Origin of the sequence: Litoreibacter sp., from assembly GCF_039974535.1 — a bacterium.
Taxonomy (GTDB): Bacteria; Pseudomonadota; Alphaproteobacteria; order Rhodobacterales; family Rhodobacteraceae; genus Litoreibacter.
On record NZ_JBDWIU010000011.1, the window covers coordinates 227,429 to 339,261 of the forward strand.

Sequence of the window (111,833 nt, forward strand, 5' to 3'; positions counted from 1 at the left end):
GTCGAACCCTTGCACCATCTCGCAATGGGCCGCCGTGGAGGCGCTGAATGGGCCCCAAGACTTCCTTACGCCGAACAACGAGACGTTTGTGCGCCGCCGGAACTTGGTCGTCGAGATGTTGAACGCCGCCGAGGGCATCGCCTGCCCAACACCCGAAGGCGCGTTCTACGTCTACCCCTCCATTGCGGGGTGCATCGGCAAGACCACGCCAGCGGGCACCAAGATCGACAGTGACGAAACCTTCGCCACCGCTTTGTTGGAAGAGCACGGCGTCGCCGTGGTGTTTGGCGCGGCCTTCGGTCTGTCTCCGAACTTCCGCGTCAGCTACGCGACGTCGGATGAGAACCTCAAAGAGGCCTGCACGCGCATCCAAACATTCTGTGCAGCACTCAGCTAATACACTGATCGGTGGGCGATTTTTCGCCTACCGATCACTCACAAAAACTTGATATCCTCGCGAAATCTCTTGTTTTAAACGGGATCAGTCACCCTAGCGCTATCTAAGCAAGATTTCTGCAGAAATAGCGCGTGACAATGCCCTCCCCTTAGGTCAAATATGAACTGAACTGCTCAGTGTAGTTTCACGTCAACATTTCTGCGGTCATTTTCGGCCACGGACCAACTTCCACAATTAAATAGATCGTAACTTCAATTGGTTACGCAACAATCCTGTGCGGTCATTCGCAGGGTTACCTCAGGCATTTGGATACGACCCAATGGGACAATTCGATAGAAACGTTCAAGAAGCCCGCAAGCAAGCTGCCGCCGGAAACCTGACCGGAGCGCTGCAATCGACCTCATTCGCTCTGCTTGAAAAGCCTCGCGACGGAAATCTCAAGCTGTTCCGCGCCCGACTTCTTCACGCGCTTGGCCGTCACCGCGAGGCTTTGGCCGATTTGTCTGGGCTGTCGGCAACAGGACCAAGCCCCCAACTGGCGTCCTTTCGCGCCGAAGTTGCTGAAAACGCGGGGGACCTAAAGACTGCGATCACCGCGCTGACCCATGCCCTTCCAGCGACCAAGACCCCCTCTCCCCTTCTTGCGAAGCGCGCGGTGCTCTACCAATCCTTGGGTCAATTCGCCAAAGCCAAAGACGATCTAATCGAAGCAATCAGGCTGACACCTGCCGACGGAGAACTCTTCCGCCTTCTCAGCGCCATGCACCGGTTCCAAGCATCCGATCCTTTGTTGGCAAGAATGGAAAAAACCCGACCTAAGTTGAAGAAGAACTCCCTGTCTGGCGCACATATGGATTTCGCGCTGTCAAAGGCGTTTGATGATCTGGGTGACACTGACAAGTCGTTCAAGCTGCTTTTGCAGGCCAACGCGGCGATGCGTTTGGCCTTCCCTTACGACGCCAATGCCCGCCAAACCCAACTGGATCACTATAAGGTCGCCTTGGCCAACCTCCCCGATGCACCTAGCGCGAGCGATGCTGCCCCGATTTTTGTAACCGGCTTGCCCCGTTCCGGCACCACATTGGTGGAGCAAATCCTGTCCGCCCACCCAGATGTCGCAGGCGGCGGCGAGATGGCGCTTTTCGGCGGCTTGATGCGCAAATCATTAGGCGACCCAGCGTCATCCGCGCCCCTCAAGGCGACGCCCGAGGCCTTATCAAAGCTCGGCCATGCCTACGCCAAGGCCGCCTCTGCGCGGCACCCCAAGGCTAAACGCATAACGGATAAATCCATCCAAACTGCCTCCTACATTGGCGCAGTCACAGCCGCCCTCCCCAACGCGCGGATCATCGTGGTGCGCCGCAACCCCAACGGCAACGCGCTGTCCTTGTTGCGTCAGGTCTTCCTGCCCGGAAAACAAAGCTTCAGCTACAACCTCGATGACATTCGCAGCTACCAACAAGGCTTTGATGACATGGTGTCCTTCTGGCAAGAGAGCCTCCCCGACAAGGTTCATGTGGTTCAATTCGAGGATCTTGTCAGCACGCCCGAGCAGACCACGCGCAGCCTGCTCGACATGGCAGCTTTGGAATGGAACGACGCCTGTTTGCGTCCCCAAGACAATGACCGCGCGGTGCAAACGCTCAGCGCGGTGGCCGTCAGGCAGCCCATCACCCCCCATTCCTCGCAAAAATGGCAGGCCTACGCGGAACATCTGGGCGCTTGAGCGCGGACAACCCTTACTATCCGCACCGCGCGCTAGGGTGAAAAACAATATTCCGAACCTCGTAATATTGTGGTAGCGTCGACGGATATACGAATAATAACGGGTCAATCCGAGTAAATGTCAGCAGAGCTTCCAGAGTTTTACTTCCGCGTGCGTGAAAACGGGGCCACCGTGTTTCGGGTCGACACCGAGAACAGGCAACGTCGCATAGAGATGTCCGAAATTGCGATGGCAAACATCCGCAACGGTCAAATTAAGCCACATGGCGATCATGAGCTTAGTCAGGAAGAACTTGAAATTATCCAAGATTGGATGGAAGAGCGCATGTCCGTCATCGCGACCCGCGATATTGATGACATCTACCGCGCGATTGACTACCTCAACCTCACCACCCATTGGGCACAAACCCGCGCGGAGGAAGACCAGCTAGACGAGGTCACCGACGCGCTATTGCTGGCCATGCACGATCTGCGTTCGGTGCTGGTGCGCAAGAAGGCGGATCGCTTGATGAAAGGCCAAGGGTGATCTGGCCACTCCGGCGCAAATCCCCAAGTCCTGAAGCCCCGCTTTGGTCATTTCTCGATGCATGCGGCATCCCCTTTCGTGCGCCCATCAAAGATTGGGTGGACCAGATGCATCTGACCCATTCGGGTTGGAGCGACGGGTTGGACTACTGCATCCCCCCCACGCAAACACCCCTGATCGACGGGCTGGATTTCCCGATACGTGCGCAAGTCAGCGAATACACGGATTATGACGCGCCGCCCGACTATCTGTGGGGCGCACTCCAAGGGGTCAATGATCTCCGCCTCAATTACGCAAAAGGCATCGCGCAATTGTCCGCGCTGTTTGGCAAAGGCATCGAGACCAGCAGCACCAACACAATATCGCGCGAATGGCGCTTTGGCTTGGCGCGGGTCACTTGCTCCGTCTCGCCACCAGATAAGCAACGACTAGGCTCGAATACACGCCACCAAATGTTCCCTGAAACTGAACAAGAGGCCTTAGTCGCCATCCATCCGGCTTGGCGCACTCCTTTGGGCAAATCTGAGCACTCAGCATGTGCCACAGCCATTCAGGTTTGGAGCACGCCAAATCCCACCGACACCCCCCTGCTCACAGCAAGAAGCAGGGATTGGCCAATTGCGGTAACGACATTGCAACAAGGGCTGGCACTCTCTTCGAATGATGCCTTGCTCCAAGTTAAACCGGCTGGGGTGGTGGACATCTATCCATGCGACGCGATCACTGGCTTAAAGCTGGAACGCATCACAGCGGGGCGCGGAGGCGCTGGCAGTTATCTGACGGTTGAGACAACAAGCAAAACCCGTGAAGGACCGCGCAAACGTAGCCAGGAAATTGCATCAAGCCTGTCCACGGCAGGTTTGGACGAGATTTCCGAGAACCTAGCGCAACGCCTTGATGCCCCCCTCACAACATGGGCTGGAATCAACGCCTAAGCTGGCCTCTCGCGCAAAGCCCCCAGCACCTGAACATACCGCCACCACAAGGCCGCAGCCGCAAACAATAACCCCACCACAAGGCCGATCCAGACGCCCACGCCGCCAAGGCCAAATGTAATGCCCAGCACATAGCTGGCCGGAATGCCCAAGCCCCAGTAACTAATCGCCGCCGCATACATCGGCCAACGGGTGTCTTGCATCCCGCGCAGCAGGCCGAGGGCCATCACCTGCCCCGCGTCCACCAGTTGGAACAGTGCTGCCACCGCCAATAGGCTGGCTCCAATGGCTAGGATCGCTCCGCGATCAGGGTCATCGGCCCCCAAGAAGCCCGTCATCAACAGCTCTGGCACGCTTAAAAACGCAATCGTCGTCATGACCACTGCCCCCAAGGACAAAGCAACCGCAGCACGCGCCCCCATCGCCAAGCCATCCCAATCACGTCGCCCTAGCGCACGACCGGCGCGCACGGTGGCCGCTTGGCTAAGCCCCACATGAACCATAAAGGTCGCGGCAGTGATCTGTAGCGCAATCCCATGCGCCGCTAAGGGCAATTTCCCGATCAGCCCGATGATCAACGCCGAGGCAGAAAACATCCCGCTCTCGGCAAGGTTGGTCAGCCCGATAGGCCATCCCAGCTTAAACACCTCCCGAAAGGCTTCAGGATCGGGGCGCCAGATGTTCTGGAAAAGCACATGGTCACGGGTGGCGTCGGAACGCACCACATATGCCCCCAAGGCCAAAAGCGTCATGATCTGAGCAAGAACGGACGCAAGTGCTGCCCCTTTCACTCCCAACTCCGGCGCTCCAAACTCGCCGAAAATCAGAACGTAATTCAGGCCGGAGTTCACCACCAAGGCCAAGACCGTGACCCATAGAACGATGGCCGTGCGCTCCAACGCAGCCAAATAGCTTTTGACCACCATCACCAGCAAGGCGGGGAACATCCCGAAGCCCGCAATTCTTAGGTAATCTTGTGCCAAACTTGCCAGTTCCGGATCTTGTCCAAAGGCCAGAAGCACAGGCTCGGACCAAATCATAAGCGGCAAGAACACCAAGGCATATAACGCAGACAACCACAGCCCCATACGGGTCACACGGCGGATGCGGGTGCTATCATCGGACGCGGCCGCTTCGGCCACCATCGGCATCACCGCGAATGAGAACCCCGCCCCCATGATAAAGATGACAAAAAAGAACGATGTCGCCAAGACGCTCGCCGCCAAGGCCGTCACGTCATAGCGTCCCAGCATAATGGTATCGACCACATGCACCGAAAACTGCGCAAGATGCGATCCAACCAACGGCAGGCCAAGAACCAAAACCGCGCGAAGATGCTGAGTGAAAGTCATGCCCCAGCCATAGGAGCATGGCCGCGTGGAAGCAAACCAAATCCCCACCAACAAGCACGCCTCAACATCGTCAAGATTGGGTCATTTTGCAGCTTCATTCCAGCAATAGCTTACCCTGGGTAAAGTAAAATTCTCGAAAAATTTTCGGGGTTTCAAAGGATAATTCAATCTGCCGGTGATATTATGAGTGGTTCGAAACCTAAGTTGGCTCAGGGTCCATTCACCCTTTTCCTTCAAGACACTTCAGGTGCAATCGTCGTCGACTGGGTCATCCTAACGGCCGCTATTGTTGGCATCAGCATCTCTGTCGCTGCTGCGGTGTCGTCAGGCCTTGATGCCAATGCCGCGAAGTCTGCTAGATGTCTAAAAATCGTTGGGAACCAAACGACCCGCGTTAGCGAGCAAAGAAGCCACAACTGGCGTTTGAAACGTGCGCAGCGCAATTGCGGTCGGCTCTAAACGCTCTCCGACCCCTGCCCTGTTAACAAAACGGCCCTTCCACCTGTGCCAACGCTCTGCCATAGTCGCGCTCAAATAACAAAAAAATGAGCAGCGGTATGAGCGACTTTCTTAGTCAAGGCGAAGACGACTACAACGCCTCCTCCATCGAGGTTCTCGAGGGGCTGGAGCCCGTGCGCAAACGCCCCGGCATGTATATCGGCGGCACCGACGAGCGCGCCCTGCACCATCTGGTGGCCGAGGTCCTCGACAACTCCATGGATGAGGCCGTCGCCGGTCACGCCAACCGCATCGAGGTTGCGCTGAACGCTGACTACTCCATCACCATCTCCGACAACGGGCGCGGCATCCCGATCGACCCGCATCCAAAGTTCCCCGACAAATCCGCCCTCGAGGTCATCTTGTGTACCCTGCACGCAGGCGGCAAGTTCTCCGGCAAGGCCTACCAAACCTCCGGCGGTCTGCACGGGGTTGGGGCCTCGGTGGTCAACGCGCTCTCCGATAGCATGGTCGTGCAGGTCGCCCGCAACAAAGAACTGTTCGAGCAACGCTTCTCACGCGGCATCCCCTTGGGTCCGGTGGAGAAAGTCGGCCAAACCCAGAACCGCCGCGGCACCACGGTCACCTTCCACGCGGACGAGCAAATCTTCGGCAAGCACCGCTTCAAGCCCGCCCGCCTGTTCAAATCCATCCGCTCCAAGGCCTACCTGTTCTCAGGCGTGGAAATCCGCTGGAAAACCGAGATCGACGACGGCGAAACCCCCGCCACGGCCACCTTCCACTTCCCCGGTGGCTTGGCCGATTACCTGTCTGAAACCTTGGGTAAATCAACCACCTACGCCGACGCCGCCTTCGCAGGCACCGTGGACTTCAACGAGAAATTCAACGCACCCGGCAAGGTCGAATGGGCCATCAACTGGACCCCTGCGCGCGACGGCTTCATCCAAAGCTACTGTAACACCGTGCCTACGCCCGAGGGCGGAACCCATGTCACCGGCTTCTGGGCCGCGATCCTCAAGGGCATCAAGGCCTATGGCGAGCTGACCAACAACAAAAAGGCCGGCCAAATCACCCGTGACGACCTTATGTCCGGTGGCTGTGCGCTGGTGTCGTGCTTCATCGCCGAGCCGGCCTTTGTGGGCCAAACCAAGGACCGCCTGTCGACCGAGGCGGCGGCCAAAATGACCGAAGGCGCCGTGCGCGACCACTTCGACAACTGGCTGGCGGCGGATACGAAATCTGCGGGCGCCATCCTCGACTTCCTAGTGTTGCGGGCCGAGGAACGCCTGCGCCGCAAGCAGGAAAAAGAAACCTCGCGCAAGTCCGCCACCAAACGTTTGCGCCTGCCCGGTAAGCTCACCGATTGCACCTCCAAATCCCGCGAGGGCACAGAGCTGTTCATCGTGGAGGGCGACTCGGCCGGTGGCTCCGCCAAGGGCGCGCGCAGCCGTGTTAATCAAGCACTTTTGCCCCTCAAAGGTAAGATCCTCAACGTGCTGGGGGCCGCCTCCAGTAAGCTGCACTCCAACTCCGAGATCAACGATCTCTGCGAGGCGCTTGGCGTCGGTATGGGCACCAAATTCAACGTCGAGGACCTGCGCTACGACAAGATCATCATCATGACCGATGCGGATGTCGACGGCGCGCATATCGCGTCCCTGTTGATGACATTCTTCTTCGTGCAAATGCGCCCGCTGATTGACCAAGGCCACCTCTATCTAGCCTGCCCGCCGCTCTACCGCCTCACCCAAGGCCCTAAACGCCTCTACGTGCCAGACGATGCCGCGAAGGACGCAGCACTGGCTAAGGGCCTAGGCGGTAAAGGTAAAATCGACGTGCAGCGCTTTAAGGGTCTGGGCGAGATGGACGCGAAAGACCTGAAAGAAACGACGATGGACCCCAAATCCCGCGTCCTGATCCGCGTCACCGTGCAAGAAGACGAGCCGGGCGAGACCGGCGATCTGGTCGAGCGCCTGATGGGGAAAAAACCCGAGATGCGGTATGAGTATATTCAACAGAACGCTAAGTTTGTTGAAGATGTGGATGTTTGATTGAATTAGACACAATTATCGGCATCAAGACTGCGACTGCTGTCGATGTAAATAACTTACTTGTTCCATCCAACTCCTTAGCAGCCCACTTAAGACAGTACTCTGAACCTGCGCTCTTCCACAGTGACGGTGCTGGCAAATACCATATGTCATTGTCCGGTTCTCTCTTCCGCGCGCGATTTAATGACAGATACTTTGTATTTGTATCACGACACCAGATGACGCTAGGAAATTACGAACATGACCAAATTGCCCTGCTCAATTATGATAAAAAGACACTTGTAACTTCACACAGGGCTGTATTTCCGGATAACGCTTCCGATGAATATGATTGCGCAGTTTATGAGTTTACCGATCTCATAAAATCCGGAAAATTGCCTGCTACCAGTTGGTATGACCTAAAAACGGATTGGGTTCGCGACCACCTCCCAAAGCCCAATTTGGTTGTAGCAATAGGCTACCCTGGGCACCGCAACTCAATCGACTACGAAGCAGCACACTATGGCGCTTCACCTAATGCAGTTTGGGGAGTCGAAGCTTCACCAGTGATTGATGGGCGACTATCTTTCGTTCCTAAGCCTGAAATTCTATTTGAACCGGCTGGAATGAGTGGATGTCCAGTATTTGGATGCTCCTTAGACAATTTGGCTCCGACGTGTTTCTTTGCGGGAATACTCACAAATGCAACACAGAACCGGTTCAACTTCTTTTCATTTTCGAGAATGCGTCCACTATTGGAGAGGCTTCTAGCTTCTGGCTAGATCATTTTCACCAAGCCACGCATCGCCGTCACGCGGGGTGGCGATCTAACGTCCATGACATCCACTTTATGGCAGCCAAACTCTTCCCCCAAAACTGACCATCCCCAACACCAGCAAAATCGCCGCCCCGTCGGGGCGTGACGGCGATGCGTGGCGGCCTGCGGCCTTGATTCCACGCTAAATGTGGTGCCCGACAAAAGTCCGACAGCTCGCAGACACTTTGCAGACCGCCAAAATAGCATAACCAGCGCCCCGCAAAGCCAATCAAAGCCCTCGTGATCCGGCGCGACCATGTCGGCGCTTATACCTCCTTGCCCTACGCAAATTCTCTTGTCACTGTAGCGCCATGAGACTGTTATTTCTTCTGGTATTCCTTGGCCTTACCGCATGCGGCAGACCGCTGACCGAGGGCGAGTTGCGCCTTGCAGCCGATTTCCACGGCCCAGACTTGGACGCCAGTAAAATAAGGGTCCGCGCGGCCCCCGTCCTCAAGCTCTACAGCGCCACCTACCCCGCCCCACCCCGCACCACTTGCGCCCAAAAACTGCTGCCCGCACCGGAAGGCGAAACCGTCTCAGGCTCCCCCGCCGCCACGGTTTTATTCAATACTATCAACATCAACCCCGACTACATCGCGAAGGACTACCTGCCCCAATACCCAGATGCCTCTTTGTTGTTGGTGAACATGTTTTTGGCCCATGAATTCGTCCACGTCTGGCAATGGCAAAACCGCGAATTGACCGGCTACCACCCGCTCAAAGCCGCGCGCGAACACCAGACCCTGCCCGACCCTTACCTGTTCGAATTGTCCGAAAACCCGGAATTCCTAGACTTCGGCTACGAGCAACAAGGCGCCATCGCCTCCGAATACGTCTGCTGCGCCGTCCTCGCCCCCAAGGCCCCGCGCACTGCAAGGTTAGAACAGCTGCTCAGCCCCTACTTCGACCTCAAAGGCATGACATCGCGCCTAGACCGCGCCAACATGGTGCTGCCTTGGGACGGGGTAGAACTGGAAGCCATCTGCGACTAAGCTGTTATTCTGAGAGGGGTTTTCAATGAATGTATATGACTTAACGGGCCGTGTGGCCGTGGTAACTGGCGGTGCACAAGGCATCGGCTTGGCTGTGACCGAGCGCTTGCAAGCCTCCGGAGCAAAGGTCGCCGTGTGGGACATGCAGCAGGCTGAGGCAGGCGACTTCAACACCACTTGCGACATCTCCGACATGGGGCCGGTTAAGGCGGCACTGGCAGCGTCTGAGGCTGCTCTTGGCCCCGTAGATATCCTCGTGAATTCTGCGGGCGTTGCCGGTCCGAACGCTCCGATCACCGACTATGATGACGATGCATGGGCCCAGATCGTGGCGATCAACTTGACGGGCACCTACAACACAAACAAGGCGGTCTTGCCGAGCATGCAGGCACGCGACTATGGCCGCATCCTAAACATCGCGTCGATTGCCGGCAAAGAGGGCAACCCCAACGCCTGCGCCTACTCCGCATCCAAGGCCGGTGTGATCGGCTTCACCAAGTCTGCGGGCAAGGAAAACGCGGGCCAGAACATCGCCGTTAACTGCGTCACGCCCGCCGCCGCCCGCACGCCAATCTTTGACCAGATGAGTGAAGAACACATCGGTTACATGTTGTCCAAAATCCCGCGAGACCGCTTCTTGGAGGTCGAAGAAGCCGCCAATATGATCGCGTGGATTGTATCGGCCGAGAACTCTTTCACCACTGGCGCGGTGTTCGATCTATCCGGTGGTCGGGCCACCTACTAACCCTTCGCGGCCAATTGTGCCTCAAGGTCAGCAATCCTTGCCCCCATTTGGGCAAGGGCTTGTTGCACCTCGCTACGGGTGTAGCGTTCGGTCAGATATTGCGGGCAATTCCATTCAAAACTGGCGACGCGCACAACCAGACCACGCTCCACCACTCGGCCGTCACTGCCCTCGGCTAGCTGCACCATCAAGGGATCATCCGGCGCAATCACCCGCGCATGGCCGTAAAGCTTCAGTCGAGTTTTGCTGGCGTAGTCAATGAAGAACAGCGCCACACGATCATTACCCCCGATATTACCCGTGGTGATATATTGGTGATTGCCTCGGTATTCTGCCCAGCCAATTTCTTGCGAATTCAACAGCTTAATAAACCCAGCGGGGCCACCGCGGTGCTGCATGTAGGGCCAACCGGTTTCCCCTACCGAGGACATGTAAAAACTATCACGTGAGGCAATGTAGCCCATCTCAGGCTCAGTCAAAGTCTCGCCCAAACGCGTAGGATCCACCTCGTATTGGGCATAAATTTTGCGGCTGCCCTGAGCGTCTTGTATCGCTTTGACGGCTGAGGTGAAGGCAATTTCGTGGTATGCGTTTGGCATCGGTGGGCTCCATTGAGATTGCCCTATACTAGCCCCGCACTTGCCCTTTGCCATCACTCTATGCATCACTTCTATGCAACCACGCCATAACCCCACGAGGCACCACCCATGAGCAATTCATCCTACGCCCTGATCATGCTTGCGGCGGGCATCGGCATTCCGATCTTAGCCGCATTGAACGCCAGCTTGGGACGCCACATAGGCGCACCTGCTGCGGCCTCGGTGGTGTTGTTTGCGGTGGCTTTCACCAGCGCATTGGTCGTGGCTTTGGTCACCGGTCCGGCAGCGATCGCTAAAGTTGCAGACGCGCCCAAGCATTTGTTGTTCGCAGGCGTGCTCATCGCCTTTTACGTCTTAACCATCACCTATATCGCGCCGCATTTTGGTGTTGGGAATGCCGTGTTTTTCGTACTGCTAGGGCAACTCATTTCAGCGGCCATGATCGATCACTTCGGCCTGTTCGGAGCAAACCAAACACCACTGACGTTGATCCGCGCCACAGGTATCGCCGTTATGGCAGGGGGTGTGTTTCTAACCCAAATAACGGGGCGATCCTAGGTCAGCGTGGAGAGCTTTTCCCATAGATCATCAGAGACTTGCACGTCGCTCTTCAACGACCTCGACGCACCAGGAATACGGGCATCGGGTTGCTCCGATACTGCATCAACGACCCGCGCAATCCGCGCGTCAAATTCATCCGTATAAGTCCCCGGATCCATCAGCATGTAGAATTGACCCAGCCCATGCGGCGCGCCATCCGGCAGCTTCAAGCCGCCCACGTCAAGCGAGTTGACCGAGCCAGTTAAAGCCGCGGCCATCACCTCGCCCATCAAGCCAAACCCCCAGCCTTTGTAACCACCTGCAGAGACCAAAGCGCCTTTCAGCGCCGCCTCTGGATCCGTCGTCGGTTGCCCTTTATCGTCCACGGCCCAGCCCAAGGGGATCGCCTCGCCAGCGGCCTTGGCCATGGTGATTTTTCCCAAAGCGACGGCGGAGGTCGAGAAGTCAAAATGCATCGCGGGCGCACCTTGCCCAGGAACGGTCATGGCAATGGGATTTGTCCCAATGATTGCCTTGTTCCCGCCCGGAGGCGCCACGACAGGCGACGCATTGGTAAAACCGATCGCTACAAGACCCGCCGCCGCAATTTGTTCGGTAAAGAAGCCCAGCGATGTGCATGTATGCGCGTGGGCCACCGCCAATGAGGCTGTGCCAATTTCCTTGGCCGCCGCGATGGCATCGGGCAATGCACGGGCAAAAGCGGCCTGAGCGAAGCCAAACTTAGCATCCGCCTTGACCGATCCGGGCTTGGGGCGGGTCACAACGGGTTCCACATCCCCCTTCACGCGGCCTGAGGCCAGTTGCAGGCAATAGCTTTCAAGATAGTACAAACCACAAATGACGTTGCCGGTTTCCTCGGCGCGTCGCACGGCGCGAGCAACTTCTAGGGCTACCCAAGGGGCGGCACCGTGGCGGGTCAGGGCCGCAACACTTAGGGTTTCGATCTCATCAAGTGTCACTGTGGCCATGATTTATTCTGCCTTTTCTTCGAGTTTCATCCATTCTTCTTCGGCTGCGTCCAAAACCGCCTGCCGTTCCACTAAAGCATCCGTGGCCTTTTGGAATTTGGCCGGATGGTCGGTGAACAAGTTTGGATCAGATAGGAACTCTACCAGTTTGGCAATCTCTGCTTCTAAGCGCTCCATCTCGGTTGGCAACGCTTCCAGCCGGTGTTTCTCGGTAAAGGACAAACCCGTCTCCGTTTTCTTGTCCTCCGCCGCCTCTCGCCCTTTTTCGCGACGGGACTTGGCTGGCTTCTCGGACAGAACCGCCGCATCACCTGCTTCCGCAGCCTGCGCTTTGTAGTCTGACCAGCCGCCCGCGTAGATCGTCGCCTTGCCGTCCTTCAACGCCACCGTGGTCGAGGCCACGCGGTCCAAGAAGTCACGGTCGTGGCTAACAAGGATCACCGTGCCGTCGTAGTCAGAGATCAGCTCCTGCATCAAATCCAGCGTCTCGATATCAAGGTCATTAGTCGGCTCATCGAGGATCAACAAGTTGCTTTCCCGCGCCATAATCCGCGCCAGAAGAAGTCGTGCTTTTTCGCCACCTGACAAGGACTTAACCGGCGCGCGGGCTTGCGCCTCGTCGAACAAGAACTCCTTGAGGTAGCCCACAACATGCTTCGGCATGCCGCGCACCATGACATGGTCGCCCTGCCCGCGCACGCGGGTGGCGGGGTCTTCGGTCATCGTAGACCAAAGCGTGTCTTCAGGGTTCAACGCGGCGCGGTTCTGGTCGAAGATCGCCATTTCCAGATTGGTGCCGATTTTCACCGTCCCGCTGTCAGGTGCCACCTCGCCCGTCATCAACTTCAAAAGCGAGGTCTTCCCCGCCCCGTTCGGCCCCACGAGCGCGATGCGGTCGCCGCGGTTCACCTTCAATGAGAAATTCTTAACGATAGCCTTATCACCGAACGCCAGCGAGACATCTTCCATCACGAAGACCTGCTTGCCGGACTTTGGCCCCGCCTCTAGCGCCATCGCGGCGGAGCCTTGGCGTTTGATTTGGCTGGCTTTTTCCGCGCGTAGATCTTGCAACGCACGCACGCGGCCTTGGTTGCGTTTGCGGCGTGCAGAGATGCCTTCGACGGCCCAGCGGGCCTCGGCCTTGATCTTGCGGTTCAGCTTGTGGCGTTGCTGGTCTTCTTCTTCCCACAGCTTGTCGCGCCATTCCTCAAAGCGGTCGAATCCCTGCTCTTGGCGGCGCACTTGGCCGCGATCGACCCAAAGCGTGGCACGGGTGAGCGCGCGCAAGAACGCCCTATCGTGCGAAATCAAAATGTAGGCCGCGCGGGTCGAGGCCAAATGCCCCTCCAGCCACGCGATGGCCTCGATATCAAGGTGGTTGGTCGGCTCGTCGAGCAACATCAGCTCAGGCGCTTCGGCCAAAAGCTTTGCCAAGGCCGCGCGGCGGCGCTCCCCGCCGGAAGCCGCGTCGACCTTTGCCTCTAGGTTCAACTTCAGACCCTCAGCGGCACTTAGCAGCTTGTATTCTTCGCTTGGGTCCATCTCGCTCAACGCGAACTCGCCAAGCGTGTCAAAGCCCGTCAAATCAGGGTCTTGCTGCATGTAACCGGTGGTCACACCCGGGGCTAGGAACCGCTGGCCAGTGTCTGGTTCGATCAACCCGCCCATGACTTTCATCAGGGTCGATTTGCCCGAGCCATTGCGCCCTACAAGGGCCACACGGTCGCCGGGTTGGACCACAAGTCCAAGGTCAGAAAACAAGGGATCGCCGCCAAAAGTCAGCGAGATGTCGGTCAGTTGTAAATGCGGTGTACGTGCCATGGGACCACCCGCTACGGCCTCAGCGCTACGGCGTCAACTCATCAGCCGGCCACGGCGCGCAAAAGCTTCTTTCGCGCCGGTGGAATTGCCCCGATCTCCAGCCCCGTGAAGACATGCAAAGTATTCAGGTCGCGGTCCACAACTGCATGGTCGCTGACCCATCCCCCCATCATCAGATAGGTGCGCAACAATGGGGGCATCTCCTTCATCGCGGCCTTTAGGTCAGGGGCGCGCAATTGTAACTTTCGCGCGAAGGGAAAAATCGATGGTGCCTTAACTCGTGGCAGCCAGCGTTTTGGGGCCAAATGGCGGTCCTTTAGCAAGGAGAAACTATCAAGGTAGTCCTCTTCCGACGTGCCTTTGAAGGAGGAACAACCGAACAGCATCTCCACCCCTGCCTCATCAATGTAGCTGGTCAAAGCGCCCCAAGCGACGCGCAAAATATCGGGGTCAGAATGATCTGGGTGAACGCAAAAACGGCCCATCTCGACCATTGCGCCTTCATAGTTCGCCAGCGAGGACAACTCATAGTGCTGCGCAGAATAGCTTTGCTCAATCGCGCGGCCGCTATCGAGGGGCAGCAGCCGGAAACAACAAACGAGGGCCCTGCTATCCACCTCTTCCACCAGCATATGAAGGCAGCGCGCGTCATAGGCGTCCACATCCAGATCAGATGGCGCATCCCGAAAGGCCAAAGCACGAAGGCATTGAGCAGCCTGCACATCCGCCTCGCAATTTGCGAAACGAACCTCATACCTGCCTTTTGATAGCAGTGACATATCTGCGCCCTCCAACGTGCTTGGCCCATAATGGCAAAGGCAATACCGTCACAATTACCTAAGTATCATCTTAGGCATTGCGCAAGTGTACTGATGGATAAAGCGGTGTTTAGCCGCCCACAGCCTCACCAAGGTCAATCCGGCCGAAGTTGCGTATGATCTGGCGAATGAAGGTCACATCGCGGATCGTGGTCTCGGTCACACGACGCGACAACGCAACTACGCGGCCATCTTGCAAGCCGAAGCGCTCCACATTTTGCAGCACCTCATCCTCATCGAAGCGCAATGCAACAACTTGGCGATCAATCTCAGTTGGTTTTTTGTAAGCGTAATGGCGCACCTTGCTGCCGACATAGAACCAGTCGCCGCCGCGCAGAACACCAGAAGACGAGGGCTTGCCCACCAAATCTTCAACCGATCCGCGAGTATCAACACCAACAGTCAAAGACTGTAGGTCGTCTTCAATTGGAATATACCCGTGATTCCGGATGACTTCCGAGCAACCAGCCACGATTAGCAACGTTGTTACTGCAACCAGCTTAACCAGACGCGACGCCTGCTTCTTCGTACCGTGCCGCATGCGCGACCCCCGTTTTTTGTTCGTGTCTTGCTCTACTCGGGCCCTAGGGCTTAGAGAAGGACTTACAGAAGGACGCGCAAGTGATCAAGAAAGATAGCTCCACAATGGCTCACACAACCGTGCTGCGACTGGCTGACCTGCCAAATCGCAAACCCACTCACATAAATTACACCCCCGATGCCGACGCATTGAAGCAATTGTCGAGCGAGATGGATCTTAACGCCCTGCGCAAGGTTCGCCTTGAAGGGACGTTGAAGCCGATGGGCAACCGAGACTGGCAGTTGGAAGCCCGTTTTGGGGCAACCGTCGTCCAATCCTGCGTTGTATCATTGGACCCAGTGACGACACGCATCGATGAGACGCTGTTACGCCAATACATCGCAAATTGGGTGGACCCCACTGACTCAGAGGCGGAAATGGACGGCGACGACATCTCCGAGCCCCTGCCCGAAGAGCTGGACCTCAATGAAGTCATATCGGAAGCCTTGGCCCTGACAGTGCCCCGCTATCCGCGCTCCGAGGGTGCGAAATTGACGCAAACTGACTTCACGGAACCGGGGCAAGCCCCCATGACCGACGATGATGTGAAGCCATTTGCAGGGCTTGCCGCACTCAAAATGAAGCTGGAAAACCCCGACAAGGACTAATCGCGTGGCCAACAGCCCCGAATCGTCTTGCCAAACGCTACGGAATAGCTATTTTCCGCGCTTCTTGAGATTATGGCTCTGGACGGGCCGCGTGAGAGGCGTTAGACGCCCACACAACACCGTCACACAGACGCTAACACTGACACACGGGCCCGACTTATGGCCCCTTAAACACCAAAGGTTGAGACATGGCCGTCCAGCAGAATAAAGTTTCCAAGTCACGCCGCAACAACCGCCGTGCACACGATGCGCTGGTCGCTGCGAACCCTGACGAGTGCCCGAACTGTGGTGAATTGAAACGTCCACACCACGTTTGCCCATCTTGCGGTCACTACGCAGAGCGCGAAGTCATCGCCATGGCGAACGAAGTCGATCTGGACGAAGACGCCGCATAAGCTTAGGCTGCCTCGCAAACAATAATGCGAACAACAGGCAGGCTTTCCGGTGACTTCATCTGACACAGTCATATCAATTGACGCTATGGGCGGGGACTTGGGCCCCGCCGCTGTCGTTTCTGGTATGGCAAAATCCGCCAAGATAAATTCCGATCTGCGTTTCATCGTGCACGGCGACAAGGCCGAGCTAGAGAAACTCGTCGAAAAACGCGGAATTGCGGACCGCTGCGAAATTCGCCACGCCGATGACGTCGTAACCATGCACGAGAAGCCGTCGCATGTGATGCGCCACGGCAAGGGCACCTCCATGTGGTCCGCCATTGAAGCCGTGCGCGACGGGGACGCCAGCGTCTGCGTCAGCTGCGGCAACACCGGCGCCTTAATGGCGGTCTCCATGATCCGGCTGCGCAAAGTGCCAGGTGTGAACCGCCCCGCCATTGCCTGTCTCTGGCCCTCGCGCAATCCTTCGGGTTTCAACGTGATGTTAGATGTAGGCGCAGACATTCGCGCCGATCAGGATGATTTGCTGCAATACGCCTTGATGGGCCTCAGCTACGCGCGCAACGGTTTTGGGCTAGAACGTCCTCGCATCGGCCTGCTGAATGTTGGCACCGAAGAACACAAAGGCCGCGCTGAACTTAAAGTTGCCCATGAGATGATCGAAGCCGCAGCCACAGCGAATGATTTCGACTTTGTCGGCTTCGTAGAGGGCGGCGATATCCCCTCTGACCGCGTCGATGTTATCGTGACCGACGGGTTTACGGGAAATGTCGCCTTGAAAACCGCCGAGGGCACCGCGAGCTTCATTTCTGAGCGATTGCGCGAGGCCTTTAAATTCTCGCCCCTGTCGCGCATTGCCGCCTTGTTGGCCTACACCTCGTTGCAGCGCCTGAGAACACGCATTGACCCGCGCCGCGTCAATGGAGGGGTCTTTTTGGGCCTCAATGGGACGGTTGTTAAATCCCACGGCTCGGCTGATGCCACGGGCGTCTCTGCGGCCATTCGGTTGGCCGTACAGCTAGATCAATCAGGTTTTGGTGAGAAGCTGGCTGCGCGGGTTGCATCCGTAACCGATGCGGGTCAGGTTGACGCACCAAAGAGCAAGACGCCAGATGCGGCAAAGGAAACATCCAGCACATGACAATGATCCGTTCCGTTTTGCGTGGCGTAGGCCACGCCCTTCCCGAACGCGTGGTGGAAAACGCCGAGCTTGAAACAATGGTGGACACCACCGACGCTTGGATCAAATCCCGATCAGGCATTGAACGCCGTCATTTCGCAGCAGAGGGGCAGACCACCTCTGATTTGGCTACAGGCGCCGCGCGCGCCGCCCTCAAAGATGCGGGCATGGATGCCGACGCGGTCGACGCGATCGTGGTGGCGACCTCAACACCGGATACGACCTTCCCCTCCGTCGCGACTATGGTGCAGGGCAACCTTGGCATGAAGAACAGCTTTGCCTTTGATGTGCAGGCCGTTTGTGCAGGCTTTGTTTTCGCTATGTCCAACGCCGATGCGCTGATCAAATCCGGTCAGGCCAAACGCGTTCTCGTCATTGGTGCCGAAACCTTCTCGCGCATCATGAACTGGGAAGACCGTACGACCTGCGTGCTGTTCGGCGACGGCGCTGGTGCGGTTGTCCTTGAGGCCGCCGAGGGCAAAGGCACGTCGCAAGACGCGGGCATCCTCGCGACTGATTTGAACTCCGACGGTAGCTACCGCGATCTGCTTTATGTGGATGGTGGTGTGTCCAAGACCCAGACTACGGGCGTCCTGGTCATGCAAGGCAAAGAGGTTTTCCGCCACGCGGTTGAAAAGCTTGCCAAGACCGCCGAAGCCGCACTTGAGAAGGCTGGCTTGGGAGACGATGACGTGGATTGGGTCGTGCCCCATCAGGCAAATCTTCGCATCATTAAGGCCACCGCAACCAAGATGAATATCCCCATGGATCGTGTCGTGGTCACCGTCCAAGATCATGGCAACACCTCCGCCGCATCGATTCCCCTTGCGCTGTCTGTGGCCAAATCAGAGGGCAAATTTGCCCCCGGCCAACTGCTGGTAATGGAGGCCATTGGTGGTGGTTTGGCTTGGGGCTCGGTCGTTTTGCGTCTTTGAGGCGTGAAAATTCGCTCAATCCACGTATAAAGTGCGCAATCCAAGTCCTTGATATTGACTCGGAAATTCCCCCAAGCCTATCGTCGCAAAAGTTTTTAAAATAAGGGGGACGACATGACTGCCAAAACATTGACCCGCATGGATTTAAGCGAAGCCGTATTTCGAGAGGTTGGCTTGTCACGCAATGAAAGCGCGGATCTCGTTGAAAGTGTTCTCAAACACATGTCCGATGCACTGGTCACTGGCCAGCAGGTAAAGATCTCTTCCTTCGGCACATTTTCCGTTCGCGAGAAGTCCGCGCGCGTTGGCCGCAACCCTAAAACCGGCGAAGAGGTTCCAATTCACCCACGCCGCGTGTTGACCTTCCGCCCGTCGCATCTGATGAAAGACCGTGTCGCCTCTGGCAACAAATCCTAACCCTGCGATTAGGTAGGACTGAAACATGGCATCCAAAGCGCGCGACGCATTCCGCACCATCTCCGAAGTGGCCGACTGGCTAGATGTGCCTGCGCATGTGCTGCGCTTTTGGGAAAGCAAGTTCACCCAGATCAAACCCGTGAAACGGGCCGGCGGGCGCAGATACTATCGCCCGCAGGACATGCTGCTGATCGGCGGCATCAAGAAACTGCTCCACGATGACGGCATGACCATTCGTGGTGTGCAAAAGATGCTTAAAGAAGAAGGCGTCAAAGCGATCAGCGGCTTGTCGAAATCTCTTGATGGCGTTGAAGAAGCATCTTCACCACGCACCCTGCGCCGTAAGGACGAGACACCTGATACTGAGGACGCGGTTGATCAAACCGCTGACACTGCAATTGATGATGCGGTTTTAGCCGATGACCAAACCGCAGTTGATGCGTGGGAAGCCGACGCCAAGGAAGACGAGGCCCCTGCCCCTGAGCAAGCTACTCTGGATAACCCCGAGCTGACGAGCGCGGAAGAACCTGAGCCCGAAGTTGAAGCGGCTTCAAGTTCTGAGGCTGCTCCGGAAACCCATGAAGAAAAACAAGAAGAGGCTGTAACCGGTGAAGACGCCGAACCAGAGCCCGCGGAAGACCCAATGCAAGACGACGATGCGACCGAAACTGACGATGCAGTAGATGATGTACCTGAAGCTCCCTTCATAGAAGTGGAGGAGGAAGAGCCTCAGCTCGGTGGCGACAATGTCGTAGAACTGCCCTCGCGCAATGATCAGGAACCCGAGGCGTCGTTAGAGGCCGTCGCAGAGGATATTGAGGCGGTAGAGCCTGAGACTACGGAGCAACCTACCGAAGAGGTAGACCTAGCGCCTGAGCTTAATCTGGGGCCAGAGGCTGAGGCTGAGGCTGAGGCTGAGGCTGAGATCAAAACGCCTCATGAGCCCGTGACGCAAGCACGAACCGACGCACCAGAGACGGAGCAAGAGGGATACCAGCCCTCAGACGCTCAACTGGCTGCCCTCGCCCTCAAGCGCAAGTTGCGCGGCACGGATGCTGCAGGGCTTAATGCCGACGGGATAGCCCCCCATGTGGCCCGCCTGCAAGCCCTGCGCGATAAGCTGGCGAACCAGTTGGGCCAGTAGGCTGCTTCGTAAAGCAATGTTTGTCATGGCCCCGCATTATTCTGGCCAAAGCCCTTGCCACCGCTTGGAATTTGGCTATGAACTGACGCCATTAGTCGGGCTATGGCGCAGCCTGGTAGCGCGTCCGTCTGGGGGACGGAAGGTCGCAGGTTCGAGTCCTGCTAGCCCGACCAATAACAAAACGCCCGTGTGCAGATGCGCCGGGCGTTTCGTGTATCTAGGGGGATGATGATGGCTGAATTCAATCAAGGCATACTTGCTGATCACCAAATGCGGGCGATGCTCGACAGTGGTGCAATCACTGCAGAGGAACCCGTCTCTGACGGTCAAATCCAACCCGCCTCCCTTGATCTTCGCCTTGGCACTCATGCTTACCGCGTCCGCGCTTCCTTCCTGACTGGCCGCGACCATCCGGTAGAGCGCCGTTTACAAGACTTCACCATGCATAAGGTCGACCTGACCAAGGGCGCTGTACTGGAAAAGGGCTGCGTCTATGTGGTGCCTTTGCTGGAACATCTCGCCCTACCTGACGATATGAGTGCTGCGGCCTCCGCCAAGTCCTCCATCGGGCGGTTGGACCTGCTGACGCGGGTCATTACCGACTACGGCGTAGAGTTTGACCGCGTGCCTGCGGGCTACGTCGGCCCTCTATTTGCGGAAATTTGCCCCCGCTCCTTCTCAGTTGTCGCCCGCACGGGGCAGATGTTGAACCAGATCATCTTCCGCACTGGAAAAACCGTGATGGACGACGACGAACTGCGCGCGCTGCATGCAGACAGCCCCATCGTGTCGGGCGATCCGGTGATCTCGGATGGGTTGGGGTTTTCGGTCGATCTGAAGCCCGAAACCGGCGATCTGGTGGGCTACCGTGCCAAACCCCATACGGGCGTGATCGATTTGGACAAGCTGGGCCATTACGACCCCTCCGAATACTGGGAAGAACTGCGCACGTCCGAGGGACGCTTGATCCTGGATCCAGGCGCGTTCTATATCCTTGTGAGCCAGCAAAGCATTGTTATTCCACCACATTGCGCCGCCGAAATGGCGCCCTATCTGGCCATGGTCGGCGAATTCCGCGTCCATTACGCTGGCTTCTTCGATCCCGGATTCGGCTATTCAGGCGCTGGCGGAACAGGCTCACGCGGGGTGCTGGAAGTCCGCTGTCACGAGGCCCCGTTTGTGTTGGAGCACGGGCAAACCGTGGGTCGCTTGGTCTATGAGCACATGTCCGAAGTCCCGACGCAGCTATACGGCATAGACATCAAGTCCAACTACCAAGGGCAAGGGTTGAAGCTGTCGAAGCATTTTAAGGTGTAGGGTTAAGCTTAGCCTTACTTAAGGTCCGCTATTCGGACAAAGCGCCAATTCGCTGCGGCTGCTCCAACGTCCGGTTTCGGAAACTGAGCGATGGCTGCTCTTGATAGTGGCACGACCCTATTTCTTCGAGTTCTGCGAGAAGTTCATGTCAGGTGACAGCAGTCGTTCTTTTGGTCCGATCCAAGCATAGGCCAGAAGGCATGGATCAATGTCGCCGGTGGTGATGCGTGTTTGGAGCCGGAAGTGTTCAGGATCAGTGATCCGGGGGAAAACACTGCAGAGTTATTTTCAGACCAGGATCCCGCAATTGAAATATAGCTTTCTTCGATCTCGGAATGGCTGTGCTTGGGGTAAGTTGTTGAAGGGGCAAACATCACAAATCCGATGATGAGGTCGCCTGTTTGAACCGAACCACGCGGTCCCAGAACTTCGCAGTAGGCGTACTTTTTGATCAGTGCTTTTGGCAGTTTGTCATACCCATATTCCTATTCAAGATGGGTCGACACTTCGCGCAAGGCACGCGCCATGCCCTGCATTGCGCCACGTTCCCCAAGGTCCAAAGCGCGCGGTAAGTGGGCCGACACCGGCAAAGATGTTGCAGGTTTTTCAAGAATAACCGGGTTGGGTTTGACTGCATTGAATAATCGGTCGCGCACGCGTTTGGGATGGCTGCGGACGATGGCGCTGCCACCAGAGAACCCCATGCGATACAACGCATCGAATTCCTGCAACAGGTACTTCCAACTCGGGCAATCTTGCAGACCTGTAGGATCAACTGGGATATCGGCCGAAAACGCGGTCTCTTTGAAAGGTGTTCTAGATTTCTATAGGCCCAAGATCATATCAGCCGCCTTTTCCGCAATCATGATTGTGGGTGAATTTGTGTTGCCCGACGTAATTGTCGGCATGACAGAGGCGTCAACCACCCGGAGGTTCTCGATCCCGTTCACGCGCAAGTCTGGCCCAACGACAGCGGCATCATCCGGCCCCATACGGCAGGTGCCGACAGGGTGGAAAATCGTGGTGCCGATGTCGCCAGCCATATGAGCCAAATCCGCATCCGATTGATACGCCGCACCGGGGCTGATTTCGGAGGGCCTGTATTTGGCCATCACAGCCTGATCTGCGATTTTACGGGCAAGGCGGATGGCACGCACCGCAACCTGACGATCCCCTTCGGTGCTCAAGTAATTGGGGTCGATGGATGGATGAGACTTCGGGTCTTTAGACGTGATATGCACCGAACCTCGGCTTTGCGGACGTACAGGCACGACACTGGCCGTAAAGGCCGGGAACGGATGCAAAGGATCGCCGAATTTATCAAGCGACAATGGCTGGACGTGAAATTCGAGGTCGGCGGTTTCGACCTCGGGCCCGGACTTTGCAAAGATACCCAACTGGCTTGGGGCCATCGACATCGGCCCTGACCGTTTCAAGGCATATTCAAGCCCAATCCCCATGCGTCCCCAAAGCGAGCCTGCGCGTTGGTTCAACGTTTTAACGCCTTCCACGCGGAACGCCGTACGCAGTTGCAGATGATCTTGCAGGTTCTCACCAACCGCGTCGATTTGATGAACGACTTCAATCCCCTGCGCGCCAAGAATCTCTGGATTGCCAATTCCCGACAGCTCCAGCAATTGCGGCGACCCGATTGCACCTGCAGACAAGATCACCTCGCCGCGCGCTTTGTAGGTGGTATTCACGCCACGCACATCCACGTCCAAACCCGTCGCGCGTTTGCCCTCAAACAAGACCTTCTGGACTTGCGCTTGGGTGACGACCTTGAGGTTCTCACGAGACTTCACAGGGCGCAGGAAACCTTTGGATGTGTTCCAGCGCCAGCCACCCCGCTGGTTGACCCGAAAGTAGGCCGAACCTTCGTTGTCGCCGCGATTGAAATCCTCAACCTTCGCAATCCCGGCCTGTTCGGCGGCATCACGGTAGGCGTCCAAAATCTCCCATGTCAGGCGTTGTTCCTCAACTCGCCATTCGCCACCTTCGCCATGCATTTCGTCTTCGCCGGCATAGTAATCCTCGGATTTTTTGAAGTAGGGCAACACATCGTCCCAGCCCCAGCCAGGGTTCCCCATCTGGCGCCAGCCATCATAGTCACGCGCCTGGCCGCGCATATAGATCATGCCATTGATCGACGAACACCCCCCCAGCACGCGCCCGCGCGGATAGTTCAGCGCACGGCCATTCAGCCCGTGTTGATCCTTGGTCTTAAACCCCCAATCCGTCCGTGGGTTGCCCATACAATAAAGGTATCCGACAGGGATATGGATCCAGATATAATTGTCTTTGCCGCCTGCTTCTAATAGCAGAACACGGTTCTTGGGATCCTCAGATAGGCGATTGGCAAGAACGCAACCTGCCGATCCGCCACCCACGATGATATAGTCAAACTCTTGAGAATTTCCGGTCATGATGCGACTTTCATGTTTGCGTTAAGGCAGGTGTTGATTGCCAACAGGGTGCGTGGTCTTTGTCGACCAAAACAGCCCGGACTCCTTCGGCCAGATCGGGATGGCGGATGGAGCGCTGCATGGCTTCAAATTCACGCGCCAGGCAATCTTTGAGCGACGCGTCCCGCCCGCGTCGCAGCAACCGCATGGTTTCTTGCAGGCTGCGTGGTGAGACTTTATCAAGCGTCCTACGCGCGGATTCTGATCCCACCGCAGTGCGTTTCGACAAACAGTCTTTGATGCTGCAAAGTGTCGATTGATCAAAACACATGGTATTGGCTGCAAGGCTTAACATGCTGCTTTGATAGCCGGGGGCCGCGCAAAAACTGTCTAGGACAGTGTCCAGCGCTGCCTCAGGCACGCCAAGCGCGCTCTCAAATCCATTCACATCGCCCTGGGGCAACATGTGGGTTGAAAGGCCCAACGTTTGTGCCTCAAAGCCCGCAACGTTTGCGCCGGTCAGGCCCATCCAAAAGCCGCCAAAATGCGGCATGCGGGGCAGGAAATAGCTGCCGCCGACGTCGGGGAAAAAACCAATTGCGGTTTCGGGCATGGCAAACCAGGCACGATCCGTCGCAACGCGGACATCGCATTGCATGACAAGACCTAAGCCCCCGCCCATGCAGACCCCGTCAACCAAAGCGATGATGGTTTTAGCATAGCCAGACATGCGTTGGATCAGGCTGTATTCTTCTTGGAAGAACTGTTCGGCATCTGCGAAATTCTGCGCCAATGATAGGGTGCGGATCCGGCGCATATCGCCACCCGCACAAAACGCGCGATCCGTGTCGGATCTCAGAAGCACGCGATCAATGGTCGGGTCGTCCTCAAACTGGTCCAATGCCCGATCAATGTCGCGCACCATGTCGAGCGTAAGCGCATTTATGGCCTGCGGGCGGTCAAGGCCAATGATCCCTACCCGTCCAGCTTGCGCCACTGTGATATGCGATTGGTGCGACATGATGTACGATGCGTCCCTACTTGCTATCGGTTGCGGAACACAGGCGCACGTTTTGCGACAAAGGCAGCCATGCCTTCTTTTTGGCCGTCAGTGGCAAAGGCTGCCTGAAACAACCGGCGTTCGTGCATCACACCCTCGGATAGGTTGGATTGGAAGGCATAATTCACAGCCTCTTTGGCCATCGCGACGGCGGGGGCGTTTAGCCCGGCGATCTGATGGGCGGCCTCAAGGGCGGTTTGCAAAAGCTCGTGGCCCGGGACTACACGTGCCACGATGCCAGAGGCTTTGGCCTCGACCGCGTCCACCGTGCGGCCCGTCAGGATCATGTCCATCGCCAGCGATTTCCCGATGGATTTCGACAGCCGCTGCGACCCGCCAATGCCGGGCAAGATCCCGAGTTTAATCTCGGGTAAACCAAATTGCGCATCTTCTGACGCGATGATGAGATCGCACAGCATCGCCAGCTCAAACCCGCCACCAAGGGCAAAGCCGCTGACGGCAGCAATCACGGGCTTCTGGATGAAACGCATCTGGTCCCAATCGGCAAAAATATCGTTGCCCAACAATTCTACCAACGTCTTTTCCGCCATTTCTTCGATGTCGGCCCCCGCAGCAAAGGCGCGCGGGCTGCCGGTGATGACGACAGCGCCGATACGGTCATCCGCATCGAAAGCCTTTAACGTGGCCATGACCTCGGCCGCCAATTGCAGGTTCAAGGCGTTCAACTGCTTGGGGCGGTTCAACGTGATCAAACCGACATGTTCGCGCCGCTCGACAATGATTTCCTCAAGCGTTGTACGTTCGATGCCTTTTTCGGCTTTTGATTTTGGTGTCTTGGCTGTCATTGGTTTTTCTCCCACGTCTGATGTCAGCGCTTTAGCCCGAAAGACGCCCAGCCAAAATCTTCGGCATCGGTTTGTGCGTGTTTCTTGGCTGTTTGATTTCGATCATAGGCCTCTGCGTCGGCCATAACTTCGGCAAGGATGTCCTCGCGGTGCTGGTTCAGCGCCGGAGCCACCTGTGCGGTTGCCGGATCTATGTCTTTATAGGCTGACAACTTCACCGGATTGCCCGCAGTGCGGAAGGGTTTGGCGCTTTTGCCTTCGACCTGCACGATCATGTTGCGCGACAAGAGCTGCGGATGATCGAGGATCCGGTCGATCGTATTGATCGGGCCGCAGGGCACGCCGACCTCGTTCAACTCATCCAACCAGTGCTGCACCGGCATTTTGGACGTCACCGCATCGATGGCTGCGACCATCTTGGGCCGGTTGCGCACCCGCAGATCATTGGACGAAAAATCAGGGTCCATCGCCAAATCCGGCGCACCAATAGCGTCGGCCATCAGCAGGAACAACTGGTCGTTGCCTGCCGCGATCACAAAGCGTTCGTCTTTGGCCTGAAACGTCTCAAACGGAGCCAATGACGGGTGGCAATCACCCGTGCGGGTGGGCACCTTGCCTTCTACGTCAAACCGGGCAAGAGCGGTTTCCATCAAAGCGGCCTGACAATCGAGCATGCCGATATCAACGCGTTCGCCTTGCGCGTTCTGTGTGCGCCTATAAAGAGCAGCCAAAATGCCGATAACGCCGAACAAAGCCGCGCCCAGATCACCAAAACTGGTGCCGACACGGGCCGGGCGTTCACCGGGCCAGCCGGTCAAGCTCATTACGCCCCCCATGGCTTGGACAACCATGTCATACCCCGGCAGATCAGACATCGGGCCAGAATGACCAAAGCCCGAGATTGAAGAATAAATCAGATGCGGATGGGTCTTGGCCAAACGCTCAGAGCCATATCCGAGGCGGTCCATCACGCCGGGGCGGAAATTCTCGACCAACACGTCTGATGTGTCCAACAGCCGTTCCAGCAATTCCCGATCGCGGGGCGACTTGATGTCCAAAACGATGCTTTCTTTGCCGCGATTGAAGCACATGAAATATGCGCTTTCAGCGTCAACGAACGGCGGGAAGGCCCGCGTGTCATCGCCAGTGCCGAACTTTTCGACCTTGATGACCCGCGCGCCTAAATCGGCCAGCACCATGGTACAATATGGCCCTGCCAGAACCCGCGAAAAATCAAGGACTGTGATCCCGCTGAGCGGGCCGCCATCAAGCTTTTCGTCTTTTGAATTTTGCATGGTCTGCTTCCTCCCAAAGCGACGCGGTTACTGGGCGACCGGCATCGCGAACTCAGCACCCTTCGAAATGCTTTCCGGCCAGCGCTGCATGATCGATTTCTGTTTTGTATAGAACCGCATGCCTTCTTCGCCGTAGGCATGGGTGTCGCCGAACAGGCTTTTCTTCCAGCCGCCAAACCCATGCCACGCCATTGGCACCGGGATCGGCACGTTGATGCCCACCATGCCAACTTGGATCTTGCGGCCAAATTCGCGCGCAGCATTGCCATCGCGGGTGAACAGGCTGACACCGTTGCCAAATTCATGGGCATTGATCAGATCGACACCTTCCGCGAAATCCTTGACGCGAACGCAGGCCAGCACGGGGCCAAAAATCTCTTCGCGGTAGATGGTCATATCGGGGGTCACATTGTCGAACAATGTGCCGCCCAGCCAATAGCCGTCCTCATGGCCCTCGATCGTGAAATCGCGCCCGTCCACAACGAGGTTGGCGCCTTCAGCGGCCCCTTTTTCGATGTAACCTTTTATGCGGTCATGGGCTTCTTTGGTCACGACCGGACCCATCTCTGCATCCAGCTCCAGCCCGTTCATGATCTTTAGATCACGGGCCCTCTCGGCCAGCATTGGCACAATCTTGTCGGCAACATCCCCCACAAGGGTTGCGACGGAAATCGCCATGCAGCGCTCTCCTGCCGATCCGTAGGCCGCGCCGACCAGCGCATCGACGGCCTTTTCCAAGTCCGCATCAGGCATCACCAACATGTGGTTTTTTGCGCCACCCAAGGCCTGCACCCGCTTGCCGTTGCGCGCACCAGTCTCATAGATGTAATTTGCAATTGGCGTAGAGCCAACGAAGGACACGGCCTTTACGTCGTCATGATCCAATAGGGCGTCAACAGCGACTTTATCGCCCTGCACCACATTAAAAACGCCATCGGGGAAGCCTGCCTCTTTCATCAACTCCGCATACATCAAGGCAGGCGTCGGATCAGTGGGCGACGGCTTTAGAACAAAGGTATTCCCAGCGGCGATTGCGACAGGGAACATCCACATCGGCACCATGACCGGAAAGTTGAACGGGGTCACACCAGAAACAACGCCCAGCGGTTGGCGCAGGGTCCAGTTGTCGATACCCGTAGACACCTGGTCGGTGAAATCACCCTTGAGCAGTTGCGGGATTCCGCAGGCAAATTCAACAATATCAATGCCGCGCTCAACCTCGCCACGAGCATCGGTGAAAACCTTGCCATGCTCGAGCGTGATCGCGCGGGCCAGGTCATCCTTGTTCTCATTCAGCAGGTTCAGAAAGCGGTTCATCAACCTTGCGCGCCGGATCGGTGGCATATCGGCCCACACCGGAAACGCCTTTTGAGCCGCGGCAACAGCCATGTCCACATCCTCGACCTGTGCAAGGTCAACGATCCCAGTTTGGGCACCTGTTGCCGGGTTAAACACCGCTTGGGTTGCAGCATTCGTACCAGCGTATGATTTGCCGTTGATATAATGCCCGATCGGGTGAATAGTCATAGAATGCTCCGATATTGAGTTCTTTGGCAACATGTCGACTTTGAACGCCACAATCCAATGAGTATTGGCACCCTACATTATAAGGAATAATTATATTGCGATCCGTTCAAGACATCCGCGTGCTTGATGCGTTCATCACTGTGGCCCGCGAAGGAAACGTGTCGCGAGCAGCCGAAAAATTGCACCTGACACAGCCCGCTGTCAGCCTGCAACTGAAGCGCTTGGCGCAAGACACAGGCCTGACGTTGTTCACACGCACGTCCAAGGGGCTGGAACTGACACGGGACGGAACAGCACTGATCGCGAAGGCTGAAAAGGTGCGCGCCGCATTGACCGAATTCGGCCAAACCGCGCGCAGGGTCAGCGGCGATGTGCGCGGCACTTTGCGTATTGGCACCATTGTCGATCCAGGATTCATCCGCTTGGGCCAGTTTTTGTCGTTATTGGTGGAAGGGTTCCCTGATTTGCGGACGAAACTTACGCACGGCATGAGCGGCGAGGTGATCAACCGTATCATTACTGACCACATCGATGTTGGTTTCTATCTTGGAAGTCTGGCCCCTTACGAACCCGCGATTGATCCCGACCAACTCGACGGAGCGTCCCTTTTCCATGAACGAGAGCTGACAACATTCACCTATCAAGTGCTGGCTCCGAAAGGATGGGAGGATCGCGTTATTGGCAAAGACTGGCAGGCGCTGGCCGATCTGCCATGGATCGGCACGCCTCAAGACTCGGTCCATTGCCGGCTTTTGGATGCCGAGCTGTCCGAGGACGGTATCACGCCAAACTACGTCTGTTCGGTGGACCAAGAACCGTCCATGTTAGCGATGGTGCGCTCTGGGGTTGGACTAAGCCTTTGTCGGGAATCTATTGCGCTAGATGAAATGCAAACGCGCGGTCTTGTTGTCGCCGATCAGGTGTCGATCCAAACATCGCTCCGCTTTATTGCTCTGAAATCCCGCGCCAAAGATCCAAACGTCAAAGCGGCATTTGAGGTTCTTGACTCAACATGGGACTAGCACAAAAAAATGTGCGTCGTGTGATTTGAAACGAGTTCGCCAGTTTTCCGCAGTAAGTTTGTCTCGACGAGACAATAGCTGACGTTCATGCAGATCGCAGCATTTGCGACTATGGCTCGAAGCCGACATTCCCCTTCTTCTAAAACCGCCCAATCCGCCTGCTCATCTTCACTGCTTGCTTGGCCCTCTTGGAGTTCTCGCCCGCCTTTTGGCGTTGCTCTGAGGTCAAATCCTCGCCGCGTTGGCCGCGTTTGGCCGCGACGTCGATGCCTTTGCTAATCCCCATATTGACCAAGCGGCGTGTGACCATACGGATCACCATATTTATCATCTGATTCATTTTCGTTCTCCTATTGAGATCAGTATAGGGGTTAATCTTCGAAAAGCTCGTTCTGACCTTCTGGGCTCTCGTCTTCGTCATTCTCGTTGACCGCATCGCTGCCCGGTCTTGGGCGGTTGTCCAGCAAACCGGCAGAGCGAAGTTCTTTCAAGCCCGGCAAGTCGCGTGCGTTTTCTAGACCGAAATGGTCAAGGAATTCTTGCGTCACCACGAAGGTCACAGGACGGCCCGGCGTCATGCGGCGACGGCCAAAGCGGATCCATTCCATCTCGATCAACTGATCAACTGTGCCACGCGACACGGATACGCCGCGAATTTCTTCGATCTCGGCGCGGGTCACAGGCTGGTGGTAGGCGACAATCGCCAAGGTCTCAATGGCCGCGCGCGACAGTTTGCGGGTCTCGACGGTTTCTTTTTGCATCAAGAAGCCAAGATCTCCCGCCGTGCGCATCGCCCAAGCGTCGCCCACTTTGACCAGATGCACGCCGCGTCCCTCGTAGCGCTTCTTGAGGTAGACCAGCGCCTCTGCCGGGTCCGAGCCGTGGGGCATCCGGTCCGTCAATTCCTTAACCGTCACGGGCTCCACCGAGGCGAACAGGACCGCCTCCACCATGCGTTCTTGCTCCGCTATGGGTGGGGCCTCGAACAGGGACTCTTCTTGTTCCTCAGACATTTAGTTGTCCTTTTTACGAATTTGTATGGGGGTGAAGACATCGCCTTGGCGCAACTCAATCTGCCCCTGCTTAACCATCTCTAGGGACGCGGCAAAGGTCGCGGCAGTGGCAGAGCGGCGCTTAACAGGGTCCATCTCCCAGCCCTCCGGCAGCCAAGTGTTCAGGTCCGACCAGTCGCCCGCAAAGCCGATCAGGCTGCGCATGCGGTCCAAAGCTTGCTCCATCGTGTAGACCTTTTCGCGGTCCATCACAAAGGGGCGGAATTCGTCCTTGGTTTTGATCCGCGCGTAACCCTGCATCAGGTCCAGCAAGGTTGCGGTATAGGTTACCTTGCGCACCCGCGTGACGTCTTCAGGCAAGCCACGGGCAAAGAAGTCGCGCCCCAACTGATCCCGCGCCATCAACTTGGCAGAGGCCTCGCGCATCGCGCTCAAGCGCTCCAACTGAAAGGCCAAATGCGCGGCAAGTTCTTCGCCGCTCGGCCCCTCTTCTGTTGGATCAGGGGGGAGCAATAGGCGGGATTTCAGGAAGGCCAGCCATGCCGCCATCACCAGATAGTCCGCCGCCAACTCCAAACGCAGCTCTTTGGCGCGCTCGATAAAGATCAAATATTGCTCGGCCAATTGCAGGATCGAGACTTTGCGCAGGTCCACTTTTTGGGTGCGCGAAAGGGTCAACAACAGATCAAGTGGGCCTTCAAAGCCGTCAACATCGACGATCAACGCTTCCGCAGCCAAACGCGCCTCTACGGTGCCCTCGTCCCAGTCGATCTCGGTCTGTTCGTTCTCGCTCATGCGCTACCCTGCAACTAGGGTGCGAAACTCCGCTTCAAGCGCCGAAATGTCAACATCTGTTGGGGTTTTGCGGTGGGTTAGCGCCCGTGTCGCCCGCGCAGCCATTGCAGATGTCATCTCGCCACAAACATCAGCCACGCCCGCCATCTCGGTCATGTCGCCGTTGCAATGCAGTGCGATATCGCAGCCCGCATCCAACGAGGCCCGCGCGCGTTCCGGCACGGTGCCTGACAACGCTTCCATCGAGATGTCATCCGTCATGATCAAGTTGTCGAAGCCAATATCGGTGCGGATCATCTCCATCGCCTTTGGCGAAGTCGTTGCCGGTAAGTCATCGATGCATGGGAAAACGATATGCGCCGTCATGCCCATCGCCATATGCGTGAGGCGTTTGAAGGGGGCGAAGTCTAAGGCGTCCAATTCGGCGCGTGGCACATCGACAGTTGGCAGGTCCTTGTGTCCATCTACCACCGCGCGGCCATATCCGGGAATGTGTTTCAACACGGGTAAAACGCCACCGTCCAGCAGGCCTTGCTCTGTCGCCAAACACATGTCGACGACCGTATCCACGTCCGAGCCGTAGCAGCGGTTGCGTAAAACAGGGTGGCTTTCTGGCCAGATCACATCCGCTAATGGGGCGCAGTTGACGTCGATGCCGACCTCGAACAGTTCCTCGGCGATCAGTCGGTTGCGCAGATACATGGCCCGCGCCGAGCGATCTCCGGCCATAGTCATCTGATCCAAAGCTGGCGGATATTCGCGCCACTCCGGGGCACGCATGCGTTGAACACGCCCGCCTTCTTGGTCGATCAGGATCGGGGCATTCCAGCCAACACAAGCCCGCAGATCAGCCGTCAAAGCCGATAATTGAGCGCGATTTGCGACATTTCTGGCAAAAAGAATGAAACCCCAAGGATTTGCGCTTGTGAAAAAGCGACGTTCCCCCTCCGAGAGCTTCAGCCCCTCGCAGCCAAAAATATATGCACCTGAGGACATTGCTATAACCTCTTAAACCAAAATGTTGTCGGTGCGCTTGCACTCAGCGAACATTAGCCCAATTAGCGGGCCAGAACGGGGATACAAGCGGCTTTGCCCGCGACAAGAACCGCACAAAAGCGGCGTGAGGCGTTCAAATCAGCAAACCCAACCGCGCGAAGGCGATAGAATTTGCGACCACCAGACGTGGCTTCCTGAATGACCCGCGACTTACCGTCGATGTAATCCTCGAAGCGTGCAGCGATCTTGTCCCACTCGTTGCGGGCCGTCGCGGCATCATCAAAGGCACCCAGTTGCACCAAACGCGTGCCGGACTCGATGCTACTTGCCTCCACTTCAGCAGAAGCGGTGCTCTCACCGGCAACGGCAACCACTGCGGACGCTACCGCCGCTTGTGCCTGCAATGCAGCCAAATCGACATTGGGTTTACGTGTCGGGACAGGAGAACGATTTACGCCCGGAACCTTCGGATCAAGAATTGGGCGCGCAAGTTCCACCTCAACCTCTTCTTGTGCAGGAGCCGTGTTTTCCAACGGAGTGGCGCCCGCCGCCAAACGGTCAACCAGCGCTTGAGTTGTTGCAGGATCGGCCGCATCGTTCAAAGACACGAGTGTGCCAACGGATTCCTCGACAACGCCCTCAGCCTCGACCTCAACTTCATTGGGCGGGGCCACGATGGCATCCTCTTGGGTCAAATCAATCGGCTCAGGTGCTAAAATAACTTGCCCCGTCGGGCCTTCGGCCTCCCCTTCGGACTGCACGGAATTTACAGCTAAACCAGTATGTTGCGCCAGTTGACCACCTGGGTCAGCGGGCTGCACACGAGCAGGTCCCTCAAGTGCGCGAATAACCGGCACGTTCGTGACATCGCGCACGCTAAGTTGATACCCCCAAAAGGCCAAGCCAAGCACCAACACCACAGAGCTGCCTGCGCCCACAAAGTTCATCATGCGTGAAAAGCGGCCCTGCTGCGGGGCCGCAGGCGCACTAAATGCGCCGAATTCCAGATCTGCCATACTCGCCTCTCCGCCCCCGAATTCGTTTCGGGTGGTCTGTCTTTAAGCCTGCTCGTAGCTCCAGAACCGGGCGCAGATCATTAAACGTCAGCGCATCTCTTCGGCAGGAGCTACCCCTAGAATACCAAGACCTGCGGAAATAACAATCGCCGTGGCACGTGCGAGGGCAATTTTTGGCAAACTCGCGCTCTCATTGGCCTGCATGAAGCGCAATTCCGTTACATCATTGCCCCTATTCCACAGCGCATGCAGCTCTCCGGCCAGCTCATACAGGTAGAAAGCAACGCGGTGCGGCTCATTGGTACGCCCAGCAATTTCGACCAAACGTGGCCATTCTGCCAGTTTGGACGCCAACGCCAGCTCTGCCTCATGGGTGTTGCCAGACAAATCTGCCTCGGCAAGAACCGCATCAGACATGTCCCAGCCCTCCGCTTGCGCCTTACGCAGAACCGAGCACACCCGCGCATGGGCGTATTGCACGTAGAACACCGGGTTGTCCTTGGATTGCTCCAGCACCTTGGAGAAGTCAAAATCCAACGGCGCATCCTGCTTGCGGGTCAGCATCACGAACCGCGTCACATCGGGGCCCACGAGGTCCACAACATCGCGCAAGGTCACGAAGGTCCCTGCCCGCTTGGACATTTTGAACGGCTCGCCATCCTTAAACAGACGTACCAGTTGCGTAAGCTTGATATCCAGAGACACGCGGCCGTCAGACAGTGCAGACACCGCAGCCTTCATCCGCTTCACATACCCACCATGATCCGCACCAAAGACGTCAATAAGCTCGTCAAATCCGCGTGTTACCTTGTCGTAGTGATAGGCAATGTCAGGTGCAAAATAGGTCCATGCCCCATCAGATTTCTGGATGGGCCGGTCCACATCATCGCCATGGGCGGTTGAGCGGAACAGCAGCTGCTCGCGCGGCTCCCAATCCTCAGGCACCTTGCCTTTTGGCGGCTCCAACGTGCCACGGTAGATCAGCCCCTTCCCCTCAAGGTCGGCAATCGCCGCCTCGATCTGGCCGGTACCATATAGGGATTTCTCGGAGTAGAACTTGTCCATTTCGACCCCCAATGAGGCCAAATCAGCACGGATCAAATCCATCATAGCTTCGGTCGAGAACTCGCGAACATCTTCCAGCCAAACGTCTTCGCCCTTGTCGAGGTATGTGTCACCGACCTTCGCCTTTAACGCCTCCCCCACGGCAACCAAATAGTCGCCAGGGTAGGTACCATCTTCAAAGGCCACGTCTTGGCCATGCGCCTCAAGGTAGCGCAAGTAAACAGACCGCGCCAAAACGTCGACCTGAGCCCCCCCATCATTGATGTAGTATTCACGGGTTACGTCATAACCGGTGTAATCCAGCAAGGACGCCAAGGCGTCCCCAAACACCGCCCCACGCGTGTGACCTACGTGCAAAGGTCCAGTCGGGTTGGCAGATACATACTCTACATTCACCTTACGCCCCGCCCCCATGGCCGAGCGTCCAAATGACGTGCCACCCGCCAGCGCAGCCGATACGGCGCCCGCCCAAACGTTGGCCTCTAGGCGCAAGTTCAAAAAGCCAGGTCCAGCCACCTCTGCCAAAGCCACCCGCGCGTCGGCCATCAGCTTGACGGCCAAGGCGTCTGCAATGTCGCGGGGCTTCATTTTGGCAGGCTTAGCCAAGACCATGGCTGCATTGGTCGCCATGTCGCCATGAGCCGCGTCACGTGGAGGCTCAACCGCTACGTTCGCAAAATCCAAGCCCTCAGGCAGGACGCCCTCGGCGACCATCGCTTCAAGCGATGTGATTACAACTGCGCGAATATCAGAAAACAGGTTCATCGTCTTACCTCATAAGTTGCGCGCGGTTTACCACGCCTGAATGCGCGGTCCACCCCCATCATTGCTTCAAAAATACCTCGAGGGTTTGGGGGCAGCGCCCCCATGGCTTGATGTCAGGCCACCCAAATCAATCACCCGCGCTCCACGACATAGCTGTCCGCAGCGACCCCACCGATGAGCCGCTCATGTTCTTGCAGCGCAAACCGATCGGTCATGCCCGCAATATAATCGGACACGATCCGCGCTAATGCAGTCTCGTCTTCTGCATCCTCCACATCCTTGCGCCATTGCTTCGGCAACAGGTCCGTTTGCGTCATAAACAAAGGAAACAGCTCGTTGACCACTTGGGTCACTTGCACTCGCATCTCAACCACGGCGGGGGCGCGGTACATGCGCGTGAACAAAAACTCGCGAATAACCTTCAACTGCGACCATATTTCAGGCGAAAATTGCACCATCGCACGCCCTGCTCCCCGAATATCCGTCACAGAGGCAGGATTCAGATTCGCCAAACGCTGTTGAGCAACCTCGATCACATCCTCAACCAAAACCCCGAAAAAGCGGCGTAAAGCTTCGTGTCGCCGGCGGTAGTAGTTCAAATTCGGGTGCAACTCATCCACACGCGCGAAGCATGGCCCCAGCAACGGCAGCTCCGCCAGTTCATCAGTTGAGAACAACTCCGCCCGCAAACCGTCATGCAAATCATGGTTATTATAGGCGATATCATCAGCAAGTGCCGCGACTTGCGCTTCAGCGCTCGCATAGGTGCCAAGTTCTAAATCGTGGCGCGCCGAATACTCGGACAACACAAACGGCAGCTTCCCAATCACAGGACCATTGTGCTTGGCGATCCCTTCCAAGGTTTCCCAAGTCAGATTTAGCCCATCCCAATCCGCATAATGACGCTCTAGAGACGTCACAATCTTCAGCGCCTGCGCATTGTGGTCGAACCCGCCATAGGGGGCCATCAAGGCGTCCAGAGCTTCCTCGCCGGTGTGCCCGAACGGCGTGTGCCCAAGATCATGCGCCAGTGCTACGGCCTCGGTAAGCTCCTCATTTAACCCCAAAACGCCCGCAATCGTTCGCGCCACTTGCGCCACTTCAATCGAGTGCGTCAAACGTGTGCGGAAATAATCCCCCTCGTGCTCGATAAAAACTTGGGTTTTATGCTTGAGACGCCGGAAGGCGCTGGCGTGGATGATCCGATCCCGATCCCGTTGGAAACAAGATCGAAAGGTGGCTTCATTCTCCGGAAATAGCCGCCCACGGCTATCATCGGGATGACATGCAAAGGGAGCCAGCATGAGGGTATCCTTGTTATTCTTATTTTCCTTATTTTCCTATACTATCCCGCCCGGTAAGGCGACAGGTCCCAAAGGCAAAGATGCCGTTACCAAAAATTTACCAGACTATACCCGCCTTTGCCTTGAGATCACCCAAGTGGCGCATTAAGTTTGCTCTGATAGCGCACTCATGAAGGATGTGAGCGATGGAATTGAATCTGCCCCCAAAAGTGACCGACCGCGCGTTTGAACGGCTCGCTGAAATCGGAGCCTCCGACCAAGGTCAGGCGTTGCGTGTGGCGGTAGATGGCGGCGGCTGCTCCGGCTTTCAATACGACATCAAACTGGACACTCCGGCTGACGATGACTTGGTGCTGTCAAAAGACGGCGAGACGGTTGTTGTGGATTCCGTCTCCCTGCCCTTTTTGACCAATGCTGTGATCGATTTTTCCGAAGAGCTGATTGGCGCACGCTTTATCATTGAGAACCCCAACGCGACGTCTTCGTGCGGCTGCGGGACCTCGTTCTCAATGTAGCAGACAGCAAAAAGGGCGCTGCTTTTGGCGCGCCCTTTTGGTTTTTGCTATCCCAGTATGAATTAAAACTCGCGTTTATATTCCTCCAGCGCGGCTTCCCACGCGGGTGAATTGTCCAGAATTTCTGGTTCAAACGGGATAAAGTACAACCCTTGAATGGCCCCGCGAGACGCTTGCACATCATCGGATTCGGGGACTCCACAGGCTGTCAGCGCGAACAAAGCGCCCAGTACCATTACTACTCTCATTGTCTGCCTCATGCAGTTTTGTTTTTTTATTTGTTATTTCATGAGTGTAGAAAATCGACGTGGAAATGGGGCGCTAATTTGTCACTGCGCCCCGAATCAGTTTGATCACTGTGTCCTTTTCGCCACTAAGCAAGGCGGAAAGGCTATGCGTTTCCGCTACTTACCGAAAATTGGAACGCAGCAATGACTTCTTAAGGGATGCTTGCGTCACGACAGCTTTGGTCGGAAGAACCACTGTCGTTTTCGTAATCAGCAAAGAGCCATCGGCGCGCGTTACGGTCTCAACATATGTCACGGTCTTGGCGTTCACGGCACCAACAAGCGCCAATGAGGCCGCTACTGCGAGGGGTATTAAGCGTTTCATATCGTCCACCTTTCGTTCGGTTGGCGATACATTTGCTTAATAATTCGGGCACGATTACGGCCCAGAATTGTTAATTTCGGGCACCTTTTAAGACACCGGTGGTCCAAATTCACACAAAAACGGCCACGCCGGTGCACCCTAGCGTAGCCGTTTAAGTATCGCCTTCACCTTAAAGTTCAGGCGACTTTCTTTTGCGCTTCTTCCGACAATGCTTCCGGAGTTAACTCCTCCGGCACGTCGTTTTCTAGCGCTTTATCTTCTGTGTTCGTGTCGACATCCTCCACCGCGGCATCCTTTTCCTCAGGTGCGGGCAGTGCCAAAGCTTCATCCGGCATTTGCTCTGGAAGCTGCAAGCCCACATGGCCCGTCGCAGGGTCCAAAGTGACGCGCGGCTTAACCGGCAATCCGTCGATCGCTGCGTTCAGCTCAGATACAATACGCTCGAAGCTTTGGCGTTGAGTTTCCACGACAGCGTCTTTCCCGCGGCCTCTAAAAAGAAATTTGAACATCATGTCATCCTTGAGTGCTGTCACTGATTCCGTCTTCTTTATATTGCGCTATCAACGGCCCTACAGCGGGGAAAACTTCGACTGATGATGCAAAAGTGACGAGACTTTCCGACCCGTGCTTATTTTCTGAACAACCGCACTGGCGCCAATGCCCTCTGTCGCCCTTGCCCCCGCGCACAGCATGATTGATACCTTGTGCAAACAAAGGGGCCGCATCATGAAAATAGCCACGTTCAACATCAACGGAATTAAAGCCCGCATCAACGCGCTGACCGACTGGCTGAACGAGGCACATCCCGATGTCGCCTTGCTACAAGAAATCAAATCCGTCGATGAAAACTTCCCCCGCGAGCATTTTGAGGACATGGGCTACAACGTTGAGACCCACGGTATGAAAAGCTTCAACGGGGTGGCTATTCTTTCAAAGCTCCCACTTGAAGACGTCACCCGTGGCCTGCCCGGCGATGACACCGATGAGCAAGCTCGCTGGATCGAGGCCACAGTCGTTGGCGAGCACCAAGCCCTACGCCTGTGTGGGTTGTACCTTCCAAATGGCAACCCCCGCCCAGGCCCAAAGTACGATTACAAACTCGCTTGGATGGAGCGCATGTACGCCCGCGCCCGGCAACTCATGGCAGATGAGATGCCCGCGATGATGGCTGGTGACTACAATATCATCCCACAATCCGTCGACGCCGCCCGCCCCGACGCTTGGCGCGAGGACGCATTGTTCTACCCTGAAAGCCGCGCCGCATACCGCCGCATTCTGAACCTTGGCTTCACTGAAGCCTTCCGCAGCCGCAACCCCGCGCCCGAGCAATACAGCTTCTGGGATTACCAAGCGGGCGCATGGAACAAGAATGACGGTATTCGCATTGACCACCTGTTGCTCACGCCACAGGCAGCGGATTTGCTTCAAGATTGCCAAATCGACAAGGAGTACCGAGGCCGCGAAAAACCGTCAGATCACGTACCGGTTTGGGTTGAACTCGCGGCCTAGTCCCGCTTCGCGAAACAAAAAAGCCGCCAGCGCATCCCTGCACTAGCGGCTTAGATTCTGAACCGATACTCAAATTCTCTTAGGTATCGCGGTGGACCTTTTCGCGGCGCTCGTGGCGCTCTTGCGCCTCAAGGCTCATTGTCGCCACAGGGCGTGCATCCAGACGTTTCAACGAAATCGGCTCGCCGGTCTCATCACAATATCCGTACTCACCTTCATCAATTCGGCGCAACGCTGCGTCGATCTTAGAGATCAGCTTGCGTTCACGGTCACGCGTCCGCAGTTCCAAAGCCATGTCGGTTTCTTCAGACGCTCGGTCCGCGACATCCGGAATGTTGCGGGTGCCATCCTTCATACCTTCGATGGTCTGGGCACTTTCATCCATGATGGATGATTTCCAGTCCAGAAGTTTACGACGGAAGTACTCGGTCTGGCGCTCGTTCATGAACGGCTCGTCCTCAGCCGGGCGATAATCGTCGGGTAGAAATACTTCGGCTTTCATACCATTTCCCTCACTAATTTACGTAGGCAGATATTCAAGTCCGACTCAAACACGCGTCCACGCCTCAATTTTCCCTGCGTCCTCGTACCTCAAGCTCCCCCCCTTGTCACGCAGATAAGGAGGGTTAAAAGTACCTAACGTGATCAATTTTTGATCAGTCAACTCCGCGCCACAGAGGCTTGTTTTGCATATGGATTCTACACACACTCAAACCCGCCCGCTTAAGTTCACTGGGACAGACAGCTATGTGGCCACCGACGACTTAACCGTCGCCGTCAATGCTGCCGTGACGTTAGAGCGCCCCTTGTTGGTTAAAGGAGAGCCTGGAACCGGCAAAACAGAGCTTGCGCGACAGGTTTCCTCTGCCCTTGGTCTGGAGATGATCGAATGGCACATCAAGTCGACCACTAAGGCGCAACAAGGCCTTTACGAGTATGACGCCGTGTCCCGCCTGCGCGACAGCCAGCTTGGTGATGAAAAAGTTCATGACGTCGCTAACTACATCAAACGCGGAAAGCTCTGGCAGGCGTTTTCCCGCGACGACAAGTGCGTTCTGCTGATCGACGAGATCGACAAGGCTGACATCGAGTTTCCCAATGACCTGCTTCAAGAGCTCGACCGCATGGAGTTCCACGTCTACGAGACGGGGGAGACGGTGAAGGCACGACAGCGGCCTATCGTGATCATCACCTCTAACAACGAGAAAGAGCTGCCTGACGCGTTCTTGCGTCGATGCTTCTTTCACTACATTCGCTTTCCAGACCTCGACACAATGCGGGCAATCGTCGAAGTCCACTTCCCCGGCCTGAAGCCTGCATTGCTAACTGCGGCCCTCACCCAGTTCTATGAAGTGCGTGAAACCAACGGGTTGAAGAAAAAGCCGTCTACCTCTGAGGTGCTGGATTGGCTGAAGCTGTTGTTGGCCGAAGACCTCAGCGCAGAGGACCTGAAAGCCAACGGCGCGTCCGCCCTCCCTCGCCTTCACGGTGCACTTCTTAAGAACGAGCAAGATGTTCACCTGTTTGAGCGTTTGGCCTTTCTGGCGCGCGGGCAGCGTTGAGGAACCGGTTTTTAGAAACAATCGCCCGCAAATTGCCCAATTCGCCACAAATTCACGCCCCAATACATCGGTTAATAGGCCGTAAATCGAGCAATGGGCGGGACAACACCGTGAACACACGACCAGTACGACCAAAACAGGCCAAATCCATTGAATGCTATATGGCATCAATAGGTTATCCTGAGATAAATTGTGTCCCCCGTGCCACGATCGCATTACTTCGCAGATTTTTCGCACTAGAATTGAAAAACGTAGGTATAACGCTGTGATGCGCTGTTTAATTCTACCTGTTGTTTGCCTTATGGCTGCCTGTGTTCCCTCTACTAAAAATGAGGTTCCTGGCCGTAATGCTCCCGTAGCCACGTCCCTGCCACCAATGAAGACATTCGCCACGCAACGTGGTGGTGGTGTGAACCGGCCAAATTCACAAATTGCTCAGGATTTTCTTGATCTTACGTTCCAGATGGAAAGCGGCCGCCCGCTTCCTTGGCTTACAAAGTTTGAAGGCCCCATCAAAGTTTCGGTTCAAGGAGATGCTCCCGCGTCACTAGAGGGCGATCTTGCGCGCCTGCTATCGCGATTGCGGTCCGAGGCTGGCATCAACATCTCGCGCGCCCAATCTGGCGAAGCTCCGCAGATCGTGGTCGAAGCAATTCCACGCAAAACACTCCAAAAAGCCGTGCCCCAAGCCGCTTGCTTTGTAGTTCCCAATGTTTCTGGTTGGTCCGAATTCAAGCGCAACCGCGGCAATGGCACAACCGATTGGACACGTCTTTCCAACCGCACCAAGGCCACGGTAATCATTCCAAACGATGTGTCCCCGCAAGAGGTACGCGATTGTTTGCACGAGGAAATTTCGCAAGCCTTGGGTCCACTAAACGACCTTTACCGCTTGCCTGACAGTATCTTCAACGATGATAACTTCCACACGGTTCTGACCGGTTTCGATATGCTGATCCTGCGGGCCTACTACTCGCCGCAGCTCAGAAACGGCATGACCCGTGGGCAGACAGCACGCGTATTGCCCGGTTTGCTGAGCAGTTTGAACCCACGTGGCAATCGTGCCGCTAAAACCGGCGCCAATCGCACTCCGAAGCAATGGAATGACGCGATTACGACCGCTCTGGCCCTGCGCACGCCGCAATCCAATCGTGTCCTGAAGGCCGCGCAAGCTGTGAGTATCGCCAAGTCCCAAGGTTGGACTGACAATCGCCTCGCGTTTTCCTTGTTCGTGCAAGGGCGCGTGTCCTTGGCATCCAAACCAGAGACCGCAATTGCCGCCTTTATGCAGTCGGGCAATATCTACAAACGGCTATATGGCGCCTCCGTTCATGCTGCACATGTAAACACCCAGATGGCGGCATTTGCGCTATCATCGGGTCAAGTCGACGTGGCAATTCGCCTTACAGACGAAGGCATTCCAGCCGCACGAAATTCTTCCAACGCCGCCCTATTAGCGACGCTCTTAATGATCAAAGCCGAGGCGCTTCAAGCCGTTGGCCGCGACGATGAGGCACGCCGCGTAAGGCTCGACAGCTTGGGTTGGGGCCGCTATGGCTTTGGCTCAGAGAAAAATGTGCGGGCGCGGTTGAATGAGATCAAAGCATTGGCCCCCCGCCGGGTACGGAGCTAGGCACTAATGGCCCCTCTAATCGGTATGGTTTTCGGCGCTCTCTTGGGAGCGGTTGTGGCCAAACGCAAAGGCGGTAACCGCCTCGACATGGCGCAATATGGCGGCGGTTTCGCCATCATCTTCGGGCTTTTGGGCCTATTTGTCGCCATCTATCTGGCCCGTGCAGCCGCTGGGGCCTAAATGTTCCTGCCCTTTTTCGACAACCTACGGAAGGCCAGCGTCCCCGTAAGTTTACGCGAATATCTGGCCTTCCTTGAGGGCATGCAGGCCGATCTTGTCACCTATGACATCGACGGGTTTTATTACCTCGCTCGCACCATCATGGTGAAGGACGAGCGACATCTGGACCGCTTTGACCGCGCTTTTGCGCATACATTCCAAGGCCTTGAACAGATCACTGCTAACGATGTGGTGGAGGCGATGGATCTGCCCGAAGAGTGGCTGCGCAAGATGGCAGAGAAGCACCTGTCGGAAGAAGAGCGCGCCGAGATCGAAGCCTTGGGCGGGTTCGACAAGTTGATGGAGACGCTCAAGAAGCGGCTCGAAGAACAAAAAGGCCGCCACCAAGGAGGCAACAAATGGGTGGGCACCGCTGGCACCTCCCCCTTTGGCGCATATGGCTACAACCCTGAAGGCATCCGCATCGGGCAAGATCAATCCCGTCACCAACGCGCGGTGAAGGTCTGGGACAAACGCGAGTTCCGCAACCTCGACGACACGATCGAGCTGGGCACGCGCAACATCAAAGTCGCCCTAAAACGCCTGCGCAAATGGGCCCGCGATGGTGCGGCGGACGAGTTGGACCTAAACGGCACCATCCAAGCCACCGCCGAGAACGGCTACCTCGACGTGAAAACCCGCCCAGAGCGGCGCAACGCCGTCAAAGTGCTGCTGTTCTTGGATGTTGGCGGCTCAATGGACCCGCACATCAAAGTCGTGGAAGAGCTGTTCAGCGCCGCGCGCACCGAATTCAAACACATGGAGCATTTCTACTTCCATAACTGTCTCTATGAGGGGGTTTGGAAAGACAATTCGCGCCGGTGGAACGCGCAAATCCCAACCCATGACGTCCTGCGCACATACGGGCCAGACTACAAATGCATCTTCGTCGGCGACGCGTCTATGTCCCCCTACGAGATCGCCTACCCCGGTGGCGCCAATGAGCATATGAACGCGGAGGCCGGTCAGGTTTGGCTGGAACGTGCGCGTGATCAATGGGGCAGCCACCTTTGGATCAACCCGCTGGAGGAACGCTTTTGGCGCTACACGCAATCGGTGGGCATGATCCAACAAATATTCGGGGCAGACCGGATGGTGCCAATGACTCTGCAAGGGATCGAGGCCGGTATGCGTGCGCTCACCCGCGGCTAGGCTACCGCCAGTAGGACCTGCGCTTCGCGCCCTGTCAGACATGTTCGGGCAGCCTCTGACCCTTTGTCTTTAGAACATCCTGGAAACAGCGTTTCCAACTCAGCACGCACCGCAGCATCAAACCCGTTTAACACCGTGGCACCTGGGAAAAAGCTCTCGGTAGGTAGCCCGTCCGACATCACCACCTCATGCTGGTCGAACGCAAGATGCATATAGTCGACCCCGTCCTGACCGTCGATTTGACGAATGCTATGACCGTTCACCAAATGAATGGCCGCAACAAGGACTTCATCACGGGCAAACATCAATTCAACGTCCACGCCCCCAAGCAAAATGCGGTGTTGGGGTGAGACCAACATATCACGCGCCGGCTCACCCGGTGCAATGGCGTCCTTGGCAATAAACACTGGGCGTAGACGAGGTTGATCGGCCAAATCCAGCGCGCTTAATTCAGTGCGACCAACCCAGTTTACAGGTTTGGCGCCGCTATCAAGCGTACACACAACGTCCCCCACGGCGATATCCTCGATACGGCGCATACCTGATGGGGTCTCGATCATAGTGCCTGACGTGAAACAAGGCGGCGTGGCATAGGCCGAATACGGCGTTGAGGAGTCTGAAGGACCTTCACTGGCCGCAACAACGGTGAGCAGAACACCTTGCGGGGGAAATTCCCCAATGAAGGCAATCCCTTCAACGGTAGAAAAGCTGGTGACGCCTGGCTCATTAATATTGAACCCGATGATAGTGTAACTGTTGCCATCAGGATCTTCAACGGTCAGCGTGTATTCGGCTTCCACGCGCTCGTTGCCTGACAGGCCGGACAGCGTCCCGTAACTTGTTGTGCCATCAAGGTTTTGGCCGTTTTCACTGTCGTTAAAGTTCGCATCGTTGTCGGTAATATCAACCTGAACCCAAGCGTTAGAGTTCAACGTGATCGTTTCGCCAACCAGATGAGAACCGTCGCCTTGGGAGAACCCAGACAACACTGCGCCGCCCGAGATCGAGATCTCCGACGCTTCCAAAGTAAATACCGTAAAAATAGCCAACTAACTACTCCTCAAACAACCGCCGTCGCGCTTAGCAGTCAACGCAGTTGTGCCAGCGGTCGCGGGCGAAATTATGTCGAAAGTGGAGGTAAAATTAGGCCATTCATTAGCTAATCCACCTTAAAATAAAGAAAGCCCCCCGCGTGATGCGGAGGGCCTCTTCCGTCTCGGGAGGAAAGACTTTCGGGGAAGTTTAGCGGGTCACGCGGCGCTCAGCAGCGGAGTCGTTGCCTAGTGCGAAGAAGGACAGCAGGTCGACATCTGCACGAGTGGCTGGGCTAGCCGTAAACTGGATCTGGTTTTCGGCAGCGGACCCGTTGGCCAATGCTCCAGCTTGTTGCGATCTGAACACGTCGCCACGGGACGTATTCCCAACAACACGCTCAGCGGCGGAGTTGTTGTCCAATGCGAAATATGAGGCGGCATCTGTTACCTGAGCGAAGGCAGGAGCAGTTGCGGACAGGGCGATGATAGTTGCGATTACAGTTTTCATTTTGATCTCTTTCGTTTCTCTGCGGCGGCGTGTTGCCGTCTGTTGAGATCAATATGAGGCCCGCACAAAGGTTCATCAATGCGATATTTTCGTAAATCTTATGCATTTACGTTCGCTTACGCACATAAAGCCTTCGCTAGAGCCCATACCATAACGGGCGCGTGAAAACATGCTCACGAACTGTGAGATCGTTGAAATACATGGGTTTTTAGATCAGAAGACCTGATCAGGATGTGGCCCGGCGCCAGATATGCATCGTGTCTTCGCCAATTCGGCGGGTCTCGCACAGATCAAAGCGTGGCGTATCCGCCAGTGATGGGTAATCCAGAGCTCCAAGGCTCGGAAGCCCATCCCGTCCAAGCATCACGCCAGCGGTGAAACCCACAACATGATCCACAACTTCTGCCGTCAACAAGGACGCGGCCAGTGAGCCCCCGCCTTCGCACAGCACTCGGGTTAAGCCAGCTTTCGCCAAGGCCCCCATCGCCTCGGCCATATCAAGCCCGGATGGCGTATCAGACACCTGCAACAGTGTAGCGCCACGGTCCGTCCAGAACTTACGCGCGTCTTGTGGAGCCGCCTCGCCGTGCAGCAGCCATACCGGCGCACCGCTGTCATCTTCAGCCAAGGGACCGTGCGTCGGGATATCGAGCCGCGAACTCACCACCACGCGCACGGGTTGGCGGCGCTCTCCCATTCCGCGCAAGGTCAGGGACGGCAAATCTTCGCGCGCAGTGCTACCGCCCACCATAACCGCGTCATGGCTGGCACGTAGCGCTTGTACCTGCTGGCGGGCTTGGGGGCCGGTGATCCACTGGCTCTCCCCTGTTGCGGTCGCGATGCGCCCATCAAAAGAAGAGGCCAGCTTTAGGGTCAACATGGGGCGGCCAAGGTTGATGCGTTGCAGGAAACCTTGCTGCGCAAATATGGCTTCCTCGGCTAAAACGTCGGCGACCACCTCAATGCCCGCGTCTCGCAGCATCACCAGCCCCCTGCCCGACACGCGCGGATCAGGGTCGCCCGTTGCCACCACCACACGCGCAAGCCCCGCTTCGATCAATGCCAAGGCACATGGCGGGGTTTGGCCTGTGTGCGAACACGGCTCTAGCGTTACGTAGGCTGTGGCCCCGCGTGCGGCCCCTGTTGGGAGTTGAGATAAGGCGTGCCGCTCAGCATGGGGTCGACCCCCCGCTTGGGTCCAACCCCGTGCCAGCAGACGGCCGTCTTTAACCAAGACACAACCCACCGCAGGGTTGGGCCAAGTTTGCCCCAGCCCCCGCGTACCCAGCGACAGGGCCAAGGCCATCCACCGCTGGTCATCAGGCTTATTCATATCGTTAGTCGTCGTTCAAGATAGGTGGGCGCAACTCGGAGACGAAGTCCTCGAAGTCATCAGCCGCTTGGAAGTTCTTGTAAACAGACGCAAAGCGCACATAGGCAACCGTGTCGATACGGGCCAAGGCTTCCATCACGATCTCACCAATAGCTGGGGACTGGATGTCAGTCTCGCCCATGCTCTCCAAACGGCGCACGATGCCCGAAATCATTTGATCGATACGCTCTGGATCAACAGGGCGTTTTTGCATGGAGATGCGGATGGAGCGTTCTAGTTTATCACGGTCAAAGTCTTCGCGTTTGCCGGAAGATTTAATAACCACCAGATCGCGCAGCTGTACGCGTTCATATGTTGTGAAGCGGCCACCACAGGAGGGGCAAAACCGCCGACGCCGGATCGCCACGTGGTCTTCGGCAGGACGAGAGTCCTTCACCTGAGTATCTACATTTCCGCAAAATGGACAGCGCATCGCTTTTTTCCCTCTATCCTCTGTCTGGGTGTTTTCCCCCAGTTATCCACAGGCACTATAGGGTGCGCCCTATACTTTGGGTAGGGGCGAATTCCTTCCCCTAAGCCTAGTGAGACAGATACGCCACGACCTGACGTTGATGCGGCTGGTCGCGGTGCTCAAACAGGTAGATGCCCTGCCACGTGCCCAGAGCCAATTCCCCTTGCTGCACGGGGATACTCAATGAGACTGGCATCATCGCCGCCTTGATATGGGCGGGCATATCGTCAGGGCCTTCATAAGTATGCGTCAGATAGGACATGCTAGGGTCCGTTGTGGGCGGCACCAACCGCGCAAAAAAGTTCCGCAGATCGGTTTGCACCTCGGGGTCCGCGTTCTCTTGGATCAGCAATGAGCACGAGGTGTGGCGCACGAACAATGTCAGCAAGCCGTCCCCATCGCCCTGAACTGCGAGCCAAGCCCGCACATCGCGGGTGAATTCATACAGGCCTTGGCCACGGGTCGAGATGTTGAATGTCGTCATTGCGGCTCCAAATACCCTTTATAATGCACGATCAAGCCGCCCGTTGGCAGGCTTAGGCGCACATCAAACTGAAACCGTCCCTGCGCATCAAGGCTTTCCGTGGTTCTGCTAACGGGCGTCAAAAATTTGGGGATCGGTATAAATCCAAAGGCGCGCCCCTTGCCGACGGGAAAATGCAGAACGCCATCTTTTACGATCAGGTCAAGCCCAAAGGTCAGCGGCCCAAAGCGTTCGGTCATGCCACGCTTGGGATCATACCGCAGAACGGAGCGAAAGACCTTTTCGTCCATGGTGCGGGTCCAGACCTCTGACTGACCGTCCGCCAAAATGTCCACCTTTGCAGGGACATGCCCACCCTTTAGCGGAAAGCGCCCAATCAGGGCGGCAATTTTACCAAGCAACGTGGTCGCGGTGCTGACGTCCGCCATGCCTGAGAACCGCGCAACATATGCGGGGCTGTGAAGGTCTCGGACAGGGGCAGGCAATTCCTTAAAATCCTCTCCTAGGCTTTGGGTGAAAATTGGGGTCAACTGGCGATCACGACGTTCAAACTTGGCGTGGATGGTGCTCAGTTGCGCCTCCGCTTGCGCGCGTGTGAAGGCAGCCAATGCGGGGCGTGCTCCAGACACAACCTTCCCCGCGATGAGTTGATTTAGCAAGATAACGACAGGTTGCACTGGGGTTTTGGGCCCGTGACCGTCTGGGATGATCATATCCCACAGGCGCTCCTGCCTTTCGCCAGCAACAGTCCCTTGTACCCGTACGCGCATCCCCCCTGCATCCGAGCCAAAGCTTAGAAACTGGTTGGAAAGCTTGAGCAATGGTGTCGAAAGACCTGTGAGAGAGGTGATTTTAAGCGCTGGTACAATATAGCGAAGCACACTTAAGGAGCGGTGGAACAGCCCCAATTCCAGCCCTGCACGCGCGATCACGCTGCCTGCGCCGAAATATTTGGGAAAAAGTGCCGCATCAGGCGTGTTCACCAGAGAGGCAAGGCGCGGCTTCAAGCGCTCCTCCCCTACCTGTGGCGCGACGCGTGTGCCATCACCCCAACCGTATGCGACCTCCTTCCGCCCGCCAAGTTGGCGAGGGAACGGTTTGCCCACCTGCCCCAATATGGCTTGCATCACCGACAGACCACGTGGGGTTTTATTGCCGGGCACGATTGTCGTTTCAATCAGCTCCACCTTGTCGAGACCGTCAATCAAGTCCGCCGCAATGGCCGATGACAACGCAGGTGTCGTGGAGGCACCCGACCACGCGCAAACGCCCTGCTCCTTGGCCAATGCGTCCAACTCCGTGATGCCAGCCACAAAGGACGCCCCATCCGCGATGTCCAGATAATGCGCTCCCGCCCGCACAACCGCGCGTGCGAAGTCATAAGGGGTATCGCCGTAATCTTGAAACGGACCGGAGCAGTCAATCACCGCGAACGGCGCCAGCTCGTCCAAAGCTGCCTGCACCGCAAAAGGGTCGGTGCGCTCAAACGCCAAGGCCTGAGCCCCGATCTCTGCCGCAAGCGGCGTTAAGGTCTCAAGCCTGCGACCGGATATGGTTAGGGCAATATCATCGCGCGCTGCCAATTGCCGTGCCAAATGCCCCCCAAAGAGGCCCGTTGCGCCCAAAAGAAGAACCGACTTAGGCAAGGAATCGGTCCTTTATGTCTGCTGTGGGGACGAGGCAGTTTTCGGTTTTGCCAAAGAGTGCGTAGCGATTGCGGGCCATACGGTGATACAAAAAATCCGAAATCGGGCGCGGCAGGATGCGAACGATACGCCCCGCACCCCATATCCCGCCCAACGCCCCCATGGCGGCGGCGAAAGCGTCAAGCTTGGTGAAAATCTGCCCGTCAACGATGACAATATTGGTGTCGTAATCCGTAGACTTCAGGCCCAAATGCGCATAAATCGCCTCGCCCAAATCCGACTGCGCGACGATGAAGCGAAACTGCTGCCGCTTATCGTGCTTTAACATAAACTTAAGAAAGCCGGAGCACAGGACGCAAACCCCGTCGAAGACGACCACATCATTGCCTTGCGTTAGGGCCGTCACCTGCGGGTCGGGATCAAACTGTGCCATGTTCTGCAAGATAGAGCACTGCCACGAGGTCGCAAGTGAGTTGGTGTCGCACCCCGTTGAACTCGCAAGAAAAAAGCGCCCCGAAGGGCGCTTTCATATATTACTGATCCAAGAAACTGCGCAGCTTGCGCGACCGCGACGGATGCTTGAGCTTTCGAAGCGCCTTCGCCTCGATTTGGCGAATACGTTCGCGTGTAACACTGAACTGCTGGCCAACTTCTTCCAACGTGTGGTCGGTGTTCATGCCGATACCAAACCGCATCCGAAGCACACGCTCCTCGCGCGGGGTCAAGGACGACAGCACGCGGGTTGTGGTTTCCTTGAGGTTTTCTTGAATGGCGCTGTCCAAAGGCAGCACGGCGTTCTTGTCCTCGATGAAATCGCCAAGTTGCGAATCTTCCTCGTCACCAATTGGCGTCTCCAAGGAGATCGGCTCTTTCGCGATCTTCATAACCTTGCGCACTTTCTCAAGCGGCATTTGCAGCTTCTCGGCCAACTCTTCCGGTGTTGGCTCACGACCAATCTCGTGAAGCATTTGGCGACCGGTTCGGACCAACTTGTTGATCGTCTCGATCATGTGGACCGGAATACGGATGGTGCGGGCTTGGTCGGCAATCGAGCGCGTGATCGCCTGACGGATCCACCATGTCGCATAGGTCGAGAACTTATAACCACGGCGGTATTCGAACTTATCAACGGCCTTCATCAGACCGATGTTGCCCTCTTGGATGAGGTCTAGGAATTGCAGGCCGCGGTTCGTGTATTTCTTGGCGATGGAGATCACGAGGCGCAGGTTGGCCTCGACCATTTCCTTCTTGGCCTGACGGGCCTCTTTTTCACCTTTTTGAACTTGCTGCACGATGCGGCGGAATTCGGTGATGTCGACACCGACATATTGCCCCACTTGCGCCATCTCGGCGCGCAGGTCTTCAACCTTCTCGCGGGACCGCTCCATCAACGCATTCCAGCCACGTCCAGTTTTGGCGACAATGCGGTCTACCCAACCAGGGTCCAACTCGTAGCCACGGTACTCATCAATGAATTCGCGGCGGTTGATGCGGGCTTGGTCGGCCAGTTTCACCATGCTGGAGTCAATCGACATGATGCGGCGGTTGATGCCGTAGAGCTGGTCAATCAGCGCCTCAATACGGTTGTTGTGCAGGTGAAGCGAGTTCACCATCTCGACGATCTCAGAGCGCAGGCCTTGGTACGCCTTCTCTTCTTTCTTCGAGAAGGTGTCGTCATGATTAATCGTCGCCGAGATGCGCAAATCCTGCATCGCCGCCAACTTCTCGTAGTCATTCGCAATTAGGTCGAGAGTTTCCAGCACGCGCGGCTTCAGCGCGGCCTCCATCGCGGCCAAGGACATGTTGGCTTGCTCGTCCTCGTCATCCTCATCGTCGTCTTTGGCGATTGGATTGCCATCGGCGTCCAGCTCTTGCGCGGCCTCAGCCGGCTTTGCTTCGCCACCCGCGACGGGGGCCACAACGGCCTCGGTCTCGTCGCTTTCTTCCTCTAGCGTGTTGCCAAATGTGGTCTCAAGATCGATCACATCGCGCAGCAAAATGTCTTCTGACAAAAGCTCGTCACGCCAGATGGTAATCGCTTGGAAGGTCAGCGGGCTTTCACACAAACCAGCGATCATGGTGTTGCGGCCGGCTTCAATACGTTTGGCGATGGCGATTTCGCCCTCGCGCGACAGCAACTCAACAGAGCCCATTTCGCGCAGGTACATGCGAACGGGATCGTCAGTGCGGTCCAAAACTTCTGTCGTAGAGGTCGAAAGGACGACTTCTTTGGCAGAGCTATCGACTTCGACCAAATCTTTGGTGCTGTCGTCTTCAGCCTCTTCTTCCTCAATGATGTTGATGCCCATCTCGGACAACATCGACATCACGTCTTCAATTTGCTCAGAGGCAACCTGCTCCGGCGGCAACACTTGGTTGAGCTGGTCATAGGTGATGTAGCCGCGCACACGCGCTTCGGCGATCATCTTTTTGACGGCGGCTTGGCTCATATCGAGGCCCGCTGCGGCATCCTCGCGCGCTTGCGTCTGATCGTCGGTGTCTTTGGCCATGAGTGCCTCCCAAAAAGCGCCTAGAGGTGATTCGTGCGAATCACTGCGAATCAATACCGCGAATCGGAGTGATTCGCACGTCGGTTTCTACATCGGGCTTATTGCCCCTTCTTCACCCAAATCTCACCATCGATAAGCGACTGTAAATAGTCAGACATGGACCCGCGATCTTCCCCAACGCCCCCGTCCGATATCCCCTTGCTGCGCATAGCATTATTGCGGGCCTCCGCCGCCTGCCCAACACGCCATGTCAGCGCCTCGTCGGCCACGCCATCAAGGTCTTCCACAGCATCTTCAATCTCGCGTTGAACACCGCGACGTGCCTCTAGTTTGGCGAGCTCTTCGGCCATGGTCATACGGGTGAGTTTTAGGTCGGCCCCTGCCCTAACAGCAGGCGCAATCTGCACATGGCTAAGCGACCAAAGCTTTTCAAGGGGGGCTTGGCCAATCTCGGTCACAAGAATGTTCTTCAGGTGCTCCGCGTCGGTCTCGTCGCTGTGACGCAGTAAGGCCGACAGCATCATACGGTGGTCATTGCCGTGCAGGTCCAGCACCTCTAGCTCCGACAAGAAATCCACCAGCAACACCGGATGCGCCATGAGGATGGCAAGAATTACGGCCTCGCGCACGCGCTCTTCCACATCAGTGCTCTGCGCCAGCAAGGAGTTCTTGGTCGAGGCCACCGCCACGCCCTTATCAGGGAATTTACCTTTGCCCTTCCCTTTGCCTTGCCATGACCCACGGTCGCGATTGGGTTGCCATTCCCCGCCGCCATTTCGTGGGGTCGGGTTCAGATCAAACAGCTCCGCACGCAGGCGCTTGATCTCGTGCCCGTAGTGGCTGCGTAGATTGCCATCGCTGATTTTCTTCAAGGCAGCCCGCAAGGATTGATCCAAGGCCGCACGACGCTCTGGGCTATCAAAGACCTTGCCTTCGGTTTCGCGCTGCCACAGCAAATGTACCAAGGGTTTGGAGTTCTCGACCAGCGCGCGCATGGCATCCACCCCTTGAGCCTTTATCAGGTCATCAGGGTCCAAGCCGTCCGGCAACACGCAAAAGCGCAAAGACTGCCCCGCCGATAGCATTGGCATCGCCAGATCAATCAACCGCATCGCGGCCCTGATCCCCGCAGTGTCACCATCAAGTGCGATGATCGGCTCTGGCGAGATGCGCCACAAAAGCTGCAACTGCGTTTCCGTCACAGCAGTACCCAAGGGGGCCACGGTGGATTTCAACCCTGCCGCCGACAGCGCAATCACGTCCATGTAGCCTTCGGCCACGATCAACGGCTCGCCCTTACCCGCGGCCTCGCGGGCGGGGCCATGGTTGTAGAGGCTGCGCCCCTTGTCGAATAATTCAGTTTCCGGCGAGTTCAGATACTTCGCGTTGTCATTCGGGTCCATCGCCCGGCCACCGAACGCAATGCAGCGTTTACGAGGATCGCGGATCGGGAAAATAATGCGGTTGCGGAAGGTGTCGTAAGGCTTGCCGCCCTTGGTAGATTCTTTGGCAAGACCAGCGGCGAGGATAAGCTCCTCCGCCACACCCTTGCCAGTCAAGTGATCCCATAGGTTTTGCCAGCCATCAGGTGCAAATCCTATGTCGAATTGATCCTGCGTTTGCTGGGACAGCTTGCGTTTATTGATGTAGTCGCGTGCAGCCGATCCTGCGCCGGACTTCAATTGCAGGCGGTAGAATTGAGTGGCCTGCTCCATCACCTCCGCCAATTGCGTGCGGCGGTCCGCCTGCTTTTGCGCCTTGGGATCGCGAGCGGGCATGGTCATGCCAGCCTCTTGCGCCATGATCTGGACCGCGTCCATAAACGGCACATTCTCAGTCTCTTGAATGAATTTAAGCGCGTCGCCTTTGGCTTGGCAGCCGAAACAATAGTAGTAGCCCTTGCGGTCATCCACGTGAAAACTGGCGGATTTTTCCTGATGAAATGGGCATGGCGCCCACATGTCGCCCTTGCCTGGGTTGGACTTTCGTTGATCCCACACAACCTTACGCCCCACCACCTGAGAGATGGAGGTCCGTTCGCGCAATTCATCAAGGAAACCGGGTGGCAAGCTCATAGACCAGAATATCGGGTGCATGGACGCCAGAGTCCAGTGAGCTAACCTAGAATTCCCGCGGATTTAGTTAGTTTCTGCGACACGCGCACCTACGGGTCACGAAGGTTTAACCTGCTCATCGGCAAATACTCTGATGCGGCGAGGAAAATTTCAAGAAGACGTTTTAGGTGCGTTAAAAACGCTATCCCCCAATAAAAAACGCGTGCCAACTGGAGTGGCACGCGTTATCGCATCCGCGTCCCGAGATGGGTAAATCTCAGTCGCTATGCAATACTGATCAGTTGGTTGCGAAGCAGTAAAGCAAACCCGCACCACCTGTTTTTGGGAAATCCGCAGCGCCACAGCCAGCAGAACCATGCGCCGAATTCCACGAGATCATGTTGCGCGATTTGTTCAGCCCTACACGATCATGATGCCCCACAATCGCCGAGCCTTGGCCATTGCTGGTCCAGTTGCTGCATGTCGTGTCGCCGCCTGCGGTCGAGAAGTGACCATTTGAATCTGATCCAGTCAGGATGTCATGCATGTTGGGCTTGCCGCCACGCCCGTTAACCTCATGGCCCGTCTCATCAAGCCCAGTAGCCAAGCTGATGTTGACTTGATCACTGTGCAATTCATCGACATTTCCCGCGATCATTTCGCCTTTGGAATTGTACCATGGGCCCGAGCCAATGCGGTCACGTGCACTGATACCGTTTGTTACTTCAGGGGAGCCGCTGCTGCGATCAATTACCATACTTGTGCTGAGATATGCGGCCCAAGACTTGGAAGATCCAGCAGCTTTAGCGAGGGTCGTGCAATGCGCATCGGCCCCGTCCAATCCGCCGAAATTCGCGCCGTCACTTCCGGCAACACTGGTAATAAAGAACGACATTTTTTCGACGTCAGTGGCGCCATCCGCGTGGGCTGCCAAAGCACCGCCCGCAACTGATAGTGCCAGTGCTCCGCAAAATGTTGTGAATTTGGATGTGTTCGTCATGCCGTCTCTCCCGTTGCAATGCTTCGCAAACGCTATTCAGGCAAGGGTGAAATAGCTATTCACGAGCGATCACGTATCTGAGAGGCACCCATCTACATCTGCGCGTTGACCGACACCATTGTGGCGTGCATTTCGTGCACCAAAGTCTTTGTAAATGCGCGGAACACCATGATCTCGAAGCCGCCTGCTCGCTGAACGATGATCGCGCTCATCTCGCCTATAAGCGAGCGCACGACATCCCCTTCAGACATCGCATTCACATCCACCGGACACAGCCGCGCCATGACATCAGCGACCCCTGCCCCCATCAGTGACACCGCGCACCACGCATCCGATTGATCGGTGATTGCGGCATTTAACTTGGGCGGCTTGGCCCCGATCAAGAAGTACTGACCGCGCGCGGTCCACACGATCTCAACCCCGTCAATTGCACTCACTTTACCCGCCTCTGGCAGCTTCACACCAACGGCTTTCTTCAACTCTGGCGAGACATCAGCACCTTTGAAAGGCGCTACCGAATAGAGTTCGCGGTGCGGCACCTCTTCAAGCGAAAGCCCGCCAACGACGACAGGTAGCAATCCTTCGGCAGCGGACTTAGATTTGAGATCAATCACGGGCTTTGCTCCCCTCTGGGTCTAGGAACACGGGGTGGCAAATTTCCACCCGTGTGGTGACATGGCGCAGATGATCGACAAGTTTCACAACTTCCCCGTGACGTTCGCGCCCGTTTTTCAGGAACCCAAGGCCGATCATCCCCAACTCTGGCGAGAAGCCCACGGATGTGGTGTAGCCTTGCTGGTTTTCGCGGATCGGATCATCCTCCAGATCAAAGAAGAACGCCCCAGCATTCAGCTCCTTCACCGCGCCTACGGGTTTGAGGCCTACGAGCTCTTCGCGGCCCTCTAGCAACCCCGGGCGCATAGCGGCGGTCTTGCCGATGAAGTCCTTCTTCTTCGACATCATCATGCCCATTCCCACGTCGCCAGCAGTGACACGTCCATGAATTTCGGAATGCGTCAGGAAGCCCTTCTCAATGCGCATAACATTAAGCGCCTCCATACCATATGCACCGCCGTCCATTGCCTCAGCTTGAGCCAACAACCCCTTGAAAAGGCTTTCGCCATAACGGGCGGGGACGGCCAGCTCATAGGCGTGTTCGCCCGAAAAAGAGATACGGAACAAGCGGGCTTTGATCCCACCGATTGAAACCTCGCCGCACCCCATGAAGGGCAAATCCGGCGCACCGTCCAACACCTGCGCCAAAAGATCACGTGACTTCGGCCCTGCGATCGCGAATTGCGCCCAAGCTTCGGTCACCGAAATGAACTGCACATCAAGATCGGGGCGCAAACATTGGGAGACAAAATCCAAATGCCGCATCACCTGCCCTGCGGCGGCAGTTGTCGTAGTCATAACGTAGTGATTTTCCGCAATGCAGGCCGTGGTTCCGTCATCCATGACGTAGCCATCCTCGCGCAGCATAATGCCGTAGCGCACCTTGCTGGGTTTCAGGGTGGAAAACGTGTTTATGTAAAGAAAGTCGAGGAAAGCGCCTGCATCGGGCCCCTGAATGTCGATTTTCCCCAAGGTCGACACATCCGCAATCCCCACCGCAGAGCGCACCATGGTGACCTCACGGTCGCAAGATTGCCGCCAATGGGTTTCACCATCTTTGGGGAAGTAGCTGGGGCGGTACCATAGCCCCGCCTCGATCATTGGGGCGTTGTTTTTACGCGATATTTCATCGCTGGTGGTGAAGCGTTGGGGGGCAAATCCCATGCCTTGCGCGTAGGCTCCCATCGCCGCAATTGCCACTGGCGTATAAGGCGGGCGGAAGGTGGTTGTGCCTGTCTCAGGGATACCACGCCCCGTCGCATCAGCAAGCACGGCCAAAGCGTTGACGTTGCTGTTCTTTCCTTGATCCGGCGCCATACCTTGGGTGGTGTAGCGCTTCATGTGCTCGACGGATTTGAAGTTCTCTTGCGCGGCGAGCTTCACGTCCTTCACCGTCACATCATTTTGAAAATCCAGCCACGCGCGCCCCTTTCCAGGCACCGCCCAAAGCGGTCTGATTTGCGTCGGCGTGTCGTCGGCTTTTGGTATGGCAGGCGCGCGGGCCTCCATGCCCAGTGCTTTCAACACTTCCTTCGCACGAAAGACGCCTGACTTCAGGCAAGCCTTCGTCGAAAAGCTGCCGCCAGCCGCCCCTGCGACCTCCATCCCCGGCACCATGTTTGGCACAGGGATAAATGCGGCAATGTCTTCATTCCATTGCGGACGGCCATTCATGTGGCAGGGCAAATGCACCGTCGGGTTGTAACCACCCGAGACGCCCAAACAGTCGGCCATGATATCGCCCACGCCGTCCGAGATCGTCACCCCCTCGACCAGTTTGCGGCCTTTGACGTTGGTGACATGCGCGCCTTTGTAGATCGGGAAATTGCCGGAAATTTCGGCGTCCGCGCGGCTGTCCACATAGGCCACGATATGCACGCCCGCGTCCGACAGGTCTTTCGCCGTGCGGAAGGCGTCATCGTTATTGCCAAACAGCGCGACGCGCTTGCCCGCTGCCACCCCAAAACGGTTGAGATAACCGCGCAGCGCGGAGGCCATCATCACACCGGGACGGTCGTTGTTTTGGAACGCAATCGGACGCTCCATCGCGCCCGCCGCGTAGACGCAGCCTTTGGCCACGATACGCCAAAAAGTCTCCAACGGAGCGTCGCCTGCATGCTCAAGGTGATGCGACACACGCTCCACTGCCCCGTAGGTGCCGCCGTCATATGCGCCGGTCACGGTGGTGCGCTTCATCAGGCGCACATTGTCCATTTCGGCCAGTTTCGCGATTTGATCTTTCGCCCAGATGTGCGCGGGTTTGTCGCCGATTGTATATGTCTCGGAATTCAATCGGCCGCCAAACTCAAAGTCTTCCTCGGCCAAGATCACCTGCGCGCCCGCCTTCGCCGCGGTCATCGCCGCCATGATACCGGCGGGACCGGACCCCACCACCAGCACATCGCAAAAGGCGAATGCCTTGTCGTAGCGGTCCGAGTTTTGCGCCATTGATAGCCGCCCAAGCCCTGCGGCACGGCGAATAATCGGCTCGTATATTTTCTCCCAGAACGCCTTAGGCCACATGAAGGTTTTGTAGTAAAAACCAGCACTTAGGAATGGCGAGATCAGGTCGTTCAGCTCCAACACATCCCATTCAAGACTGCCAAGATGGTTTTGCGACCGAATATCGAGGCCGTTTACGAGTTCTTGACCTGTCAGGCGTAGGTTCGGAGTGATCTGGTCGCCTTGATGCAACTCGACCAGCCCGTTCGGCTCTTGGGTGCCGTCGGACATTAGCCCGCGTGGGCGGTGATATTTAAACGAGCGGCCCACAAGGTGGACGCCATTTGCAAGGAGCGTTGAGGCGAGCGTGTCGCCCTTGAAGCCGGAATAACTATTGCCGTTGAAAGTGAAACTGCGGGTTTGCGTGCGGTCAATCAGGCCTTTGTTTTGCAACCTCATTTTGCCACCTCGGATGCTAAATCGGATGCCAGTTCCACGCTTAGGATGTCATGGGTGGTCACGTTACGCTCCACCACCAACCAGCTGGAACAGCCAGCCTCGTGATGCCAAAGCTCGCGTGTAACACCAGCGGGGTTTTCACGGATGTGCAGGTATTTGTGGATCGCGTCTAAGTCGCCCTCGGCGGGGCGATCAAGGTAGTCGGCGGCACCAAGGTAGTAAAACTCGCGCCGGTCACGTTCACCGCAGATAGGGCATTTGATTCGCATGTCTCGTCCTTAGTGTAGGTTGTGTTGAGTGCCAGTGCCCTCTTCATCCATCAGGCCGTGGCCTGTGCGGAACCGATCAAATGTGTGACGCTCGGCCACCTCATGCGGCTTATCTTCGGCCATCAAATGCGCCATGCACCAGCCTGACGCGGGCACCGCCTTGAAGCCGCCGTAGCACCAGCCGCAGTCCATATAGAGGCCGTCGACCTTGGTGCGGTCGATGATAAAAGAGCCGTCCGGCGTCATATCCATGATCCCCCCCCAAGAGCGCAGCACCTTGGCTTTGCCCAACGCTGGCACGAGGGACATGCCTGCCTCCATCACGTGTTCCATCATCGGCAGGTTGCCCCGTTGCGCGTAGGAGGCGTAGAAATCCAAATCGCCCCCAAAGACCAAACCGCCCTTATCGGACTGGCTCAGGTAGAAATGCCCCATCCCGAAGCTGACGACGTGATCGACGGTGGGCTTGAGGCCCTCGGACACAAAGGCCTGCAAAACATGGCTCTCGATTGGGACCTCTAGGCCCGCCATGGCCGCGACTTGGGACGAGCGGCCCGCGACCACGATCCCCACCCGTTTGGCGCGAATGGCGCCGCGCGAGGTTTGCACGCCTTGCACCACCCCGTCTTTCACATCGATGTCGGTGACTTCGCATTGCTGGATGATGTCGACGCCTAATTTATCGGCCGCATGTGCGTATCCCCATGCCACCGCATCATGGCGCGCCGTGCCGCCGCGCGGGTGATAAAGCCCGCCGTAGACGGGGAAGCGGTGGTTCTCGAAGTCGAGGTAGGGCAGTTCTTTGCGCACGCCTTCGCGGTCTAACAAGATCGCGTCATCGCCTTGGTTGCACATCATGTTGCCGCGCCGCGCAAAGGCATCGCGCTGTCCGTCGGAGTGAAAGAGGTTAATCAGCCCGCGCCCCGAGTGCATGGTGTTGTAGTTTAGGTCCTGCTCCATATCCTCCCACAGTTTGAGGGAGTGGGAATAGAATTCGGAATTTCCGGGCAGGAAGTAGTTGGCGCGCACGATAGTCGTGTTGCGCCCCACATTGCCGCCACCGATATAGCCGCGTTCCAGCACTGCGATATTGGTGAGCCCGTGATTTTTAGCCAGGTAATACGCCGTTGCGAGGCCATGCCCGCCGCCGCCGATGATGATGACATCATATTCGGGCTTCGGCTCGGGGTCGCGCCAAACGGGGCGCCAACCTTTGTTACCGGTTAACCCTTCTTTGAGGATTTGGAAGGCATTGTAGCCCATGAGCATCTCCCGCAGTCACTACGGGTAGACAAACAGCAAAACGGGCAGAGCGAAAGACCCTGCCCCACATTGATTGCATTATAATGACGAATGCGCCGCCATCACCTAGCAGCTAGGAACATTCACACCGTCATCCCAAGTCAGGCAGGACGCGAATCGTGGGGAAGTTACCACAAAGTTCTCAAACACATGGTGGCTCCAACCGACGTTGAACGCTGGGTTATAATCGGTGAACGTTTCAACCAAAATGACCGTTTCGCCATCGGCCATCAATGGAACGCGATCTCTGAACGCCTCCAACTCGACCTGGTCGTCGTCTTGCTCCGACAAAGTTTCCTTGCTGGAGGATGACCATATCACGCTGTGTTTTTCGCCGTCCCAAGCCAAACTGGTAATCCTCAACGCAGAACTACCTGTTGTGAACGCTAGATTATCATAGAGCGCTTGAAGATTTGCGATGTACTCTTCTGTCACACCCTCAGTACGGCGCGACAAGATATCGCCAATCGTATAGGTCGCCTTAAGCGCCATATTACGGTTCTTGAAACCATCGAAGAACACAAAGCTCCCAACGAACCATCCAAACAACAAAGGCAGCATCAGTACAGCCTCGACCGTCATGGATGCACGCGTGTCACGAATGAACCGCGTAAATGGGGCAACAGACGTCAAAAACAAGTTTTTCATGATCCGTTCCTTTCTATTCGTTCGGTTCTACGGAGAACGCGGAAACCGCGATCATATTCAGGCGGTCCGGAGTTGTATTTCGCGTCAGGAACGCCCCTAGGCCTGCCGATTCAAAGAATGGTTTCATAGACATGCAAGCCCGGACAAAAACCACATCATTACTTTCAGTCGGGCTATCGAACCGCGTCACAGGGATTACATCCTCACCATAGTCGCGACATTGAGCCGTTTCTGATGGAAAGTCCCAATCGTCCCCAATCACATCCGTAATGCGCACAAGCTCAATGGTGACGTCATCAACGCAGTGGTTCGCCAGAATAACGGTCTGAGCACAAAGCAGCTGCTTGACCTGATCTTTGGTAAACGCGCGGTTCTCTGTTAGACGCATTTCGCGCACAGAGATATCCAACGCCCGGTCAAACATCATGTAGCGTGTCATGAGCAGTCCCAGCTCGAAGATCACCATGAAAATCAGGAAGAACCCTGGGAAGATGATCGCAAACTCGATAGTTGCGTTGCCATCCTCCCGTCCCATAAGACGCTTCCACATGCGGCCCAGCCGCGACGGGTTTTGCTTACTCATTGGATCAACCTCAACTGGTTAATTGTACGGGCAATCGCACCGAAGGCGTCGCTGATTTCTACACCCTCTACCGCGTAGAAGTGGCTAGAAGATGTCGCGCAGCGGCTCATCACTGCGGAGGCGGCGGCGTTATTAATGATCTCAAACCCGATGGTAAATACCACGATCCCATTCACACGCGAGGCTTCGCAAATGTCATCCAGACGTTCGTCTGCCTCAGTGGAATTGTGCACTCGATTATAGTAGTTGGACCGTGAGCTGCTGCGCACATAGTTATACAGGTAGTACCACAGGGTGAACTGAGACCAGTGTGCATACTCAGACACAGAGTTGTAAGCCCAATCATTGATGCGGTACTGATCCACATTCATACCGTCGGTCATAAGAACAATCGCCTTCACGGTTTCCTCATCGTCGTAGGCCGCAGGACGGCCACGAAACACCGGATCAACTGCACCGGTGTCGATCAACGAATTCACGGTGGAGCGCATTGATGGATCCAGCAAAGCAGCAGCCCACTTCATTGCATAGTGGATGCCTGTCGCCGAGCGAGGCTCATATGAATTGATCACGTTTTTCAAACTCGCATTGTCGTTCTTGAACGGTTGAATTTCTTCGTACGCTTTGTCCGAACACCATGGGTTCTGGATCTCATAGTTTGACGAGGAGCCGTAAAATGCGCTGGAGTATTCATAATGCTGCATTTGCTTGTATTGCTTAAGAGGATTGAACGGCACCGACGTGAAGTCAGACGCGTCAAGCTCTACGCAGTGAGAATAACTATGCACTTGATCAACATTTATCGAGTCGAACAACACTGCGCCCGCGTTGGTTTGGCCAGTGTAGGGAACGACCGAAATTGACACCAAATCCTTAGTGTCAGCCGTGATCATTGTATCCACGAATTCATTCGCAGCCGTTTGCATGTTCTCGATCTTATTATTGCTGTCCATCGAGCCCGAGATATCCAGAACAAGGGACACCTCAACGTTGTTGATCCGCTCCTCAGCGGTACCGCCCGCAGGTGCATCGATGCTTTCAATGCCAGCCATATTCAGGAACATGCTATCAACCGTGCTGGTGGCGTTGGCTGTAACGGTTCGGAAGTTCAGCCCTTCGCTAACGTCAACGTCCAGCTGATAGTTCGACAGGCCTGATTTCGCGAAATAGTCCTCTACGACTGCTTCTGGGTCATTCGTTTGATCCAAGTCAGCCGCCGCCAAAATGGCGCGGTCCAATGTGGCTTGTAGACGGGTGCGCATGTTCTCATGACGCATGAAGTCAATCGCCATCCCAGTCGCCAGCAGAACCATCATAAAGATGACCAAGGCAAAAATGATCATAGATCCGCTTTGCTCGGAGGCAAAACCGCGCGTTCGGCCGACAAGCCGTTGCTTGATTTGGCCCATGAAGCCTAACTCATCGTCCAAGCTGTCCTCAGCTTCGGTCTTGATAATACTCTTGTCACTCATGACTGAACCTTCCCTAACGCTGGCCTTAGACGCTGGCATGCGTCGAAGTTGCCTGACGTAAATTGTTCAAAGTCGAATTAACTAGATTACTGTGTCTGAAGTTTGACGAAATTGGGCGTAAATAAGGCGTTTGGTAGGTAAATACAGCAACGTTTTAAAGTAATGTTAGGCATTGTCTCCGCAACATAGCCAATCAAAGGCGGTCTCTAAAGAATCGCACATTGCAGAGCCAAAGGAATAAAAACCGTTTACGTTAAGGAATTTCTGGCATTAACCTAAGTTCTCATATCGCCCAAATTTTAGGCGATTCATTAATATCAGCTGTGACAAGGGGACACCATGAGCACAGAAAACGAACCTTCTTTTCGTGAATCCGTCGAGTTAATGTTCAACAGGGCCGTGGCTCTGATGGACCTGCCGCCGGGTTTGGAAAACAAGGTCAGAGTTTGCAACGCGACCTACACTGTTCGATTCGGCGTGCGACTGCGCGGCCAAATCCATACATTCACAGGGTACCGCGCCGTACACTCCGAGCATATGGAACCTGTAAAGGGCGGAATTCGCTTCGCGCCAAACGTGCATCAGGACGAAGTTGAGGCGCTCGCCGCGTTGATGACGTTCAAATGCGCCTTGGTGGAAACTCCGTTCGGCGGCTCAAAAGGTGGGTTGTGCATCGACCCACGCGACTGGGACGAGCACGAAATGGAGCAAATCACCCGTCGGTTTGCCTATGAGCTGGCCAAACGCGACCTGATCAGCCCCAGTCAAAACGTGCCCGCCCCCGATATGGGAACAGGCGAGCGTGAGATGGCGTGGATTGCGGACCAATATGCCCGCATGAACACCACCGACATCAACGCGCGGGCCTGTGTCACAGGCAAACCGTTGAATGCCGGCGGCATCGCTGGCCGTGTGGAGGCCACTGGTCGCGGCGTTCAATACGCGCTGCAAGAGTTCTTCCGCTACCCCGAAGATGTGGCGATTGCGAATCTTGAAGGATCACTCGAAGGCAAGCGGATAATCGTCCAAGGCCTCGGCAACGTGGGCTATCACGCGGCGAAGTTTTTGTCCGAAGAGGATGGCTCACTTATCGTCGGCATCATTGAGCGGGACGGCGCATTGACCAATGACAACGGTCTAAACGTCGAAGCCGTTCGCGCGTGGATCGGGGAGCATGGCGGTGTCAAAGGCTGCCCTGAGGGCACTTATGTCGAGGATGGTGCAAGCGTCCTGGAAGCCCCATGCGACATCATGATCCCTGCGGCTTTGGAGGGGGTTATCAACCTGTCGAACGCCGACCGTGTCCAAGCCCCGTTGATCATCGAGGCCGCGAATGGTCCGATCACATCGGGTGCGGATGACATCCTGCGCGAGAAAGGCTGCGTGATCATTCCTGATCTCTATGCCAACGCGGGCGGGGTGACGGTGTCCTACTTCGAGTGGGTGAAAAACCTGAGCCACATCCGCTTTGGCCGCATGGGAAAGCGCCAAGAAGAGGCGCAACATCTGTTGCTAATCAATGAGTTGGAACGCTTATCGGGTGACAAAGGTCTAGGTTGGGAGCTCAGCCCCGACTTCAAGGCCCGTTTCTTGCAGGGTGCCGGCGAGATTGAGCTGGTTCGGTCCGGTTTGGACGACACGATGCGCACGGCCTATCAGGCGATGCGTAAGGTCTGGCACGAGCGTGACGACGTACATGATCTACGTATCGCGGCCTATCTTGTGTCCATCGATCGCATCTCAAGCAGCTACCGCGCCAAAGGTCTGTAAAAAATCATCGGTGGGGGCGTCTCGCGCGCCCTCGCCCAGCTTCTAGTTAATGCCGTCTAGGTCAATCAAACCCTGACGGTGCGCAATCAGCGCGGCCAACGTATCAGCCATCACCTTGCCTTGTGCGCCCGAGGTAAGCCCCCCGACACCAACACGCTTGCCGACCCGCCACCACAAACCAGGCGCCCAAGCCTTAGGGTGCGGCTGCTTAAGCTTCATCAAGAACCCGTTGGACGGTTTAAACGCGAAAAAGCCACGGTCCACCTTCTCCACGTCATCTATCCGGCAAATGACGCGGCCATCAGACGTGCGCAGCTCGTCCATAGTTAATTCGATCATTTCTCCTGTGACGTCCCACATCCGGTATCCACCATAGATGCAAGCGGCCCCGATCAGTCCCAGCAAAAAGATCAAATGCAAGCCTTCAGGTGGCTGAACTAAAACAAGATAAAGCAGCAACCCCCCCAAAGCATAGAGTACCGCCACGCCGAAAAACCTGCGCGGGGCAGACGGGACCAGCCCTGCAATCACTTCAGAATGCTCGTCGTTTTCATGCTCTGCCATAGATCTCACTTCCGGTTGTGCCCGCACCGCTTACCGCGACACGGGCTTGGAAGCTAGCCCATCATCCGCGATTTGGCACAACCTCGTAGCCTTGCTCCTCCGGTTCCTCATCAACCATCTCGGCAGGAAACCCCGGTGCGGTCACATCGAGGCCAGTGGCATCCTCCAGGCGTTTGATAATATTTGGCGACAATTCGCGAGGCCCATACCGCGCAATACCGTCCTTAAATATCTCGATCATCAACGGGCTCATCTCAAGCGATATGCCCGCGCGGTCTGCGATCTCCTGAAACAGGCCAATGTCCTTTAGGACAAGATCCATCGTAAAGGATATGTCGCGCGACCCGTTCAAGATCACCTGACTTTCGGTTTCATGCACAAATGAAGTGCCGGACGAAATTTTCATCGCCTCATAGGCCACATTCAAATCCATCCCCGCCCCTTTCGCGACGGTCAGCGCCTCGGCGCAGGTGATCAGATTGGCCGTCGCCAAGTAGTTGGTCAGCACCTTCAAGACAGAGGCCGACCCAAGATCACCAGTATGCAGCACCCGCCGCCCCATAGTGGTAAGCAACGGCAAGACCGCCTCGAACGTGCTGCGGTCACATCCTGCAAAAATAGAAATATTCCCCGTATCCGCTCGGTGGCACCCCCCGGAGACAGGACAATCGACCGCCGCCGCCCCTGTCGCCAATACCTTCGCGCCAAGGCGTTTGACCTCGGCCTCGTCCGTTGTGGACATCTCCAACCAGATCTTTCCTGGCCCCATCGCTTCCAATAGCCCGTCTTCGCCTTCTACCACCGCCGCGCAGATGGTTGGGTGCGGCAAGCAGGTGATGACGACATCAACTGCATCCATCAGTTCTCGCGGGCTATCGGCTGATTTCGCCCCTTTGGCCACAGCCGCCGCGACCAATCCGTCGTCCAAATCCCGCACTATCACATCATGACCGTTGCGCAGTAGCGAGCCAGAAAGCTTGCCCCCCACGTTACCCAACCCGATAAACCCTATTCGCATGTCTTGCCTCCCTTAGTGTTTACCCAACGGTGAAAGAGCCTTCGCGACCCGTCTACGTCAAACGCGACACTGCAGCGCATTGTGCGAAAATGAACGCAATCTGCGCGAGAGGCAGCGGTGGACGCATCGTGCCTGCAGCGCTACCTTTTGCGCAAAGGAGATCCGACATGTCGATCCGCCCGATCAAAGCCGCGACCCCTGCTGTGCCAACGATGGAAGGGGCTGGCGTAAAATTGCACCGCGCATTTGGCTTTCATGATCCGACCATGCTGGACCCGTTCTTGCTGTTCGACGACTTTCGCAACGAGCATCCCGACGACTTCGCCAATGGCTTCCCGTGGCATCCACACCGCGGAATCGAGACCATTACCTATGTGCTGAATGGCACGGTTGAGCATGGCGACAGCCTTGGAAACATTGGTACTTTGGGCGCGGGCGACGTGCAATGGATGACTGCGGGATCGGGCATCCTTCACCAAGAAATGCCCAAAGGGAACGCCCAAGGGCAGATGCATGGCTTCCAGCTTTGGGCGAATTTGCCCGGATCCCTAAAGATGAGCACCCCACGCTACCAAGACGTGCAAGGCAAGGACATCCCCGAGATCATCGACGACGACGGCACCCGTGTGAAGGTCATCATCGGGGAATTCTGGGGACAGAAAAGCCCTGTTGAGGGGATCGCCGCTGACCCGCAATATCTGGACATCTTTGTGCCCGCGGGTGTGCGCAAGGTCTTCAAGGTCGATACCTATCGCCGCGCCTTTGCCTATGTGTTTGACGGGTCTGGCTCGTTTCGCGATGCCTCCGCCCCGCAAGGCGTTCTGCTGGAGAAGGAGGTCATGGGCGAGGAAGTCAACATTCGCGACATGTCAGGAAACCGGACGCTTGTTCAATTTGGCACTGGTGATGAGGTGACGGTTCAAGCCGGCGAGCGGGGCATCCGATTCTTGCTGATCTCCGGCGCGCCGATTGAAGAGCCGGTTGCATGGCACGGGCCCATTGTGATGAACACAAAAGACGAGCTGCGCGAAGCCATGCGTGACCTACGCAACGATACCTTCATCAAACCTGCACACTAGGGACGTTAAATCAGGCCGCGCCATTTCATCACCGCGATGGCGATGCCTGCAATTACGAAAATCTGCACGATAAATGTGGCGGCAAATCCGAACACGGCCTTTGATTTATTGGCCTTTTCGTCAATTCCATCAAGATGTTTGACGCAAATATCATAGGCCGCACTGATCCGCATTCCGTCCAAACGGCGCAGCATCAGGGGGTCATGAGACATGCTTTCAGCGTTCACCAACTCTTTAGCGGCATGGCGCACATGGCGGGGCAAACTGCGCCCCGCGCGCCGCACTCGTGCCTCAAGTGACACCCCCCGAATGCCAAGCTTTTCACGCAGCAGCGCTGAAACCCGCTCGATCAATTGTTCTACGACGACCTTTTCCATGGCCCCTCCTTAGACCACTTTCACGGGCGGCGGGAAGCTGCTAGGGCTTTGTCTATGCTTAACTATACCACATTTGGCACGGCTGGTGCCGCAAAGCCTCTGTTAATCGCCCATGGCCTGTTCGGGTCGGGGCGCAATTGGGGCGTCATCGCCAAACGCCTGTCGGATCGCGGACAGGTCATCACCGTCGACATGCGCAACCACGCCCATAGTTTTTGGAGCGACAGCCACAGCTACGACGATCTGGCCGCCGATCTGGCGCAGGTGATCGAAGACATCGGCGCGCCGGTGGACGTATTGGGGCATTCCATGGGGGGCAAGGCCGCGATGGTGCTGGCTGCCACACGGCCCGAATTGGTTAACAAACTGATCGTCGCGGATATCGCCCCCGTCGCTTATGTCCACACGCAAATGGGCCCGATTGAGGCCATGCGCCGCGTGGATTTCACAAACGTTGAGCGCCGCTCCGACGTGTTGCCGCAGCTCACGGGGTTGGAGGCTGGCGTGCCCGAGTTTATCGCCCAATCGGTGGATGTGCCCGCAAAGGGATGGCGGTTGAATTTGGATGTGCTGACGGCCGAGATGGACAAAATCGTGGGCTTTCCAGATCTAACAGGTCAGTTCGACGGGGACGCGCTGTTCTTGTCGGGGGCGGCGTCCGACTATGTGCTGCCCGCCCATCGACCCGCGATCAAGTCGCTGTTCCCACATGCTAAATTCGCCAAAATTCCAGACGCTGGCCATTGGCTACACGCCCAAAAGCCACGCGAGTTCGAGGCGGCGGTGCGCGTCTATTTGGGCAGCTAGGCGGGATTGGGCCGAACACCACGCCCCCGCTAGCAGCACCGCCCTCGCCTTGGTAGACTTGCGCAAAATAACAAAAACCAAGAGGCAGAGCAGATGAAACGCATAGGAATACTATGTCTGGCCGCGACCCTAGCGCTGGCCGGATGCGAGACGGTTGAGGGAATCGGTGAAGACGTAAGCGGTGCCGCGCGGGCGGTTAAGCGGGCGTTTTAGGTGGGGGGATGTTAACTGAGTCTAACCTTGCTTGAGAATTCACCGTACATCTTGATGATTATTGACTTGTTCACCTATTGAGCCCATATATCAGTCAACCCAGTGCTTCGGCGGCTGGTAGAAGATGGTACACAATCCACCGGATGGAGCCCTAGCGGCTCCATTTTTGTTATGGGCAGTACTTAAAGCCGTATCCATCAATGCGCCCATTGTTTGAGCGGTCGTATTTATGAGCCACCAGCACATTTCTAATAGTTTCAGAAAACCGCCCGAGTTCGACTGCATGTCCTTGAATACTCCTTACATGCATATGACTTCCGTGTGCGATTAGATCACATAACTGCAGCCCCGAAACATTGTCGGTCTTTCTTCGAAACTTAAGTGATTTGGCCTTCAACCTCCGTTGCACGAGGGCCGGCTCACGATATCTTGTACCATTTTCCCACAATCGCGTAAATTCCTGCTGCAAAGCAGTGTCCTTTTTGCCTTGCCTAGCTTCCGGCATTATATCGCCAAAGTCTTGCACCCTCTCCAAAAGTTGGACATATTTCTCGACTAAAATTTCAAGAAGATAGTGATACGGGTGTCGGCTTTCCCAATGATTTTGTTGGATCATAGCTAGTTTATCTATGACGACGGTAATCACGCGATATTCCGCACTCCTAATGAAATTCAACATCATATCGTCAAATGATGCCCGTTTGGCATTGTCATTCAGTTGACCAAATACTTTCTTTCGGCGGACAATGTCAGATCTATGAAAGTGGATTACTTCATCAGGATCGCAGTCAAAAATAGTATTTTTTATCAATCGCAACTGCGGATTTAAGAATTCGTCGACATGGTTCAAGTTAACCATCACACCAGTCAGGCTCAAATATCGATGGTTATCCTGATCCAAGCAACTTAAATCGTCTGTACCGACTTCGTCCAAATATAATCTGTGCAAATTCTACACGCCTAGCCTTAACTATCCGTCGCTATTTGACCGCGCACGCAAGCGCTTTGCAAGCAAAACGCTGCAGCCTACCCGCACTAAAACTGAACAGCCTTAGTTGTCCATTTTCAAGGCGCTAATAAACGCTTCCTGCGGGATATCCACCTTACCAAACTGGCGCATCTTCTTTTTACCCGCCTTCTGCTTCTCCAGCAGTTTCTTCTTACGCGTCGCGTCGCCGCCGTAGCATTTGGCGGTCACGTCTTTGCGCATGGCGGCCAGCGTCTCGCGGGCGATGATGCGGCCACCGATGGCGGCTTGGATCGGGATTTTGAACATGTGACGCGGGATCAGGTCCTTGAGCTTCTCGACCATCGCGCGGCCCCGCTGCTCGGCGCGGTCGTGGTGCACCATGATCGACAGCGCATCCACCGGCTCGTCGTTCACCAAAATCTGCATCTTGACCAAACGGTCCTCGCGGTAGCCCGTCATTTGGTAATCGAAGGACGCGTAACCCTTTGTTACGGATTTCAGGCGATCATAGAAGTCGAACACAACTTCATTGAGAGGCAAATCATACACAGCCATCGCGCGCGAACCGGCGTAGGTCAGGTCCTCTTGAATGCCGCGGCGGTCTTGGCATAGCTTGAGGACGTCGCCCAAGTATTCATCCGGCACAAGGATCGTCGCCTTGATGCGCGGCTCCTCCAGATGGTCCACGTGGGTCAGGTCGGGCATATCCGCAGGGTTGTGCAGGTCGATTTTCTCGCCGACCTCCCCGTCCTTACCGCGCATGTAGACGTGGTAAATCACCGACGGCGCGGTGGTGATCAAATCGATGTCATACTCGCGCTCAATCCGGTCGCGGATCACCTCAAGGTGCAACAACCCAAGGAAGCCACAGCGGAAGCCAAAACCAAGGGCGGCGGAGGTCTCCATCTCGAAACTGAACGAGGCGTCATTTAACGCCAGCTTCTCGATGGCATCGCGCAGGTCTTCGAACAGTGCGGAGTCCACGGGGAACAAGCCACAGAACACCACAGGCTGCGACGGCTTAAAGCCATCAAGGGCCACATCGGTGCCCTTCTTCTCGTGGGTGATGGTGTCGCCCACACGGGTGTCGCGCACCTGCTTGATGGAGGCGGTCAGGAAGCCCAACTCGCCTGGCCCAAGCTCTGCGATATCCGTCAGCTCGGGCTTAAACACCCCGATGCGGTCCACATGGTGGGTGGAGCCGTTGGAGAGCATCTTGATCCGCTCGCCGCGTTTCAGCACACCATCGATGATGCGCACCAGCACGATCACGCCGAGGTAGCTGTCGTACCAACTGTCCACCAGCATCGCCTTTAGCGGCGCATCGCGCACGCCCTCAGGGGACGGCAAACGAGTGACAATGGCTTCAAGTGTTTCATGGATGCCCTGCCCCGTCTTGGCGGACACCTGAATGGCGTCAGTGGCGTCGATTCCGATGACGTCCTCGATCTGCTCGGCTACGCGGTCACAATCGGCGGCGGGCAGGTCGATTTTGTTGAGAACCGGCACGATGTCATGATCCGCCTCAATAGCGTGATACACATTGGCCAGCGTTTGAGCCTCGACGCCCTGAGAGCTATCGACCACCAGCAGCGAGCCTTCAACCGCGCGCATGGAGCGGGACACCTCATAGGCGAAATCCACGTGACCGGGTGTGTCGATCAGGTTGAGAACATAATCCTCTCCATCGTCGGCCTTATAGTCGATCCGCACCGTCTGGGCCTTGATCGTGATACCGCGTTCGCGCTCGATATCCATGCTGTCGAGCATCTGGTCCTTCATGTCGCGTTCGGCGACAGTGTTCGTCTCTTGGATGAGGCGATCGGCCAGCGTGGATTTACCGTGGTCAATGTGGGCCACGATGGAGAAATTGCGGATTTTTGAAAGCTCGGTCATGGGTAGGGATATGCGTTGGAAACAAGGGCTGGTCAATGGGTTGCGTCGATCTTGCGGCCCCAATTGAGACAATCGTTAATCCAAGGATGTCCTCGGGCCACAACTGGCCAAGCTTGGAGTGTTGCCCCCAATTCCAGAGCAGTCATCGACGCCCGCTTTATGGCGAACACCGCTCGCATACGAGAGAATCAGTCTACTCACGGAATTGATCTCTATCCCGCTCGCCGTTGCCCCAAGGGAAACAATCATACTCATGGTGGCATTTTGACGCTCACGCGGCACCATATATAGACGTAACATCTTGAAAAATGGCGAAAACTTGACGATTTCAAGACGTTAATAGATTACTAAGGCATCTGCAGCACCTGACATTTCCAAAGGATGTTTATAAATGTTTCGATATGTACTTACCTCTGTAACTCTTCTGGCTGCCGCCCCCGCACTTGCTGGCGATCAAGCCATCTACCCCCATACCCACACCAACACGAAAACCGTTGGCAGCTTCACCACGCCGATCAACTATCGGCCCAACGGCCATGGCGTTGATTTGACTAAAGTTCGCCGGCACGGGAAATTCAACCATGCCGAAGTTGTTCGCCACGCCGGCTTCAATGAAACTGACACCAAGATTTTTCCTCGCGAAAAACACGGAGCTGGATCGGAAGTTGCGCCCGTCGTAGAGATCTTCGTCGAGAACTTCCCTGCACTACGCGGGACACAAGGAACTAACGGTCTGGCACTAGGTTCAAACCTGCCACACAACTAAACGACCTACTCATCGAAATTGTGAACGCCGTGGAGATTGAATTCTCTACGGCGTTTGTCTTATGATCTGCATAAATACAGAGCGCAGAAAAATTCGCGCCTAAGGTGGAGCAGAATAATGACCTTTAAGTTTGCGGCTATAGCCCTAGTGGTGAGTGTTTCAGCCGGCGGGGTCGCGAGTGCGGACCAAATCGAGCGGGCGTGCTTAAAGTCAGATCGCAAGGCGGTATCAAGATCCTTGTGCAACTGCGTACAACAAGTTGCCGACCTGACCTTGGATTCAGGGGATCAAAGACTGGCAGCCACCTTCTTCAAAGACCCCCATCGGGCACAGGTTATCCGTCAGTCCGACAACCGCAGCCACGAGAAATTCTGGAAGCGCTACAAAGAATTTGGCTCTAACGCCGCAAGCTATTGCCGCGCCAAGAGCTGAGATAACAACCCATCACAACAGGCTTCAAGCTGCGCTATTACTGGTTCAAATTTGCCGGTGTAGTATGGATCAGGCACCTCAACAGGGCCTGCATCCTTGGCAAAGGACGACATCAGCACAACAGGAGTTAGCACCCCTTCAGGGCGCAAAGCCTCAATGTCTTCGCGATTACCTTCATCCATCGCTACGATCAAATCGAACTTGTAAAAGTCGTTCACATCGATCACGCGAGCGACAAAATTTTGGACATCATAGCCCTTAAGCCTCGCGGCAACTATGGCCCGAGCATCCGGCGGATCACCAATGTGAAAACCGCCGGTTCCGGCACTGTCGACGATAAGATCGAGCTTCGACGTATTGGCTTTTGATCTCAATATGCCCTCGGCCAAAGGCGAGCGACAAATATTGCCTAAGCAGGCAAATAGCACTTTAATATTCACAGATATAGCTCCCCAGCTAGTCTTCAATTTGTGATAAAATTTTAAAAAAATCAAGAGACAACACCATCGGTCACCAATGGCATCTCACCAAGATAACACGAGCGAGGGCGACCCGAGAGCCGCCCCTAAACATTCACGTCTTCACAAAGTCAGTGGTCAGCGTGCCCGCTATGATCATCGTGGCCACTTTGGTCACTATGATCATGCCCAGAGTGCCCTTCTTTGGGCTTCCGCTCCAGATCAACTGGCACCATGACTTCAATGTCTCCGGCCTTCTCGAAGCTTAAGGTCACTGGCACCAATGCGCCCTGCTCAAATGCCCCGTTCAGGCCCATAAACATCACGTGATTGCCACCGCGGTTCATGTCGATCATGTCGCCTGCCGCAATCGGGAAGCCCTCTTCTACGTGCAACATCCGCGCGATGCCGTCGTCTACCTTGTGGGTGTGTAGCTCCACCCGTTGGGCAGCCGATGAGGACACGCTCAACAGCCGGTCGTCCTGTTCGGTTGTGTTCATCAACGTGATGTACGCTGCCCCTGTCTTGGCGTTTGCCGTGGCGCTGCGCGCATATGAATCCGTGACCTTGATGGCACCTTGATCCGCAAAGGCTGCAGTGGAAAGCGTGGCGGCCAACAAGGCCGAAGAAATAAGTTTCAAAGACATAGACCATGTCCTTTCGTCTGATTGATTGTCGATTTGGTTAAGTCGCGTAGATCAATTCAGCCAATCGGCGGCGCACGGGCTTTCAAGGCCAAGTAACTGTGCCGGATATAGGGCTGACTGTGAGCCATCAAATCCAACTCAGACTTGCGAACCTCACCTTGAAGAACCAGTTCAGGAGCGCTTGTCGCCGCATGCACGTGCACCATGGTGCAGTCTGGACAGATCGGCGCGGGATCTACTTGCTCACCATCGGCATCGATCAGGATCGTCTGCAACCCAGCACCGTTGCAAATCACCATAGCCTGCGCGCCAGACGTACTGTCGCGCATTGCCGCCATCGATCCCGTGGTAGCAATCATGGTGAGCACCAGAAGTGCCGTAAATAGGCGAGAGATAAGTCTCATAACGCTATCAGTAATGCCCTTAAGGGTCGGAGCCAACACGCCAATTGCCGCATCACGCAAGCTTGTCTGTCCCCGAACGCCGCGAACTACACAAACGAAAACGGCCCCGCCCATTCAGGCGAGGCCGCTTCAAAGCGATGTGCGTTAGCTTCAAGCTTCTGCTTGGGCTTTCGCGATGTCTTTTTTGACTTTCAGAGCCTTCGTGGACAGCTCTGTGTCTTTCGACTTTGCCATGAAGCTGTCGAGGCCACCGCGGTGATCCACTGTGCGAAGCGCAGCAGCGGAGATGCGGAACTTGAAGCCGCGACCCAGGGTCTCGGACATCAAAGTAACATCGTTCAGGTTCGGCAAAAACCGACGACGAGTACGGTTCTTAGCGTGGCTGACATTGTTGCCGACCATCGGGCCCTTGCCAGTGAGTTCACAGACGCGCGACATATGCGTTTCCTTCCGGTCTTAAACAAGTGAAGGCACCGCACATACGATGCCCTGAATTCGGTCTGCGTGGAATAGGCGGAGATTCTTAGAGGGTCAAGGGCAGAAAAGGCCTTTTGGCGCTGGAAGCACCCTGTTTCTGACGGATGTGCCCCACAACTGCCCAATCCAGCGCTGAGCCTGCCCCAAAAGCCCGATTACGCCAAGCCATCGAGCATTTTTGCAGCCGCATGATCCGGCGACAAACGCCCCTCAGAGACATCCAATGCCAAAAGGCGCATCGCTTCAATGGCGGATTCGTCCGCATTGATCCGCGCCAACAGCCCTGCGCGGACCGATTCCTCAAACCAATGCACGCCTTGCGCCTTACGCCGCGTGTCCCAATGGCCGTGCTCTTTGCGCCAGTCGCTTAGGGTTTGCATGTCCCCCCAAGCGTCTTCCAACCCCAACCCCGTTAGGGCCGACACGATCCGCGCCTTGGGGAAGCCATCGGGATCCTGCACCCGCTTGCGTAAAAGACGCAGCGCACCGGCGTAATCTGCCTGCGTGCGGGTCGCCGCCGGCTTCAAGTCGCCGTCCGCCTTGTTCACCAAGATCAAGTCCGCGATCTCCATGATGCCACGCTTCACGCCTTGCAACTCATCCCCGCCCGCAGGGGCCAGTAGCAATATGAACAGGTCCGCCATCTCGGCCACCATGGTCTCAGACTGGCCGACGCCGACGGTTTCAATCAACACGACGTCAAAGCCAGCCGCTTCGCACAGGGTCACCGCCTCGCGAGTGCGACGCGCCACGCCTCCCAAATGCGACTGCGACGGCGAGGGGCGGATAAACGCATTTGGATCACGCGACAGCAGGTCCATGCGGGTTTTATCCCCCAAAATCGACCCACCAGAGCGGGTAGAGCTAGGATCAACGGCCAGCACCGCCACCCGCAGGCCCTGCCCCGTGAGGTGCAGACCGAAGCCTTCAATGAACGTGGATTTCCCCACCCCCGGCGTGCCCGACAACCCAATGCGCAACGCTTGCGGCGCATCCTCGCGCAGCTTGCTTATCAAGGCCAAAGCTTGGTCGCGGTGATCATCCCGCGCACTCTCCACAAGTGTTATGGCCCGCGCCAAAGCCCGCCGGTCACCTGCCCGTATCTTCAATGCCATATCGTCAATATGTTTCAAGGCTGGGCAATCTTTCGCTTGTTTCCCCGCAATCGGGGGGTGTTAACCGTGGGTTCTGGGGCCAATATGTCTGAGACGCATAAGTGATGCAACGAGGCTAAGATATGAAGCAGTTTATCAAGATTTTGGGCATTTGCGCCCTGCCCCTAACACTAACACTGGCGCTGACCGCACCCCAAATGGCTGCGGCTGACGGATCGACGGACGCGAAGTTTTCGGTCTCCATTCGGGGGCTAACAGCGGGTACATTGACCGTCAAAGGCCAAGAGAGCGGAGGCTCCTACAAGGCATCTGGCGTGCTGCAAAGCGGCGGATTGGTCGGCTTGGTCGCCAAGGTGAAATACTCCGCCAGCACCAGTGGCCGCGTCAAAGGCAACCGTTTCAGCCCCACGCGCTATGACGAGAAGGCCGATACCGGCAAGCGCAAATCCAGCTCCTCTATGAGCTATAAAGGCGGCGTGCCCACGGTGTCAGACTATGTGTCCACACCCAACGGCGTGAAACCCTCCACCCAAAAGGGCACCGTAGACCCGATGACTGCACTCTACGCCGCCTTTCGCGATGTGGGCGAAGCCCAAGTTTGCAAACTGGATGTCAAAATGTACGACGGCAAACGCCGCTCGCAGGTGAAGCTAAGCAGTCCGCGTGCCGATGGCGATATGATCAAATGCGACGGCGAATACCGCCGTTTGGCGGGATTTTCAGCCGAAGACATGGCGGAGAAGACCCGCTTCCCCTTCAACCTGTTCTACGCCAAGACCGCCGACGGCCGCTACCGCGTGGAAAAAGTGGTCACCCAGTCGCTTTACGGCACTGCGGTGATGAAGCGGAAATAGACCTTCGCGTGAATGCAGGGTAAGCGGGGGCATGAGCCTTCCGATTGAAGATGTAGTAGACGCCCTTGTCGGTCACATGACCGATCAGGGCGTTTGCGTCTTACAAGCCCCACCCGGTGCGGGAAAAACCACCCGCGTGCCGCTGGCCTTGCTGGAGGCCGGCGCCTTTGAGGGCCGGTTGATCATGCTAGAGCCCCGCCGCCTAGCTGCGCGCGCCGCCGCCGAGCGCATGGCGCAAACCTTGAATGAGCCGGTGGGCCAAACCGTGGGCTACCGGATGCGCGGCGAGGCCAAGACCTCCAAGGCCACCCGCATCGAGGTGGTGACCGAAGGCATCCTGACCCGCATGATACAAGGTGACCCCGAATTGTCGGGCGTCGGCTGTGTGGTGTTCGACGAATTCCACGAGCGGTCTTTGAATGGCGATCTTGGGCTAGCCTTGGTCTGGGAGGCCCGCGAGGCCCTGCGCCCCGACCTCAAGCTGATGGTGATGTCCGCCACGCTCGACGCCGCCCCCGTGGCCAAGCTGCTAGATGACGCGCCCATCGTGACGTCTGACGGGCGTGCGCATCCGGTGGAGACCCGCTGGCTGGACCGCCCCACCCACAAAGACACCCGCTTCGAGACCGCAGCCGTCGACCTGATCAACCAAGCCGTATCCGAGACCACCGGCGGCGTGCTGGTATTCCTGCCCGGTGAAGGCGAAATCCGCCGCGTGATGAATGCGCTGAACCTACCCAAAGGGGCTGTGGTGCGGCCGCTGTTTGGCGCGCTGCCGTTCAAGGAGCAACGCGCGGCGATCACCCCTGAAGATGGGGCGCGCAAAATCGTGCTCGCCACCTCCATCGCGGAAACCTCTTTAACAATCGAGGGCGTCCGCGTCGTCATCGACACAGGCCGCGCCCGCCGTGCGCGGTTTGATCCAGGCTCCGGCATGTCGCGATTGGTGACAGAAAAAGTGTCCCGCGCCGAGGCCACCCAACGCCAAGGCCGCGCTGGCCGTGTGGAGCCGGGCATATGCTACCGCATGTGGACCCGCGCCGAAGAAGGGGCCATGCCCGCCTTCCCCCCCGCCGAAATCGAGGCCGCAGACCTGACCGCCTTGGCGCTTGAGCTGGCCAATTGGGGGGCCGCTCCGCAAGACCTCGCCTTCCTAACACCCCCGCCCGAAAACGCGTTCAACGAGGCGACGACATTGCTCGAAATGCTCGGCGCACTTGAAGGCCCCCGCATCACCGACCACGGCCGCGCCTTGGCCGCAATGCCGCTGCATCCGCGCTTGGGGCATATGCTGGCGAATTCCGGCGCGAACGGCCCCGCCTTTGCAGCCCTTCTAGGGGAGCGCGATCCTTTGGGGCGCAATGCGGGTGCAGATGTGGCCGCGCGGATGAAGCTGTTGGGCGGCTCCGTGCCACCCCACGCCAATCGCGGCGTGGTGGAGCGTGTGCGCGCCGAAGCGAAACGCCTGAGGCGCTTTGCCGGTGACACCCAGCGCGGCTTGGGCGAGATGGCCGCCCTCGCCTACCCCGACCGCGTCGGCCTGCGCCGTGCGGGCAAAGATGCGCGTTACGTGTTGTCGGGCGGCAAAGGCGCAATCTTCGACAATGGCGACAGCTTGGCCGGTCAGCGCTTGGTCGTCGCCCTTGATCTGGACGGTGACGCCCGCGAGGCCCGCGTGCGGCTGGCCTGCGCCATAAGCGAGGGCGAATTGCGCGCGCTTTATGGTCCGCAGATCAACTGGGTGGAGCTGTGCGAATGGTCCAAACGTGACCGCAAGGTCTTGGCCCGCAGGCAGGAACGATTCGGCGCGTTGACCTTGGATGACCGCACATGGAAAGACGCCGACCCCGCCCATGTCGCCCAAGCCATGCTGGAGGGTGTGCGCCAATTGGGGCTGGGCGCGTTGAAATGGTCCAAACCCGCCAAATACCTACGTGCACGGGTTTTATACATGCGCGATGGACTGCCCGATTGGTCTGACGACGCGCTCTTGGACAGCTTGGAAGGCTGGCTTCTGCCCTATCTGCAAGGTGTGCGCTCGGTTGAGGAGCTCAAAGGCGTGGACGTGGCCGAGGCCCTGCGTGCGGGGCTGGACTGGGACCAGATGCAACTGCTTGATGCAGGCGCGCCTGCGAAATTCACCACCCCCTTGGGGCGCGACTTGGCGCTGGATTACGCGGACGGTGCCCCTGCCCTAGAGGTGCGCTTGCAAGAAATGTTTGGCGTCACCGAGCACCCGCGCACAGGACCCGATCGCCTGCCGCTCAAGATAACATTGCTGTCCCCCGCCTCGCGCCCCGTACAGGTCACCACGGATTTACCGGGGTTTTGGTCCGGCTCTTATGCGGATGTGCGTAAGGATATGCGCGCGAAATATCCGCGCCACCCTTGGCCCGAAGACCCCACCGTGGCCGACCCAACGTTACGTGCCAAGCCGCGCGGCACATAGTCGGGCTTAACGGGACTGGACAGTACCACCGCGACCGCTACTGTCGGGCGAGATATAATTCGGAGGCCCCGCTCATGACCCTCGCCAACAGCAAATTCGGCACATCCCAACCCGTTAGACGCCGCGAGGATACGCGGTTCCTAACAGGTGACGGGCGCTACCTTGATGACACGGTGCCAGCGGGTGCGCTCCATGCATATGTGTTCCGCTCCAGCGTCGCACATGCCGAGATCACAACACTTGATGTCACCGAGGCAAAGGCCGCAGACGGCGTGCATTTGGTCCTCACCGCCGACAGCTTTGAAGCCGCAGGCGGCACCAACGCCATGAACGCCTCCCTCATCACCAACCGCGATGGCAGCAAGGGCGCGGCCCCTGTGCGCCCCATCGTGGCCACCGGCCGCGTGCGTTTTGTGGGCGAAGCCATCGCGATGGTTATCGCCGACAGCCCAGAGCAGGCCAAAGACGCCGCAGAGTTGATCGACTTTGATTACAACGATCTCGACGTGCATATGGACCTCGCCCAAGGGGGCGTGCCAATCCACCCCGAGGCCCCCGACAATGTGGCCTACGATTGGGGCATCGGCGACGCCGAGAAAACCCAAGCCGCCTTTGACGCCGCCGCCTTCACCACCAAAATGGACATCACCGACAATCGCATCATCGCCAACTCGATGGAGCCACGCGGCTGTTGGGCAGCACCACAAGACGGGCGCTTGCGGATGGAATACTCTGGCCAAGGGGTGTGGGGGCTGAAGGGAACGCTCGCATCAACGCTAGGGATCGACAAAGACAGCATTCACGTCACCACCCCCGATGTGGGCGGCGGCTTCGGCATGAAGGCGTTTGACTACCCCGAGTATTTCCTCGTGGCCCAAGCCGCCCAAACACTTGCCCGCCCCGTGCGCTGGCAGGCGGAACGCACGGAGGCCATGCTGTCAGACAACGGCGGGCGCGATTTGGTCTCTACGGCGGAGCTGGCCTTTGACGCAAACCACAAGATCACCGGCTACCGCGTCAACGCCGTCAGCAACATGGGTGCGTATAACTCGGGGTTCGCGCAGTTCATCCAAAGCGATCTGGCCTCCAAGGTTTTGATGGGGGTCTATGACGTGCAGGCGGCTTATTTCTCCAATCAAGGCATCTACACCAACACCACTCAGGTAGATGCCTACCGCGGCGCGGGCCGCCCCGAGGCGATCTATGTGCTGGAACGCGCGATAGATTACGCCGCCCGCGAATTGGGCGTCGACGCGCTGGAATTGCGCCGCAAGAATTTCATCGCGGCGGATCAATTCCCCTACACATCCGTCACGGGCGAGCTGTACGACGTGGGCGACTTCCACAAGGTTCTGAAGCGCACGGAGGTCGAGGCAGACTTGACAGGGTTTACAGCCCGCAAAGCCATATCCGCCCAGTCGGGCAAGTTGCGCGGTTTGGGCCTGTGCTATTACATCGAAAGCATCCTCGGCAGCCCCAATGAGACCGCCCATATAGAGTTCGCAGACACAGGGCGCGTTAACCTCTTCGTAGGCACCCAAAGCAACGGCCAAGGGCATGAGACCGTTTATGCGCAGATGCTGCATGAATACACAGGCATCGACCCCGAACTGATCGACATCATCCAAGGCGACAGCGACCGCATCGCCACGGGCGGCGGCACGGGCGGGTCGCGGTCTGTCACCACACAAGGGACGGCCAACAAGGCGGTGGCTGAGAAAACCGTCGAGGCGTACCGCCCCTTCGTGGCCGACCATTTTGGCGTCGAGGAGGTGGCCTTCACCGACGGCGCCTTCCGCAGCGATGGCTCCAACACCGTCATGACCTTGATCGAGGCCGCAGACATCGCGCGTAATGAAAACCGCGACGACCTTCTGAGCATCTCCGCCAACACCACCCTGCCCGGGCGTTCCTACCCCAACGGCTGCCACGTGGCCGAGGTGGAGATCGACCAAGACACCGGCGAGACGCAGGTGGTCAAATACACCGTGGTCGACGACTTTGGCGTCTTGATGAACCCGATGATGGCGGAAGGCCAAGTTCACGGCGGCGTGGTGCAAGGCATCGGTCAGGCCATCTCAGAGCATGTCGTCTATGATGAGACTGGCCAGCTTCTGACCGCGACCTTCATGGACTACGGCATGCCCCGTGCGGCGGATGTCCCGATGGTCAACTTCCACTCGGAACCTGTGCCATCCACCGCGAATGTGCTGGGCATGAAGGGCTGCGGCGAGGCTGGCACCGTGGGCGCCTTGGCCGCCGTCGCCAATGCGGCCCTTGATGCCATGTGGGACCACGGCGTGCGTAAAGCCGACATGCCCTTTACCCCACAGCGTGTGTGGCAGATGTTGAACAAAGGCGCCGATCAATAGCGCCCAAAGGAGATTTCCTAAGTGGATCCTGTCTTGTTTCTCAGCTTCCTTGCCGCAACCATGTTGATCGTGGCCACCCCCGGCCCAGCGGTCGCCTTGGCTTCTTCGCAAGCGGTGCGCTACGGGCCACGGGCCGCGTTAACCACCGTGGCAGGTGACGCGACGGGATCGGTCGTGCATATCGTCATCTCGGTCATTGGTCTGCAAACATTGATTGGCCTGTCGGAGGTGATCTTGCCTTACCTGCAAATGGCAGGCGGCATGTTCATCCTCTATATGGCGTGGGGCTCACTGAGGTCGGTTAAACACGGCGATACCCCCCCGCAGATCGCAACCCGCGCCACCTTCTTCGCGGGCTTCTTTTCCTGCGTCACCAACCCCAAAGCCATCGTGTTTTTCGTCGCATTGTTCCCAGGCTTTATCTCGCCAGAGCTGAACGTGGTCACCCAATCCCTGATCTATGGTGCGGTCTTCGTGGCCCTCGATGCGGCGTTCATCTTGGGCTATGCGATGCTGGCGATGGGGACGTTTCGCAAAGTTGCCTCGCCTAAATTGAACATAGAACACATCAGCGGCTTGGGGCTGCTTGGCGTGGGAATGGTGCTTATCACTAAAGGATACAGAGCCTTACCTTCACATTGAGGCGATATCCGCGCTGGAACATTCTTGACATTTGGGCGACTGTAACACCTATGAGAAATATGTGACCGTCCTTTACTGGAAGCGTCACGCGGTTCTTCCTAATGTGAGGGAAACCGTAAAACTGGAGAGAGCAAAGTGCGTTGGTATAAGGGAATGGAAAGGCTTGGCGGATACGTTCGCCCTATGTCCAACCGCCTGAAATCAATGGTGGGCTTTGGCCCCATGCCGCAATCCGTTCACCCGAAAGGCCCGCGCGGGCCGGTTACTCACGTCATCATCCTTGACGGGACTATGTCCTCCATGGATCGCGGGTTTGAGACACATGCAGGCACAACTTTTCGCATGCTCTCTGAAATGGCCCCCAACAAAGCGCTGTCGCTGAACTACCAAGCAGGCATCCAATGGCAGGGCTTGCGCCACGTCATAGATGTGATGGCGGGCGTAGGCATCAACCGCCAAATCCGCACCGCTTATGGCTTCATTGCCTCGCGGTATCGCCCGGGTGACCGCATCTTTTTGTTTGGGTATTCGCGCGGGGCCTATGCCGTGCGCAGCCTTGCGGGGGTTATTGATCAGGTCGGTCTGCTGCGCGCTGAAGATGCCACTGAACGCAACGTACGCCAAGCCTACCGCCATTACCGCCGTTCGCGCGGGTCTGACGCCGCGAGGGAATTTCGCAAACAGTTTTGCCACGACGACGCCAACATCGAAATGATCGGTATTTGGGACACGGTGCGCGCCTTAGGGTTCCGCGCCCCGCTGCTGTGGCGTTTCTCTCCAGTGGAGCATGAGTTCCACGACCATGCACTCGGGTGCTCGGTCAAGCACGGCTATCATGCCTTGGCGTTGAACGAGACCCGCCAGATATTTGAGCCCGTCCTGTGGAAAAGCCGCGAGGGCTATAAGGGCGTGTTGGAACAAGTCTGGTTCAAAGGCGCGCATGGCGACATCGGCGGGCATTTGATGGGCTACAACAAGTCCCGCCCCTTGGCCAATATCCCGCTGGTCTGGATGCTGGAGAAGGCCGAAGACTGCGGCTTGCCCCTGCCCGACGGTTGGCGCGCAAGGTTCCCGCGCGACGTGGACGCGCCTTCTGTTGGCACGTGGCGCCAATGGGGCAAGCTGTTCTGGCAACGTCGCGCCCGTGTGGTGGGTCAAGACCCCTCTGAAAGCCTCCACGGGAGCGTCGCCAAGGGACCGCAAGCCTTTGTGCCCGCGACCAAATCCCAGATGAAGAAAGCCGCCTCGCGCAACTAGCTCTCTATACCAGCCTCCTATGCCAGCGCGGAGGCCAAGGCCGCCGCGCGCACCTCCTCGGCCAAGGCTGAATCGGGCAACGTCCGCGCCAAAATCATGCCTCCAACGCAGGTGGCCGCAAGCGATAGCGCTTTGCTGCGGTCGGGTTTCCCCTTCGCCTCCAAACTGCTCTCGAACAACCAAACCATCGCCGTAAGCAATTCCTGATAAGCTCCTTTGACCTCATCCCCGCTGCGGGCCACGTCGGACGGCAGGGCAATCATCGGGCATTGGTCCTCAACATCCCCCAAATGGGCGTCCGACAGGTAGCTGGAAATCATCTGCTCCGCCGTCTCAGCCCGCATTTGGGTCACGTCGATCCCCGCCTCATCCCGCCATTGCGCGCCCCGCCCCATCAAGAAGCTGGAAATCGCGGCTGCGAACAACTCTTCCTTGTTCTTGAAGTGGGTGTAGAATCCGCCCCGCGTTAGCCCAGCCCGCTTCATCACCATGTCAATGGTCACGCTCTGAAAGCCATGGACATTGAACAAAATACGCGCCGACTCGATGATACTCGCTCTTGTTTTCCGTGTGTGTTCTTTGCTGTACGGCATCTGCAATCTCCTGTGTCCGGTCTAGCCTAACAATATTTTTAAAATGTTCTTTAACATATTTAGATCGGTGCAATTGTGCCCCCACGACGCAAACATCCAGAGGAGAAACAGATGCCTAAGTTCGTACTGGCCTATCACGGCAGCCCGCAATTTGAATCCAAAGAGGACGGCATGGACCACATGACTGCATGGAAGGCATGGATGCATGGCCTCGGCGACGCGGTCATCGATCCCGGCCATGCAGTTGGTCCCTCCCACACCATCCACGCCGACCAAAGCGTCACCCCCGACGGTGGCAGCAACCCACTGGCCGGCATAACGATCCTAGAGGCCGACAGCATCGAGGCTGCCATAGAGATGGCCAAACCCTGTCCCCACCTCAGCGCAGGCGGCACCCTCGAGGTCGCTCAAACCCTCGACATGGACATGTAGGACCGCAGATATGGAAACACTATTGGACCTCTACCCCGCCCTCGCCGCCTATAAGATCGCCCTTGTGTGTTTGGCGGTAGCGTCCCTCATCGCGCTGATACAGTCCTTTTTGAGCGCCCCACTGGCGTTCGTCAATGAGGAGCAAATCCCAGGCGAGCCGCTCAAACACAACCACTCCAAGCTTAGCTTTCGGGCGCTGCGAACCTATGGCAACACGGTTGAAAACCTGCCTGCCTTTGGCTTCGCCTTGCTCATGGCGGTGGTGGCGGGGGCCGCCGCGGCCACGGTAAACCTGCTGGCGGTGGCGTATGTAATCTTCCGGCTGGCCTTCTGGGCTGTCTATTATTCCGGCGTCGGCAAGGTCGCGGGGGGGCCACGCACGTTGATGTATGTCGGCGGCCTCCTGTCCAACATCGCGCTGGCCGTCCTCGCAATCTACGCGTTGATCTAGCCGCTGCCCCTTTCCCTCGCGCCTAGGCTTCGGTACATGATCCTCAACCCGATATGAGGACGAAGATCATGGCGATGGAAAAGACATTTAACGCAGCCGAGGCCGAGAGCCGTTTATACGCAGCTTGGGAGGCCGCCGGCTGCTTTACCGCAGGCGCAAATGCCAAGCGGGCGGAAACCTTCTCGGTCATGATCCCGCCCCCAAATGTCACCGGCGTTTTGCACATCGGCCACGCGTTCAACAACACGCTGCAGGACATCCTGATCCGCTGGAAACGCATGCAAGGCTATGACACGCTTTGGCAGGCGGGCACCGACCACGCGGGCATCGCCACCCAAATGGTGGTGGAGCGTAAGCTGGCCGAATTGGGTGAGCCAAAGCGCACCGACATGGGTCGCGAAAAATTTCTCGAGAAAGTCTGGGACTGGAAGGCTGAATCCGGTGGCATCATCGTCGATCAGCTCAAGCGATTGGGCGCGTCTTGCGATTGGTCGCGCGAGGCCTTCACCATGTCCGGCGCCCCCGGTGCGCCCGCAGGTGAGGAAGGCAACTTCCACGATGCCGTCATCAAGGTCTTCGTTGAGATGTACAACAAGGGTCTGATCTATCGCGGCAAGCGCCTCGTCAATTGGGACCCGCATTTCGAGACCGCGATTTCCGATCTGGAGGTCGAAAACATCGAGACCCCCGGTCACATGTGGCACTTCAAATACCCGCTGGCCGGTGGCGAAACCTATGAATATGTCGAGAAAGACGAAGACGGCAATGAGACCCTGCGCGAGACCCGCGACTACATCTCCATCGCCACCACACGCCCAGAAACCATGCTGGGTGATGGGGCTGTGGCCGTTCACCCGTCTGATGAACGCTACGCCTCAATCGTCGGGAAACTTTGCGAAATTCCGGTTGGCCCGAAAGAGCTGCGCCGCCTGATCCCGATCATCACCGACGAATACCCCGACAAGGATTTCGGCTCCGGTGCGGTTAAAATCACCGGCGCGCATGACTTCAACGACTACCAAGTCGCCAAACGCGGCGGCATCCCGATGTACAACCTGATGGACACGAAGGCCGCCCTACGCGCCGACGGCAAACCATATGCCGAAGAAGCCGCCACCGCCCAAGCCATCGCCAATGGCGAGCAGGAATTCGACGAGGCCATGATCGCCGCGATGAACATGGTGCCCGAAGCCTACCGCGGCATGGACCGCTTCGAGGCGCGCAAAAAGGTCATCCAAGATATCACGGATGAAGGCCTAGCCGTTATGACGTCCGTCCCTGTCATCGATGAGGAAACCGGCGAAGAAAGCTCCAAGCTGGTGCCCTTTGTTGAGAACAAGCCAATCATGCAGCCCTTCGGTGACCGCTCCAAAGTGGTGATCGAGCCGATGCTGACGGACCAATGGTTCGTGGAGACAGACAAAATCGTCGGCCCCGCGCTGGATGCCGTGCGCAATGGCGACGTCAAAATCATGCCCGAGAGCGGCGAGAAGGTGTATTACAACTGGCTCGACAACATCGAGCCTTGGTGCATCTCGCGCCAGCTGTGGTGGGGACATCAGATACCGGTTTGGTATGGGCCCGCAATCTTCCCTAAGGAAGTCAGCAGCGAAGTATTACCGGGCTTTGACACTCCATGGGTTTATTGCGACGAACCCACGCATGTACCCAATGAAGCAGCTGATCGCTACAAAAAGATCTACAAGAAATACGGCATCCCAACCAAGGTCGTTAGCTTTGAAGAAGCACAATTGGTGCTGACAGAATTGCAGGGAATTGCCGATCGTTACAAGAAAGACGATGACCTTGAGATGCTTGAGCAGTCTATTCGTTCTCTTAATTTCATCCCAATTTGGCGCGATCCCGACGTCCTCGACACATGGTTCTCCTCCGGCCTCTGGCCCATCGGCACACTCGGCTGGCCAGAAGACACCGACGCGCTGCAAAAATACTTCCCAACCTCCACGCTGATCACCGGCCAAGACATCCTGTTCTTCTGGGTGGCGCGGATGATGATGATGCAGCTCGCCGTAGTAGATGAAATCCCATTCGACACCGTCTACCTCCACGGCCTCGTGCGCGACGCCAAGGGCAAGAAGATGTCGAAATCCACCGGCAACGTCATCGACCCGCTGGAAATCATCGACGAATACGGCGCAGACGCGCTGCGCTTCACCAACACGGCGATGGCCTCGCTTGGTGGCGTGCTTAAAATCGACATGCAGCGCATCGCGGGCTACCGCAACTTCGGCACGAAGCTTTGGAACGCCGTCCGCTTTGCTGAGATGAACGAGGCCTACGCGGGGCCAGACACAAAGCCGACGCAAAGCCGACCGCCTGCAGACCTCGAATTTACGGTAAATAAGTGGATCGTGGGCGAAACCGCAAAGGTCCGCATGGACGTCGACGCGGCCCTAGAGGCCTACCGTTTCAACGACGCCGCCGACGCGCTTTACAAGTTCGTTTGGGGCAAGGTGTGCGACTGGTATGTGGAATTCTCCAAGCCGCTTTTGCTCGATGGTACTGACGCCGAGAAGGCCGAGACCCGCGCGACAATGTCATGGGTATTGGATCAATGCATGATCCTGCTGCACCCAATTATGCCCTTCATCACCGAAGAGCTCTGGGGCGAGACTGCCAAGCGCGACAACATGCTGGTGCATGAGGAATGGCCAACCTACGGCGCTGAACTCATTGACAAAAACGCCGATGTCGAAATGAACTGGGTCATCGCATTGATCGAAAACGTCCGCTCCGCACGCGGTGAAATGAACGTCCCCGCTGGCCTGAAAGTGCCGCTGGTTCAGGTCGATCTAGACGGCGCTGGCCGCACAGCCTTCACCAATAACTCCGCGCTGATCCTAAAGCTCGCACGCGTAGAAGGCGTCACCGAAGGCGCATCTCCCAAAGGCTCGGTCACGATCCCTGTGGCAGGCGGCAGCTTCGCGCTACCTCTCGCAGGCATCATCGACGTCGACGCCGAAAAAGCCCGCCTAGAAAAGTCATTAGGTAAACTCGCCAAAGAACTAGGCGGATTACGCGGCAGACTAAACAACCCAAAGTTCGCCCAAAGCGCCCCCCCTGCAGTGGTCGCCGAAGCACAAGAAAACCTAGCCGCGCGCGAGGACGAGGAAGGCAAACTCAAAGCCGCTCTCGCGCGACTGGCTGAACTAGACTAGGCGCTCATATTTCCATTTGGTTCCAAATACTCAAAATCTATCACCTGCATCGGGTGGAAAACTTGAGTATTTTTAACCAAATGGAAACGAGAATCGTGGCCCAATCAAGGTCCGGTACAGGCTGGAGAGCCGATGGCCGGACCGGATGGAGACCGCCAAGCGCGATCTTCGGAGCGCGGCTGGGGGACGCCTCAGCCGCCTCTTTCGAAGATTAGGCCTACACTTCACCTATCACTGCCGCCATATGATCCGGTTCTCTACGAATACCAACTGTTCACCTGAATTCGCCATCTAAACACGCGCATTCGAGCCTGTCTGCGCTCCATCAATCAAACGCTTTCCCGCACGAATTACACTTAGGCTTTTTGCCGCAATTTTTGCGGAGCGCTCCAACACGCAGTCAAATGGGTTATCGCAAACCACAGGCACCAAACCCAAGATGAATGCTTACTCCGCCTTGGCCGCTTTGGTCGTATAGTTTAATCGACGCAGCGCATCACCGCGTAAAACTCGTGAGAATAGCCTTGTGCGGCGCATGAACATCTCGTCCGCGTTTTACGGCATGAAGCTCAACGGCGAGACAATATCGCTTCCCGAGCAAGACCGTCAGCGATCCTTATAATGACCAAGCTCATGGTCCGAGGCCGGGAGTAGATGGGCCCTTGTGCCAGAGTTACCTAACCACGCGCTCCACTGCGCGCATCATGCCAAGAGCCTTGTCATAGACCAGCTCCAGAATGACGCGAGGTTTACGTGTCCTGACGGCAATAGGCACCGCGCGGCTAGCACCTGTGGCCAAAGTGGCGGCCATGAAGCCGCGGCGAGTGAGTTGTGGCATAGTTGGTCCCTCCGTCTAATAGACATGGGCATGCACCTGCCCCCTTGCAAGCCAGTGCGAAACCCGATCAAACTCAGTCCCATGAAAAATCCGTTTCTTACCCCGCTCGCCGACAGTCTACCCGCAGCCGTTCCTTTCATAGGGCCAGAGGCGTTGGAGCGTTCCAGTGGCGCTCCTTTCAAAGCCCGGCTTGGGGCCAACGAGAGCACCTTTGGCCCCTCACCCAAGGCAATCTCCGCGATGCAAACTGCAGCCGCCGATGTTTGGAAATACGGCGACCCAGAAAGCTACGATCTGCGCCACGCCTTGGCCGCTCATCATGCGATCAACGCCGAGAACATCATGGTTGGTGAAGGCATTGATGCGCTGTTGGGGTATTTGGTGCGCCTTTATGTGGAACGGGGTACCGCCGTTGTGACCTCTGCGGGCGCCTATCCGACGTTCAACTACCATGTCGCCGGATACGGTGGGGCGCTGCATATGGTACCCTACATCGGCGACCATGAAGACCCGGACGCGCTGCTTTCCAAAGCCAAAGAGACGAACGCTCGGCTGATATATTTCGCAAACCCCGACAACCCTATGGGCAGTTGGCACGACGCCACCACGGTGCAACGAATGATCGACGCGGTCCCCGATGATTGCCTGCTGATATTGGACGAGGCTTATATCGAGCTGGCTCCGGACGGCACCGCACCAGAGTTGGATTTATCCAACCCGAACGTCATTCGCATGCGCACCTTCTCGAAAGGGCACGGCATGGCGGGGGCACGGGTGGGCTATGCTTTGGGCGAGGCAGAGACCATCAATGCCTTCAACAAAATCCGCAACCACTTCGGCATGTGCCGCATCAGCCAAGCAGGCGCTTTGGCGGCACTCGCTGATCAGGACTACCTGTCTGGTATCCAAGAAAAAGTCGCCGCCTCACGAAACCGGATTGCAAAAATCGCACAGGATAATGGCCTGACGCCCCTGCCCTCAGCCACCAATTTCGTAACGGTGGACTGCGGCAAAGACGGGGAATTCGCCCGCAAAGTACTCGCCAGTTTGTTAGAGCAAGGCCTGTTCGTGCGGATGCCATTTGTCGCCCCGCAAGACCGCGCCATTCGCTTAAGTTGCGGCTCCGCTGCTGATATGGAGCTACTGGAAACCGCCCTACCTATTGCCCTAGCCGCAGCACAGTAACAAAATCGCGACTTCTCTTTGCATTCAACTACGTTAATCTCACTCAAAGAGAGGACACGCGATGGCTTATCAGCCCCAAGGAAGAGTAGAAGATTACACCATGCCGTTTTTGGTGATGGCCTATGTGGTTTTGTTCACAGGGTTGTTCATCCTATGGGCCGCGTTCGGCTACGCTGTCTCATTATTCATTAGCCTGATTATTCACGCGATTCTGCGTGCGGTTCCAAGACGGGAATAGCTGCTCTTGGACCGATAATGGGCTGATCGATTAGAACAAGCCCATAGCTGAAGTATTCATTCCGGCGAACGGTTGCGGCGTTTTATTTATAGGGCCAGCTATTGCCCCGCGCAGACCAGTGCAGCGGCGCTCAACGCGCCGTCACCATGTGGGATATCCAAAGCCTTCAACGCCACATCAATCGAGCCAAGCGTGCCCATCACCATATGTGTGTTCACATGGCCCATGTGACCGATGCGGAAGAAGCCGTCAGACATGGGATCGTCCTCTGTCGACATGCCCAGACCAATGCCCAAGGTAACCCCTGCCTGCGAGGTCAGCCAGTTGCGCAAATCCGTGCCGTGCGGCGCGCCTATGCGAAGGGAAGTCACCGCGTGGCTACGTGTCGCCGGATCAGTCATGTTCAACTCAAGCGGACCGCCCTGCCCCCAAACCTCGCAAGCCGCCCAAATCGCACGCGCAAGGGTTGCATGTCGAGCCAGCACGTTCTCCACGCCCTCCTCATGCACAATCATATCAAGCGCCACACGTAGCCCGTAAAGGTGATGCGTCGGCGCCGTGCCGCAAGACATTTCGTAATACCTCTCGGGGTTGGCCCGTGGATGCCAGTCCCAATACCCAGACACGCGCTCCATCTTTTGACGGGCAGCGGCGGCCTTATCGTTGAAGAACACGAAACACATGCCGGGCGGAACCATCAGCCCCTTTTGGCACCCAGTCACCATAATATCGACGCCCCAAGCGTCCATCTGCATGTCATCACAGCCCAAACAGGCAATGCTATCAACTATCAACAGCGCAGGGTGACCGGCCGCATCCATTGCTGCGCGGATGGCGGGCAAGTCAGACAGAGCAGAGCTGGCCGTATCCGTCTGAACCACCAAAACAGCCTTGATTTCGTGGCTATTGTCCGCCCGAAGAGCATCTTCAACCGCTTGCGGATCAATTGGTGCGCGGCGACCAAAATCCATCTGCTCGGCGACCAACCCACGTTTGCGCGCAGTCTCAGCCCACCCAAGGGAGAACTGAGCTGCCCCGGGTACCAGTACCTTATCGCCGGCCTCCAAAACATTAGCCAAGGAGGCCTCCCACGCGGCGTGCCCATTGCCGATATACATCGCCACATGGCCTTGCGTGCGCGCCACCGCCTTCAGGTCCGGAATTAATGAATAGCTCAGGTCAATCAACTCGCCCGTGTAGATATTTGGCGCCGGGCGGTGCATCGCTTGCAGCACGCGATCCGGCATCACCGATGGGCCAGGAATGGCCAGCGTGTGGCGACCATGGGACAGGTTGGGTGAATTGGACATGAGACAGACCTCTCGGCACGGAAAACTATTTCACAAGAGGTAGAGACGCGGCTCAAGCCCGTCAATTCGCATTCGGTGAGCTGGTCAATCAACCTTTGTGATATCGCTTCGACAAGGCCTCAGGGTCTGCGCCAAAGCTGTAACGGGTCAGTGTGCTGAAATTACGCACACTTTGACGAAACCATCCGTTGTTTTCATAGCGCTCCGCGCCCGTCGCCGCGTGAGTGTCAAGCAACCGGATGCGCCCTTTCAAGGCCCGTGCCATCGCCACATCCTCCATCAACGACTGATCAGGGTAGCCCCCTGAATAATCATAGAGTGCCCGCGACATCAGCAAGCCTTGATCCCCATAGGGCAAGTTCAACGTCGCGCTGCGCAAATTGGCCCAAAAGGCGACCAGCTTGGGCGCGACACCCTTGGCGCGAAATTTCAGCCGAAACGCGGCGGCAAGGTTGGGATGCTCCGTGCGGTGCAAGGCGGCCGCCCCAACCCAATCGGGGGCAAGTTGGGTGTCCGCGTGCAAGAACATCAGCCATTCGCCCTTCGAGGCCGTGGCCCCGCGATGCAGTTGCCCGCCCCGCCCTTTGGGGCCATTCACTATGACCGCCCCTGCTTCCTCGGCGATTTCCAAGGTGTTATCGGTGCTGCCCCCGTCCGAGACGATCAAATCGCGGATCATCCCCATCTCTAGCCCCGGCAACAGGGCGTTCACTGTCGCGGGCAAATCTGCGGCGGCATTCAGGGTCGGGATCACTATGGAAAATGGTGCGGTCATATCGGGGCTGTTATAACCGCGCCCGCCACCTATATAACAGGGTTAAGAATGTATGAGGTGCCGGAATGTCAGATAGTAAACGCATGTTGATCGAAGTAACCGGAACTGACCGCGTGGATTTCTTGCAAGGTCTGGTGACCAATGATCTGGAAAAGCTCTCGGATGGCTTGGTTTATGCGGCACTTTTGACCCCTCAGGGCAAGTTTCAGGTGGATTTTTTCCTTGTGCCTTGGGGTGAGGCGATTTTGATCGACGTCGCGGCGGCCTATGGTGAGGCCCTGATGCGCCGCCTGACCTTCTACAAATTGCGCGCTGATGTGAAACTGGCAGAGCTTGACGCGGATGTGACCCGCGGGGTTGGCGACATCCCGAAAGGCGCGTTCATCGATCCTCGTCATGAGGCGATGGGGTGGCGGGGGTATGGGGCGGGGTTTGCGTTTGAGGCGCAGACGGATGTGGATTGGGATGCCATCCGCGTGGCCCATTGCATCCCCGAAATCGGCGTCGAGTTGATCCCTGATGACAGCTTCATCCTAGAGGTGGGCTTTGAGCGGTTGCAGGGCGTGGACTTCCGAAAAGGCTGCTATGTGGGCCAAGAGGTCACCGCCCGCATGAAGCATAAAACCGAGCTGCGCAAAGGACTTACCTTGGTTGACGTCAAGGGAGAGGCCCCCGTGGGCACGCCTATTGATGCGCATGGGAAAGCGGCGGGGACGCTCTATACCCAGTCAAAGGGCCGTGCGATTGCGTACCTGCGCTTTGATCGCGGCTCTGAGGGAATGAGCGCCGGAGACGCCCGCGTGGACTACCTTCGGGACTGATAAAAAGCTGGTCTGCAAAGCGTCGGCAACCTGTCGGACTTTTGTCGGGCATGGTGTGTGGCATTCAAATGCACCTCACGCGATGCTCAACCTCCTCCACCACTGATGAAGGTCTGAAGCCAATCGAGCAGTCCTTGGATGGTTTCGTACCGCTTGTATTGTTTGACTGTGTCGTCGAACTTCTTGCCTGCGTCGTTGGCAACTTCGGACCCCTTCTGGACATAGCGTCCAATTGTGGAGCCAAGCGCACCTGCGCGACGTGCGAAGCGCTTACGAGTAGTCTCACGATACTCATCAGAGCGAGCTTCGGCCAAAGACGCACCAGTATCGCGCAACTCGGATAGCATATCACGCAAAAGCGTTAGGTCTTCGGGGGCCAACGGTTGCAGATTGTCACCGTCCGCATGTTCAACCGTTTCTAGGGCTTTTTCAAACCGAACAAGAAGATCTGCGGGCTGCACATCGCCCATATCCAAATCATCGAGAGGTTCAAGTCGCGCAACCGAAGGAAGAAAATGTTTACGGCAAACATCATTTAACGCCTCGAGATCGGTTTCGAGCATCTCGGACAGTGTCTCGCCCAATTCCTTGCGATTAGCTTCCTCGCCTAACAGTCCTTGAACTTGTTTTCCAAGCGTCAAAATCCGGCGTGCGCGAAGATGGTCTAAATCTTTGCAGCGCTGAAATTCTTTAAGTAGCTTATCAGCCCCCATCGACAGAACGCGTGGCGCATTTGTTTGCGTCGATTTCTCAGCCGCAAAATCAGAGAAGTCTTGAAACGCATCACGCATCTCTTCGATGTCATCAAGAAAGGACTGAACTTTAGCAGGGTCGCGCAAATGGGCTGCGTCGTCATCAAACCCAGAGGCTTTCATCAAGCGTAACTGAGCATCGAAGGAAAAGTCGACGACAGCAGCTTGCGACGTTGGAGTACCTTGATCTGTTTTGCGTTGCCAAATGGCGTTGATCTTATCCATCAAAACGCTGGGATCACCCTGCCAAACGTCATCCGCTATCAACGCAATCTTAGCGATCATCTCCCAGCGGGTTTCCGTGCCTTTTAATGCGCGTTCGTACCAATCTATCCAAAAGGAATAATCGATACCTTCCTCTGCCCGTGCGGACTGTTCGGAGCCTGTGAATTGCGCGCGTAGTTCTGGCACAAGGTCGACCCAGAGTTTCTGCAACGGATTGTCGTCATCAGCCCATAAAGGAATCGTGCTCAGGTTTTGTCCTGCCGTCAAAGATGCTGCATCTTGCCTGACGTTATTCCAAAGAACTGCGGCGGCATCGGCGGCATAGGCAGCGGCGGCATAGGCGGCATTGGCGGCATTGGCGGAGGCATAGGCGGCATTGGCGGCGGCATTGGCGGCAGAAAAGGCGGCATAGGCGGCGGCATTGGCGGCGGCGGCATCGGCGGCGGCGGCCTTGGCGGCGGCATTGGCGGCATTGGCGGCGGCCTTAACCTCTGGGGAGCCTGCGTAGCAAACCTCCCCAGAGGTTAAATTACAGCGCAGAAACGGGAGAGGTGTCAACTCACCCCTTCGCGTGAAATCCTGCCAAACAATAGGCAGCACGCGCTGTGCGGCGCGGTGCGCTATGACAACGGCGTCCTCTTTGGGACGTGCTTCGAGCCAAGCCTTTAGGCTGTCGAAATCAACAATTTCTGAAATTTCATCCATATGCCGCCACAGTGCCCCAAGGGCATGGGCGTCGCAAGATCAGATCACTCCGCAGGTTCGCCCACGGTTTTGCGTTTCACCCAGCGGCCCAAGTAGCGCAGGGGCCAGCGCAGGATGGAGAAGCCAGCGGCCAGACATAGCAGCCCGATCCATGGACCGTTCTCGTAGGTGACCCAGCCCAGAAGCGGCACGCCGATGGCGATCAGGACATAGGCCCTGCGCCACAGGTTGTCGTTGCTGGGGAGCATCGCGAGCACATTCGCCGCGATGACCCATACGAAAGCCGCTATCAAAGACATATTCATGCTGAACCTGCCAAACCTTTGGGTAATTTTGCGTCAGACACCCTTAAGATGACGCAAGGGAAACTTCTAGGGAAGTCTGTCATTTCCCACCTTTATCACTAAGACGTGCGGGTAAGTCATTCGCCCATGCGCTGATTGTACCCGCGCCAAGTAACACGACCATGTCGCCTTCTTGGGCCTGTTCGCGCACGAGGCGCAGCAAGTCGGCCTCGTCCACCACGGCACGAGCGTGTCGGTGCCCGTGGCGCAAGAGACCTGCGACCAGATCATCGCGGCCTGCGCCCTCAATGGGATCCTCGCCAGCCGCGAAGATATCCGCGATGCCCACGACATCGGCGTCGTTGAAGCAGGAGCAGAAGTCCTCGAACAATGAATGCAGACGGGAGTAGCGGTGCGGCTGGTGGATCGCGATAACGCGCCCCTCGGTGGCCTGACGCGCCGCCTTGAGGACGGCGGCGATTTCCACTGGGTGGTGGCCGTAGTCGTCAATGATGGTGACGCCGTCTACCTCGCCCACCTTGGTGAAGCGACGGTTCACCCCGCCGAAACTGGCGAGTGCGGCTTTGATTTCCTCGGCCTTCATGCCCAAGTGCCGCGCCACTGCGACCGCACTTAGCGCGTTAGAGACGTTGTGATCACCCGGCATGGGGAGCGAACAGCCCTCGATCACCATGTCGTCGTTTTGCAGCGCGATGTCGAAATGCGCCACGCCCGCCTTATAGGTCAGGTTGATCGCACGGACATCGGCCTGCGCGTTGAAGCCAAATGTCACCACACGGCGGTCGGTGATTTTGCCCACCAGCGCCTGCACCTCGGGGTGATCAGTGCAACAAACGGCGAGCCCGTAGAAAGGAATGTTGGAGACGAAATCAAGGAAGCCTTGGCGCAGGGTGTCGAAGTCGCCCCAGTGCTCCATATGCTCAGGATCGATGTTGGTGACGATGCCGATGGTGGCGGGAAGGCGGTTGAAGGTGCCGTCGCTCTCGTCGGCCTCGACCACCATCCATTCGCCCTGCCCCACACGCGCGTTGGAGCCGTATGCGTGGATGATACCGCCGTTGATCACCGTGGGATCGATATTGCCCGCGTCCAGCAGCGCCGCGACCATCGTGGTGGTGGTGGTTTTGCCGTGGGTGCCCGCGACGGCGATGTTCGATTTTAGGCGCATCAACTCGGCCAGCATTTCGGCGCGGCGCACAACGGGGAGGCCTTTTAGGCGGGCCTCGTCCAGCTCGGCGTTGCCGGGCTTGATGGCGGAGGAGATGACGACCACATCGGCGTTCTCCAAGTTCTCGGCGCGCTGGCCCTCAAAGATCACAGCGCCAAGCTTGGCCAAGCGGTCCGTAATCTTGGAGGTCTTCATGTCAGAGCCTTGGACCGTGTAGCCGAGGTTCAACAGCACTTCGGCGATGCCGGACATGCCAATGCCGCCGATGCCTACAAAGTGGATGGCGCCAAGTTCGAGAGGGAGTTTTGTAGCGGATGCGTTCATGAGCTCTTCTTTGCGAGAGTTTCTACGATTTCTACCAGCCGTTCCGTGGCGTCAGGGCGTGATACGGATAAAGCCGCATGCACCATCTGAAGCGCCCCGTCGGGGTTGGTTAGAATGGTTTCAATACTTGCCGCCAACGCATCAGGCGTCAGCTGGCTTTCGGGGACCATGATGGCTGCCCCCGCCTCAACCAACCCACGCGCATTGGCGGTTTGATGGTCTGCGGTTGCAGCGGCGAATGGCACAAGAATGGAAGGGCGACCAATGACCGAGATATCGGCCACGGAGGACGCACCAGAGCGCGAGATCACCAGTTGCGCCTCGGCAAAGCGGCTGGGCACGTCCTCGAAGAACGGTTGCACCTCAGCGTCGATGCCAGCTTGCGCGTAGGTCGCAGCGGCGGTTTCGGCGTCCTCGTCACGGGCTTGGTGGGCCACGCGCAGGTGCATTTTCAATGCGTCAGGCAAGGCGGCGATTGCGGCTGGCACGACTTCGCTAAGGATGCGCGCGCCTTGGGAGCCGCCGATCACGACGATGCTCATCGGATAGTCTCCGGGCGAGATGTAGCCAGCGGAGGCGCGCTCCAACACCGCCCCGCGCACGGGGTTTCCGGTGAATGTCCCCTCCACCCCTTCGGGCAGATCGGTTGGCCAAGTGCCGCATGCGACCGCGTCAACGCGCTTGGCGAAGACTTTGTTCACCCGCCCCAGCACGCCGTTTTGCTCGTGAATGGCACGGGGTAGCTTCATCAGATACGCGGCAGAGATTGCTGGAAAGCTAGGATAGCCACCAAAGCCCACAACGGCAGATGGGCGATCCTTGCGAAACGCCATCATGGCCGTCATCACGCCCGCCGCCAGCTTGAAGGGCGCGGTCAGTTTACCTGCAATGCCGCCACGCGCGAAGGTTGCGGATTTAACCTGCTCGATTTGCACCGAATGGGGGAAGCCGCCCGTGTAGCGCGCGCCGCGTGCATCCGTGGACAGCTTGACCCGCCAGCCCCTTGCCAACATCGCCTCGGCTAAGGCCTGTGCGGGGAACATATGCCCGCCCGTGCCGCCTGCCGCGATTACAAGAAGTGGGGCTTCAGACATCAGTGGCTCCGACGGCTAAGAAGAATGTCGCGCATCTCGTCTTGTGGGCGCTGACGTGTGAACGCCAACAGCATGCCAAGGGCAATACCGCCCGCAATCAACGACGACCCACCGTTGGAGACGAACGGAAGCGTCATGCCCTTTGCAGGCAGCAAGCGCACGGCCACGCCCATGTTGATGAAGGCTTGCATTGCAAACATGGCCACAAGGCCCGTGCCCGCGAGGCGCGTGAACGGATCACGCTCTTTCATCAAACGGTGCAAGCAACGGATCGAGAAAACTGCATAAAGTGCGATGATCGACAGCACCATAACCAGGCCGTATTCCTCGGCTGCCACGGCAATAATGAAGTCGGTATGCGCATCCGGCAGGGACCATTTAACAGACCCCTCGCCCACGCCCACACCAAAAAAACCGCCTTCGCGGATGGCGTTTGTAGCATAGCCCAGCTGCGTGGTCGGATCGATCTCCGCGGACAAGAAGCCGTCGATACGGCGCGCGAAGTGCTCGGACAGTGAATAAGCGGTGAAGCCTGCGAAGACGACCGCACCGGCCATGCCAGCCAGCAACACCATCGGCGCGCCGGCCACGAAGTAGACCACGCCCCAGCTGAACAGGATCAAGCAGGCTTGGCCAAAGTCGGGCTGCATGGCCAGAAAGCCCACAACCACGACGGTCAGAATAAAGGAATAAAGCTTGCCGGGCGGGCCGTTGATTTCCTGCCCCCCAGAGATCAGCCACGCGGAGGTGACGATAAACACTGGCTTAAGAAACTCGGACGGCTGCACAGAGGCAAATCCCAAAGAGTACCAACGCGTGGCCCCCTTGCCGAAGTCCGTCCCAAACACAGGCAACATAACCAGCGCCACCAATGTGGCGAGAAACATAAGGGTTGCGAGCCTGCGTACCAGATGGGTCGACATCATCGACACCACGATCATGGTCGCCATAGCCAAGGTGCCAAAGAATGCCTGTCGCGACACGTAATGGAACGGATCAAGGCCGTTTTTCTCAGCCAAGGGCGGCGACGCGGCCAACCCCAACAAAAGCCCAATGCCAAACAATGCGAAAACGCAGGTCATCGACCAGCGATCTAGAGTACGCCACCATTTGGGTAGAATTGGCTCGCCTGGTTGCACCAGAGCGGTGCCATACACCATCTCAGTCATGAGAATTACCGCCTTAACTGCCTCAATCGCCCGATTTTTCGGGTCTATCCCGCAATGTTAACTGGAAAGACGCCCGCAATCCACCCTCAAGTTTGGGAATTGCGCGGCTGCCCGCTTGTTGCCAAACTGCACAGGGTCAAAATGGAGCGTATCGATGAGCCAAAGCCTGAATGTGTCCTGCCAATGTGGCGAGTTCCAAGCCGTGATCCACGACGCCGACGCGCCGAGCGGCAACCACGCGATGTGCTACTGCAAGGACTGCCGCGCCTTCGCGCATCACCTTGAGCAAGGCGCACAGGTATTGGACAACATGGGCGGCACCGACCTGTTCCAGACCCAACCATCACAGGTGGAAATCACCTCTGGCGCGGACAAGTTGGGACTGTTGCAGCTCGCCCCCAAGGGGCTTTACCGCTGGCACACCACCTGCTGCAACACGCCGATCTGCAACACGATGGGCACCCCGAAAATGTCGTTTGTGGGGTTCATGGCCGCCAACATTGCGCAGCGCGATGCCTTGGGACCCGTGACTGTGAAATACAAACCCGACCACGCAACGGGCCCCGTACCCAAGCCGCACGGCAGCTTGCTGCGGTTTGCAGCCTACACCATCCGCAACATGCTTAAGGCGCGGATTACAGGGTCATGGAAGAAGAACCCGTTCTTTGGCGAGGACGGGCGGTCGGTGGTAAAGCCCTATGTGGTGAGCGACGCGGAGCGGGAAGCAGCCTACGGGCGGTGAATCCCGAGCCTATTCGGATTTCGCCAACGGCGGCTTTGAGTCCAGAATGACCGATGCTGCACCATCGACAAATGGCCGCTTTCGCTAGTGATCTATCGGGAACGACCGTCACACCAATCTAAAGCTAAAATTATTTTGCTGCTGCCAAAAGTGCATAAACCACGGCTGTGATGTCACGAGCGACGTCTTCCCGGGTGTGTGCGTTTCTGTGAATGCCGAACGCGCAAGACAAGATGAGATGCGTTAGTTCGCTTGGGTTCGTGTAACCGCCCTCGGAAATCATGCTCTCTATCCGCTTGGTCACGTCGGTGTTAAGTTTTTCAAACGCGTGGCCCGCGTACAGGACCTTGTCTTCCATCATTTGGGCGACATGAGGCGATTGAAGCATATCGAATACAGCGCAATATTTGGCCACCAAGGCTGCAGTCAGGCGGGATTCAATAGAACCCGATTTCGAGAACTCAGCGTCCATCAATTCCCATAAGTCATTCAGTATGGATGCAATCATGGCATGAAAAATTGCGTTTTTGTCTTTGTAACGGCTGTACAGGGTCGGTTTGGCAATACCAGCCGCTTCCGAGATAGCTGCCATCGTCGTCGCACGGAGCCCGCGCTCAAAAAACAGGGTCTTCGCGGCGCTGAGTATCTGATTTTGTCGTTGATCTTTCATGGGGCCAACATCGGTTTCCGGTGCGCTGACGTCAATTGCCAAAAACAAATCTCGCTGGCTTGAATTTACGATATGAACGATTATTGTTAGATTCGTAAACTTGGAGAAGACAATGAAGACAGTACTACTTACGGGCGTCACAGGATATTTGGGCGGCCATCTTGCGGTGGCGTTGCTGCGCGCTGGCTATAAGGTTCGCGGCAGCTTGCGTACGCCGTCGCGCAGCGCGGAGACCCAAATAGCCATTAAGGAGGCAGGGGGCGATGTCAGCCATCTTGAATTTGTCGAGCTGGACCTAACCAAGGATGCCGGTTGGATCGAAGCCTGCAATGGAGTGGATTATCTGGTTCACGCAGCATCCCCCTTTGTGACGTCCATGCCTAAGGACAAGGCGGAGCTGATCACCCCAGCGGTCGAAGGCACACAGCGTGCATTGAGTGCGGCCCGAGACGCGGGTGTTGAACGGGTCGTGTTGACGTCATCTATCGCGGCGATTGTGCCTGGGCGAGGCAAATCAGGGCCAAGCAATTTGGACGCATCCGATTGGGCTGATCCGGATGGGGACGTGAATGCATATGTGGAAAGCAAAATCCGCGCCGAACAGAAGGCCTGGGATATTCTGAAGCCAGGGACGACAAAAACTGAGCTGGCCGTGATCAACCCAGGCTTTATCGTTGGACCATTGCTGGATTCCGATCCGGGAACGTCGGGTGCGTTGTTTCAGCGGTTCTTGCGCGGTGAAATTCCGGTTGCGCCGCATTTGCACATGCATTCCGTAGACGTGCGTGATTTGGCGCATATGCATGTTGCCGCATTGACTGATCCCTCGGTTGTTGGCGCACGTACGATTGCCAGCTTTGATTCCTATTCAATCATGCAATTAGCAACCTGTCTGAAAAAGGCGTTCCCAGCTTACAGCAAAAAGGTGCCAAAGTTTCAGGCACCCGATTGGTTCATCCGGCTTGTCGCCTTGGTTGATGCAGACGTGCGAGGAAGCCTCAAAGAGCTGGGCTATAACCCGACCTTGGATGAAGCACCCGGCCGCGCGTTACTGGGCCGCGCGCCAATCCCCATTGCCGACAGTTACGTTGCTACGGCGCAAAGTTTGATTGAGCGAAAATTGGTGTGATGCGCGAATGTTGAGAAGCGGGGTGTGGCCCAGACAAGGCGCCACACCCCAATTCTCACAGGTAGCATCCATCATTCAGCGTCCGAAAGCAGCCATTGGCCCAACGGCAGCGCATTCACCCTTCGTCCGCACCTCAGACATTGCCCCCATATTGCGAGCAAGTTGCCTTACTCTGCCATCACACCCTCAACCTGCGCGATGAAATCGTCGCCGCGTTTCTCGAAGCTGTCGTATTGGTCGAAACTGGCGCAGGCTGGGGCCAGAAGGACCGTGTCACCTGCCTCGGCATCTGCGGCGGCGTGAGAGACGGCACTGGCCATATCGGTGCAGACCTCATGGGGCAAATCGCCCAGCTGCATGGCGAAACTCGCGGCCTCGCGGCCAATCACATAGGCCTTGGTGACGCCGCCCACATGGGGCAAGAGCGCATCCAAGCCGCCCTCCTTCTCCAACCCGCCACAAATCCAGCGGATGTTGGTGAAGGCCTGCAACGCCTTCGCGGCGCTATCCACGTTGGTGGCCTTGCTGTCGTTGACGAATTTCACGCCATCCACCTCGCCCACCAATTGGGAGCGATGCGGCAAGCCTGCGAAACTGTGGAACGCCGCCTCGATCACACGTGGAGCGAGGCCCGCCGTGCGGCAAGCCGCATAGGCCGCACATGCGTTTTGGTGGTTATGCGCGCCCGGTAGCCCCCCAATTTTGCGCAGATCAATCGAGGCCATCTGCTTGCCCTTGCGCCACTCCGCAAGGAAGCCCTTCTTGGCAAAGACATTCCACCCATCGCCCGTCAGCTTGCGCCCAGAAGAGACGCGGATCACGCGGTCATCTGTGGCACTGCCACCCATTTGGTTCGCCAGATACAAGCCTTCGTCCTCGTCCACACCGATGATGCAACGGTCCGGCCCGCCCTCGGAAAACAGTCGACGCTTGGCCGCGAAATAACCGCCCAGACCGTCGTGGCGATCCAGATGATCGGGGCTAAGGTTGGTGAACACCGCCACATCGGGCGTGAGGGATCGGGCAAGGTCGGTTTGGTAGCTAGAGAGTTCCAACACGACGACCTCGCCGTCGATGGCGGGATCGATATCCAGCACCCCGCGCCCGATGTTGCCCGCAAGCTGAGTTGGGCGTTGGGCGTGCTCGAAGATATGGTGGATCAGGGCGGAGGTCGTGGATTTGCCGTTCGATCCGGTCACGGCGATGACCTTCGGCATGCGCTCGAAATTGTCCCACTCGGATGTCGCGAAGGAGCGGAAGAACAAAGAGATATCGTTGTCGACAGGCACCCCAGCCTCCCACGCGGCGCGGATGACCTTGTTGGGGGAGGGATAGAGATGCGGGATACCGGGCGAGACGATAAGCGTGGTCACGCCGTCAAGCGCGCCCTGCTTGCCCAGATCGCGGATGGTGAAGCCTTCGGATACGGCAGCCTCGCGGGCAGTCTCGTTGTCGTCCCAGACGACGACGTTCGCCTTGCCAGTCCGCAGTGCGCGCGCAGCAGATAAGCCGGAACGCCCGAGGCCCAATACGGCGACAGTTGCGCCCGAAAACCCCTGAACGGGGATCATGTGGCGGGCCCTTTCAGATCGTCAGTCGCGTAGTAAGCCCCGTTGAAATGCAGCTCTAGCGAGAAGGCGCAGGCTTGATCGATCATGGCCTTCAGCCCTGAAGACAGATCATTCAGCAAGGCGTTCATGAACTCCGCATCGCGATGCGCCTTGGGCAGCACGGTGATGTTGATGATAACATGGGTGTGGCGGTAATCCTCGATGCGGTAAGCGCGGGATTTGACCGCGCCCGCCCCGCTATCGTGGTTGCTGATTGTGGTCTCGATCAGGCCCATCATGGCCTGTGTATCAAGGTTCATATCCGCACTATATTTGATTTCAGCGTGAGGCATTTGCTACCACTCCATTGGTTTCTTATCGCGGAAAAATCCGCCTGTTGGTCCGTCAGCGTCCAAAGTGGCGAGCCAGATTGCCGTTTTCGCAGCCTCTTCGGGGGACCGTGTCGCCCCCTCCCCACCCATTCGGGTTTGCACCCATCCTGGACACATTGCGTTGATCTTAATTGTATCGGGAAGTTCCTGACTGGCCCGTAGAGTCAACGCGTTCAAGGCAGCCTTTGCCACCGCATAACCGCCACCACCACCGAAGCCCTCTTTGAAACTGCCCCAATCGGAGGACAGGTTCACGATACGCCCGTAACCCCTATCGCGCATGCCGGATGCGGCGGCGCGGATAAGCTCATAAGGGGCGTTGAGCATGATTTGCAGGGACCGCGCGAAATTCGTGCCCTCGTCCAACAATGCGACCTCCTCAAGGATGCCCGCGTTGTTGACCAGCACATCCACGTCAGGAAGCCACACCTTCGCTGCGTTGATCGAGGCAGTATCGTTGAGGTCTAGGTGTTTGAAATCGACCCCCAACTCATCCGCCACCTGACGCCCGCCTTTGGCGTCCCGCGCACCTATGACTACCTTTAGCCCTGCGTCACGCAGCCCCATCGCGATGGCCTTACCGACCCCGCGATTGCCGCCAGTGACGAGAGCCGTTTTCATCGTACCTTCAAGGTCGCAAGGCCGATCATTGCGAGGATCAGCGAGATGATCCAGAAACGGATCACGATTTGCGGCTCGGCCCAGCCCTTCTTCTCGAAGTGGTGATGAATTGGCGCCATCAAGAAGACCCGTTTGCCGGTTTTCTTGAAGTACAGCACTTGGATGATCACCGACATGGTCTCAACCACGAACAAGCCGCCAACGATGGCCATAACCAACTCGTGCTTAGTCAGCACCGCAACCGTGCCAAGCCCGCCGCCCAAGGCCAAAGACCCCGTGTCGCCCATGAAGACCGCAGCCGGCGGGGCGTTATACCAAAGAAAGCCAAGCCCGCCGCCGATGAGGCCCGCCATGAAGATCAACAGCTCGCCCGTGCCCGGCACATAGTGCAGGCCAAGATAGTCGGTGAAGTCGACGCGGCCCACAGCGTAAGCAATCACGCCCATAGTCGCCGCAGCAATCATCACCGGCATGATGGCCAACCCATCAAGGCCGTCCGTGAGATTGACCGAGTTCGCGGCCCCCACAATCACGATCATTGCGAAGGGAATGAACATGAAGCCCAAGTTAACAAGAGTGTCCTTGTAGACCGGCAAAGCCAATTGATTGACCAAGCTGTCAGGATGCAAAGTCGTCGCGAAATAGCCCGCGATCCCCGCGATGATGAACCCAAGGATCAGCCGGATGCGCGCAGAAAGGCCCGCGTGGGAATTGGAGGTCACCTTCGCATAGTCATCCACAAAACCGATAGCGCCAAAGCCAATGGTCACCAAAAGCACGATCCAAACAAAGCCGTTATCAAGCCGCGCCCACATCAGCGTGGACAAGATCAGCGCGCCCAAGATCAGCACCCCGCCCATGGTTGGCGTGCCTTGCTTGGTCAGGATGTGGCTTTCCGGGCCGTCATCGCGAATGGGTTGGCCATTGCGTTGCTTGCGCTTGAGCAAGTTGATCAAGGGCTGACCAAACATGAAGCCAAAAATCAGCGCTGTGAAGAACGCCCCACCTGCACGAAAAGTGATATAACGAAACAGGTTAAAGATATCGCCGCCATCTGAGAATGCGGTGAGCCAATACAACATGTAGCGGTGTCCCTCTTATTTATTAGCTACGGCTTGGCCCAAATTTTCGATGGCGTCAACGATCAGAGCCATTTTCATCGATAAAGATCCCTTTGCCATGACCACATCGCCCGCGCGGACCAAAGCCAAGGGGCTATCCGCCAGCTCGGCACTTGTCGCGGCCCAAAGGCCCTGCTTGGAGGCGGGAAGCGCGTCATAAAGATGCTTCATCAACGGGCCTACGCAATGGACCTGCCCGATGTCATCCATCGCTGGGTGAGTTGCAAAACCAGCATGCAGTTCGTTTTCCGTAGCACCCAGTTCTTTCATATCGCCAAGAATAGCCACGCGGCGGCCCGCATCATCGGGCGGCGAGGCCGAGGCCAGCACATCCAACGCCGCGCCAACGGACGCGGGGTTGGCGTTATACGCGTCATCAAACAGGTCGATCCCCTGCTCCGGCATTTGCGCATCAAGGTGAATAAACTTGCGCTGGCCGCGGCCCGAGGGCGGTGCCCACTTGCTCAATTCAATCGCCGCACGGCCCAGATCTGCACCCGCAGCAACAGCAGCGGCCAGACAAGCCAGACCGTTCATCGCGAAGTGCCTGCCCGGAGCGCCAAGCTTGAATATCAATGGTGTGCCGTCATGGCTTGCGCGGCATACGGTGGAGGCATCGCCAGAGGTGGCCTCAACCAGATGCCAGTCGGCATTTTCCGCCTCGCCAAAAGTCTCTCGCTTGGGGGGCGCTTTGGACAGCAACAACTCGGTTGTCGGCAAATCGGCGTTGATGACCGCCGCGCCGCCGTCCTCTAGGCCCTCAAAGATCGCGGCCTTCTCAAAGGCGATTTCTTCGACGTTTGCGAAGGCTTCCAAATGCGCAGGTGCGACGATGGTGATCATCGCCACATGTGGGCGGGCCATTTTGGCGAGCGGCGCTATCTCGCCGGGGTGATTCATGCCGATCTCGATCACCGCGAAATCCGTGTCGCGTGGCATCCGCGCCAAGGTCAGGGGCACGCCCCAGTGGTTGTTGTAGCTTTTCTCAGCTGCATGCACCGCACCTTGTCCAGCAAGCGCCGTGCGCAACATTTCCTTGGTAGAGGTTTTCCCGACAGAGCCAGTGACACCGATCACGCGAGCATCCGTGCGGGCGCGTGCAGCGCGTCCCAAGGCCTCAAGCCCCGTTAAAACATCGTCAACAACCAGCAAAGGAGCGTCCGCAGGCACGCCATCGGGAATGCGGGACACCAAAGCGCAGCCTGCGCCTTTCTCAAGCGCTTGGGCCACGAAGTCATGCCCATCGCGGATGTCCTTGAGGGCCACGAACATATCGCCTGCCTCTAGCGTGCGCGTATCAATTGAGACGCCTGTGGCCTCCCAACCGGTGGCAGATGTGCCGCCTGTGGCAACGACCGCCTCGTCAGATGTCCAGAGCGTCATAGCAATTCCTCCAGCGCGGCGACGGCCACGCTTGCTTGTTCCACATCATCAAAGGGCAGCACATCGTCGCCAACTATCTGACCTGTCTCATGGCCCTTACCAGCAATCAGGAGCGTATCTCCTGCGCCGAGCGCGTCAATGCCGCGCAAAATGGCCTCCGCGCGGTCGCCCACTTCGGTGGCATTTGGCACAGCTTCCATGATCGCGGCGCGAATGGCTGCCGGCTCTTCGGAGCGTGGATTATCATCGGTCACGAAGACCACATCCGCATGCTCGCGCGCAGCCGCCCCCATGAGCGGGCGCTTGCCCGTGTCGCGGTCCCCGCCTGCGCCAAAGACCACCACAAGGCGACCCATCACATGCGGGCGCATGGCTTTGAGGGCCGTGGCAAGCGCGTCCGGCGTATGGGCGTAATCGACAAACACCGCCGCACCATTGGCGCGGGTTGCAGCCTTTTGCATTCGGCCACGCACGGTTGTCAGCATTGGCAAGGTTTGGAACACGTCCTCGGGCTTGGCCCCTGCCCCGATAGCCAAACCAGCGGCGACCATGACGTTGGAGGCTTGGAAGCCGCCGATCAGATCAAGGCGGGCTTGGTGCACATCCCCGTTGAAGGAGAAGCGCAGGTCTTGGCCAGTTGCGTCAAATCGTTGGCCAAGGAGTTGTAGGTCGCAGCTATCGCCGCCCCCGACGCGTAACAAACGATGCCCGCGTTCATTGGCGATGGCGGCCATATCGGCCCCTTTGGGATCATCCATGTTGATCACCGCCACACCGTCCTGCGCCAACACGCGGCGGAACAGGCCCGCCTTGGCGTTGAAGTACTCGTGGAAGGTGGCGTGGTAGTCGAGGTGGTCTTGGGTGAAGTTCGTGAAAGCAGCGGCGATCAGGTGAACCCCGTCGAGACGGCGTTGTTCTAGCCCGTGGGAAGACGCCTCCATCGCTGCGTGGGTGATGCCTTGGCCGGCCATTTCGGACAAAAGCTTATGTAGCGTGATCGGCTCTGGCGTGGTGTGGGTCATGGGGGCGGTGAATGCGCCCTCGACACCGGCGGTGCCGAAGTTCACGGCATCCAGCCCCATTTCCAGCCAAATTTGACGGGTAAAGCTGGCCACGGAGGTTTTGCCGTTGGTGCCCGTAACCGCCACCATAGAGCTGGGCTGCGCACCGTACCAAAGGGCGGCTGCGTAGGACAATGCTTGGCGCGGGTCTTCTGTGACGATGAGCGCCGCACCGGAGGCGGCGATTTCTTCGGCGGCGATGTCCGCGCCCTTGAGGTCGGTCAGGATCGCGCCTGCCTCCATGCGCAAGGCGTATTGGATGAACTCCGCGCCGTGGACGTTTGAGCCGGGCAATGCCGCGAACAAATGCCCGGGCTTCACAAGGCGGCTGTCCACCGACAGGCCTGTAACTTCAGCCTCGGCCCCACCTTGAGCGGTGAGCCCCAATTCATTCAGGCTTGCGCGTGTGCGTGCCATATTGCCCCTCGGATTGGTCTCGCCCCAAGAGGTTCGAGACCTAGCGGGACGCTGTGTTTACAACTCGGCTTAATTCACCGCGATCAAGCGCTGGCCGCAAGCCCAAAAGGGGTGCGGTGCGACGGATCATTTCAGCGGCCACCGGAACAGCGGTCCAACCTGCCGTGCGGCGCGGCTTTTTGCCGGAGTTTTCGGATGGCTCATCCAAGGTGACGATCAGCACGTATTTAGGGTCACTCATCGGGAAGGCAGACGCGAATGTCGCAATGACCTTATCCTTATGGTAGCCGCCGCGACGCTTCGGCTTATCTGCGGTGCCGGTCTTGCCGCCAACCTCGTAGCCCTCAACACGTGCGAAAGACGCAGTGCCGCGTTGCACGACTTGGCGCAGCATGGAGCGTGCTTGCGCAGATGTGCGCTCTGAGATGACGCGTGGGCCTTTCTCAATGCCCTCTTGCTTCAGCAACGTGGGCTTCACAAGTGTGCCGCCGTTCACCATTGTCGAATAGGCGGCGGCAAGATGCAGTGGGCTGGCGGCCATGCCGTGGCCGTAGGAGACTGTCATCGTGTGAATGTCGGCCCAACGTTTTGGCAACAAAGGCTTAGCGCCGGGGGCTTCGACCAGCTCTACCGGAGTAGGCTCAAAGAAACCGAGCGAGTTGAGGAATTCCTTTTGACGTTTCGCGCCGATGTCCAGCGCCATCCGCGCCGTGCCGATGTTGGACGACTTCACGATAATATCCGTCACGCTCAGGGCTGGGCCATAGTCGTGGAAGTCGCGAATTCTGTGGCGGCCTTTTTGCATTGGGCCTTTGGTGTTGATCATGGTGTTTGGATTGACCAATCCAACTTCCAATGCTTGCGCGGCTGCGAAAATCTTGAAGGTTGAGCCAAGCTCATACACGCCTTGAACCGCACGGTTGAAGAGCGGGCTGTCAGACGGGTCGCCCTTGATCAGACCATTGGGGCGAGTGTTGGGGTCGAAGTCCGGCAAGGAGATCATCGAGACGACCTCGCCTGTGTGCACATCCATCAAAATGCTGGTCGCACCTTTGGCGTTCATCAGCTTCATGCCGCCCTCAAGCACCTGACGCGAGGCCGCTTGGATCGTCATGTCGAGAGACAGACGAAGAGGTGCGCCGTCCATAGCTGGGTCGCGCAGGAATTCGTCGAAAGACTTCTCAACGCCGGCGGTGCCGATTACTTCAGCCGAATGAACACCTTCGCGCCCGAAGCTCGCACCACCTAGAACGTGAGCTGCGAGTTTGCCATTAGGATAGAGGCGCATTTCGCGTGGCCCAAACAACAGGCCTGGATCGCCAATTTCGTGCACGGCTTGCAGCTGCTCTGGGCTAAGTTTTTTCTTGATCCAAAGGAACTTACGCGAACCAGTGAAATCTTTTTTCAAGCGCTCCAGATCGAGATCGGGGAAGATGGCGACCAGCTCATTGGCGGCGCGTTCCGGTTCGATCATCAGATGAGGTTGGGCGTAAAGGGAATTTGTGATCAGATTAGTCGCTAGAACACGGCCATTTCGATCAACAATATCAGAGCGTTGCGCCACAATCTTAGCGCCAGACGCGGAGGCCTGAGGCTCCACTGCCTCGGTCGAGGCCAATTCTGTCATACGTGCGCCGACAAGCATGAAGGCAATAACGAAAAACACGCCCACAAACAGCAGACGGCTTTCAGCACGTTGGCGCATCTTGTCGCGCATTTCCTCATGACGGGCGCGAATGTTGTCGCGCTCGATCTTATCTGGGTTTTCGCCCTTCTGTCTTGCATGCAGAATTCGCGCCAAGGGGCGCAGCGGGGTGCGGATCATGGATATTGCTCTCCGTCCTCAGCCAGATAGTTGCCGCGCACATCGACGGCACCGTTTAGATCGTTAGGGTCGAATTCGACTTCCGGCCCCTTGAAGGTCACTTGGGCCACATCGCCAAATTGGTCCGGCGTAATCGGTAGCAACTCCAAGTCAGGGAAGTTCAAATCTGCCAAATCGCGCAGGCGCTCTGGGCGGTTCAAGTAAGCCCATTCAGCGGCCAATACCGACATGGTTTCGCGCGAAGACCCGATTTCACTTTGCAACGCGGAGGCCGTGCGAAGCGCATCTTGTGTCTCGTAATTCTCGTAATAGGCCCAGTATCCAAGCCCCATGACCGCAAGGGCCGACACTGTATAAAATAGTCCACGCATTACAAAAGCTCCTGTCCTGTCAGTTTCGGAAGGCCCAATCCGGCCCGCCCCTTGTCTGCAGCGGGGGCGTCGGTACGCCGTCCCACTCTGAGTTTGGCCGAGCGCGAACGCGGGTTAAGCGCCAGCTCGTCCTTGTCAGCCGTCACCGCTTTGCGGGTGATCAGCTCAAATGTCGGCGCGTCGACCTGTTGTTCAGGTGCGTAGCGCGACCCCCCGCCGGTTTTACCAGCGCGGGCTTGGAGGTATTTCTTCACGATGCGATCTTCCAGAGAATGAAAGGTCACAACGGCCAACTCGCCGCCCGGCTTCAAGGCGCGCTCCGCGGCCTCTAACCCACTTATGAGTTGACCAAATTCGTCATTCACCGCGATGCGCAATGCTTGAAAGCTGCGGGTCGCGGGATGGCTTTTACTTGGGTTACCTTGGGGCAAAACGCTCTCGATCACCTCGACCAGTTTGGCCGTTGTGGTGATGGGACGTGCAGCAATTATCGCTTTGGCGATGCGGCGTGAGGCGCGTTCTTCGCCGTATTGAAACAGAATGTCGGCCAGCAAGACCTCGGAGCCATCATTGACCAGATCAGCGGCACTTAGCCCTTCCTGACCCATGCGCATATCCAGCGGGCCGTCGCGCAGGAAGGAGAAGCCGCGCTCGGCCTGATCTAGCTGCATGGAGGAGACGCCAAGATCCAAGACCACGCCGTCAACTAATTCGCCAGCAAGTTCGTCCAGTTCGGAGAATGTGCCGCGCTTCAACGTCAGGTTCGGGTAATTCGCCGCCCAATCTGCCGCCATCTCAAACACCAGCGGGTCACGGTCAATCGCAATGACACTCGCACCTTTATCAAGGAATGCCTTGGTATAGCCGCCAGCGCCAAAGGTGCCATCGACCCAAACGCCTTGCGGCGCTACATTGTCCAAGATTGCATCAATAAGAACCGGCAGGTGCGGCGCATCGGGGTTTGTTTCACGCGGCACTTTAGTAGACATCAGCTACTCCGCGGCGGATGGCTCTGGTGCCATCTCCAGCAATTCGAGCGGATCAAAGTCCTCGCCCTGCTCTTCGAGCCAGTCTTCGATGTCAGAATTGCGATCATCGAAGGCATCTGGTGCCCAAATTTGGAACGTATCGCCCATGGCCACGAATTTAGCCTCGCCTGTGATGCCGATCTTCTCACGCAGCTTGGCGGGAAGAACCAAACGACCGGTGTCGTCAGTTTGCGTAGGCAAGGATTGCGAGTTGAAGATGTGCTCCAGCGCGCGACGCTGCTTGGAGCCACGCGGCAAACGTGCGATTTTATCGTCGACTTCTTGAATGGCCTCTAGGGTGTAGGCCTCAAGGTAATTTTGATTTTTGCCGCCGTACACAATGACGACGTTGGGATTCAGACCATCGGTCCAATCGGGGTCAGAGGCTTCCAGAACACGGCGAAACAGGGCTGGGATTGAGACCCTGCCCTTGCTGTCCACTTTATGGACGCCTTCACCTCTGAACCGTTGTGCCACTGTCCGCGCCACCTTTCTAACTTTCGGGTCCTAAAACGGAAAACGGCAAGTTGATCTGCTGCCACTGATCAACTCGCCGCCCTCGTTCCCGTTTAGGGAGGTGTTTGACCCGCGCCACCTGGGGGGATGTCTGCTCGCGCAGGGTCAAACGTCGTTAGATAAAGTCGGTGCCTGTATGAAACCTTTTGGTCGCCTTGGGGTTCTTAGTTGCCCCTTGTTTTTTAGTTGCCGTCTCTATCGTGAGAACTTTGTGCCATGGGACCATATGGTAATCAATGGGTTTTTACGGGACAGGATGGGAATGAGTGTTCCCCACGTCACTCTCCACCTTGAAATAGGTGTAATATTTGGCTCAATTTGTAACGTGGGCGTGAGCACCTACTAAATGTAGTGGTTCAAATTTTTTGAGGTTTTTCCCATAAATTCCCACGAAATTCGGCTTTTTAGGTA

General features: G+C 57.1%; 113 protein-coding genes and 1 tRNA gene (1 of these 114 cut by a window edge). 43 read left to right on the top strand and 71 right to left on the bottom strand.

All coding sequences use genetic code 11. The features are described from left to right. The 4 genes from ABJN86_RS11585 to ABJN86_RS11600 all read left to right on the top strand — a co-directional run. A protein-coding gene (locus tag ABJN86_RS11585) for a pyridoxal phosphate-dependent aminotransferase (RefSeq protein WP_348367273.1) crosses the window boundary here: on the top strand, positions 1-397 show its final stretch. The gene continues 806 nt to the left of window position 1, outside the view; 397 of the gene's 1,203 nt are visible here — the last part of the coding sequence; its start codon lies off the left edge, out of view; its stop codon occupies positions 395-397. Between the two features lie 319 nt (positions 398-716). Then, positions 717-2,123: a sulfotransferase gene (locus ABJN86_RS11590; protein WP_348367274.1), complete on the top strand. Its 1,407-nt coding sequence runs from the start codon at positions 717-719 to the stop codon at positions 2,121-2,123. Between the two features lie 117 nt (positions 2,124-2,240). After that, on the top strand, positions 2,241-2,648 hold the full coding sequence (locus ABJN86_RS11595) for a hypothetical protein (protein ID WP_348367276.1): 408 nt from the start codon (positions 2,241-2,243) through the stop codon (positions 2,646-2,648). Then, complete coding sequence (locus ABJN86_RS11600; protein WP_348367278.1) at positions 2,645-3,583, top strand: hypothetical protein; 939 nt, start codon at positions 2,645-2,647, stop codon at positions 3,581-3,583. Before ABJN86_RS11595 ends, ABJN86_RS11600 begins: the two co-directional genes overlap by 4 nt. On the opposite strand, the gene ABJN86_RS11605 is transcribed toward ABJN86_RS11600, so the two are convergent. Continuing rightward, positions 3,580-4,935 (bottom strand): MATE family efflux transporter, encoded by a 1,356-nt coding sequence (locus tag ABJN86_RS11605; RefSeq protein ID WP_348367279.1) that lies wholly within the window; start codon positions 4,933-4,935, stop codon positions 3,580-3,582. The two genes, ABJN86_RS11600 and ABJN86_RS11605, sit on opposite strands and share 4 nt — an antisense overlap. A gap of 557 nt (positions 4,936-5,492) precedes the next feature. Here ABJN86_RS11605 and parE point away from each other — a divergent pair. The 4 genes from parE to ABJN86_RS11625 all read left to right on the top strand — a co-directional run bounded on the left by parE (position 5,493) and on the right by ABJN86_RS11625 (position 9,981). Continuing rightward, entirely contained in the window at positions 5,493-7,445 is a 1,953-nt protein-coding gene (gene parE / locus ABJN86_RS11610; protein ID WP_348367281.1) for a DNA topoisomerase IV subunit B, read from the top strand. Further along, on the top strand, positions 7,442-8,206 hold the full coding sequence (locus ABJN86_RS11615; protein WP_348367283.1) for a hypothetical protein: 765 nt from the start codon (positions 7,442-7,444) through the stop codon (positions 8,204-8,206). Before parE ends, ABJN86_RS11615 begins: the two co-directional genes overlap by 4 nt. 346 nt (positions 8,207-8,552) lie before the next feature. Next, entirely contained in the window at positions 8,553-9,236 is a 684-nt protein-coding gene (locus tag ABJN86_RS11620) for a hypothetical protein (protein WP_348367285.1), read from the top strand. A gap of 25 nt (positions 9,237-9,261) precedes the next feature. Then, the gene (locus ABJN86_RS11625) at positions 9,262-9,981 is read left to right on the top strand and encodes an SDR family NAD(P)-dependent oxidoreductase (protein ID WP_348367286.1); all 720 of its coding nucleotides are present in this window, start codon (positions 9,262-9,264) and stop codon (positions 9,979-9,981) included. Here the strand turns inward: ABJN86_RS11625 and ABJN86_RS11630 are convergent. Next, positions 9,978-10,580 (bottom strand): pyridoxamine 5'-phosphate oxidase family protein, encoded by a 603-nt coding sequence (locus ABJN86_RS11630; RefSeq protein WP_348367288.1) that lies wholly within the window; start codon positions 10,578-10,580, stop codon positions 9,978-9,980. The genes ABJN86_RS11625 and ABJN86_RS11630 overlap by 4 nt on opposite strands. Positions 10,581-10,688: 108 nt before the next feature. Between ABJN86_RS11630 and ABJN86_RS11635 the strand changes: the two genes are divergently transcribed. Continuing rightward, positions 10,689-11,138 (top strand): DMT family transporter, encoded by a 450-nt coding sequence (locus ABJN86_RS11635; RefSeq protein WP_348367290.1) that lies wholly within the window; start codon positions 10,689-10,691, stop codon positions 11,136-11,138. Here ABJN86_RS11635 and ABJN86_RS11640 read toward each other — a convergent pair. The 4 genes from ABJN86_RS11640 to bamE form a co-directional block, all read right to left on the bottom strand. Continuing rightward, the gene (locus tag ABJN86_RS11640; protein WP_348367292.1) at positions 11,135-12,109 is read right to left on the bottom strand and encodes an Ldh family oxidoreductase; all 975 of its coding nucleotides are present in this window, start codon (positions 12,107-12,109) and stop codon (positions 11,135-11,137) included. The genes ABJN86_RS11635 and ABJN86_RS11640 overlap by 4 nt on opposite strands. Positions 12,110-12,112: 3 nt before the next feature. Continuing rightward, entirely contained in the window at positions 12,113-13,930 is a 1,818-nt protein-coding gene (locus ABJN86_RS11645) for an ATP-binding cassette domain-containing protein (RefSeq protein WP_348367294.1), read from the bottom strand. 41 nt (positions 13,931-13,971) lie between these two features. Next, on the bottom strand, positions 13,972-14,709 hold the full coding sequence (locus ABJN86_RS11650; protein ID WP_348367295.1) for a GNAT family N-acyltransferase: 738 nt from the start codon (positions 14,707-14,709) through the stop codon (positions 13,972-13,974). A 109-nt stretch (positions 14,710-14,818) separates the two neighbouring features. Then, positions 14,819-15,289, bottom strand: a complete 471-nt coding sequence (gene bamE, locus ABJN86_RS11655) for an outer membrane protein assembly factor BamE (protein WP_348367297.1) — start codon at positions 15,287-15,289, stop codon at positions 14,819-14,821. An 80-nt stretch (positions 15,290-15,369) separates the two neighbouring features. Between bamE and ABJN86_RS11660 the strand changes: the two genes are divergently transcribed. The 8 genes from ABJN86_RS11660 (at position 15,370) to ABJN86_RS11695 (ending at position 21,324) form a co-directional block, all read left to right on the top strand. Then, positions 15,370-15,936 carry a DUF177 domain-containing protein gene (locus ABJN86_RS11660; protein ID WP_348367299.1) on the top strand — a complete coding sequence of 189 codons (567 nt, stop codon included), beginning with the start codon at positions 15,370-15,372 and terminating at the stop codon, positions 15,934-15,936. 188 nt (positions 15,937-16,124) lie between these two features. Further along, on the top strand, positions 16,125-16,331 hold the full coding sequence (gene rpmF, locus ABJN86_RS11665; RefSeq protein ID WP_348367301.1) for a 50S ribosomal protein L32: 207 nt from the start codon (positions 16,125-16,127) through the stop codon (positions 16,329-16,331). A gap of 49 nt (positions 16,332-16,380) precedes the next feature. Beyond that, positions 16,381-17,472: a phosphate acyltransferase PlsX gene (plsX, locus tag ABJN86_RS11670; RefSeq protein ID WP_348367303.1), complete on the top strand. Its 1,092-nt coding sequence runs from the start codon at positions 16,381-16,383 to the stop codon at positions 17,470-17,472. Continuing rightward, a complete protein-coding gene (locus ABJN86_RS11675) occupies positions 17,469-18,446 on the top strand; it encodes a beta-ketoacyl-ACP synthase III (RefSeq protein WP_348367305.1) in 978 nt (325 codons plus the stop codon). Before plsX ends, ABJN86_RS11675 begins: the two co-directional genes overlap by 4 nt. Positions 18,447-18,560: 114 nt before the next feature. After that, positions 18,561-18,863: an integration host factor subunit alpha gene (gene ihfA / locus ABJN86_RS11680; RefSeq protein ID WP_073141637.1), complete on the top strand. Its 303-nt coding sequence runs from the start codon at positions 18,561-18,563 to the stop codon at positions 18,861-18,863. Positions 18,864-18,888: 25 nt separating this feature from the next. Beyond that, complete coding sequence (locus tag ABJN86_RS11685; protein WP_348432271.1) at positions 18,889-20,007, top strand: MerR family transcriptional regulator; 1,119 nt, start codon at positions 18,889-18,891, stop codon at positions 20,005-20,007. Between the two features lie 96 nt (positions 20,008-20,103). Then, positions 20,104-20,180 (top strand) — tRNA-Pro (locus ABJN86_RS11690). Positions 20,181-20,238: 58 nt separating this feature from the next. After that, on the top strand, positions 20,239-21,324 hold the full coding sequence (locus tag ABJN86_RS11695; protein WP_348367309.1) for a 2'-deoxycytidine 5'-triphosphate deaminase: 1,086 nt from the start codon (positions 20,239-20,241) through the stop codon (positions 21,322-21,324). Between the two features lie 143 nt (positions 21,325-21,467). Here the strand turns inward: ABJN86_RS11695 and ABJN86_RS11700 are convergent, their stop codons facing one another. The 7 genes from ABJN86_RS11700 to ABJN86_RS11730 all read right to left on the bottom strand — a co-directional run bounded on the left by ABJN86_RS11700 (position 21,468) and on the right by ABJN86_RS11730 (position 28,411). Beyond that, positions 21,468-21,791, bottom strand: coding sequence for a dimethylsulfonioproprionate lyase family protein (locus ABJN86_RS11700; RefSeq protein ID WP_348367670.1), 324 nt, complete (start codon positions 21,789-21,791; stop codon positions 21,468-21,470). Between the two features lie 18 nt (positions 21,792-21,809). Next, positions 21,810-22,055: a dimethylsulfonioproprionate lyase family protein gene (locus ABJN86_RS11705; RefSeq protein WP_348367311.1), complete on the bottom strand. Its 246-nt coding sequence runs from the start codon at positions 22,053-22,055 to the stop codon at positions 21,810-21,812. Positions 22,056-22,148: 93 nt separating this feature from the next. Beyond that, on the bottom strand, positions 22,149-23,750 hold the full coding sequence (locus ABJN86_RS11710; RefSeq protein WP_348367312.1) for a GMC family oxidoreductase N-terminal domain-containing protein: 1,602 nt from the start codon (positions 23,748-23,750) through the stop codon (positions 22,149-22,151). Between the two features lie 10 nt (positions 23,751-23,760). Then, positions 23,761-24,750, bottom strand: a complete 990-nt coding sequence (locus ABJN86_RS11715; protein WP_348367314.1) for an enoyl-CoA hydratase/isomerase family protein — start codon at positions 24,748-24,750, stop codon at positions 23,761-23,763. Between the two features lie 23 nt (positions 24,751-24,773). Further along, complete coding sequence (locus ABJN86_RS11720; RefSeq protein WP_348367315.1) at positions 24,774-25,595, bottom strand: enoyl-CoA hydratase-related protein; 822 nt, start codon at positions 25,593-25,595, stop codon at positions 24,774-24,776. Positions 25,596-25,618: 23 nt separating this feature from the next. After that, entirely contained in the window at positions 25,619-26,890 is a 1,272-nt protein-coding gene (locus ABJN86_RS11725; RefSeq protein WP_348367317.1) for a CoA transferase, read from the bottom strand. Positions 26,891-26,917: 27 nt separating this feature from the next. Beyond that, a complete protein-coding gene (locus ABJN86_RS11730; protein WP_348367671.1) occupies positions 26,918-28,411 on the bottom strand; it encodes a CoA-acylating methylmalonate-semialdehyde dehydrogenase in 1,494 nt (497 codons plus the stop codon). Positions 28,412-28,512: 101 nt separating this feature from the next. Here ABJN86_RS11730 and ABJN86_RS11735 point away from each other — a divergent pair, with 101 nt between their 5' ends. After that, positions 28,513-29,439 carry a LysR family transcriptional regulator gene (locus tag ABJN86_RS11735; protein ID WP_348367319.1) on the top strand — a complete coding sequence of 309 codons (927 nt, stop codon included), beginning with the start codon at positions 28,513-28,515 and terminating at the stop codon, positions 29,437-29,439. A 139-nt stretch (positions 29,440-29,578) separates the two neighbouring features. Here ABJN86_RS11735 and ABJN86_RS11740 read toward each other — a convergent pair whose 3' ends face one another. From ABJN86_RS11740 to ABJN86_RS11770, 7 genes are all read right to left on the bottom strand, one after another. Next, positions 29,579-29,779 carry a hypothetical protein gene (locus tag ABJN86_RS11740; RefSeq protein ID WP_348367320.1) on the bottom strand — a complete coding sequence of 67 codons (201 nt, stop codon included), beginning with the start codon at positions 29,777-29,779 and terminating at the stop codon, positions 29,579-29,581. A gap of 31 nt (positions 29,780-29,810) precedes the next feature. Beyond that, positions 29,811-30,452: an SMC-Scp complex subunit ScpB gene (gene scpB, locus ABJN86_RS11745; RefSeq protein WP_348367322.1), complete on the bottom strand. Its 642-nt coding sequence runs from the start codon at positions 30,450-30,452 to the stop codon at positions 29,811-29,813. Next, positions 30,453-31,247, bottom strand: a complete 795-nt coding sequence (locus ABJN86_RS11750) for a ScpA family protein (protein ID WP_348367324.1) — start codon at positions 31,245-31,247, stop codon at positions 30,453-30,455. Positions 31,248-31,250: 3 nt separating this feature from the next. Further along, positions 31,251-32,243 (bottom strand): glycoside hydrolase family 3 N-terminal domain-containing protein, encoded by a 993-nt coding sequence (locus ABJN86_RS11755; RefSeq protein WP_348367326.1) that lies wholly within the window; start codon positions 32,241-32,243, stop codon positions 31,251-31,253. 62 nt (positions 32,244-32,305) lie between these two features. Beyond that, positions 32,306-33,259 carry an SPOR domain-containing protein gene (locus ABJN86_RS11760; protein WP_348367328.1) on the bottom strand — a complete coding sequence of 318 codons (954 nt, stop codon included), beginning with the start codon at positions 33,257-33,259 and terminating at the stop codon, positions 32,306-32,308. Between the two features lie 87 nt (positions 33,260-33,346). After that, the gene (gene argS / locus ABJN86_RS11765) at positions 33,347-35,089 is read right to left on the bottom strand and encodes an arginine--tRNA ligase (RefSeq protein ID WP_348367330.1); all 1,743 of its coding nucleotides are present in this window, start codon (positions 35,087-35,089) and stop codon (positions 33,347-33,349) included. A gap of 131 nt (positions 35,090-35,220) precedes the next feature. Then, positions 35,221-36,393: a deoxyguanosinetriphosphate triphosphohydrolase gene (locus tag ABJN86_RS11770; protein WP_348367332.1), complete on the bottom strand. Its 1,173-nt coding sequence runs from the start codon at positions 36,391-36,393 to the stop codon at positions 35,221-35,223. 191 nt (positions 36,394-36,584) lie between these two features. Here ABJN86_RS11770 and ABJN86_RS11775 point away from each other — a divergent pair, with 191 nt between their 5' ends. Then, the gene (locus tag ABJN86_RS11775; RefSeq protein WP_348367672.1) at positions 36,585-36,908 is read left to right on the top strand and encodes an iron-sulfur cluster assembly accessory protein; all 324 of its coding nucleotides are present in this window, start codon (positions 36,585-36,587) and stop codon (positions 36,906-36,908) included. 62 nt (positions 36,909-36,970) lie between these two features. On the opposite strand, the gene ABJN86_RS11780 is transcribed toward ABJN86_RS11775, so the two are convergent. From ABJN86_RS11780 to ABJN86_RS11790, 3 genes are all read right to left on the bottom strand, one after another. Further along, positions 36,971-37,156, bottom strand: coding sequence for a hypothetical protein (locus tag ABJN86_RS11780; RefSeq protein ID WP_348367334.1), 186 nt, complete (start codon positions 37,154-37,156; stop codon positions 36,971-36,973). Positions 37,157-37,316: 160 nt separating this feature from the next. Further along, positions 37,317-37,520: a hypothetical protein gene (locus ABJN86_RS11785; protein WP_348367336.1), complete on the bottom strand. Its 204-nt coding sequence runs from the start codon at positions 37,518-37,520 to the stop codon at positions 37,317-37,319. Between the two features lie 176 nt (positions 37,521-37,696). Continuing rightward, positions 37,697-38,029 (bottom strand): hypothetical protein, encoded by a 333-nt coding sequence (locus ABJN86_RS11790; protein WP_348367338.1) that lies wholly within the window; start codon positions 38,027-38,029, stop codon positions 37,697-37,699. A 217-nt stretch (positions 38,030-38,246) separates the two neighbouring features. Here ABJN86_RS11790 and xth point away from each other — a divergent pair, with 217 nt between their 5' ends. Next, on the top strand, positions 38,247-39,029 hold the full coding sequence (gene xth, locus ABJN86_RS11795) for an exodeoxyribonuclease III (protein ID WP_348367340.1): 783 nt from the start codon (positions 38,247-38,249) through the stop codon (positions 39,027-39,029). A 79-nt stretch (positions 39,030-39,108) separates the two neighbouring features. On the opposite strand, the gene dksA is transcribed toward xth, so the two are convergent. Then, entirely contained in the window at positions 39,109-39,531 is a 423-nt protein-coding gene (gene dksA / locus ABJN86_RS11800) for an RNA polymerase-binding protein DksA (protein ID WP_348367342.1), read from the bottom strand. 190 nt (positions 39,532-39,721) lie between these two features. Here dksA and ABJN86_RS11805 point away from each other — a divergent pair, with 190 nt between their 5' ends. The 4 genes from ABJN86_RS11805 to ABJN86_RS11820 all read left to right on the top strand — a co-directional run bounded on the left by ABJN86_RS11805 (position 39,722) and on the right by ABJN86_RS11820 (position 43,595). After that, the gene (locus ABJN86_RS11805; protein WP_348367344.1) at positions 39,722-40,591 is read left to right on the top strand and encodes a MoxR family ATPase; all 870 of its coding nucleotides are present in this window, start codon (positions 39,722-39,724) and stop codon (positions 40,589-40,591) included. Positions 40,592-40,967: 376 nt separating this feature from the next. Then, positions 40,968-42,224, top strand: coding sequence for a DUF2927 domain-containing protein (locus ABJN86_RS11810; protein ID WP_348367345.1), 1,257 nt, complete (start codon positions 40,968-40,970; stop codon positions 42,222-42,224). 6 nt (positions 42,225-42,230) lie between these two features. Beyond that, positions 42,231-42,404, top strand: coding sequence for a hypothetical protein (locus ABJN86_RS11815; RefSeq protein WP_348367347.1), 174 nt, complete (start codon positions 42,231-42,233; stop codon positions 42,402-42,404). Beyond that, positions 42,405-43,595: a VWA domain-containing protein gene (locus ABJN86_RS11820; protein WP_348367348.1), complete on the top strand. Its 1,191-nt coding sequence runs from the start codon at positions 42,405-42,407 to the stop codon at positions 43,593-43,595. On the opposite strand, the gene ABJN86_RS11825 is transcribed toward ABJN86_RS11820, so the two are convergent. The 17 genes from ABJN86_RS11825 to ABJN86_RS11905 form a co-directional block, all read right to left on the bottom strand. Beyond that, complete coding sequence (locus tag ABJN86_RS11825; protein ID WP_348367350.1) at positions 43,592-44,644, bottom strand: Hint domain-containing protein; 1,053 nt, start codon at positions 44,642-44,644, stop codon at positions 43,592-43,594. The two genes, ABJN86_RS11820 and ABJN86_RS11825, sit on opposite strands and share 4 nt — an antisense overlap. 193 nt (positions 44,645-44,837) lie before the next feature. Next, entirely contained in the window at positions 44,838-45,137 is a 300-nt protein-coding gene (locus ABJN86_RS11830) for a hypothetical protein (RefSeq protein ID WP_348367351.1), read from the bottom strand. 226 nt (positions 45,138-45,363) lie between these two features. Next, the gene (gene ribD / locus ABJN86_RS11835; protein WP_348367353.1) at positions 45,364-46,470 is read right to left on the bottom strand and encodes a bifunctional diaminohydroxyphosphoribosylaminopyrimidine deaminase/5-amino-6-(5-phosphoribosylamino)uracil reductase RibD; all 1,107 of its coding nucleotides are present in this window, start codon (positions 46,468-46,470) and stop codon (positions 45,364-45,366) included. A gap of 4 nt (positions 46,471-46,474) precedes the next feature. Beyond that, positions 46,475-46,942, bottom strand: coding sequence for a transcriptional regulator NrdR (gene nrdR / locus ABJN86_RS11840; protein WP_348367355.1), 468 nt, complete (start codon positions 46,940-46,942; stop codon positions 46,475-46,477). 106 nt (positions 46,943-47,048) lie between these two features. After that, positions 47,049-47,465 (bottom strand): secondary thiamine-phosphate synthase enzyme YjbQ, encoded by a 417-nt coding sequence (locus tag ABJN86_RS11845; RefSeq protein WP_348367357.1) that lies wholly within the window; start codon positions 47,463-47,465, stop codon positions 47,049-47,051. Further along, positions 47,462-49,111, bottom strand: coding sequence for a DUF4166 domain-containing protein (locus ABJN86_RS11850; protein WP_348367358.1), 1,650 nt, complete (start codon positions 49,109-49,111; stop codon positions 47,462-47,464). Before ABJN86_RS11850 ends, ABJN86_RS11845 begins: the two co-directional genes overlap by 4 nt. Next, positions 49,104-49,544, bottom strand: a complete 441-nt coding sequence (locus ABJN86_RS11855) for a DCC1-like thiol-disulfide oxidoreductase family protein (protein ID WP_348367360.1) — start codon at positions 49,542-49,544, stop codon at positions 49,104-49,106. Before ABJN86_RS11855 ends, ABJN86_RS11850 begins: the two co-directional genes overlap by 8 nt. A 100-nt stretch (positions 49,545-49,644) precedes the next feature. Further along, the gene (gene rpoD / locus ABJN86_RS11860) at positions 49,645-51,621 is read right to left on the bottom strand and encodes an RNA polymerase sigma factor RpoD (protein ID WP_348367361.1); all 1,977 of its coding nucleotides are present in this window, start codon (positions 51,619-51,621) and stop codon (positions 49,645-49,647) included. A gap of 98 nt (positions 51,622-51,719) precedes the next feature. Beyond that, positions 51,720-53,696 carry a DNA primase gene (gene dnaG, locus ABJN86_RS11865; protein ID WP_348367673.1) on the bottom strand — a complete coding sequence of 659 codons (1,977 nt, stop codon included), beginning with the start codon at positions 53,694-53,696 and terminating at the stop codon, positions 51,720-51,722. A gap of 277 nt (positions 53,697-53,973) precedes the next feature. After that, entirely contained in the window at positions 53,974-54,675 is a 702-nt protein-coding gene (locus tag ABJN86_RS11870; RefSeq protein ID WP_348367363.1) for a hypothetical protein, read from the bottom strand. A gap of 92 nt (positions 54,676-54,767) precedes the next feature. Then, positions 54,768-55,289, bottom strand: a complete 522-nt coding sequence (locus tag ABJN86_RS11875; protein WP_348367364.1) for a sarcosine oxidase subunit gamma — start codon at positions 55,287-55,289, stop codon at positions 54,768-54,770. Then, positions 55,282-58,191 (bottom strand): sarcosine oxidase subunit alpha family protein, encoded by a 2,910-nt coding sequence (locus tag ABJN86_RS11880; protein ID WP_348367366.1) that lies wholly within the window; start codon positions 58,189-58,191, stop codon positions 55,282-55,284. The genes ABJN86_RS11875 and ABJN86_RS11880 overlap by 8 nt, the downstream gene beginning before the upstream one ends. Continuing rightward, positions 58,188-58,460, bottom strand: coding sequence for a sarcosine oxidase subunit delta (locus ABJN86_RS11885; RefSeq protein ID WP_348367367.1), 273 nt, complete (start codon positions 58,458-58,460; stop codon positions 58,188-58,190). Before ABJN86_RS11885 ends, ABJN86_RS11880 begins: the two co-directional genes overlap by 4 nt. Before the next feature lie 9 nt (positions 58,461-58,469). Then, a complete protein-coding gene (locus ABJN86_RS11890) occupies positions 58,470-59,723 on the bottom strand; it encodes a sarcosine oxidase subunit beta family protein (protein ID WP_348367369.1) in 1,254 nt (417 codons plus the stop codon). Between the two features lie 105 nt (positions 59,724-59,828). Next, positions 59,829-60,410: a pilus assembly protein gene (locus tag ABJN86_RS11895; RefSeq protein ID WP_348367371.1), complete on the bottom strand. Its 582-nt coding sequence runs from the start codon at positions 60,408-60,410 to the stop codon at positions 59,829-59,831. 13 nt (positions 60,411-60,423) lie between these two features. After that, entirely contained in the window at positions 60,424-60,993 is a 570-nt protein-coding gene (locus ABJN86_RS11900; RefSeq protein WP_348367372.1) for a TadE/TadG family type IV pilus assembly protein, read from the bottom strand. Next, positions 60,990-62,465, bottom strand: a complete 1,476-nt coding sequence (locus ABJN86_RS11905; RefSeq protein WP_348367374.1) for a pilus assembly protein TadG-related protein — start codon at positions 62,463-62,465, stop codon at positions 60,990-60,992. Before ABJN86_RS11905 ends, ABJN86_RS11900 begins: the two co-directional genes overlap by 4 nt. 339 nt (positions 62,466-62,804) lie before the next feature. Here ABJN86_RS11905 and ABJN86_RS11910 point away from each other — a divergent pair, with 339 nt between their 5' ends. Further along, positions 62,805-64,235: a Glu/Leu/Phe/Val dehydrogenase gene (locus ABJN86_RS11910; protein WP_348367375.1), complete on the top strand. Its 1,431-nt coding sequence runs from the start codon at positions 62,805-62,807 to the stop codon at positions 64,233-64,235. Positions 64,236-64,277: 42 nt separating this feature from the next. Here the strand turns inward: ABJN86_RS11910 and ABJN86_RS11915 are convergent, their stop codons facing one another. Both ABJN86_RS11915 and ABJN86_RS11920 read right to left on the bottom strand, forming a co-directional pair. Beyond that, positions 64,278-64,799, bottom strand: a complete 522-nt coding sequence (locus ABJN86_RS11915; protein WP_348367377.1) for a hypothetical protein — start codon at positions 64,797-64,799, stop codon at positions 64,278-64,280. Between the two features lie 61 nt (positions 64,800-64,860). Next, positions 64,861-65,817, bottom strand: coding sequence for an NAD(P)-dependent oxidoreductase (locus tag ABJN86_RS11920; RefSeq protein WP_348367378.1), 957 nt, complete (start codon positions 65,815-65,817; stop codon positions 64,861-64,863). 167 nt (positions 65,818-65,984) lie between these two features. Between ABJN86_RS11920 and ABJN86_RS11925 the strand changes: the two genes are divergently transcribed. Then, positions 65,985-66,896 (top strand): pirin family protein, encoded by a 912-nt coding sequence (locus ABJN86_RS11925; RefSeq protein WP_348367380.1) that lies wholly within the window; start codon positions 65,985-65,987, stop codon positions 66,894-66,896. A gap of 5 nt (positions 66,897-66,901) precedes the next feature. Here the strand turns inward: ABJN86_RS11925 and ABJN86_RS11930 are convergent, their stop codons facing one another. Further along, positions 66,902-67,273, bottom strand: coding sequence for a hypothetical protein (locus tag ABJN86_RS11930; protein WP_348367382.1), 372 nt, complete (start codon positions 67,271-67,273; stop codon positions 66,902-66,904). A gap of 54 nt (positions 67,274-67,327) precedes the next feature. Between ABJN86_RS11930 and ABJN86_RS11935 the strand changes: the two genes are divergently transcribed. Beyond that, positions 67,328-68,080, top strand: a complete 753-nt coding sequence (locus ABJN86_RS11935) for an alpha/beta fold hydrolase (protein ID WP_348367384.1) — start codon at positions 67,328-67,330, stop codon at positions 68,078-68,080. 93 nt (positions 68,081-68,173) lie between these two features. Next, positions 68,174-68,293: an entericidin, EcnA/B family gene (locus ABJN86_RS11940; RefSeq protein ID WP_348367386.1), complete on the top strand. Its 120-nt coding sequence runs from the start codon at positions 68,174-68,176 to the stop codon at positions 68,291-68,293. Between the two features lie 169 nt (positions 68,294-68,462). Here ABJN86_RS11940 and ABJN86_RS11945 read toward each other — a convergent pair whose 3' ends face one another. Continuing rightward, positions 68,463-69,227, bottom strand: coding sequence for a DUF3800 domain-containing protein (locus tag ABJN86_RS11945; protein WP_348367388.1), 765 nt, complete (start codon positions 69,225-69,227; stop codon positions 68,463-68,465). Positions 69,228-69,344: 117 nt separating this feature from the next. Continuing rightward, positions 69,345-71,159 (bottom strand): translation elongation factor 4, encoded by a 1,815-nt coding sequence (gene lepA / locus ABJN86_RS11950; protein ID WP_348367390.1) that lies wholly within the window; start codon positions 71,157-71,159, stop codon positions 69,345-69,347. Between the two features lie 391 nt (positions 71,160-71,550). Between lepA and ABJN86_RS11955 the strand changes: the two genes are divergently transcribed. Together ABJN86_RS11955 and ABJN86_RS11960 are read left to right on the top strand one after the other, a co-directional pair. Further along, positions 71,551-71,925 carry a hypothetical protein gene (locus tag ABJN86_RS11955; protein WP_348367391.1) on the top strand — a complete coding sequence of 125 codons (375 nt, stop codon included), beginning with the start codon at positions 71,551-71,553 and terminating at the stop codon, positions 71,923-71,925. Between the two features lie 117 nt (positions 71,926-72,042). After that, positions 72,043-72,357 carry a hypothetical protein gene (locus tag ABJN86_RS11960; protein ID WP_348367393.1) on the top strand — a complete coding sequence of 105 codons (315 nt, stop codon included), beginning with the start codon at positions 72,043-72,045 and terminating at the stop codon, positions 72,355-72,357. On the opposite strand, the gene ABJN86_RS11965 is transcribed toward ABJN86_RS11960, so the two are convergent. From ABJN86_RS11965 to meaB, 5 genes are all read right to left on the bottom strand, one after another. Beyond that, complete coding sequence (locus ABJN86_RS11965; protein ID WP_348367394.1) at positions 72,336-72,797, bottom strand: low molecular weight protein-tyrosine-phosphatase; 462 nt, start codon at positions 72,795-72,797, stop codon at positions 72,336-72,338. The genes ABJN86_RS11960 and ABJN86_RS11965 overlap by 22 nt on opposite strands. A 149-nt stretch (positions 72,798-72,946) precedes the next feature. Further along, positions 72,947-73,462, bottom strand: a complete 516-nt coding sequence (locus ABJN86_RS11970) for a copper chaperone PCu(A)C (RefSeq protein ID WP_348367395.1) — start codon at positions 73,460-73,462, stop codon at positions 72,947-72,949. Between the two features lie 56 nt (positions 73,463-73,518). Next, positions 73,519-73,866 carry a DUF2946 family protein gene (locus tag ABJN86_RS11975; protein ID WP_348367397.1) on the bottom strand — a complete coding sequence of 116 codons (348 nt, stop codon included), beginning with the start codon at positions 73,864-73,866 and terminating at the stop codon, positions 73,519-73,521. A gap of 150 nt (positions 73,867-74,016) precedes the next feature. Further along, positions 74,017-74,304, bottom strand: a complete 288-nt coding sequence (gene rpmB / locus ABJN86_RS11980) for a 50S ribosomal protein L28 (RefSeq protein WP_348367399.1) — start codon at positions 74,302-74,304, stop codon at positions 74,017-74,019. A 194-nt stretch (positions 74,305-74,498) separates the two neighbouring features. Next, positions 74,499-75,458 (bottom strand): methylmalonyl Co-A mutase-associated GTPase MeaB, encoded by a 960-nt coding sequence (gene meaB, locus ABJN86_RS11985; RefSeq protein ID WP_348367674.1) that lies wholly within the window; start codon positions 75,456-75,458, stop codon positions 74,499-74,501. 122 nt (positions 75,459-75,580) lie between these two features. Between meaB and ABJN86_RS11990 the strand changes: the two genes are divergently transcribed. The 5 genes from ABJN86_RS11990 (at position 75,581) to ABJN86_RS12010 (ending at position 83,032) form a co-directional block, all read left to right on the top strand. Continuing rightward, the gene (locus ABJN86_RS11990) at positions 75,581-76,312 is read left to right on the top strand and encodes a DUF3108 domain-containing protein (protein ID WP_348367401.1); all 732 of its coding nucleotides are present in this window, start codon (positions 75,581-75,583) and stop codon (positions 76,310-76,312) included. 31 nt (positions 76,313-76,343) lie between these two features. Continuing rightward, positions 76,344-78,761 carry an ATP-dependent helicase HrpB gene (gene hrpB / locus ABJN86_RS11995; protein WP_348367402.1) on the top strand — a complete coding sequence of 806 codons (2,418 nt, stop codon included), beginning with the start codon at positions 76,344-76,346 and terminating at the stop codon, positions 78,759-78,761. Between the two features lie 74 nt (positions 78,762-78,835). Next, a complete protein-coding gene (locus tag ABJN86_RS12000; protein WP_348367404.1) occupies positions 78,836-81,133 on the top strand; it encodes a xanthine dehydrogenase family protein molybdopterin-binding subunit in 2,298 nt (765 codons plus the stop codon). 21 nt (positions 81,134-81,154) lie between these two features. Further along, positions 81,155-81,775 carry a LysE family translocator gene (locus ABJN86_RS12005; protein ID WP_348367406.1) on the top strand — a complete coding sequence of 207 codons (621 nt, stop codon included), beginning with the start codon at positions 81,155-81,157 and terminating at the stop codon, positions 81,773-81,775. Between the two features lie 204 nt (positions 81,776-81,979). Then, positions 81,980-83,032, top strand: a complete 1,053-nt coding sequence (locus ABJN86_RS12010) for a DUF2235 domain-containing protein (RefSeq protein ID WP_348367675.1) — start codon at positions 81,980-81,982, stop codon at positions 83,030-83,032. 17 nt (positions 83,033-83,049) lie between these two features. Here ABJN86_RS12010 and ABJN86_RS12015 read toward each other — a convergent pair whose 3' ends face one another. Further along, the gene (locus ABJN86_RS12015; protein ID WP_348367407.1) at positions 83,050-83,625 is read right to left on the bottom strand and encodes a TetR/AcrR family transcriptional regulator; all 576 of its coding nucleotides are present in this window, start codon (positions 83,623-83,625) and stop codon (positions 83,050-83,052) included. Between the two features lie 111 nt (positions 83,626-83,736). Between ABJN86_RS12015 and ABJN86_RS12020 the strand changes: the two genes are divergently transcribed. The 3 genes from ABJN86_RS12020 to ABJN86_RS12030 all read left to right on the top strand — a co-directional run bounded on the left by ABJN86_RS12020 (position 83,737) and on the right by ABJN86_RS12030 (position 87,687). Then, positions 83,737-84,057, top strand: a complete 321-nt coding sequence (locus ABJN86_RS12020; RefSeq protein WP_348367409.1) for a hypothetical protein — start codon at positions 83,737-83,739, stop codon at positions 84,055-84,057. A 10-nt stretch (positions 84,058-84,067) separates the two neighbouring features. Next, positions 84,068-84,508: an MAPEG family protein gene (locus ABJN86_RS12025; protein ID WP_348367410.1), complete on the top strand. Its 441-nt coding sequence runs from the start codon at positions 84,068-84,070 to the stop codon at positions 84,506-84,508. Between the two features lie 68 nt (positions 84,509-84,576). Further along, positions 84,577-87,687 carry a valine--tRNA ligase gene (locus ABJN86_RS12030; protein ID WP_348367412.1) on the top strand — a complete coding sequence of 1,037 codons (3,111 nt, stop codon included), beginning with the start codon at positions 84,577-84,579 and terminating at the stop codon, positions 87,685-87,687. A gap of 673 nt (positions 87,688-88,360) precedes the next feature. Here the strand turns inward: ABJN86_RS12030 and ABJN86_RS12035 are convergent. Next, a complete protein-coding gene (locus ABJN86_RS12035; protein WP_348367413.1) occupies positions 88,361-88,525 on the bottom strand; it encodes a Tat pathway signal protein in 165 nt (54 codons plus the stop codon). 81 nt (positions 88,526-88,606) lie between these two features. Between ABJN86_RS12035 and ABJN86_RS12040 the strand changes: the two genes are divergently transcribed. Continuing rightward, the gene (locus ABJN86_RS12040; protein ID WP_348367414.1) at positions 88,607-89,710 is read left to right on the top strand and encodes a pyridoxal phosphate-dependent aminotransferase; all 1,104 of its coding nucleotides are present in this window, start codon (positions 88,607-88,609) and stop codon (positions 89,708-89,710) included. Positions 89,711-89,771: 61 nt separating this feature from the next. Next, the gene (locus tag ABJN86_RS12045) at positions 89,772-89,948 is read left to right on the top strand and encodes a hypothetical protein (protein WP_348367416.1); all 177 of its coding nucleotides are present in this window, start codon (positions 89,772-89,774) and stop codon (positions 89,946-89,948) included. A gap of 98 nt (positions 89,949-90,046) precedes the next feature. On the opposite strand, the gene ABJN86_RS12050 is transcribed toward ABJN86_RS12045, so the two are convergent. Both ABJN86_RS12050 and ABJN86_RS12055 read right to left on the bottom strand, forming a co-directional pair. Further along, positions 90,047-91,258 (bottom strand): aminotransferase class V-fold PLP-dependent enzyme, encoded by a 1,212-nt coding sequence (locus ABJN86_RS12050; protein ID WP_348367417.1) that lies wholly within the window; start codon positions 91,256-91,258, stop codon positions 90,047-90,049. 88 nt (positions 91,259-91,346) lie between these two features. Next, complete coding sequence (locus ABJN86_RS12055) at positions 91,347-92,033, bottom strand: TIGR04283 family arsenosugar biosynthesis glycosyltransferase (RefSeq protein ID WP_348367419.1); 687 nt, start codon at positions 92,031-92,033, stop codon at positions 91,347-91,349. 65 nt (positions 92,034-92,098) lie between these two features. On the opposite strand from ABJN86_RS12055, the gene ABJN86_RS12060 reads away from it, so the two are divergent. Further along, complete coding sequence (locus ABJN86_RS12060) at positions 92,099-92,854, top strand: folate-binding protein (protein WP_348367421.1); 756 nt, start codon at positions 92,099-92,101, stop codon at positions 92,852-92,854. Between the two features lie 86 nt (positions 92,855-92,940). On the opposite strand, the gene ABJN86_RS12065 is transcribed toward ABJN86_RS12060, so the two are convergent. From ABJN86_RS12065 to ftsW, 5 genes are all read right to left on the bottom strand, one after another. Further along, a complete protein-coding gene (locus ABJN86_RS12065; RefSeq protein WP_348367422.1) occupies positions 92,941-94,536 on the bottom strand; it encodes a hypothetical protein in 1,596 nt (531 codons plus the stop codon). A gap of 44 nt (positions 94,537-94,580) precedes the next feature. Beyond that, positions 94,581-94,841: a DUF2484 family protein gene (locus ABJN86_RS12070; RefSeq protein WP_348367424.1), complete on the bottom strand. Its 261-nt coding sequence runs from the start codon at positions 94,839-94,841 to the stop codon at positions 94,581-94,583. 79 nt (positions 94,842-94,920) lie between these two features. Then, positions 94,921-96,333 (bottom strand): UDP-N-acetylmuramate--L-alanine ligase, encoded by a 1,413-nt coding sequence (gene murC / locus ABJN86_RS12075; RefSeq protein WP_348367426.1) that lies wholly within the window; start codon positions 96,331-96,333, stop codon positions 94,921-94,923. Beyond that, entirely contained in the window at positions 96,330-97,427 is a 1,098-nt protein-coding gene (murG, locus tag ABJN86_RS12080; protein WP_348367428.1) for an undecaprenyldiphospho-muramoylpentapeptide beta-N-acetylglucosaminyltransferase, read from the bottom strand. Before murG ends, murC begins: the two co-directional genes overlap by 4 nt. Then, positions 97,427-98,596 carry a putative lipid II flippase FtsW gene (ftsW, locus tag ABJN86_RS12085; protein WP_348367430.1) on the bottom strand — a complete coding sequence of 390 codons (1,170 nt, stop codon included), beginning with the start codon at positions 98,594-98,596 and terminating at the stop codon, positions 97,427-97,429. Before ftsW ends, murG begins: the two co-directional genes overlap by 1 nt. A 154-nt stretch (positions 98,597-98,750) precedes the next feature. Here ftsW and ABJN86_RS12090 point away from each other — a divergent pair, with 154 nt between their 5' ends. Then, on the top strand, positions 98,751-99,338 hold the full coding sequence (locus ABJN86_RS12090) for a DUF6151 family protein (protein ID WP_348367431.1): 588 nt from the start codon (positions 98,751-98,753) through the stop codon (positions 99,336-99,338). A gap of 130 nt (positions 99,339-99,468) precedes the next feature. On the opposite strand, the gene ABJN86_RS12095 is transcribed toward ABJN86_RS12090, so the two are convergent. Then, a complete protein-coding gene (locus ABJN86_RS12095; protein ID WP_348367432.1) occupies positions 99,469-100,050 on the bottom strand; it encodes a TetR/AcrR family transcriptional regulator in 582 nt (193 codons plus the stop codon). 70 nt (positions 100,051-100,120) lie between these two features. On the opposite strand from ABJN86_RS12095, the gene ABJN86_RS12100 reads away from it, so the two are divergent. Further along, a complete protein-coding gene (locus ABJN86_RS12100; protein ID WP_348367433.1) occupies positions 100,121-101,137 on the top strand; it encodes an NAD-dependent epimerase/dehydratase family protein in 1,017 nt (338 codons plus the stop codon). A gap of 167 nt (positions 101,138-101,304) precedes the next feature. Here ABJN86_RS12100 and murD read toward each other — a convergent pair whose 3' ends face one another. From murD to mraZ, 10 genes are read right to left on the bottom strand one after another with little or no spacing between them, the layout of a single operon-like run. Then, complete coding sequence (gene murD, locus ABJN86_RS12105) at positions 101,305-102,708, bottom strand: UDP-N-acetylmuramoyl-L-alanine--D-glutamate ligase (protein WP_348367435.1); 1,404 nt, start codon at positions 102,706-102,708, stop codon at positions 101,305-101,307. Next, on the bottom strand, positions 102,705-103,040 hold the full coding sequence (locus ABJN86_RS12110) for a hypothetical protein (RefSeq protein WP_348367436.1): 336 nt from the start codon (positions 103,038-103,040) through the stop codon (positions 102,705-102,707). Before ABJN86_RS12110 ends, murD begins: the two co-directional genes overlap by 4 nt. A 3-nt stretch (positions 103,041-103,043) precedes the next feature. Next, positions 103,044-103,700 (bottom strand): SDR family NAD(P)-dependent oxidoreductase, encoded by a 657-nt coding sequence (locus ABJN86_RS12115; RefSeq protein ID WP_348367437.1) that lies wholly within the window; start codon positions 103,698-103,700, stop codon positions 103,044-103,046. Then, positions 103,697-104,782, bottom strand: a complete 1,086-nt coding sequence (gene mraY, locus ABJN86_RS12120) for a phospho-N-acetylmuramoyl-pentapeptide-transferase (protein WP_348367438.1) — start codon at positions 104,780-104,782, stop codon at positions 103,697-103,699. The genes ABJN86_RS12115 and mraY overlap by 4 nt, the downstream gene beginning before the upstream one ends. Positions 104,783-104,797: 15 nt before the next feature. Further along, a complete protein-coding gene (gene murF, locus ABJN86_RS12125) occupies positions 104,798-106,204 on the bottom strand; it encodes a UDP-N-acetylmuramoyl-tripeptide--D-alanyl-D-alanine ligase (protein WP_348367440.1) in 1,407 nt (468 codons plus the stop codon). Beyond that, complete coding sequence (locus ABJN86_RS12130; RefSeq protein WP_348367442.1) at positions 106,201-107,682, bottom strand: UDP-N-acetylmuramoyl-L-alanyl-D-glutamate--2,6-diaminopimelate ligase; 1,482 nt, start codon at positions 107,680-107,682, stop codon at positions 106,201-106,203. The genes murF and ABJN86_RS12130 overlap by 4 nt, the downstream gene beginning before the upstream one ends. 40 nt (positions 107,683-107,722) lie before the next feature. Beyond that, entirely contained in the window at positions 107,723-109,507 is a 1,785-nt protein-coding gene (locus ABJN86_RS12135; protein ID WP_348367444.1) for a penicillin-binding protein 2, read from the bottom strand. Further along, positions 109,504-109,878: a cell division protein FtsL gene (locus tag ABJN86_RS12140; RefSeq protein ID WP_348367446.1), complete on the bottom strand. Its 375-nt coding sequence runs from the start codon at positions 109,876-109,878 to the stop codon at positions 109,504-109,506. Before ABJN86_RS12140 ends, ABJN86_RS12135 begins: the two co-directional genes overlap by 4 nt. After that, positions 109,878-110,867 (bottom strand): 16S rRNA (cytosine(1402)-N(4))-methyltransferase RsmH, encoded by a 990-nt coding sequence (gene rsmH / locus ABJN86_RS12145; protein ID WP_348367447.1) that lies wholly within the window; start codon positions 110,865-110,867, stop codon positions 109,878-109,880. Before rsmH ends, ABJN86_RS12140 begins: the two co-directional genes overlap by 1 nt. 3 nt (positions 110,868-110,870) lie before the next feature. Then, a complete protein-coding gene (mraZ, locus tag ABJN86_RS12150; protein ID WP_348367448.1) occupies positions 110,871-111,383 on the bottom strand; it encodes a division/cell wall cluster transcriptional repressor MraZ in 513 nt (170 codons plus the stop codon). Between the last annotated feature and the right edge of the window lie 450 nt (positions 111,384-111,833).

What these genes read in the sequence shown, in the direction of transcription:
- ABJN86_RS11720 (WP_348367315.1), bottom strand. Translation starts at nt 25,595, where the DNA reads ATGACAGCCAAGACACCAAAATCAAAAGCCGAAAAAGGCATCGAACGT.
- ABJN86_RS11830 (WP_348367351.1), bottom strand. Translation starts at nt 45,137, where the DNA reads ATGAAAACTGTAATCGCAACTATCATCGCCCTGTCCGCAACTGCTCCT.
- ABJN86_RS11645 (WP_348367294.1), bottom strand. Translation starts at nt 13,930, where the DNA reads ATGGCACGTACACCGCATTTACAACTGACCGACATCTCGCTGACTTTT.
- ABJN86_RS12070 (WP_348367424.1), bottom strand. Translation starts at nt 94,841, where the DNA reads ATGAATATGTCTTTGATAGCGGCTTTCGTATGGGTCATCGCGGCGAAT.
- ABJN86_RS11820 (WP_348367348.1), top strand. Translation starts at nt 42,405, where the DNA reads ATGTTCCTGCCCTTTTTCGACAACCTACGGAAGGCCAGCGTCCCCGTA.
- ABJN86_RS11790 (WP_348367338.1), bottom strand. Translation starts at nt 38,029, where the DNA reads ATGTTCAAATTTCTTTTTAGAGGCCGCGGGAAAGACGCTGTCGTGGAA.
- ABJN86_RS11935 (WP_348367384.1), top strand. Translation starts at nt 67,328, where the DNA reads ATGCTTAACTATACCACATTTGGCACGGCTGGTGCCGCAAAGCCTCTG.
- ABJN86_RS11725 (WP_348367317.1), bottom strand. Translation starts at nt 26,890, where the DNA reads ATGCAAAATTCAAAAGACGAAAAGCTTGATGGCGGCCCGCTCAGCGGG.
- ABJN86_RS12010 (WP_348367675.1), top strand. Translation starts at nt 81,980, where the DNA reads ATGGTGGGCTTTGGCCCCATGCCGCAATCCGTTCACCCGAAAGGCCCG.
- ABJN86_RS11755 (WP_348367326.1), bottom strand. Translation starts at nt 32,243, where the DNA reads ATGTCCTCAGGTGCATATATTTTTGGCTGCGAGGGGCTGAAGCTCTCG.
- murG (WP_348367428.1), bottom strand. Translation starts at nt 97,427, where the DNA reads ATGTCTGAAGCCCCACTTCTTGTAATCGCGGCAGGCGGCACGGGCGGG.
- dnaG (WP_348367673.1), bottom strand. Translation starts at nt 53,696, where the DNA reads ATGAGCTTGCCACCCGGTTTCCTTGATGAATTGCGCGAACGGACCTCC.
- ABJN86_RS12045 (WP_348367416.1), top strand. Translation starts at nt 89,772, where the DNA reads ATGGCTTATCAGCCCCAAGGAAGAGTAGAAGATTACACCATGCCGTTT.
- murF (WP_348367440.1), bottom strand. Translation starts at nt 106,204, where the DNA reads ATGACGCTCTGGACATCTGACGAGGCGGTCGTTGCCACAGGCGGCACA.
- ABJN86_RS12140 (WP_348367446.1), bottom strand. Translation starts at nt 109,878, where the DNA reads ATGCGTGGACTATTTTATACAGTGTCGGCCCTTGCGGTCATGGGGCTT.
- ABJN86_RS11685 (WP_348432271.1), top strand. Translation starts at nt 18,889, where the DNA reads ATGGCATCCAAAGCGCGCGACGCATTCCGCACCATCTCCGAAGTGGCC.
- ABJN86_RS12055 (WP_348367419.1), bottom strand. Translation starts at nt 92,033, where the DNA reads ATGACCGCACCATTTTCCATAGTGATCCCGACCCTGAATGCCGCCGCA.
- ABJN86_RS12130 (WP_348367442.1), bottom strand. Translation starts at nt 107,682, where the DNA reads ATGGCACGCACACGCGCAAGCCTGAATGAATTGGGGCTCACCGCTCAA.
- ABJN86_RS12115 (WP_348367437.1), bottom strand. Translation starts at nt 103,700, where the DNA reads ATGAAAACGGCTCTCGTCACTGGCGGCAATCGCGGGGTCGGTAAGGCC.
- hrpB (WP_348367402.1), top strand. Translation starts at nt 76,344, where the DNA reads ATGAGCCTTCCGATTGAAGATGTAGTAGACGCCCTTGTCGGTCACATG.
- ABJN86_RS11715 (WP_348367314.1), bottom strand. Translation starts at nt 24,750, where the DNA reads ATGTCGCACCAATCGCATATCACAGTGGCGCAAGCTGGACGGGTAGGG.
- ABJN86_RS12035 (WP_348367413.1), bottom strand. Translation starts at nt 88,525, where the DNA reads ATGCCACAACTCACTCGCCGCGGCTTCATGGCCGCCACTTTGGCCACA.
- ABJN86_RS11890 (WP_348367369.1), bottom strand. Translation starts at nt 59,723, where the DNA reads ATGGGCTACAATGCCTTCCAAATCCTCAAAGAAGGGTTAACCGGTAAC.
- ABJN86_RS11695 (WP_348367309.1), top strand. Translation starts at nt 20,239, where the DNA reads ATGGCTGAATTCAATCAAGGCATACTTGCTGATCACCAAATGCGGGCG.
- mraY (WP_348367438.1), bottom strand. Translation starts at nt 104,782, where the DNA reads ATGTTGTATTGGCTCACCGCATTCTCAGATGGCGGCGATATCTTTAAC.
- ABJN86_RS11710 (WP_348367312.1), bottom strand. Translation starts at nt 23,750, where the DNA reads ATGACCGGAAATTCTCAAGAGTTTGACTATATCATCGTGGGTGGCGGA.
- ribD (WP_348367353.1), bottom strand. Translation starts at nt 46,470, where the DNA reads ATGAATAAGCCTGATGACCAGCGGTGGATGGCCTTGGCCCTGTCGCTG.
- ABJN86_RS11990 (WP_348367401.1), top strand. Translation starts at nt 75,581, where the DNA reads ATGAAGCAGTTTATCAAGATTTTGGGCATTTGCGCCCTGCCCCTAACA.
- ABJN86_RS11595 (WP_348367276.1), top strand. Translation starts at nt 2,241, where the DNA reads ATGTCAGCAGAGCTTCCAGAGTTTTACTTCCGCGTGCGTGAAAACGGG.
- ABJN86_RS11940 (WP_348367386.1), top strand. Translation starts at nt 68,174, where the DNA reads ATGAAACGCATAGGAATACTATGTCTGGCCGCGACCCTAGCGCTGGCC.
- murD (WP_348367435.1), bottom strand. Translation starts at nt 102,708, where the DNA reads ATGATCCCCGTTCAGGGGTTTTCGGGCGCAACTGTCGCCGTATTGGGC.
- ABJN86_RS11785 (WP_348367336.1), bottom strand. Translation starts at nt 37,520, where the DNA reads ATGAAACGCTTAATACCCCTCGCAGTAGCGGCCTCATTGGCGCTTGTT.
- ABJN86_RS12000 (WP_348367404.1), top strand. Translation starts at nt 78,836, where the DNA reads ATGACCCTCGCCAACAGCAAATTCGGCACATCCCAACCCGTTAGACGC.
- ABJN86_RS11810 (WP_348367345.1), top strand. Translation starts at nt 40,968, where the DNA reads ATGAAGACATTCGCCACGCAACGTGGTGGTGGTGTGAACCGGCCAAAT.
- ABJN86_RS11845 (WP_348367357.1), bottom strand. Translation starts at nt 47,465, where the DNA reads ATGACGACATTCAACATCTCGACCCGTGGCCAAGGCCTGTATGAATTC.
- rpoD (WP_348367361.1), bottom strand. Translation starts at nt 51,621, where the DNA reads ATGGCCAAAGACACCGACGATCAGACGCAAGCGCGCGAGGATGCCGCA.
- ABJN86_RS11975 (WP_348367397.1), bottom strand. Translation starts at nt 73,866, where the DNA reads ATGAGACTTATCTCTCGCCTATTTACGGCACTTCTGGTGCTCACCATG.
- rsmH (WP_348367447.1), bottom strand. Translation starts at nt 110,867, where the DNA reads ATGTCTACTAAAGTGCCGCGTGAAACAAACCCCGATGCGCCGCACCTG.
- ABJN86_RS11895 (WP_348367371.1), bottom strand. Translation starts at nt 60,410, where the DNA reads ATGAAAAACTTGTTTTTGACGTCTGTTGCCCCATTTACGCGGTTCATT.
- argS (WP_348367330.1), bottom strand. Translation starts at nt 35,089, where the DNA reads ATGAACCTGTTTTCTGATATTCGCGCAGTTGTAATCACATCGCTTGAA.
- ABJN86_RS11920 (WP_348367378.1), bottom strand. Translation starts at nt 65,817, where the DNA reads ATGCGAATAGGGTTTATCGGGTTGGGTAACGTGGGGGGCAAGCTTTCT.
- ABJN86_RS11930 (WP_348367382.1), bottom strand. Translation starts at nt 67,273, where the DNA reads ATGGAAAAGGTCGTCGTAGAACAATTGATCGAGCGGGTTTCAGCGCTG.
- ABJN86_RS11970 (WP_348367395.1), bottom strand. Translation starts at nt 73,462, where the DNA reads ATGTCTTTGAAACTTATTTCTTCGGCCTTGTTGGCCGCCACGCTTTCC.
- ABJN86_RS12020 (WP_348367409.1), top strand. Translation starts at nt 83,737, where the DNA reads ATGCCTAAGTTCGTACTGGCCTATCACGGCAGCCCGCAATTTGAATCC.
- ABJN86_RS11740 (WP_348367320.1), bottom strand. Translation starts at nt 29,779, where the DNA reads ATGAATCAGATGATAAATATGGTGATCCGTATGGTCACACGCCGCTTG.
- nrdR (WP_348367355.1), bottom strand. Translation starts at nt 46,942, where the DNA reads ATGCGCTGTCCATTTTGCGGAAATGTAGATACTCAGGTGAAGGACTCT.
- ABJN86_RS12100 (WP_348367433.1), top strand. Translation starts at nt 100,121, where the DNA reads ATGAAGACAGTACTACTTACGGGCGTCACAGGATATTTGGGCGGCCAT.
- murC (WP_348367426.1), bottom strand. Translation starts at nt 96,333, where the DNA reads ATGAACGCATCCGCTACAAAACTCCCTCTCGAACTTGGCGCCATCCAC.
- ABJN86_RS11760 (WP_348367328.1), bottom strand. Translation starts at nt 33,259, where the DNA reads ATGGCAGATCTGGAATTCGGCGCATTTAGTGCGCCTGCGGCCCCGCAG.
- ABJN86_RS12110 (WP_348367436.1), bottom strand. Translation starts at nt 103,040, where the DNA reads ATGCCTCACGCTGAAATCAAATATAGTGCGGATATGAACCTTGATACA.
- ABJN86_RS11770 (WP_348367332.1), bottom strand. Translation starts at nt 36,393, where the DNA reads ATGCTGGCTCCCTTTGCATGTCATCCCGATGATAGCCGTGGGCGGCTA.
- ABJN86_RS11635 (WP_348367290.1), top strand. Translation starts at nt 10,689, where the DNA reads ATGAGCAATTCATCCTACGCCCTGATCATGCTTGCGGCGGGCATCGGC.
- rpmF (WP_348367301.1), top strand. Translation starts at nt 16,125, where the DNA reads ATGGCCGTCCAGCAGAATAAAGTTTCCAAGTCACGCCGCAACAACCGC.
- ABJN86_RS11905 (WP_348367374.1), bottom strand. Translation starts at nt 62,465, where the DNA reads ATGAGTGACAAGAGTATTATCAAGACCGAAGCTGAGGACAGCTTGGAC.
- ABJN86_RS12050 (WP_348367417.1), bottom strand. Translation starts at nt 91,258, where the DNA reads ATGTCCAATTCACCCAACCTGTCCCATGGTCGCCACACGCTGGCCATT.
- ABJN86_RS11805 (WP_348367344.1), top strand. Translation starts at nt 39,722, where the DNA reads ATGGATTCTACACACACTCAAACCCGCCCGCTTAAGTTCACTGGGACA.
- ABJN86_RS11925 (WP_348367380.1), top strand. Translation starts at nt 65,985, where the DNA reads ATGTCGATCCGCCCGATCAAAGCCGCGACCCCTGCTGTGCCAACGATG.
- ABJN86_RS12040 (WP_348367414.1), top strand. Translation starts at nt 88,607, where the DNA reads ATGAAAAATCCGTTTCTTACCCCGCTCGCCGACAGTCTACCCGCAGCC.
- ABJN86_RS11630 (WP_348367288.1), bottom strand. Translation starts at nt 10,580, where the DNA reads ATGCCAAACGCATACCACGAAATTGCCTTCACCTCAGCCGTCAAAGCG.
- ABJN86_RS11885 (WP_348367367.1), bottom strand. Translation starts at nt 58,460, where the DNA reads ATGCGAATCAAATGCCCTATCTGCGGTGAACGTGACCGGCGCGAGTTT.
- ABJN86_RS11625 (WP_348367286.1), top strand. Translation starts at nt 9,262, where the DNA reads ATGAATGTATATGACTTAACGGGCCGTGTGGCCGTGGTAACTGGCGGT.
- ABJN86_RS11815 (WP_348367347.1), top strand. Translation starts at nt 42,231, where the DNA reads ATGGCCCCTCTAATCGGTATGGTTTTCGGCGCTCTCTTGGGAGCGGTT.
- ABJN86_RS12030 (WP_348367412.1), top strand. Translation starts at nt 84,577, where the DNA reads ATGGCGATGGAAAAGACATTTAACGCAGCCGAGGCCGAGAGCCGTTTA.
- ABJN86_RS11855 (WP_348367360.1), bottom strand. Translation starts at nt 49,544, where the DNA reads ATGGCACAGTTTGATCCCGACCCGCAGGTGACGGCCCTAACGCAAGGC.
- ABJN86_RS11605 (WP_348367279.1), bottom strand. Translation starts at nt 4,935, where the DNA reads ATGACTTTCACTCAGCATCTTCGCGCGGTTTTGGTTCTTGGCCTGCCG.
- ABJN86_RS11955 (WP_348367391.1), top strand. Translation starts at nt 71,551, where the DNA reads ATGTTTCGATATGTACTTACCTCTGTAACTCTTCTGGCTGCCGCCCCC.
- ABJN86_RS11750 (WP_348367324.1), bottom strand. Translation starts at nt 31,247, where the DNA reads ATGAGCGAGAACGAACAGACCGAGATCGACTGGGACGAGGGCACCGTA.
- ABJN86_RS12015 (WP_348367407.1), bottom strand. Translation starts at nt 83,625, where the DNA reads ATGCCGTACAGCAAAGAACACACACGGAAAACAAGAGCGAGTATCATC.
- xth (WP_348367340.1), top strand. Translation starts at nt 38,247, where the DNA reads ATGAAAATAGCCACGTTCAACATCAACGGAATTAAAGCCCGCATCAAC.
- bamE (WP_348367297.1), bottom strand. Translation starts at nt 15,289, where the DNA reads ATGCGGCACGGTACGAAGAAGCAGGCGTCGCGTCTGGTTAAGCTGGTT.
- ABJN86_RS11620 (WP_348367285.1), top strand. Translation starts at nt 8,553, where the DNA reads ATGAGACTGTTATTTCTTCTGGTATTCCTTGGCCTTACCGCATGCGGC.
- ABJN86_RS11900 (WP_348367372.1), bottom strand. Translation starts at nt 60,993, where the DNA reads ATGAGTAAGCAAAACCCGTCGCGGCTGGGCCGCATGTGGAAGCGTCTT.
- ABJN86_RS11650 (WP_348367295.1), bottom strand. Translation starts at nt 14,709, where the DNA reads ATGTCACTGCTATCAAAAGGCAGGTATGAGGTTCGTTTCGCAAATTGC.
- ABJN86_RS11910 (WP_348367375.1), top strand. Translation starts at nt 62,805, where the DNA reads ATGAGCACAGAAAACGAACCTTCTTTTCGTGAATCCGTCGAGTTAATG.
- rpmB (WP_348367399.1), bottom strand. Translation starts at nt 74,304, where the DNA reads ATGTCGCGCGTCTGTGAACTCACTGGCAAGGGCCCGATGGTCGGCAAC.
- ABJN86_RS12135 (WP_348367444.1), bottom strand. Translation starts at nt 109,507, where the DNA reads ATGATCCGCACCCCGCTGCGCCCCTTGGCGCGAATTCTGCATGCAAGA.
- scpB (WP_348367322.1), bottom strand. Translation starts at nt 30,452, where the DNA reads ATGTCTGAGGAACAAGAAGAGTCCCTGTTCGAGGCCCCACCCATAGCG.
- ABJN86_RS11640 (WP_348367292.1), bottom strand. Translation starts at nt 12,109, where the DNA reads ATGGCCACAGTGACACTTGATGAGATCGAAACCCTAAGTGTTGCGGCC.
- lepA (WP_348367390.1), bottom strand. Translation starts at nt 71,159, where the DNA reads ATGACCGAGCTTTCAAAAATCCGCAATTTCTCCATCGTGGCCCACATT.
- ABJN86_RS12060 (WP_348367421.1), top strand. Translation starts at nt 92,099, where the DNA reads ATGTCAGATAGTAAACGCATGTTGATCGAAGTAACCGGAACTGACCGC.
- ABJN86_RS11880 (WP_348367366.1), bottom strand. Translation starts at nt 58,191, where the DNA reads ATGAGGTTGCAAAACAAAGGCCTGATTGACCGCACGCAAACCCGCAGT.
- ABJN86_RS11780 (WP_348367334.1), bottom strand. Translation starts at nt 37,156, where the DNA reads ATGAGAGTAGTAATGGTACTGGGCGCTTTGTTCGCGCTGACAGCCTGT.
- meaB (WP_348367674.1), bottom strand. Translation starts at nt 75,458, where the DNA reads ATGGCATTGAAGATACGGGCAGGTGACCGGCGGGCTTTGGCGCGGGCC.
- ftsW (WP_348367430.1), bottom strand. Translation starts at nt 98,596, where the DNA reads ATGACTGAGATGGTGTATGGCACCGCTCTGGTGCAACCAGGCGAGCCA.
- parE (WP_348367281.1), top strand. Translation starts at nt 5,493, where the DNA reads ATGAGCGACTTTCTTAGTCAAGGCGAAGACGACTACAACGCCTCCTCC.
- ABJN86_RS12025 (WP_348367410.1), top strand. Translation starts at nt 84,068, where the DNA reads ATGGAAACACTATTGGACCTCTACCCCGCCCTCGCCGCCTATAAGATC.
- ABJN86_RS11960 (WP_348367393.1), top strand. Translation starts at nt 72,043, where the DNA reads ATGACCTTTAAGTTTGCGGCTATAGCCCTAGTGGTGAGTGTTTCAGCC.
- ABJN86_RS12090 (WP_348367431.1), top strand. Translation starts at nt 98,751, where the DNA reads ATGAGCCAAAGCCTGAATGTGTCCTGCCAATGTGGCGAGTTCCAAGCC.
- ABJN86_RS11915 (WP_348367377.1), bottom strand. Translation starts at nt 64,799, where the DNA reads ATGGCAGAGCATGAAAACGACGAGCATTCTGAAGTGATTGCAGGGCTG.
- ABJN86_RS11870 (WP_348367363.1), bottom strand. Translation starts at nt 54,675, where the DNA reads ATGACGAACACATCCAAATTCACAACATTTTGCGGAGCACTGGCACTA.
- ABJN86_RS12065 (WP_348367422.1), bottom strand. Translation starts at nt 94,536, where the DNA reads ATGGATGAAATTTCAGAAATTGTTGATTTCGACAGCCTAAAGGCTTGG.
- ihfA (WP_073141637.1), top strand. Translation starts at nt 18,561, where the DNA reads ATGACTGCCAAAACATTGACCCGCATGGATTTAAGCGAAGCCGTATTT.
- ABJN86_RS11675 (WP_348367305.1), top strand. Translation starts at nt 17,469, where the DNA reads ATGACAATGATCCGTTCCGTTTTGCGTGGCGTAGGCCACGCCCTTCCC.
- dksA (WP_348367342.1), bottom strand. Translation starts at nt 39,531, where the DNA reads ATGAAAGCCGAAGTATTTCTACCCGACGATTATCGCCCGGCTGAGGAC.
- ABJN86_RS11590 (WP_348367274.1), top strand. Translation starts at nt 717, where the DNA reads ATGGGACAATTCGATAGAAACGTTCAAGAAGCCCGCAAGCAAGCTGCC.